Below are 100,816 nucleotides of genomic sequence, written 5' to 3'. Positions count from 1 at the left end.
CCGGTCCTGGGCGCGCGGCTGGGTGGGGGGGCGGGGGCCCTCCCGGTCGGCACACGCCCGCGGGGGGGGGGGGGGGGGGCCGGGGCCCCCCCCCCCGGGGGGGGGGCCCCCCCCCCCCCGGGCCCGGTGCTCCCGGTCCGTCACACGGACCGGGAGCACCGGGCGGTTCAGGCGTCGACCGACTCCGTCAGACGCCCGTCCTGGACCGTCACCGTGTGGTCCGTACGGGCCAGGTGCGCGCGGTCGTGGGTGACGAGGACCGTCGCCGTCTGCCGCTCGACCGTCAGCGTGGCCAGGAGGTCCATGACCGCCGCCCCCCGCTCGTGGTCCAGGGCGCTCGTCGGCTCGTCGACGAGGAGCACCGACGGCTCGTTCATCAGCGCCCGCGCGATGTTCACCCGCTGCCGCTGACCGCCCGACAGCTGGTGCGGCCGCTTGTGCGCCTGGTCCGCCAGGCCCACCGCGTCGAGCAGCTCCATGGCCCGGCCCTGGAACGCCTTCGGCGCGCGCCCGGACAGATGGGCCATCACCTGGAGCTGCTCCACCGCGCTCAGCGAGGGCAGCAGGTTCGGCTGCTGGAAGACGATCCCGATGCGCTCGCGGCGCAGCTCCGCCTTGGCGGCCGGCGTGAGCGACGCCGTGTCCGTACCGGCGACGACGACCCGGCCCGAGTCCGGGGTCACCAGGGTGGCGGCGACCGCGAGCAGGCTGGACTTGCCGGAGCCGGACGGGCCGACGACGGCCGTGAGCGTACCGGCGGGGACGGTGAGGGAGACGGCGTCGAGGGCGGTGAGCCGGCCGTCGCCGTCGGGGTAGGTGAGGGTGACGGTGTCGAGGACGAGGCTCATCGGGCGCTCCCGAGGGCGGTGAGGGGGTCGACGGCGGTGATCCGCCGGATGGACAGGGCGGCGCCGAGGACACCGAGGACGATGATCACGCCGGCCGGGCCGAGGACCGTGAGCGGCTCCAGGACGAAGGGCACGTTCCCCCCGCTGACCAGGGCGCCGATGCCGACCGCGAGCGCGGTGCCGAGCAGGGTGCCGGCGGCGAGCATGAGGACCGCCTGCCCGAGGGCGTCCTTGAGGAGGTACGGCGTGGAGGCGCCGAGCGCCTTGAGGACGGCGACGTCACCGCTGCGCTGGATGGTCCAGACGGTGAAGAAGGCTCCTATGACGAGCGCGGAGATGGCGAAGAGGAAACCGCGCATCAGCTGGAGAGAGCCGTTCTCGGACTGGTAGGACCCTATGGCGGTCAGCGCGCCGTCGAGGGTGCGGGCCTCGGTGCCGGCGGCCTTGTCGCCGGCGGCCCAGTCGACGCCGTCGCCGCTCAGCGCGATGACGGTGGCCTCCTCCTCCGAGGTGGTGCCGTTGTGGCCGACCTTCTGCCAGTCGTCGAGCGAGGTCCACACCACGGGGGTGTGGCTGTACGAGGCGTCACCGGAGACGGCCGTGACCGTGACCTCCAGCTGGCCGAGGCGGACGGTGTCGCCGGCGCTCACGGCCAGCTCCTCCGCGGCCGACTCGGACAGGACGACCTTCCCCGCGCCGACCTTCTCGGGAGCGAGACCCGCGTCCGGCTCCGAACCGAAGGCGGAGACCGCGGCGGTGTGCTCCCCGGCGACGGCGTTGAGGGTACGGATGCCGAGCGGGTCGGCCTCCGTCACACCGGGCTGCTTCGCCCATCCGCCCCACTGCTTCTCCGTCACCGTCGAATTGGTGAAGGAGGCCGACTGCCCCGACGGCGGAGCCGCGAAGGCCAGCCGGTCGGCGGACAGGCCGGTGATCGCGGAGATGTTCTCTCGCGCGAGTCCGGCGGTCAGCCCGGACAGCAATCCCACGAGCAGGGTGATCAGCACGATCACGGTGCCCATGAGGGTGAAACGCCCCTTGGCGAATCTCAGGTCTCTCCATGCCACGAACATGCTGACCAGAGTGGTCCGTGAGGTGCCCCGCGGGCATCGCGCCACGGATTGCTCCGGTATCAAACTTTCGGTTGAGTCCGGATTGTCTCCCGCTGTCTACGCTGGAGGAATCATGGATCCACGCTCGCTCACCCCCGCCCTCCGCGCCCTGCGTCTCTGTCTGCACCTCCTGATGGCGGGCCTGCTCGTCCTGGCGGCGGTCCAGGCGCACTCGACCACCGGGACGGTGCTGGCGGTGGTCACGGGCCTGGTCTACGCGGCCGGCTCGTACCTGCCGGCCGTGCGGAACACGCAGCGGGGCGCCGCCGTCTGGCTGGCGGTGCTCGGAGCGTCCTGGCTCGTGCTGCTCTGGTCCACCCCGGAGGCGCTCTGGCTGGCCTTCCCCCTGTACTTCCTCCAGCTGCACCTGCTGCCCGTGCGCTGGTCGCTGCCGGTGGTGGCGCTGACGGCGGGCGCGGCGATCCTCTCGTACGTGGGACACGGCGCCCCGCTCAACCCGGGGGTCTTCATCGGGCCGCTGCTCGGCGCGGCGGTCGCGGTGGCGACCGTCCTCGGCTACCAGGCCCTGTACCGGGAGAGCGAGCGGCGGCGGCGGCTCATCGAGGAGCTGATCGCGACGCGGGCGGAGCTGGCGGCGGCGGAGCGGCACGCGGGGACGCTCGCCGAGCGGGAGCGGCTCGCACGGGAGATCCACGACACGCTCGCGCAGGGCCTGTCCTCGATCCAGCTGCTGCTACGGGCGGCCGAGCGGGTGCTCCCGCCGGACTCCCCCGCCGCCGGGCACATCGGCCGGGCGCGCGAGGCGGCGCAGGACAACCTGGCGGAGGCGCGCCGCTTCGTCCGGGCGCTCTCGCCGCCGGACCTGGAGCACGGCTCCCTCGCGGCGGCCCTGGAGCGCCTGTGCGAGCCCGTCACCGGAGTCACCCCGGGGGCGGGGCCGCGGGTCCGCTTCTCGGTGAGCGGCACGCCGGTCGAGCTGCCGACCCCGTACGAGGTGGCACTGCTGCGGATCGCGCAGTCGGCGCTGGCGAACACGGTGCGGCACGCCTCGGCCTCGCGGGCCGAGATCACCCTCTCCTTCATGGACGCGTCGGTGACCCTGGACGTGGTCGACGACGGCCAGGGCTTCGACCCCGTCTTTGTACGCCCTTCCTCCGACGGCGGCTTCGGGCTTCCGGCGATGCGCTCGCGCGCGGAGTCGCTGGGCGGCACGTTCACCGTCGAGGCGGCGCCCGGCCAGGGCACCGCCGTCGCCGTCTCCCTCCCCCTCCCCGCTGGAGCCTCCGCATGACCATCCGACTCCTCCTCGCCGACGACCACCCGGTGGTACGGGCGGGCCTGCGCGCGGTCCTCGACACCGAGCCCGACTTCGCCGTGGTCGCGGAGGCGGCCACGGCCGAGCGCGCGGTGGAACTGGCCGCCGCCGGGGACGTCGACGTGGTCCTGATGGACCTGCAGTTCGGCCCGGGAATGCACGGCTCGGAGGCGACGGCGGCGATCACGGCGACACCGGGCGGACCGAAGGTGCTGGTCCTGACCACGTACGACACGGACGCCGACATCCTCGCCGCGGTGGAGGCCGGAGCCTCCGGCTACCTCCTGAAGGACGCCCCGCCGGAGGAACTGGCCGCCGCGGTCCGGACCGCGGCCGCCGGCCAGTCCGCGCTCGCCCCCGCGGTCGCCCACCGCCTCATGGACCGGATGCGGACCCCCGCGGAGGCCCTGACCAAGCGCGAGCTGGAGGTCCTCCAGCTGGTCGGCGAGGGCCTGTCCAACCAGCAGATCAGCAAGGCCCTGTTCCTCAGCCAGGCCACGGTCAAGTCCCACCTCGTGCACATCTTCGCGAAGCTCGGCGTCGACTCGCGCACGGCGGCGGTGGCCGCGGCGACGGCCCGCCGGCTGATCAGGCGCTAGCGGGCGGTCAGGCGCCGGGCGGCGGCGGGGGACCGAAGAGCTCCACGGCCCTCCGCACACCCGCGAGCCCCTCGGCGAGCGCGCTGACGGAGCCGACGCACCCGGCGATGACCAGCAGCGAACGGCGCAGCCGCCGCACCTCGGGGTCGCCACTGAGCGCCATGGCGTCCAGCGCGGCGAGCTCGTTCTCCGCGATCCCCCGGTCGGCGAACTCGACCCGGTGCGCGGCCAGTTCACGCCGCAGTCGGGACACGGCGGACCGCAGCCCCTCCACCCTGGGGTCCACACCCTCGCCGGTCACTCGCCTCTGCCCCACGCCTCGCAACATGGTTCTCCCCCCGCACAGCACTGTGCGCAGAACTCCGTACGACGAACACTCCGAGCCGACCCCCCGGACGGCGGTCGGGCGCCGTGAGTCGCGGGTCAGTTAACTCCTTCGCCACCCCACCGCGCCACCCTTGGTGTACGGAATTCAGGCGACCGTGTGATTCCGCCTCATGAGGTATGCAGTCCCCATGACAACGACACACGATCGCCCCCCCGTCGTCGCCGGACTCCTGCTCGCCGCCGGGGGCGGCAGGCGGCTCGGGGGGCGGCCCAAGGCGCTGCTCCCGCACCGGGGGCGACCGCTGGTCGAGTACGCGGTGGGAGTGCTGCGCGGGGCCGGGTGCGAGGTGGTGCACGTGGTGCTCGGGGCGTCGGCCGACGCCGTACGGGAGCGGGCGGAGCTGCCCGGGTGCGTGCTGGTCGACAACCCGGAGTGGCCGGAGGGCATGGGCTCCTCCCTCCGGGCCGGGCTCGCCTCCCTGGCCGCCGATCCACGCGACGTGGACGCGGCACTGGTCCTCCTGGTCGACCAGCCGGGGATCGGGACGGAGGCCGTGGCGCGGGTCCGGGCGGCGTACGACGCGCGGGACGCGCTCGCGGCGGCCTCGTACGAGGGGAAGCGGGGCCATCCGGTGCTGTTCGGCGCGGACCGCTGGGCGGGGATCGCCGAGGGGGCGGTGGGCGACCGGGGGGCGCGGGACTATCTGGCGGCGCACCGGGATGCGATCACGCTGGTGGACTGTTCGGATGTGGCCGAGCCCTATGACATCGACACGGAGGCGGATCTGTCCCACCTGGATTGAACGGGCTGGCACCGAGCGCCATGTTCTGTCGATCCGGAGAATCTCGACATCAACAAACCATTGAACTTCCACCATGAGGAAACTAGTATCCACTGTTCAGAAGCCCCTGCTAGTTCAGAGGGCGCTCGCGGCCGTATCTCGGCGCCTGCGGCACTCCGTGCCGCCCCGTGACGCCCGGCGGCCGCCTCGCTCCGCCCGTGAAGTCCGCTGAAGGAAGTGACAGTTCATGTCCGCACCAGCGCCGTCGCCCCTGGCCGTCGTCGATGCCGAGCCCCTCCCGCGTCAGGAGGAGGTGCTCACCGAGGCCGCCCTGGCCTTCGTCGCCGAACTGCACCGGCGGTTCACCCCGCGCCGGGACGCGCTCCTCGCCCGACGGGCGGAGCGCCGCGCCGAGATCGCCCGTACGTCCACCCTGGACTTCCTGCCGGAGACCGCCGCGATCCGCGCCGACGACTCCTGGAAGGTCGCGCCGGCCCCGGCGGCCCTGAACGACCGCCGCGTCGAGATCACCGGCCCGACCGACCGCAAGATGACGATCAACGCGCTCAACTCCGGCGCGAAGGTCTGGCTGGCCGACTTCGAGGACGCCTCCGCGCCGACCTGGGAGAACGTGGTCCTGGGCCAGGTCAACCTGATCGACGCGTACACCCGGAACATCGACTTCACCGACCCGAAGTCGGGCAAGTCGTACGCGCTGAAGCCGGCCGACCAGCTCGCCACGGTCGTCATGCGGCCGCGCGGCTGGCACCTGGAGGAGCGTCACCTCACCTTCGACGGACGCCCGGTGCCCGGCGCGCTCGTCGACTTCGGCCTCTACTTCTTCCACAACGCCCAGCGTCTGATCGACCTCGGCAAGGGCCCGTACTTCTACCTCCCGAAGACGGAGTCGCACCTGGAGGCCCGCCTCTGGAACGACATCTTCGTCTTCGCGCAGGACTACGTCGGCATCCCGCAGGGCACCGTCCGCGCCACGGTCCTCATCGAGACCATCACGGCCGCGTACGAGATGGAGGAGATCCTCTACGAGCTCCGCGACCACGCCGCCGGCCTGAACGCGGGCCGCTGGGACTACCTCTTCTCCATCGTCAAGAACTTCCGTGACGGCGGAGCCGAGTTCGTCCTGCCGGACCGCAACGCGGTCACGATGACGGCCCCGTTCATGCGCGCGTACACCGAACTCCTCGTCCGCACCTGCCACAAGCGCGGCGCGCACGCGATCGGCGGCATGGCGGCGTTCATCCCGTCCCGCAAGGACGCCGAGGTCAACAAGGTCGCCTTCGAGAAGGTCAAGGCCGACAAGGACCGCGAGGCCGGCGACGGCTTCGACGGCTCCTGGGTCGCCCACCCCGACCTGGTCCCGATCGCGATGGCCTCCTTCGACGCCGTCCTCGGAGACAGGCCGAACCAGAAGGACCGCCTCCGCGAGGACGTCCACGTCGAGGGCCCGGAGCTCATCGACATCGCCTCGCTGGACGCCCACCCGACGTACGACGGCCTGCGCAACGCGGTCCAGGTCGGCGTCCGTTACATCGAGGCGTGGCTGCGCGGCCTCGGCGCCGTCGCCATCTTCAACCTGATGGAGGACGCGGCCACCGCCGAGATCTCCCGCTCCCAGATCTGGCAGTGGATCAACGCGGGCGTCGTCTTCGAGAACGGCAAGACCGCCACCCCCGAGCTCGCCCGCGAGGTCGCCGCCGAGGAGCTCGCCGCGATCCGCGCCGAGATCGGCGAGGAGGCCTTCGCGGCCGGCACGTGGCAGCAGGCCCACGACCTGCTCCTGCACGTCTCCCTGGACGCGGACTACGCGGACTTCCTGACCCTCCCCGCGTACGAGCAGCTGGTCGGCTGACCCGACCCGTACGGCTGATTCGGCTGCCCGCACAGCCGCCGACAGCAACCTGAGCAGGGCCCCGCCCCCGGTGTCGCACAGCGCCGGCGGCGGGGCCCTGCCGTCGTTCCTGTGATCGCACAGGCGACGTGACGGAACCGAGATATGCAGCTACCTAGCGGTAATAAGCCACGCCGTGCGAGATTCCGCCATGCCACCGGCCGGCGGCTGTCCCCCACGTCACTGCGTACCGCATACCGCAGGAGCACAGCCATGCCTTCGACCCCCCACCGTGCGCTGCGCGCACTCCTGGCACTGTGTACCGCCGCCGGGCTCGCCTCCGTCGCCGCCCCGACAGCCGCCGCCGCGCCCGGCGCCGGCCCCACCGCCGTCGTCACCATGGGCGACAGCTACATCTCCGGCGAGGCCGGCCGCTGGCAGGGCAACAGCCTGACCAATTCCGGCAGCCGCAACGGCACCGACCGGGCCTGGACGGGCAGTGCGTACGACCCGTCCCGGGTGTACGGCGCCACCGCCGGCGGCTGTGACCGCTCGGACACCTCCGAGGTGAAGAGCGCCGGTCCGATCGCGAGTTCCCTCATCAACCTCGCCTGCTCCGGGGCGACCACGAAGAACGTCTTCCGCGCCTCCCAGGGCGGCGAGGCCTACAAGGGCGAGGCACCCCAGGCCGACCAGCTGGCGGCGGTGGCCGCCGCCAACGACGTCAAGCTGATCGCGCTGTCCATCGGCGGCAACGACCTCGGCTTCGCCGACATCATCTCGACCTGCGCGACCGACTACATCGTCTGGTACTCGTACTGCCACGACGACCAGCAGGCCGAGGTCGACGCGAAGATCGACGGCGTGATGGCCGATGTCGGCCGGTCCATCGACGAGATCAGGGCGGTCATGACCGCCGCCGGATACGCCGCCTCCGACTACCGGATCGTCCTCCAGTCGTACCCCTCCCCCATCCCGCGCGCCGCCGAGAACCGGTACGCGGAGAGCGGCTGGTCCCGTACGAACACCGGTGGCTGCCCCTTCTGGAACGCCGACTCCGACTGGGCCCGCGACTCCCTGGTCCCGCAGGTCGCCGACCGTCTCAAGGAGGTCGCCACGGCCAAGGGCGTGCAGTTCCTGGACCTGCGGAACGCCCTCCAGGGCCGTGAGGTCTGCGCGAAGGCGAGCAAGCAGGTGACGGCGACCGTGCCGCCGTCGGCGACGACGAGCGAGTGGGCGCGCTGGATCGACAGCCAGAGCACGCAGGGCCTCGTCCAGGAGTCGATGCACCCCAACGCCTACGGCCAGCAGGGCCTCGGCCGTTGCCTGGCCCTGGTCTACGCCCGCCCGACGGGGAACCAGAGCTGCCGGAACACGGCGGGGGCGGGGCCGTCGGGGATGTACCTCACGGCGGGGTAGCGGTCACGGTCACGGGAGTGCGATGCCGAGCGGGCGGAGGACCCGCTCGGTCTCGTGCCGGTCCGCGGCGGCCATCGCGCGGACCAGGGCGGCGGAACCGCCGGGCCAGGCGGCCGCCGCCGTGTCGAAGGCGGCGCGGCGGGACTCCAGGGGCCCCTTCTTGGCGGGCAGCGCGTCCAGGACGTGCAGGGCCCGGGCCGAGGTCCGCACCTGGATCGGGTCCGCCTCCTCGCCCCGCTCCCGCAGGGCGTCGAGGGCGTACGCGCCGATGACCGGGTCGCGGAGGGCACCGCGCAGGGCCTCGGGCGGTGCGCCGGCCGTGTCCAGGACGGCGAAGAGACCGCGGGTGGCGGCCGCCTCCTCGGTGCCGGCGTGGACGGTGCCGAGGGCCGCGAGCAGCTGGGACCAGGCGTCGGCGGTGTCCACGCGCGCGCGGAGCCAGGCGGCCAGTACGCGCGCGGCGACGGACGCGGACCAGCCCCCTGCGGCGGCGACCACGTCCGGCGCGGTCCAGGCGAGGGCCTCGGCGGCGTCGGGGGCGGCGACCCCGCGCACTCCGAGCAGGTAGCGGACGACGCCCGCGCCGCGCGGGGTGAGCCCGAAGGCGTCTCCGGCGCGGAAGACCAGGCCGGTGGCGGCGAGGTGGTCGAGGACCGCGGCGAGGTCGCGGGCCGGTCCTTCGAGCCGGGCCCGGTCGTCCTCGGTCGGCTCGGCCGTGCCGAGGAGGCGCGTGAGCTCCGCCAGGGGCGGGACGGTGTACGTGTCGGATGCCGCGTCCGGTACGGGTACGGGCAGGTCCTCCAGGTCCGGGTCGACGGCCCAGTCCTCGTACTCGGCGGCCTTGCGGGCGACGGACTCGGCGGAGCAGCCGCGCTGGTAGACCGCGTACAGCAGGTGCGGCGCCTCGCCCCCGTAGGGCTCGAACTCCTCCTCCGCGAGCTCCTCGACGGCGGCGATGAGGATGTCGGCGTCCTCCTCGACGGGCCCGCTCTCGATCGCGGGCGGCGGGGGCGCGGGGGCCGCGGGGTCCCCGTAGTAGTCGAGGTGCTCGTCGAGGAGGGCGTCGGCGAGGACGAGGTGCGGGAAGGCGTCGGGTCCCGGCGCGAACCGCGCGTACGGGCCGGCGAGCTGTTCGGCGAGCCCCGCGGCGGTCCAGCGGTCCTGGAGGGCGGCGGCGAGCTGCCCGATCCCGGTCGCGACGTCGTGGTCGGTGAGCAGCGGCCCCGAGGCGGGGGGCGTCTCGGCGTCCCGTACGTACGCGCGCGTGAGCGCCTCGGCGAGCAGGACGTCCGCGAGGGCCGTCCGTCCCATGAGGTGGGCGCGGTGCACGCCGTCGGGGAGCGGCGCGCCGTCGAGGGCGGCGAGCCTGCGCCGTACGTCCTCGGGGTCGGCGAGGTCGGCGCCGACGGTCCGCAGGAGCGAGGCGTACCAGCGGTGCCACGTGAGGTTGCCGGGGTCGTTCATGGCGCGTTCGAAGTCCGGCGCGGACTCGGCGACGGCCACCGCGATCCGCTCGTGCCGCCCTCCGTCGAAACGGGTGGCGAGGACTCCGAGGACGGCCGGATAGGCGGCGAGCTCCCCGGGCGGCGCGTACACGAAGGTCGGCAGGTCCTCCACGAGGAGCTGTCGCACGAGCCCCGGCGTCGGCTCGGGCAGCCCTGTCGCCCGGTCCGCGCCCCGCAGCGCGAGCAGCCCCAGGACCGCTTCGGCGGCCCGCGCGAACGCGGGGTCATGATGCTCGGGCGCTCCGTCGAGGAAGCTGTCGAGCCCGGTGTTGGTGAGAACGGTCCCGGCCACGCTTCCCAGGGTAATTCCGGGGGGCCGGTTCCGGCGGGCAAGGGCCATGGGTCAGGAGTGTCGCCGCAGGCCGCGGACCACCTGGGCCATGTGCTGGACGTGGCCGGCCCGCAGCCAGACGGCGGGGGTGCCCGCTCCGGCGGTTCCCGATCCGTCCGCGCAGGAGGCGAGCCAGCGTTCCCCCTCGCTGAACCCCGCTCCCCGGAAGTCCTCCGCTTCGACGATCTCCCGGACGAGCGCGCGGACCGCTTCCGCGTGGTCGGGCCCCTGGGCGGGCACCCGGCCCAGGAGGAAGGTGCGGTCGGTGGTGTAGCGCACGACGCCCCAGGGAGAGCCGCCGCCCGCGGTGCTCGGCCGGTCGACGCCTCCGGTGTGGTCGGCCCCGTAGTCGCCGTAGGTGACGCGTGCGCGCGGCCGTTCGGGTCCGTCGACGAGCATGTGCCAGAGGTCCCAGTCGAACCGCTGGGCCTCCGCGAGCGGAGCCCCGTAGCCCTCGGGGAACGTCCGGGGGAACGAGCCGGCGAGCACGGCGGTCGTCCGCCAGTGGTGGAGGGGGCCGAGCAGGCCGAGGGCGCGCAGCGCCCACTTCTCCGCCGGCCAGTGCTCGTCGACGACCCCTCCCACGTCCAGCAGGAGGTCCACCGGGCAGCGCGCGAACCCGATCCGTTCGACGAGGACACCGACCTCGTCCCGCAACCGCTCGTCGGGGAGCGTGCGCAGGAACACCCGGACTCCGAGACCGTTTCCGCTCGCGCGGGCGGCCTCGGCGGTCGCCACCTGCTGCCGGACGTCCCGCTCGACACCGGTGACCGGCCGGAGCGGGGTCCCCGCCAGGCCGTGCCGGAACTCCGTGACGAGGTGCCACGGCTCGTCCTCCGCGTGGAAGGCGTCCACCCAGGCGGGCAGACCGCGCTGCACGACCGTCAGGCGGCGCAGCGCGGTCCGCAGGTGGCAGGCGAGTGCGGACGGGTCCGGGTCGAGCGGACGGAACGGGCGCGTGCCCAGGGCGCGGGCGCCGCCGACCCGGGGCGGGACGCTCCAGAGCGGCGCCACGCGCGTGCGTACGTCCGGTGCCAGCCGGTCGTAGGCGGCGAGCGCGCCGAGCCGTGCCGGCAGGGCGGGTACGTAGAGCGGTTCGGACATCGGCTCGGTCATCGGCTCGGACATCGGCGCCCCCCAGCGGCCCGTCGCATCCCCTGGTCGCAGGGTGAGGGGCGGCGGGTCTCGGCGAAAGGGGGCGATTCCGGCCAGGGGGCGTGGAGTTCAGCGCACCACCACCGTTCGCGGCGCGGAGAAGTCGCCCCAGGTGCCGTCCGGGAGCTGGGCGCGGAGGGTGAGGGTGTAGCGGGTGCCCGGGGGGTCCTGGACCTGGAAGGTGTAGGTGGCGCGGCCGGGGGGTGGGGTGGCGCCCCAGACGATGGTGGTGGCGAAGCGGCCGTCGAGGTGGAGTTCGTGGTGGGTGACGGGGGCGCCCGTCTTCGGCGGGGTCCAGGTGAGGGTGATCTCGCCCTCGGCGGCCGTGGCGGTGAGGTCGCTGGGGGCGGTGTTGGGCGGGGCCCCCGGGGACGGGGCGGTGGTGAGGTCGGCCGGGGCGCTGTCCGGGGAGGAGTTCTCGGCGGCGTCTCGGGCTCGGACGGTGAACGCGTAGGCGGTGCCGGGGCGCAGGCCGGTGAGGCGGGCGGTGGTGGCGGTGCCGGGGACGGTGTGGATGCGGGTGTCGGCCTGGTAGACGTCGTACGCGGTGACGCGGGTGTCGTCGCGGGCCGGGGACCAGTGGAGGGTGGCGGCGCGGTTGCCGTCGGCGGTGACGCGGAGGGCGGTCGGGGTGGTGGGGGGTGTGCGGTCCTCGGCGGTGGCGGGGAGGGTGGTCGCGGTGACGGTGGTGCTGGGGGGCGAGACGTTGCCCGCGGCGTCGCGGGCGCGGACGGTGAAGCGGTGGCGGGTCGCGGGGGCGAGACCGATGACGTCGGTCATCAGGGTGGTGGCGGGGAGGTCCTTGACCTTGCGGCCCTCGCGGTAGACGGCGTATCCGGTGACGGCGCGGTCGTCGGTGGCCGCGCTCCACATGACGTGGACGGTGCTCGCGCTGCCGGCGGCGGCGGTGACTCCGGTGGGGGCGGTGGGTGCCCGGGTGTCCTTCGGAGCGGGGGCCGCGGTGCCGGCGCAGGCGGCGAGGGTGAGCGTGAGTGCGGTCAACAGGCTTGCGGCGAGCGGGCGTTGCACGGGCCGGCCTCCGTCCGTCGAAAAGGTCCAGACCTATATCGCACAGGGGGCCGGGATCGGGCAAGGGGGCGTTGTCAGTGGGGTGCGCTTCACTGGAATCGTCACGCTCCGTAGTCGACTTTGGGGGAATCATGACGGACCGTACGACCTATGTGACGCTCGCCGGGGTGCGCCGGCGCGGCTGGACCGACGCGATGGTGCGGGACCTGCTCGGCACGCCCGATGTGCAGGGGCGCGATCCGCGCCGCTGGTCCCTCGCGCCGGTGCGGCTCTATCTCCTCGCCCGGGTGGAGACCGTGGAGCGGACGCCCGGGTTCGCCGGGGCGGCCGCGCGCTGCCGGGCCCGGGCCTCGGCCTCCGGGGTGCACGCCGAGCGGCGGCGGGCCGCCGTCCTGACCGCGATCCGCGCGGAGCCGATCGAGGTGCCCCTGCTGCCCGGGCCCGAGCTGGAGCGGCGGGCGGTGCGGCACCGGCACCTGCTGGGGGCCCGGAGCCCCGGGCCGCGGCGGGAGGGAGCCCCGTCCGAGGCGGCGGCGCCCGCCGGGGCGCTGGTGCGGTGGCAGGTGAGCTATCTGCGGCACGCCCTCTCGCGGTACGAGTGGCTGCTCGACGGGCTGTACGGGGAGACCGGCCGGGGCGAGGCCGAGCGGCTGCTGAGGCGGCGGCTGTACGAGGCGATCGCCGCCGCCTATCCCGCGCTGGCCCAGGAGTGCCGGCGGCGGATCGCGGTGGAGCGGTGAGTGCCGCCGCCCGCTGTCAGGCCGTCAGCAAGCGGGTGATCGTGCGGCATGCCGCCGGGATCGGGGCGACGACCCGGACCTCACAGCGGGCCCGGAGCTCCTCGGCCGCCTCTCCGAGCGGGCCTCCGCCGATGACGACGGCCCGGGCCCCGTCCCGTTCGGCGCAGGCCCGGACGGCGCGACCGAGTCGGTCCAGGAGGAGCGCCGGGTCGGCGGAGAGGCGTTCGGGGGCGCCCCCGGTGAGCCGGAGTCCGGTGTACCGGTCCACGAGGCCCAGGGCCGTGACGCGCTCGGCGATGGCGTCGGCGAGGAGCGGGGTGGTGGTGGCGATGCCGAAAGGGGTTCCACCGGCGGCCGCTTCCAGCAGCGCGGCTTCGCCGATGCCGACGACGGGGATCCCGGTCGCACCCGCCGGCGCGGCCGCCCCGGCCGCCCCGGCCATCCCGGGCGCCCCCGGCATCCCGGCCGCTCCCGTCGCCTCCCGTAGCGCGGCCAGGCCCGGGTCGCCGAAGGCGGCGACGAGGAGGGCCGCGCAGTCGCCCTGGGTCAGGACGTGGAGGCCGGTGGCGAGGACTTCGGGGGCGGCGGCCCGCAGGGCGGCGGGGTCGGTGAGCATGCGGGGGCCGCGGGGGGCGGTCACGCCGCGGACGGGGAGGGAGGGGCCCAGGGCGCGGCGGGCGAGGGCGGTCATCATCGCGGTCGTGGCGGTGGAGGTGTTGGGGTTGATCAGGACCACGGTCCCCGGCCTCCGGTGGCCGGAACGCGCCGTGGCCCCGGGCCCCGCGGCGTGTGCGGGGACCGGGGCGGGCGGGGGGACGAGGAGCGGGTTCAGTGGGCGTGCGCCGCCTTCGCCGAGGCGGTGCCGGAGATCTCCCCGCCGGGCTCCATGGGCGCGGTGACCTCGTCGGCGTCGCGGCCCCGACCCAGGTGGTTGAAGACCACGTTGAGCAGGACGGCGGCCACGCAGCCGGTGGAGATGCCGGAGTCCAGGATGATCTGCGCCGTCGCCGGGAAGGCGTGGTAGAACTCCGGCTTGGTGATCGGGATGATGCCGACGGCCAGCGAGACGGCCACGATCAGCACGTTGTTGTCCTTCTCCAGGCCGGCCTTGACCAGGGTCTGGATGCCGCTGGCGGCGACCGAGCCGAAGAGGACGACGCCCGCGCCGCCGAGGACCGGCCGGGGCACGACCGAGATGAGCGAGGCGGCGACCGGCGAGAGGCCGAAGAGGACCAGGAAGCCGCCGCCGCAGGCGACGACGAAGCGGCTGCGGATCCTGGTCATGGCGACCAGGCCGATGTTCTGCGCGAAGGCGCTGCACATGAAGCCGTTGAACAGCGGGCTGAGCGCGGAGCCGAGGGTGTCGGCCCGGAGTCCGGCCGCGATGGTCTTCGCGTCGGCGGGCCGCTCGACGATCTCGCCGAGCGCCAGCATGTCGGCGGTCGACTCGGTCATGGAGACCAGCATGACCACGCACATGGAGACGATCGCGGCGAGGGCGAACTGCGGGGCGCCGAAGTGGAAGGGGGACGGGAAGCCGACGATGTCGGCCTCCCGCACCGGGGAGAAGTCGGTGACCCCGAAGGGTATGGCGATGAGCGTGCCGAGGACGAGGCCGACCAGGACCGCGACCTGCTTGAGGAAGCCCCGGGTGAAGCGGCGGAGCAGCAGGACCACGACGAGCGTGATGCCGGCGAGCGAGAGGTAGGTGGTCGAACCGTAGTCCTCGGCCTTGGGGTTGGGCCCCTGGGCCCAGCCGAACGCGACCGGGAGGAGGGAGACGCCTATGAGGGTGATCACGGAGCCGGTGACGACCGGCGGGAAGAACCGCACGAGCCGGGAGAAGAAGGGGGCGGCGGCGAAGCCGAGGAGTCCGGCGACGATGATCGCGCCGAAGATCACGGGCAGCGCGTCGGCCTTGTCCTTGGTGGTGTCGACGATCGCCAGCATCGGCGCGACACCGGCGAAGGTGACGCCGTTGACGAACGGCAGCTTGGCGCCGATCTTCCAGACCCCGAGCGTCTGGAGGAAGGTGGCGAGGCCGGCGGTGAAGAGGCTCGCGCCGGTGAGGAAGGTGAGCTCGGTGCCGGAGAGGCCGACGGCCGCTCCGACGATCAGGGGCGGGGCGACGACGCCCGCGTACATGGCGGCGACGTGCTGGAGGCCGCTGGTGAGCATCTTGAGTGGGGGCAGCGTCTCGTCGACCGGATGCTTCTCGCGGTCTTCGGGGGCGGAGCCTGCGTCTGGTGCATTGCGAACCTGGGGCTTGGCGGCCACGGCGGTTCCTCCGGTCGGTTACACGTCGGCGGCGACGCGGGGTTCAGGGAGGTGGTGCGATGCGGTGCGAGGTGCAGGAGGTGCGGCTCGTTGCGGGGTGGAGCGGTGCCGCGGAAGGGGTGCGGCGCGTTCCGGGGTGGAGCGGTGCCGCGGAGGGGTGCGGCGCGGGGACGGGTGCCCGGTGTGGGGGTGCGGGCACGCTTCACCGTCCCGGGTGGTGCCGTACGCCGAAGACGTACGGCACCACCCGGTCGGGCTGCCGCGGACCCCGCTCGGGTCCGCGGCGACCGACCGAGGGCCGTCCCCCTCGGTCGGACTCCATGGGGAGGGTCAGCCCTGGGCCGTGATGCGGGCCAGGCGCTGCGCCTCCGCGCGCGCGTCGCGCGCGATCTGCTCCTCGTCGGCGAACAGGAGTCGGTTGTTCTCGACGATCTGCTTGCCGTTGACGAAGGAGGCGGTGACCGGGGCCGCCGCGCCGAAGACGATGGCGGTGACCGGGTCGGCGATCGAGGAGTGGCCGAGGCCGTCGATCTTCCAGAGGACGAAGTCGGCGAGCTTGCCGGCTTCGAGGGAGCCGATGTTGTCGGCGCGGCCGAGGACCTGGGCGCCGCCGTAGGTGCCGAGGCGCAGGGCCTGGCGGGCGTTGAGCGCGGCCTCGCGGTGGGCGCCGAGGCGGTTGATGAGGAGCGCGTTGCGCAGCTCGGTGTGGAGCTCGCCGGACTCGTTGGAGGCGGTGCCGTCGACGCCGAGGCCGACGGGGACGCCCGCCTTGAGCATGTCCGGTACGCGGGCGATGCCGGCGGCGAGGCGCGCGTTGGAGGACGGGCAGTGCGCGACACCGGTCTTGGTGCGGGCGAAGGCCTCGATGTCGGAGTCGTTCATGTGGACGCAGTGCGCCATCCACACGTCCTCGCCGAGGAAGCCGGTGGACTCGAAGTAGTCCGTCGGGCCCATGCCGAAGAGCTCGTGGCAGAACTTCTCCTCCTCCACGGTCTCCGAGCCGTGGGTGTGCATGCGCACGCCGAGGCGGCGGCCGAGCGCGGCGCCCTCGCGGAGCAGCTCGGTGGAGATGGAGAAGGGCGAACAGGGGGCGACGGCGACCTGGGTCATCGCGTCGAAGGAGGCGTCGTGGTACTTGCGCACCGTCTCCTCGGTCGCGGCGAGCGCGCCCTCGGTGGTCTCGACGGCGAAGTCCGGCGGCAGGCCGCCGTCCTTCTCGCTGCGGTCCATGGAGCCGCGGGCCAGGGTGAAGCGGACGCCCATGTCGGCGGCCGCGCCGATGATGGCGCCGGACAGGTCGCCGGAGCCCTGCGGGTAGACGTAGTGGTGGTCCATGGCCGTGGTGACACCGCCGCGGGCCATCATCGCCAGGGAGCCCTGGGCGGCGACGCGGACCATCGACTCGTCGATCCGCGACCACGTCGGGTAGAGCGCGACCAGCCAGTTGAAGAGGTTGTGGTCGGTGGCCAGACCTCGGGTGATCCACTGGTAGAAGTGGTGGTGGGTGTTGATCAGACCGGGCGTCACCAGATGGCCGGTGGCGTCGATCCGGCGGACCACGTTCTCCAGGCCCTCGGGCGCCTTGCCGGCGCCGAGGGACTCGATCCTGTTGTCGGCGACGACGAGGTACCCGGAGGCGTACTCGGTGTCGTTCGCGTCGACGGTCGCGATCGCCGCGTTCTCGATGACGATGCGCTGGGCTGCCGAAGGTGCTGCCATGGCGGTGCTTCCTTCATTCCTCGGGGATGGTTCGGGCACGGCAGGACCCTAGGAGGATTTGAGTGCCGGAACCGCGTGACGGCTCCGGGTGCCGAGATGGTGGAAGAAGAGGTTCAGCAGGACGGCGACGAGCGCGCCCGCGCTGATGCCGGAGCCGAGCACCGTCTGGGCCCAGGCGGGGAAGCCGGCGTAGAAGGTGGGCGCGGCGAGCGGGATGATGCCCGCTCCGAGCGCGACGGCCACCAGGATGATGTTGGAGCTGTCGTCGAGTCCGGCCTCGGAGAGGGTACGGATGCCGCTGACCGCGATCGAGCCGAAGAGGACGATGCCGGCGCCGCCGAGGACGGGCATCGGGACCATGGAGACGACCGCGCCGAGGACGGGGAAGGCACCGAGGACGAGCAGGGCGCCGCCGGCGGTGGCGACCACGTACCGGGAGCGGACCCGGGTCAGCGAGACGACGCCGACGTTCTGCGCGAAGGCGGAGGTCGGGAAGCCGCCGAAGACGGGGCCGAGCAGGGTGGCGATGCCGTCGGTGCGCAGGCCGCGGGTGATGGTCCTCCCGTCGCTGCGGCGCTCGCAGATCTCGCCGAGGGCGAGCATGCCGGCGCTGGACTCGGTCATGAGGACCAGCATCACGATGCACAGGGAGAGGATCGCGGCGGGCTGGAACTCGGGGGCGCCGAAGGCGAAGGGGGTGGGCAGGGCCGCGACGGGTGCCTCGCGCAGGGCGCCGAAGTCGGCCATCCCGAAGGGGATCGCGGCGAGGGTGCCGATGAGCAGGCCGAGGAGCAGGGCGATCTGCTTGACGAAGCCCTTGCCGAAGCGCTGGAAGAGCAGGATGACGACGAGGGTGAAGGCGGCGAGCGCCAGGTACTTCATGGAGCCGAAGTCGGCGGCGGTCTTGTCGCCGCCCTGGGCCCAGCCGACGGGCACGGGCATCAGGGTGACACCGATGAGGGTGATCACGACGCCGGTGACGAGCGGCGGGAAGAAGCGCAGGAGCTTGCCGAAGAAGGGTCCGACGGCGAGGCAGAAGACTCCGGCGACCATCACCGCACCGTAGATGGCGGGGAGTTGGTGTCCGGGGGCGCTGGTCTCGGCGATGGCGAGCATCGGGGCGATGCCGGCGGACGAGGCGGCGTTGACGAACGGGAGCCGGTTGCCGGCGAAGCGTCCGAGGCCGAGGGTCTGCAGGATGGTCGCACAGCCGGCGATCAGCAGGCTGGCCGCGATGAGCCGGGTCATTCCGGCGGCGTCGAGGCCGACGGCCTGGCCGATGATGAGCGGAGGGGTGACGACGCCCGCGTACATGGCGGCGATGTGCTGGAGTGCCGCGGGGACGAGCCGCGAGGCGGGGAGTTTCTCGTCCACCGGGTGGCACTCGGCCGCGGCCGAGGCGGTGGTGGACGGCGGGGTGGAACACGGGCCTTCGGCGGATGCCGGCCCCTTTGCAGGCTGAGCCATTGTTGTTCCCTCCGGTCCGGTGCACCGGCCCCGCCCGACTGCGGGCGGGCGGGGCCGGTGACGCGGATGCCGCTTAGAGGTTGGTCATGTCGACCGGGATGAGCGCCGTGGCTCCGTCGCGGAGGACGGTGGCCTCGATGAGGCCGTACATGCGGTCGGCGGCGTAGTAGACCTCGTTGTCGTTCTTCAGGCCGAAGGGCTCGAGGTCGACCAGGAAGTGGTGCTTGTTCGGGAGCGAGAAGCGGACTTCGTCGATCTCCGAGCGGTGGCTGATGATGCGCGTGGCCATCTGGTACAGCGTCTGCTGGAGGGAGTACGAGTACGTCTCCGAGAAGGCCTCGAGCATGTGCTTCTTGGTCTGCTCGTAGGACCGCTCCCAGTTGGGCATGCGCTGCTCGTCGTCGGTCCAGTTGAACCGCCAGCGGCCGGACACCTGGGTGGCCAGGATGCGGTCGTACGCCTCCTGGAGGGTGGTGTACTGGTCCTTGATGTAGCCCCAGAACTCCGAGTTGGTGGAGTTCATGACGACGAGGTCCTTGAGGCCGGAGATGACCTCCCACTTCTCGCCGTCGTAGGTGATCTGGGTGACGCGGGTCTCCTGGCCCTTGCGGGCGAAGGAGTGGTTGACCTCGTCGGCGCCGATGAACTTGGAGTTGGCGTCGGAGGAGGCGATGCGCTCCCAGGCGTACTCCTCGATCCGGATCCGGGCCCGGTGGATCGGCTCCTGGCTCGTCACGAAGTGACGGGCGAGGTGGATGCCGAACTGCTCGGCGGACTCGATGCCGTACTCCTTGGCGAACGCGAAGACGGTGTTCTTCGTCGTGTCGGTGGGGAGGCAGTGGGCGTTGGAGCCGGTGAGGTGGACGTCGTCGAGGTCGCCGGAGAGGGCGACGGAGACGTTCAGGTCCTTGATGTGGTGGGTGGCGCCGTCCCGCGTGATCTTGACGACGCGGTTCTCTGCTTTGCCGTACTGGTTCTGGCCGAGAATCGTGGGCATGTCTGCTAGCTCCCTCGGTAAACGGAGTAGCCGAACGGGTTGAGCAGCAGCGGTACGTGGTAGTGCTCGCCCGGCTTGACGGCGAACGTGATCGCCACCTCCGGGAAGAACGCACCGCTGTCCCTTACGCGGGGGGCGTCCTGCTGCGCCTCGGCTTGCTTCTTGGCGAAGTACGTCTCGGTCTCGAAGTCGAGACGTACGTGGGTGGTTTCTTCCGGCAGCGCCGGCAGGTCCTTGCAGCGCCCGTCCGCGTCGGTGGCGGAGCCGCCGAGCGTGACCCACTCCGCGTCGGAGCCGCTGCGGGCCGCGAGCGTGATGGCCACGCCCTCGGCCGGGCGGCCGATGCTGGTGTCCAGGATGTGGGTGGACACCGAGGCGGTGGTGTCGGTGCTCATGCTCAGCTCTCTTCCTCGGGAGTCTCTACGAGACGGGTCAGCCGGATGCGGTTGATCTTGCCCAGTTCGGTGCGGACGATCTCCCGCTCCGTCTCGGGCGAGTTGGCGATCCGCTCCCGGACCGCGTCGCGCATCTGCTCGCCGGTCCTGCCGGTGGCGCAGATGAGGAAGACGTGACCGAACTTGTCCTGGTAGGCCAGGTTGAGTTCGAGCATCTCGGCCTTGAGCTCCGCGGAGGCGCCGGCCATCCCGCTCTGTTCGCGGGAGGAGGTCGGGTCCCCTTCCTTCGGACGACCGATCGGCGGGTGCCCCGCCATCGCCTCGGCCAGGTCCTCGGCGGTCAGCTCGGCCATGGCGGCGTCACTGGCGAGGAAGAGGGCTTCGGCGGTGGAGTACGGGCGCTGGGCGAGGACCTTGCTCCCCCACGCCGAACTGGAACACACCTCGTGGAGCGCGGCGACGGCCTCGCTGTCCGAGGAGGTGTTGAACCGGGTGAGGCCCGGTGTCGTACCTGAAGTCACGGGAAGCCTCCGTGGCTGTTTTTCGCTGTGCGTCGGACGGGCTGCGGATAGCTAACGCCCTCCGCAACACAACGTCAACACTTTGTTGAAAACTCGGCCATACAAAAGCCGTCGTCCCGACATCTGGACGACGGCTTGGGGGCCAAACATGATCAACTACTCGCCCTTGGCGGCCTTTTCCCTGTTCAGGGCGGTCTCCCTGTTCAGGTAGTTGTACACCGTGAAGCGGCTGACGCCGAGGGCGCCGGCCACCGTCTCCACTCCGTGACGCACGGAGAAGGCGCCTCGCGCCTCCAGGATCCGGACGACCTCCTGCTTCGCCTTGCGGTCCAGCTCGGCCAGCGGCACCCCGTGCCGCCGCTCCATCGCCGCGAGGATGTGGTCCAGGGAGTCCGAGAGCTGCGGCAGGCGCACGGCGAGCACGTCCTCGCCCTCCCAGGACAGGACGACGTCGTCGCCCTCCGCCTGCGCGGGGACCAGCAGCTCGGCGCCCATGGCGTCCACCAGGGGCTTCACGGCCGCGACCAAGGGGTGCTCGCTCACTTCTCGCCCTCCCCGATCACGTTGACCTGGAGCGAGACGCGCGTGGCACCGGCCGCGAGCGACTTGCGCAGCAGGGTGTCGACGGCGGTGAGCACCGCGTCGGCGCCACCCTCCGCCGTATTGCCGAAGGGGCCGACGTCGACCGCGTCCAGCTCGGCCGACTGGATGACCTCACGCGCCACGACCGCGTGCGCCGGCGCCTCGTCGAGGTCGAACGGCTCGGTCGTGAACTCCACTCTCAAACGCTCCATGGCCCCACGCTACGGCCCGATCCCGCCCCGTGGGAGCCCCGGACCTGCGGGGACCTCTTGACAAGTCGACCGCCCCCCTTGCAACATTCCGTCAGACAGAAACTTACTTCCGCAATACGGAAGGAGCGCCGCCCCTCATGGGATACACGGACCAGCGCTTCGATGTGAACCTGTCGATCCTCTTCACGGAACTCCCGCTCCTGGAGCGCCCCGCGGCCGCCGCCGCGGCGGGCTTCACCGCGGTCGAGCTGTGGTGGCCCTGGATCGACACCGCCACCCCCGAGCAGAGCGAGCTCGACGCCCTCAAGAAGGCTCTTGAGGACGCCGGCACCCAGCTGGTGGGCCTGAACTTCTACGCCGGGCAGCTCCCCGGCCCGGACCGCGGAGCCCTCTCCGTGCCCGGGGAGGAGTCGGACCGCTTCCGCGCCAACATCGAGGTGGCCGCCGACTTCGCCGCCTCGGTCGGCTGCAAGGCGCTCAACGCGCTCTACGGCAACCGCGTCGAGGGCGTGGACCCGCAGGTCCAGGACGCCCTCGCCCTGGAGAACCTGGTGCTGGCCGCCCGCGCGGCCGACCGCATCGGCGCGATCCTCCTCGTCGAGACCCTCAACAAGCCGGAGTCGCCGCTCTACCCGCTGGTGAGCGCCCCCTCCGCGATCGAGATCGTGGACAAGGTGAACGCGGCCACCGGCCTCGGCAACGCCAAGTTCCTCCTCGACATCTACCACCTGGCCATGAACGGCGAGGACGTCAGCCAGGTCATCGCGCAGTACGCCGACAAGACCGGCCACGTCCAGATCGCGGACAAGCCGGGCCGCGGCGCCCCGGGCACCGGCGAGCTGCCGCTGGAGCAGCTCCTCGACGAGCTGAAGAAGGCCGGTTACGACGGCTGGGTCGGCCTGGAGTACAAGGCCGCCGACGCCGCCGCCTCCTTCGCATGGCTCCCGGCCGAGGCCCGCGCCGCCCGCTGACGCAGGCTCCCTCCCCGTACCACCTTGTTTTGAGAGGCACCCTCACCATGAGCAGCAACCTCCCCAAGATCGCTTGGATCGGCCTCGGCATCATGGGCTCCCCCATGTCCGAGAACCTCCTCAAGGCCGGCTACTCGGTCACCGGCTTCACCCTGGAGCAGGACAAGCTGGACCGCCTGGCCAAGGCCGGCGGCTCCGCGGCCGGCTCGATCGCCGAGGCCGTCAAGGACGCCGACGTCATCATCACGATGGTGCCCGCCTCCCCGCAGGTCGAGGCCATCTCCTACGGCCCCGAGGGCATCCTGGAGAACGCCAGGCAGGGCGCGCTGATCGTGGACATGTCCTCGATCACCCCGCAGACCTCGGTCGACCTGGCGAAGAACGCCAAGGAGAAGGGCATCCGCGTCATCGACGCCCCCGTCTCCGGCGGCGAGGCCGGCGCCATCGAGGCCGTGCTCTCGATCATGGTCGGCGGCGAGCAGGCCGACTTCGACGAGGCCCTCCCGATCCTGGAGGCCCTCGGCAAGACGATCGTGCTCTGCGGCCCGCACGGCTCCGGCCAGACGGTGAAGGCCGCCAACCAGCTGATCGTCGCGGTGAACATCCAGGCCTGCGCCGAGGCCGTCGTCTTCCTGGAGAAGTCGGGCGTGGACCTGGCCGCCGCCCTCGACGTCCTCAACGGCGGCCTGGCCGGCTCGACCGTGCTGACCCGCAAGAAGGACAACTTCCTGAACCGGGACTTCAAGCCCGGCTTCCGGATCGACCTTCACCACAAGGACATGGGCATCGTCACCGACGCCGCCCGCAACGTCGGCGCCGCCCTCCCGGTCGGCGCGGTCGTCGCCCAGCTCGTCGCCTCGCTGCGCGCGCAGGGTGACGGCGGCCTGGACCACTCGGCCCTGCTGCGCGCCGTCGAGCGCCTCTCCGGCCAGCAGGTCTGAGCCCGCGCCCCTTCACCGGGGCCCCTGATTTCCGGTCGGCGGCGGCGCTGACAACCTGTCCTGTCGCGCCCAGGCGTCGCCGCCGACCGGAACACCACACTTCATTTTCAACAAACTGTTGACGTGCTGTTCGAGCCGAATTTACGCTCCTCGGACCGTCAGCAGAGCTCCCGTACGGAAGGTCACGATGTCGAAGCGCGTGCTTACGACCGAGTCCGGCGCCCCCGTCGCCGACAACCAGAACTCCGCCACCGCCGGCGTCGGTGGCCCTCTCCTCCTCCAGGACCAGCACCTGCTGGAGAAGCTCGCGCGCTTCAACCGTGAGCGGATCCCGGAGCGCGTGGTGCACGCCCGCGGCTCCGGCGCGTACGGCTACTTCGAGGTGACCGACGACGTCACCGCGTACACCAAGGCGGACTTCCTCGGTGAGGTCGGCAAGAGGACCGAGACCTTCATCCGCTTCTCCACCGTGGCCGACTCGCTCGGCGGCGCGGACGCGGTCCGCGACCCCCGCGGCTTCGCCCTGAAGTTCTACACCGAGGAGGGCAACTACGACCTCGTCGGCAACAACACCCCGGTGTTCTTCATCAAGGACCCGATCAAGTTCCCCGACTTCATCCACTCGCAGAAGCGCGACCCCTTCACGGGCAAGCAGGAGCCGGACAACGTCTGGGACTTCTGGGCGCACGCCCCCGAGGCCACCCACCAGATCACCTGGCTCATGGGCGACCGCGGCATCCCGGCCTCGTACCGCCACATGAACGGCTACGGCTCCCACACCTACCAGTGGACCAACGAGGCGGGCGAGGCCTTCTTCGTCAAGTACCACTTCAAGACGAACCAGGGCATCCGCTCCCTCTCCGCCGACCAGGCCGCCGAGCTCGTCGGCAAGGACGCCAACTCGCACCAGACCGACCTGCTCCAGGCCATCGAGCGCGGTGTGAACCCGAGCTGGACCCTGTACGTCCAGGTCATGCCGGCCGCCGAGGCCGCCGACTACCGCTTCAACCCGTTCGACCTCACCAAGGTGTGGCCGCACAGCGACTACCCGCTGCAGCGCGTGGGCCGCCTGGTCCTCGACCGCAACCCGGACAACGTCTTCGCCGAGGTCGAGCAGGCCGCGTTCTCCCCGAACAACTTCGTGCCGGGCATCGGCCCCTCGCCGGACAAGATGCTCCAGGGCCGCCTCTTCGCCTACGCGGACGCCCACCGCTACCGCCTCGGCGTCAACCACACCCAGCTCCCGGTGAACGCCCCCAAGGCGACCACGGCCCAGAACTACGGCCGCGACGGCGCCATGGCGACCCGCAACGGCTCGCGCCACGACAAGAACTACGAGCCCAACTCGTACCAGGGTCCGGCCCAGACCGACGCCGCGCTCTCCGCGCCGCTCGCCGTCCACGGCTGGACCGGCACCCACGCGGCGCCCGCGCACACCAAGGACGACGACTTCTTCCAGGCCGGCGAGCTCTACCGCCTGATGTCCGAGGACGAGAAGAAGCGCCTGATCGCCAACATCGCCGGCGGCCTGTCCCAGGTGTCCCGCGAGGACGTCATCGAGAAGAACCTCGCGCACTTCGACGCCGCCGACGCCGACTACGGCAAGCGCGTGCGCGAGGCCGTCGAGGCCCTGCGCGAGAACTGACCGCGCAACGACACCCAGACTGCGTACGGCACCTGACGGGAGGTCAGCGCCGTACGTGGTCCGGATCGCCGGCCCGGATGAGGGGTGGTCGGCGAACCGGACAAGCGTGAGGACCGCGGCGGCTCCGAGCCAGTGCGGTGGTAAGGACGCCTGGCCCCCTTCTTGACCTGAAGGAAGGGGAACCGCCACGGCGCCCGTCGGCACCGCCGCGGTCCCAACGCCCCCCTTCCGATGGGCCCCGAGACTCTCTGTACGCACCAGAGCTCCGCCCGGCGGCGCGAACGACCCCTTCTCGACGCCGCCCTCGCACTGCTTCGCAGGCTTCGGACGGCTGCGTCGGACTCCGTCCGCCGACTCCGGAGGCGGGCACATCCCAAGACTCCGCCCGGCGGCGCGAACGTCCTGTCGCGCCAGCCTCGTGCCGTCGGGCGGTCACAAACGGGAGAGCGCGGAACCAGGTTTACGGTCCCTGGTTCCGCGCTCTTCTTCGTTTCCGCCCGGCTTGCCCCTGCCCCAGGGGCAGGGAGCACAGTGGCCGCATGCGGAACGACTTGATCACCATCGGGGAGCTCGCGGCCAGGACCGGGCTCAGCCCCAAGGCGCTGCGGCTCTACGGGGACCGGGGGCTGCTGTCGCCCGCCCGGGTCGATCCGGGGACCGGGTTCCGCCGCTACGGCCTCGCCCAGGTCGAGCGGGCCCGCCGCATCGCGCTGCTGCGCGCCACCGGCATGCCGCTGGCGCGGATCGCGGCCGTTCTCGACGCGGACGGTGCGGAGCCGGTGCGGCTGCTCGACGCGTACTGGCGGGAACAGGAGTCCGCGCACACGGCCCGCCGGGAGGCGGTGCGTTACACCCGGGACGTCCTGAACGGCGAGAGCCCTGCCCTGTACGAGATCGCCGAGCGCGAGGTGCCCGAGCAGAAGGTGCTGTTCACCCGGCGCCACGTGACCGCCGCCGGCCTGCCGGGTTTCCTCGCCGAGGCGGGCGAGTCGCTCTTCTCCCGCCTGCGCCAGGCGGAAGCATGCCTGTCCGGGCCGCTGTTCGCCGTCTACCACGGCCTGGTGAGCGAGGACTCCGACGGCCTGGTCGAGGTCTGCGCCCCCACCCGGAACCCCGTCGAGCCGACGGAACGGACCGGGGTGCGCGTCGAGCCCGCCCACCGCGAGGCGTACACCGCCCTGACCAAGCGGCAGGAGGGCCACCCGGCGATGGCCGCGGCCCACGACGCCGTCGGCGCGTGGCTCGCCGGGCACGGCTACGCCCGCAGCGGCTCCCATCGGGAGGTGTACTACCCGAACTGGGCCACCGCCGAGCCGGGCGAGCACGTGGCGGACGTCGCCGTACCGTTTCACCCGCGCACCGCCACCTGAACGTCTTCCGTCGCGTCCGCCCGGGCCAGCAGGAACGTCACGCCGAGCGAGGCCAGGGCGAGCAGCACCATCCCGGTGCGCGGTGACGTGTACTGGGCGAGGGTGCCGGCCAGGGCCGCGCTCAGCCCCTGGAGCGCGAGCATTCCCGAGGAGTGCAGCCCGAGGGCATGGCCGCTGAGCTCCTCCGGGACCAGGGTCATCAGCTTCTCCTGGTGCAGCAGGCTCGCCCCGTAGCCGACCGCCGACACGGTCACGAGGACGAGGGCGAGGGGAAGCGGCGGGTCGAGGGCGAAGAGCAGGAACGGGGCGGCCAGGAGCGCCTGGAGGGGGAAGCGGATCCGTTCGCGCAGCCGGGCCGGTACGAAGCGGCCGACGGCGGTGTCCCCGGCCAGCATGCCGAGGGCGCCGCAGGCGAAGAGGAGCCCGGCGCGGTCGGGGGCGTACGGCACGAAGAGCGACTCGCAGCCGACGATCAGGCCGTTCGGCACCCAGAGCGCGAGGTAGGTGCGGCGGCGGGCGGGGACGGACAGGAGGCGTCCGTTGGTGCGCCAGGTCTCGGCGACCGAGGGCCGTCCGGCCGCGCGGGGCGGGCGCGCCCCGAGACCGAGGCGGGCGGTCAGCGCGGCGACGAGGTAGAGGCCCGCGCCGACGAGGACCGTGCCGCGGGGCGAGAGCAGGGCGACGAGGAGGCCGCCGGTGGCGAAGCCGCCGATCTGGAAGGCGCCGGCGGCCATGTTCATCACGGAGCGGCCGAGGAGGTACTCCTCGCGCGGGAGGATCTCGTTGAGGAGCCCGTACCGCACCCCGCCGCCCAGCGAGGCCGCGAGCCCCTCGGCGAGCAGGATCACGAAGACCGCCCAGGTCGGCAGGCCGGGGATCGCCAGGACGGCGGTGCCCAGGGCGAAGAAGAGGGCGATGCCGGAGAGCGCGGCGCGCGGCGGCAGCCGGTCGGCGGCGGAGAGCAGCGTGGTCGCGCCGAGGAGCTGGGCGAGCGAGGGGCCGAAGAGGGCCAGGGCGGAGAGGAACGGGGAACCGGTCGCGCGGAAGACGAGCGTGGCGAGACCGAGTCCGGCGACGGTGTTGGCGGCGATGTGGGCGGCGCCGGTGAGGAAGAGCGGGGTGAACTCCGGGGTGCGGAAGAGCGCGCGGTAGCGGGGCATGCGGGGAGTCTCCGGGGCGCCCGGGACCACCGGTACTGTTTCGCGGGGAGGCGAAACATGGGCTGGTGGCGGATCGGTACGGACACCCTGGCGGGCAGCTCGTTCGTGCTCTCGCCGCTCGCCGAGACGATCGCCTCGCTCAAGACGCTGCACGGGGGGAAGGCGACGCACCCGGGCGAGCGGGCCTGGCTCGGCCGGCACCTGCCCGCGTACCGGGAGCGGCTCGCGGCCGAGCCGCTGGACGCGCTGCTCGTGCGGGCGGCGATCGGGCCCACCTGGAACGCGGACTTCCTCACCCCGACCCCGCTGGGCGACCGCGAGCGGAGTTTCGAGGAGGAGGTCGAGGCCGTCCGGGCGGCCGGACCGGCCGACGCCGTCGACCAGTTGGCGGTGGCGATCGGCGGGCCCGTGCCGGAGCCGCTGCGCTCGGCGCGCGATCTGCCGGAGCGGCTGGCGGACGTGCTCGGCTGGGTGTGGCGGGAGACCGTGCGGCCGGAGTGGGCGCGGCGGCGGCGGATCCTGGAGGCCGACGTGGTGGCGCGGACGGCGCTGCTGAGCCGGGGCGGCTGGGCGGCGGCGCTGGACGAGCTGTGCCCGGGGAAGATGCGCTGGCTCGGCGACGGGCGTCTCCAGGTCAACACCCGTGCGTATCCGCCGCGTTCGCTGGACAGGGCGCGACTGCTGCTGGTGCCGGTGACCCCGGCGACCGGCTGGGTGTCGTGGGAGGGGACGGAGCGGTACGCGATCGTCTACGCCTGCGCGGGAGTTCTGGCGGACACGGCCGGCCCCACGGCGCCGGAGGCCTTGGGGGCCCTGCTCGGGGCGGCCCGCGCCGGGGTGCTCGTACGGCTCGAATCCCCGCTGTCCACCAGCCAGTTGGTGGCGCTCACCGGGCAGGGACTCGGCTCGGTCGGCCGGCATCTGAAGGTGCTGCTCGACGCCGGGCTCGTACGGCGGGGCCGGGCGGGCCGCTCGGTGCTGTACGAGTGGACGGAGGCGGGCGCGGTGCTGGTGGCGGCACAGGGAGGCCCCCGCCCCGGTGCTCCTCGGGGCGGGGGCCGTCTCACGGCTCCGTGATCAGACCTGGAGGGCCTTGATCGCGGTCGGCGCGTGGCCCGGCTCGGTGGCCAGGTCCTCGAACTCGGTGACGTCGCTCATGTCGACCGTCTTGCTCATGGCGATGTTGGTGATGCGCTCCAGGATGGCCTCGACGACGACCGGGACCTGGTGCTCGACGGCCAGCTTCTTGGCCTGCTCCAGCGCCTCGCCGAGCTTGTCCGGGTCCTCGACGCGGATCGCCTTGACGCCCAGGCCCTCGGCGACCTTGACGTGGTCGACGCCGTAGACGCCGATCTCCGGGGTGTTGATGTTCTCGAACTCCAGGTTGACCTCGAAGTTGATGCCGAGGCCGCCCTGCGCCTGGCGGATCAGGCCGAGGTAGGCATTGTTCACGAGGACGTGGACGTAGGGGACCTTGTGCTGGGCGGCGACCGCCAGCTCCTCGATCATGAACTGGAAGTCGTAGTCGCCGGAGAGCGCGACGACCGGGACGTCCGGCTGCGCGGTGGCGGCGCCGATGGCGGCCGGGATCGTCCAGCCGAGCGGGCCGGCCTGGCCGCAGTTGATCCAGTGGCGCGGCTTGTAGACGTGCAGGAACTGCGCGGCCGCGATCTGGGAGAGGCCGATGGTGGTGACGTAGCGGGTCTCCGGGCCGAAGGCCTTGTTCATCTCCTCGTAGACGCGCTGCGGCTTCATCGGGATGTCGTCGAAGTGCGTGCGGCGCTGGAGGGTGGCCTTGCGCTCCTGCGCGGAGGCGGCCCAGGCGGAGAAGTCCGGGAGCGTGCCGGCGGCCTTCCACTCCCCGGCGATCTCGATGAAGAGCTCCAGGGCGGCCTTGGCGTCGGAGGCGATGCCGTAGTCCGGTGCGAAGATCTTGCCGATCTGGGTCGGCTCGATGTCGACGTGGACGAACTTCCGGCCCTTGGTGTAGGCCTCCATGTTGTAACCGGTGTGGCGGTTGGCCCAGCGGTTGCCGATGCCGAGGACGAAGTCCGACTCCAGGAAGGTCGCGTTGCCGTAGCGGTGCGCGGTCTGGACGCCGACCATGCCGGCGGCGAGCTCGTGGTCGTCCGGGATGGTGCCCCAGCCCATGAGGGTGGAGATGACCGGGATGCCGGTCAGCTCGGCGAACTCGACGAGGAGGTCGGAGGCGTCGGCGTTGATGATGCCGCCGCCGGAGACGATCAGCGGGCGCTCGGACTCCAGGAGGAAGCTCAGTGCCTTCTCGGCCTGCGCGCGGGTCGCGGACGGCTTGTAGACCGGCAGCGGCTCGTAGGTCTCCGGGTCGAACTCGATCTCGGCCAGCTGGACGTCCAGCGGGAGGTCGATGAGGACCGGGCCGGGACGGCCGGAGCGCATCAGGTGGAAGGCCTGCTGGAAGACGCCGGGGACCTGCGCGGCCTCCAGGACGGTCGTCGCGGCCTTGGTGACCGGCTTGGCGATCGAGGCGATGTCGACGGCCTGGAAGTCCTCCTTGTGGAGCTTCGAGGTCGGGGCCTGGCCGGTGATGCAGAGGATCGGGATGGAGTCCGCGATGGCCGAGTACAGGCCGGTGATCATGTCGGTGCCGGCGGGGCCGGACGTACCGATGCAGACGCCGATGTTGCCGGCCTGGGCACGGGTGTAGCCCTCGGCCATGTGGGACGCGCCCTCGACGTGGCGGGCGAGCGTGTGGTTGACGCCGCCGACGTTCTTGAGCTCGCGGTAGAAGGGGTTGATCGCCGCGCCGGGGACGCCGAACGCCTGGGTGACGCCTTCGCGCTTGAGGATCTCAACGGCCGCTGCGGCGGCGGTCATACGAGGCATGGGAGTGCTCCTGCTTCGGCCGGGCGGATCCAGGTGGGCGCCTCGTCTCGGGAGGCCCCTTCACCTGTTTCCGTAATGCGGAAATGCTGTTCTGCTATACGGAAGCAATGTAGGTCGGGCTTCGGAGAACCGTCAAGAGAAGTCCGCCCGCCGGGATCACGGAACTGGCCGAACCCCCTCCCCCGGGCCGTCGGATGGGGGGACCATGGACGGAACGACAGGGGGGTTGGGCTGTGGCTGAGTCGGTACCGGTGAGCTGCCCGGAATGCCTGCGCACGCAGGCGTACGCACCGCCCGCCTTCCCCTGCGTCTGCGGACACCCGGTCGCACCGACGGTCGAGGCGGGCGCGCCCGCGGAGCCGATCAGGCGCCGGACCTGGGCCGACACGTGGGTCACCGTCCGCTGCGGAGCCTGCGGCCGCGACACCGACTGGCCCCACCCGGAACTGGGCTGCCCGTGCGGGACGGTGCTGCGGGTACCGGTACGGGCGGTGGGGGCGGAGCCGGAAAGGGAGTCGGGAGGGGGACCGGTAAGGGAGCCGGGAAGGGAACGGGCAAGGGACTCGGGAAGGGACTCGGCAAGGGCAGGCGGAGCCGGTACGGGGTCGGGCCCGGGTCCTGCGGCGGCGGCCGGTCCGGGATCCGGGGCAGTGACCGGTCCGGGGCCCGCGGCGGCGGCTGGTCCGGGATCCGGAGCGGCAGCCGGTCCGGGATCCGGAGCGGCGGCCGGTCCAGGGTCCGCGGCGGCGGCCGGTCCGGAGTCCCCGGCGGCGGCCGGATCCGGTGCGGCCCGGTCCTCCCTCCCGGCGCGGGAGCCGGAGGCGCCCCCTTCGCCGCGACCGGCGGGCCCGCACTCGTCCCCGCGAGCACCCGGGGAGGGAGGGGACGGGGACGCGCCCGTCGAGGCCGGCTCCCCCTGGTTCGGGCCGAGCCCGAAGGCCCGGGGAGGGGCCGGTGCGGCGGGGCGCGGGGCCGAGGAGCCCGGTGCGGCGGGACCCCGTAGCTTCGCCGAGCGGTACCCCGCGCACGTACCGCCGCCGTCCACGGTCCCGCGCCCGGCGCCGCTGCGCGGGGCCTTCCGGCCCGTGACGATCCGGACCTCGCGGGACGCGGTCGCGGCGGCGGCCGGGTACCTGCGGTGGCTCGGCTTCAGGGACGTCGTGCAGCCCGAGGAGCGCCCTTCGTCGGGCGTGGACCTGCGGGCGCCCGGTCTGGTCGCCCAGGTCGACCCGAGCACCCGACCCACCGGGCTGCGGGCCGTCGAGTGCCTCTGGCTGAACGGGCTGAACACCGTCGGCGTGAGCGTGTTCTTCTCACTGGCCGGCTACACCCCGGAGGCCCGTTCGCGCGCCGCCGAGGTCGGCCTCCCGCTCTTCGTCCTCGACCTGACGGGCACCCCGCAGCCGGTCAACGGCGCGGCGGACGACCTGGCGGCGGGCGGCGCCTGAGCCGGGAGGCCGGCCGGAGCGCCCACACAACTCCTCGGCATCCGAAATCGGCCATTCACGCGTGACGATCACGCTCCCCCGGGCACAACACCCTCGGGGGGTGGGCGTCATGCCGACGGGGACGTGGTGGTTCATCGGGGCGGCCTGGGGAGAGCTGCTGCTCGCCGCCCTGCTGCTGACGGGCGGCGGAACCCGCAGCGAGGAGACCGGGGCGGCCGCCGTGCCCCCGCCGCAGGCCCTCGCGCTGCTGCGGGGCGGGCGGCGGGCGGCCGTCACCGTGGCCCTGGTGGCGCTGCACCAGCGCGGGGCGGTCGCGGCGGGCCGCAAACATACGATTCGGGCCAATGGCGGACCGGGCCGCACGCGTGACCCCGTACAGCTCGGTGTGCACGGGGCGCTGCACCGGGCGCTCGCGTTACGGACCCTGGCCCTGCGTCCCGAGGCACGGCGTCCGGTGGACGCGCTGCGCGGCGAGCTGCGCGGGGCCGGGCTGCTCCGCCCGCTCGCGCGGCTGCGGGCGGCCCGGGTGCTCCTCGGCTGCGTACCGCCGACCGTGGTGGCGGGGCCGCTCGCGACCGGGGCTTCCGGGGCGGACCTCGCCGGGGCGCTCGCGGCCGGACTGCCGCCGGTCCTCCTCGCGGTGGCGCTGCTGCGGCTGCCGGACACGACGAGGGCGGCGCGGCGGCTCCTCTCCGCCCTGCGGGAGCGGTATCCGCTGCCGGCCCACCGGCGCGAGGTGACGGACGGGTGGCTCGTCCAGTTGTACGTGGCGCTGTACGGCGATCCCGCCCTGGCCCTGTTCCTGCCCCGTTTCTCGCGCGAGGGCGGGCTGCTCGACCGCCCCCGCGAGGACGACGCCCCCCGGCGGAGCGACTGCGACGACGGCCGGAACCGGCCGCCGCCGGAGGCCGGTCCGGGTCCGGACGGCGCCCCGTGCTGAGGCCGCGCCATACTGTCCTATGCGCATCAGAGCGGCCGCTCCGGCCGAACTCCCGCTGCTCCAGGACATCGAACGGGCGGCGGGCGAGCCGTTCCGTTCTCTCGGCATGGCGGCGATCGCCGACGACGACCCGCTGCCCCTGGACGTCCTGGAGGCCTATCGCAGTGCGGGCCGGGCGTGGGTGGCGGTGGACGCCGCCGACCGCCCGGTCGCGTACCTGCTCTCGGACACCGTCGACGGCGCCGCCCACATCGAGCAGGTGTCGGTGCACCCGGACTCCGCCCGCCGGGGCGTCGGCCGGGCGCTGATCGAGCACCTGGAGGCGGCCGCCAGAGCGCAGGGCCTGACGGCCCTGACGCTGACGACCTTCACCGAGGTGCCGTGGAACGCCCCGTACTACACGCGGCTCGGCTTCCGCCCGCTCACCGACTCCGACCCGGCGCTCACGGAGGGGCTGCGCGAGATCAGCCGCGCCGAGGCGGACCACGGCCTGTCGCTCTGGCCGCGCGTCTGCATGCGCCGGGAGGTCGTCTGAGGGTTCAGGAGCCGTAGGTCTGCCGCAGCTCCACCTTCCGCACCTTGCCGCTCACCGTCATCGGGAACTCGGTGAGGATCTCCACCCTGCGCGGGATCTTGTAGTGGGCCAGCCGGTCCCGGCAGAAGGCCGTGATCTCGTCCAGGGTGGGCGGGGCCGCGGGGTCGCGCGGGATCACGCAGGCCACGATCTCCTCGCCGTACCGCTCGTCGGGCACGCCGACGACCTGCACGTCCGCGATCTTGGGGTGTCCGTAGAGGAACTCCTCGATCTCGCGCGGGTACACGTTCTCCCCGCCCCGGATGATCATGTCCTTGATGCGGCCGACGATCTGCACGTAGCCGTCGTCCCGCATGACCGCGAGGTCCCCGGTGTGCATCCAGCGGCCGGGGTCGATCGCCTCGGCGGTCTTCCCCGGCTCGTCCCAGTAGCCGAGCATCACGCTGTAGCCGCGCGTGCACAGCTCCCCCGCCGTGCCGCGCTCCACGGTCAGCCCGGTCGCCGGGTCGACGACCTTCACCTCGACGTGCGGCATGACCCGGCCGACCGTGCCGGTGCGGCGGTCCAGGTCGTCGTCGCGGCGGGTCTGGGTGGAGACGGGCGAGGTCTCGGTCATGCCGTAACAGATCGACACCTCCGCCATGTTCATCTCGGCGACGACCCGCTTCATCACCTCGACCGGGCACGGCGAGCCCGCCATGATCCCGGTGCGGAGCGTGGAGAGGTCGTACGAGGCGAAGTCGGGCAGGTTGAGCTCGGCGATGAACATCGTCGGCACCCCGTAGAGGGAGGTGCAGCGCTCTTCCTGGACCGCCCTGAGGGTGGCGGCGGGGTCGAAGGAGGCGGCCGGGATGACCATGCAGGCGCCGTGCGAGGTGGCCGCGAGGTTTCCCATGACCATGCCGAAGCAGTGATAGAACGGGACGGGGATGCAGACCCTGTCCTGCTCGCTGTAGGCGATCATCTCCCCGACGAAATAACCGTTGTTGAGGATGTTGTGGTGGGAGAGCGTGGCGCCCTTCGGGAAGCCCGTCGTCCCCGAGGTGTACTGGATGTTGACGGGCTCGTCGCAGGACAGCGGCTCCGGGCGCAGCTCCCCGGGCGTCCGGGCCAGCAGGGCGTCCCAGGTCGGGTCGCCGAAGTAGACGGCCTCGCGCAACTCCGGGCATTCGGAGCGGACTTGCTCGACCATGGCCCGGTAGTCGCTCGTCTTGTGGGTGAGGGTGGCGAAGAGCAGGGAGACGCCGGCCTGCTTGAGGACGTACGCCAACTCGTGGGCGCGGTAGGCCGGATTGATGTTCACCATGATCGCGCCGATGCGGGCGGTGGCGTACTGGACGAGCACCCACTCGGCGCAGTTCACCGCCCAGATGCCGACCCGGTCGCCCTTGCGGACCCCGCTGCCGAGCAGGGACCCGGCCAGCCGGTCGACGTCCGCGCCGAACTGCGCGTACGTCCAGCGGCGCCCTCCGGGGACGTCGACGAGGGCCTCCCGGTCGGGCCAGGCGGCGACGGCCCGGTCGAGGTTGTCGGCGATGGTGTCGCCGAGGAGCGGAGTCTCCGACACCCCGTGCGCGTACGACAGGTTCATGCGAGGTCCCCTTCCACGTACTCCTTGCCGCCGCCCTCCGCCGTCAGCCGGCGCAGTTCGACGCGCCGGATCTTGCCGGAGACCGTCTTGGGCAGGTCGGCGAACTCGATGCGGCGGACGCGCTTGTACGGGGCGAGGACCGCGCGCGAGTGGGCGAAGAGGGCCTTCGCGGTCTCCTCGCCCGGCTCCCACCCGGCCGCGAGGACGATGTACGCCTTGGGGACGGCGAGGCGCAGCGGGTCGGGGGCGGGGACGACGGCGGCCTCGGCGACGGCCTCGTGCTCCAGGAGGGCGCTCTCCAGCTCGAAGGGCGAGATCTTGTAGTCGCTCGCCTTGAAGACGTCGTCGGCGCGCCCGATGTAGGTGATGTAGCCGTCCTCGTCGCGGGAGCCGATGTCGCCGGTGCGGTAGTAGCCGCCGGCCATCGCCTCCGCCGTGCGCTCCGGGTCGCCGTGGTAGCCGGTCATCAGGCCCACCGGGCTGGCGGAGAGGTCGAGGCAGATCTCGCCCTCCTCGACGTCCGGCGTGCCGCTCACGGGGTCGACCAGGGTGACCCGGAAGCCGGGGCTCGGGCGGCCCATGGAGCCTTCCTTGAGCCGCTGGCCGGGGCTGTTGGAGACCTGGACGGCGGTCTCGGTCTGGCCGAAGCCGTCCCGGATGGTGACGCCCCAGGCGCGCCGCACGGACTCGATGACCTCGGGGTTGAGCGGTTCGCCGGCGGCGACGACCTCGCGCGGCGGGGTCTTCAGCTGGCCGAGGTCGGCCTGGATCAGCATCCGCCACACGGTCGGCGGGGCGCAGAAGCTGGTGACGCCGTTCCGCTGCATCTCGTCCATGAGGCGGGCCGGGTCGAAGCGGGTGTAGTTGTGGATGAAGACGGTCGCCTCGGCGTTCCACGGGGCGAAGAGGTTGGACCAGGCGTGCTTGGCCCAGCCCGGCGAGGAGATGTTGAGGTGGACGTCGCCGGGCTTGAGGCCGATCCAGTACATCGTCGAGAGGTGGCCGACGGGGTACGAGGTGTGGGTGTGCTCGACGAGCTTGGGACGGGCGGTCGTGCCGGAGGTGAAGTACAGCATCAGGGTGTCGTCGGCGAGGGTGACGCCGTCGGGCTCGAAGACGTCCGACTCCTGGGCGGCGAGCTCGTACCCCAGCCAGTTCACCCCGTCGCCGCCGACCGAGATCCGGGTGTAGTCCCCGGGGACGTCGTCGAACTTGGCGGTGTCCTCGGCGCGCACGATGACGTGCCGGGCGCGGCCCCGGTCGACGCGGTCGCGCAGGTCGGCGGGGCCGAGGAGCGGGGTGGCGGGGATGAGGACGGCGCGCAGCTTCATGGCGGCGAGCACGGTCTCCCACAGTTCGACCTGGTTGCCGAGCATCAGGATGACGCGGTCGCCGGCGCGGACGCCCTGGGCGCGGAGCCAGTTCGCGACCCTGTTCGAGCGGGCGGACATCTCGGCGAAGCTGACCCGCGTCTCGGAGCCGTCCTCCTCGACGATGTGCAGCGCGGTCCGGTCGTTGTCCCGCGCGATGACGTCGAACCATTCGAGCGCCCAGTTGAAACGGTCGGGCCGGGGCCAGGCGAAGCCCTCGTAGGCCGTCTCGTAGTCCTCGCGATGCTGCAGCAGGAAGTCCCGGGCGGCCCGGAACCTCTCCGTCGCACCGGTCGCGCTCGTGGCCGTCATGTGTCCTCCTCATTGCGGGACTGTCCCGGACATCGTGTAATCGGTGACCCAGGTCTCACTACCCCCGTTCGGGGGTGAAGGAGTGGTTCCGTGCCCGAGATGGTGGAAGCGGTGGAGTTGCGTACGGCGCTGCTGCGGCTGAGGCGCGCCAGCGGGCTGCCCGTCGTCTTCGGCGGACTGCTCCAGGAGGGGGCCGCGGGCCGCGCGGTGCGGATCGCCGAGCTGAGCGGGGCCGTGACGCCCGCGCTGCGCGGCCTGGCGATCTCGGCGGGCTCGGGCCTGGGCGGGAAGTGCCTGGCGCTGGCGCGGCCGTGCGCGGCGACGGACTACCTGGCGTCGCGGCACATCACCCACGAGTACGACGTGCCGGTCTCGGCGGAGGGCCTGCGCGCGGTGATCGCCGTCCCCGTCGTCGTACGGCGCAAGGTGCGCGGGGTGCTGTACGGGGCGCTGCGCGAGTCCCTCCCGATCGGCGAGCGGGTCTTCGACGCGGCGATGGCGGCGGCCCGTGACGTCGAGCAGGCCCTCGCGGTGCAGGACGAGGTGCGCCGGCTGCTCGCTCCCCCGCCGCCCGGCCCGTCCTGGGAGGAGGTGCGCCAGGCGTACGGGGAGCTGCGCGAGCTGGCCCCCAAGGTCGTCGACCCCGTCCTCCGGGACCGCCTCCTCGCCGTCTGCGGCCGCCTCGAATCGGCCTCCGGCACCGCCCCCGACGCCCCCGGCGTCTCCCTCACCCCGCGCGAGGCGGACGTCCTCGCCGCCGTCGCCTCCGGCGCGACGAACGCGACGGCGGCCGGCCGCCTCGGCCTCCGCCCGGAGACGGTGAAGGGCTACCTCCGCTCCGCGATGCGCAAACTGGGCGCCCACACCCGCCTGGAGGCGGTGGTGGCGGCCCGGAGGGCGGGGGTGCTGCCGTAGGGCGGGGGCTCAGGAGTCCGCGTACACGATGTCGTACGGGGTGCCCGAAGGCGTCATGAGCCGGAGGGTCCGCTCCGCCTCGGCCGTGAGCGCCGCCCGCCCCGCGCGGGTCACGTGCGCGAAGGGCGCGAGGGTGAGCGTGGTGCGGTCCTTGCCTTCGTCGAGGTACCAGAGGCCGGCGAGGAAGCCGTCGAGGAGGAACGTGCGGTGGGCCTGGTTGCCGGTCCACGTGCGGGAGCGGTACGCGGCGGGGACCACGCGGGTGCGGTCGGCGTGCGAGAGGAGCAGGTTGTCGAACTCGGGGAGGAGGCGGGGCGGGGCGGGGGTGTCCTCGTCGGGGCGGGGAGCGTCGGGGAGGTCGAAGAGCTCGGTGCCCTGTTCGTCCCGGAAGACGAGGAGCTCCGGCCGCAGCCGCTCGAAGGCCGGGCGGAGGCGGGTGAGGCCGCACCAGAGCTGCATGTCCTTGACGGAGGCGGGCCCGAAGGCGCCCAGGTAGCGCCGTACGGTCTCGTCGAGGTCGGCGGCCTCGTCCACGACCCCGTCGAACCACGTACGGACGGTGGTGAGCGCGACCTGTCCGCTGCGCCCCCACAGGCCGCGCGGGGTGACCTGCACCATCAGGAGCAGGCAGCGGGCGGCGATGGTGAGCGCCTGCGGGTCGGCGTCGGGCCACTCCTGGAGGAGGTGTTCCCGCAGCTCCTTGGGGGTGCGGGGCCGCTCCTCGACGTATGCGGTGGCCAGGTCGGCGAGCCGGTCGAGGTCGACGCCGTCGAGCCCCTTGCGGAACATCTTCAGCTCCCGGTCGATGGCCCCGGCCTGGACGAGCCTGCGCAGACCGACGGCGTCGCGGGCGGTGTGGGTGTGGACGGTGGACCGGAGCGAGACGATCCGGGCGACGGCCCGGGACTCCATCGGCGCGGACAGCCGCTCGGGCCGGAATCCGTCGAGGCGGGCGGCGAGCGCGTAGTACGGAGGCTTGGTGTTCTGGGCCTGGAGGCCGACGAGGTGGGCGACGGCCTCCTCGACCCCGAGCGGGGCGGGGCGCAGAAGCAGCTGCCGGTCGAGGGTGGCGCGGTTCAGGGCGCGGGGGCCGAGCACGGGGTGGGTCGTCTTGAGGGCCATGACCGGCACGCTACCGAGACTTGCGGACATCTACGGTCCTCGATCGGACCCGACGGCTTCCGAGATCCGAACGGCGGCGATTCACCCCATATATCCTGCTCTAGGCCCACAGTCTGAGAAACCCGAGGAACCCGAGGAACCCGAGGAACCCGAGGAGGAGGTGCACGACGCATGTCCGACCGCCGTCCCCGCGCGGCCTGGCGCCGCCGGGCCGACGCGCCGCCCGCGTCCTCGTCCGCGCGACCGCCCTCGGCGGAGGAGCCGGGCGTGGTCCAGCCGAGCGTGGTGCAGTCGGCGCTCTACCGCGACGGCCGCCGGGTCTCCTCCCCCACCACCCTCGCGGACACGTTCCGGCAGCTGCGCGAGCACCCCGACGGCATGGCCTGGATCGGCCTCCATCGGCCGACCGAGGAGGAACTCCACTCCCTGGCCGCCGAGTTCGACCTGCACGAGCTGGCCGTCGAGGACGCGATGGAGGCCCACCAGCGCCCCAAGCTGGAACGGTACGGCGACACCCTCTTCGTCGTCCTGCGGGCCGCCCGCTACCTGGACGCCCAGGAGGAGGTCGACTTCGGCGAGCTGCACGTCTTCGTGGGCCCGGACTTCCTCATCACCGTCCGGCACGGCGCCGCCCCCGACCTCTCCGCCGTCCGCCGCCGCATGGAGGAGAACCCGGACCTCCTGGCCCTGGGCCCCGAAGCCGTCCTGTACGCGATCCTCGACGCGGTGGTCGACGGCTACGCCCCGGTGGTCGCCGGCGTCCAGAACGACATCGACGAGATCGAGACGGAGGTCTTCGGCGGCGACCCCGCGGTCTCCCGCCGCATCTACGAACTCTCCCGCGAAATGGTCGAGTTCCAGCGCGCCACCCGCCCCCTGGTGGGCATGCTCCACGCCCTCATGGCCGGCTTCGCCAAGTACGGCACGGACGAGGAACTCCAGCGCTACCTCCGCGACGTCGCCGACCACGTCACCCACACCAGCGAACGCGTCGACGGCTTCCGCCAGGCCCTGACCGAGATCCTCACGGTCAACGCGACCCTGGTCACCCAACAGCAGAACGCCGAGATGCGCGCCCTGGCGGAAGCCGGTTTCGAGCAGAACGAGGAGATCAAGAAGATCTCCGCCTGGGCCGCCATCCTCTTCGCGCCCACGCTCGTCGGGACCATCTACGGCATGAACTTCGCCACCATGCCCGAGTTGAGCTGGCACTTCGGATACCCCTTCGCGATCGGCTTGATGGGGGTCGTCTGCGTCAGCCTGTACGTGATCTTCAAGCGGCGGGACTGGCTTTGAGGGGGCCCGTGGGGTTCATCGGCCGAGGGCGTCCCTCAGTTGGGCGCGGCCCGTGATGCCGAGCTTGGGGAAGATCTTGTGGAGGTGGAAGCCGATGGTGCGGGGGGAGAGGTAGAGCCGGGCGCCGATGTCACGGTTGGTCAGGCCCTCTGCGGCGAGTTGGGCGATCTGGAGTTCCTGCGGTGTCAGGCCGGCCACGGCTTCCGGGGCGGTGGAGTCGGCCACGGCGACGCCGGCCGCGCGGAGTTCGGCGGTGGCGCGCTCGGTCCAGGGGCGGGCGTCGAGTCGTTCGAAGACTTCGAGGGCGGCGGTGAGCAGGGGGCGTGCCTCGGCGGCTCGGCGGCGGCGGCGCAGCCATTCGGCGAAGTCGAGTTGGGCCAGGGCGTGTTCGAAGGGCCATTGGGCGCCGGCGGGGTCGGCGAGTGCGGCGAGGAAGTGGGGTTCGGCGTCGTCGGGTGGGCTCAGCAGGGCCGTGGCGCGGTGCACGATCGCGTCGAGTCGGACGGAGCGGGGGGCTTCCAGGATGTCCTCGGCCGCTCGGAGCACGGCGCGGGCGTCGTCCGTCCGGCCGGCGCGGACGGCGGCCGCGGCGAGGTCGGCGAGGTAGTGGAGGGAGGCGTGGTGGTGCACGGGGGCGGGCGGGGAGTCCTGGGTGAAGACGCGGCGGAGGTGCTCGTACGCCGCCTTGTGGTCTCCTTCCGCGAGCGCCGCCATGCCGAGGGCCTGGCAGTGACGGACGTACAGGCTGCGGGACTTGCCCAGTTCGATGCCGCGGACGGCCTCGGCCGCCCGCTCCCGCGCGCCGGTGTGGTCGCCCCGGACGGCACGCAGCGTGGCCTGGAGGATCGGGGCCCCCACGGCGACGTTCTCCGCCCCCGCCTCCGCGGCCAGGCCGAAGGCCGCCTCGGCCGCGGACCCGGCGGCCGTCCAGGCTCCGCTGTCGAAGAGGGCGAGGGCGAGCGCCTGGGTGACCGTGCAGTTGGTGCCGGCCGTGGCGGCCGGGCGGAAGTGGTCCATGGCCCGGCCGAGGAGACGTATGGACAGGTCGGTCTCGTCCAGGAGCCACGCGGTGGCGCCGAGCACGATGAGTTCGCCGAGCGTGGTGGGATCCGCGAGCGGGCCTTCCCACGAGGAGCCCGTCACGTCGTGCAGGCGCTGCAGCGCCACCTCCCGGTCCGTGAAGGGGTCGGCGACCGCCTCCACCCACAGCCGGTCGACCCGGTCCGGCTGCGGGGGGATCAGATCACCGATGCGCCGGAGTTCGGAGCGGTAGAAGGGGTCGCCGGAGTTGTAGGCCGGGGTCGCCGCCGTTCCCAGCGCGTCCAGCGCCAGAGCCGGTGCCGCGGTGGCCATGGATTCGGCCACGGGCAGCAGGAATCCGAGCGCGTCCTCATGGCGGAGCGTCACGGACAGCGACCAGCCGCCGCTCAGGGAGGCCTCGGCGAGCAGCTTGGGGTCCTGTGTCAGGGGGCCGACCCGGGCCGCGATCTCGCCCACCCACTGGGGGTACCCGGCGTACATGGCGGAGACGGCGGCGGCGAGCAGGCGTCCGGCGCGGTGCTCCGCGTCCGGGGTGAGTTCGGCGGCCCGTTCGAGCGCGGTGGCCGCGGCCGCGTATCCGCCGCGGCGCCGGGAGCGCTCGGCGCTCTGCGCCAGGGCGTCGGCGACCTCCTCGTCCGGGCCGAACGCGGCCGCCGCGAGGTGCCAGGCCCGGCGGTCGGGCTCGTGCGCGAACGCGGCGGCGAGGGCCAGATGGGCCTCGCGGCGGTCGGCGAAGGAGGCGGCCCGGTGGATCGCGAAGCGGATCAGCGGATGGCGCAGCCGGACGTCGCCGTTCTCGACGCGTACGAGCCCCGCCTCCTCGGCGGGCCGCCAGACCTCGGGATCGTCCAGGGCCGGGACGGCGTGCAGGACGTCGGAGAGCCGGTCCGTGCCGGCGGCGGCCGCCAGGAGCAGCGCGTGGCGGGTCTCCGGCGGAAGGCCGGGCAGGTCGGCCGCGAACAGGCGCTCCAGCCGGGTGGTGAGGGGGAGGGCCTCGATCGCGCCCGGCCTCTGCAGGCCCGGTCCCTTGGCGAAGGCCCGCGCGAGTTCGATGAGGGCGAGCGGGTTCCCGGCGGCCTGTTCGATGATCTCGGCCCGGGCCTTGCCGCGCGGCGGATTCGGCTGCTCGTCCAGCAGGAGGCCCGCCTCCGCCCGGTCGAGGGGTCCGGTCGTCAGATGCGGGAACTCGCGGTCGAAGCGCGCCGGCACCGACTCCTCCCGTGCCGCGAGCAGCAGGGCCATCCGTTCGCCTTCGAGCCGCCTCGCGACGAACGCCAGCACGTCCAGGGAGCCGACGTCCAGCCATTGGGCGTCGTCGACGACGATGAGCAGGGGCCGTTCCGTCGCCGCCTCCGAGAGGAGGGTGAGGACGCCGGACCGGATCACGAGCGGTTCGGGGATCTGGCCGCCGTCGCCGTCGTCCATGCCGAACGCGTGCCGCAGGGCGTCGCGCTGACGCGTCGGCAGCCGGTCGAGGTCGCGGAGGACGGGGTGCAGCAGTTGGTGGACTCCCGCGAAGTCGAGGCCCTGTTCGCCCTCGCAGCCGCGCACCCGGAGCACCCGCCTGCCCCGCTTCGCGGCCAGGTCGGCGGCGTGGTCGAGGAGGGTGCTCTTGCCGGCGCCCGGCTCACCGGTCAGCACGAGCACCTTCGCGCCGGGGCCGTCCGCGGCCTCGACCAGTCTGCCGATCCACTCCACCTCGCGCGCCCTGCCCCGGATACCTCGCGTTCGTGCCTCGACGGCGCCGACGTCCATGCTCTCCCTTGTCCGCCTCACGACCGCCCCGGACCGCCCAGTGGAGCGGGGCCGGCCGTGAAATACCTGTTCACAGCGTTGCCACCATCCTGCCAGGCCTTCTTCCGGCATGACTGGTCACATGACAGAAGCGGCCTGCGCTCCCTCCTGACAGGATCCTCGCAGGGGCAGGAACCAGCCGCCCCGCGCGGGGAGTCGGAGTGCGATGACGGAGTTCGAAACGGGACGCGCGGCCGTGCCGATCGGCCGTGACGAGGAGATCGGCCTGATCCGGCGCTGCCTCGACGTACGTTCCGGGCCGCAGGCTCTGCTCCTGCTCGGGGAGACCGGCACCGGCAGGTCCCGGCTGCTGCGGTTCGCCGAGGAGACGGCCTCGGCGCACGGAGCCACGGTCCTTTCGACGCGGGGCTGGGGCGGGGAGACTCCGGCGCCCCTCAGCTCGCTGCACCGGCTGCTCCTGCCGGTCCTCGACGCTCCGGACCTGCTTCCGGAGGACCGGTGGTCCGTGCTCCGTACCGCCTTCGCGCCGGGCGCGGGATCCGGGCCCCAGGAGCGGCGCGCGCTGTGCGCCGTCACGCTGGCCGTGCTCACCCGTCTCGCCCGGACGGACCCGCTGCTGGTGGCGGTGGACGACGCCCAGGACTGCGACGACGCCTCCCTGGACGTCCTGTTCTCCGTACGGCGGCAGCTCACGCACCAGGCGGTGACCATGCTGTTCACCGCACGCGGCGAGGCTCCCCCGTCCGGGTTCCCGGCCTGCCTTCCCGTCCTGCGGCTCGGCCCGCTGTCCCCCGGGGCGGCGGCCCGGCTCCTGGACGCGCAGCCCGACGCGCCCCGGGGGCGGCTCCGTCTCGACCTGCTCCGGCGGGCGGAGGGCAATCCGCTGGCGGTCGTCGAGCTGAACCGGGCGTCGCGCGTCGGCGCCGGGCCGGCCCCGCAGGCTTTCGCCGCGCGTCTGGACGCCCTCCCGGAGGACACCCGGCGCGCGCTGCTCTACGCGTCGGCCGCGCTGCGGGAGGAGGAACTTCCCGTCGTGATGGCCGCCTTGGGCACCGACGACCTCACCGTGTGGACCCCGGCGGAGGAAGCCGGCCTGATCCGCATCGCCGACGGCCGCCTCGCGTTCGGTCACCCGCTGACGCGTGCGGCGGCCTTCCACCGGCAGCCCGCGAAGCTGCGGCAGCGGGCCCACCGGGACCTGGCGGCGGCAGCGGGCCAGAGCCCTGCGCACCGGGCCTGGCATCTGGCCGCGGCCGCGATCGGCCCCGACGAGGCGGTGGCCTCCGCCCTGGAGCGGACGACCGCCGTCCACGCCCTGAGCGTGGGAGACCGCTTCGCCTCGGCGAAGGCGCTGGAGCAGGCGGCGCGGCTCAGCGGGACCGACGAGGGCCGGGCCCGCCGCCTCGCCGCGGCCATGGCGGCGGTGAGCGATCTCGGGGATCCGGAGTGGGTCCGCGAGCTGTACGACGAGTTCTGCCGGGTCAACCGTGACCCGGACCTGCGGTGCGCCGCCGTCTGCGCCATGGCCGGAGCGCTGGCGCTGCTCTCGTTCCAGCGGGAGGCCTTCGGGCTCCTCCTCGACCTGTGGCGGCACTCTCCCCCGCGTACCGCCACCGCCTCCCTCTCGCTCACCGCGCTCGCGGCGGCGATCGCCCACCAGTCCGGTCTGCCCGAGCACCGGGGGGAGCTGCAGCGTCTGCTCGACCACGCCGGCCGGGTGGTCCGGGAGGAGCCCGGGACGCGGGACGACCGGGCCGGGCGCTCCGGTGCCGCGACGCCCGCCGGGCCCGTGGAGCCCATGGGCCGGGACGGCTGCGGCGGGCTCACCGGCCCCGGGGTGCCGGACGCCATGAAGGCCTATGTGTCGATGGGCATCGGGGGCCACGACGGCGGCACCGCCCGCCGGGCGCCCGTCGCGCTGCCCGGACCGCTCGACGGCCGGGCTTCACTGGCCCGGCTGCTGGCCGACGCCTCGGTGGCGTACTACAGCGACGAGTCGGAGCTGTGCGCGGAGATGCACCGGCAGGCGAGCACCGTGCACGGCGCCTCCTGGGCGTGGGGCCCGCGCGTGTGGGCGCTGCCGAGCCATGTGGACACCCTCATCGCGATGGGCCGGTGGCCGGAGGCCCAGGTCCAGATCGAGGAAGGGCGCTCCCGCGCGGGAGTCCACCGGCTGACCCGCGTCGACATGGACCTCGAAGCGCTGGAGGTGACGCTGCGCGCACTGCGCGGCGACAGCCTGCCGGAGGTCCCCTTCACCGGTCCGTCCTGGCGCTCCGTCAACCTCGGCGAGAACCGCGCCACTCGGGCCAGGATGCTGCGCGCCAGCGGGCTCCACGCGCTGGCCCTGGGGGACGCGGAGCGTGCGTTCCGCCACTTCAGGGACCTGTTCGACGAGGACGGAGCGCCGCTCTCCCCCTTCCTGTCCCCGCGCTCGATCAGCGAACTGGCGGCCGCCGCGCGGCGCGTCGGCCGGAAGGAGGAGGCCGCGCGCGTCCTCGGCGCGGTGCGGGCGGGTCTGGGCGAGCGGCCGACGACCCGCATGACGCTCCTGATGCACCACGCGGCCGCCCTCGTCGACGAGGACGCGGACCCCGAGCACCACTTCCGGCTGGCTCTGGTCAACCCCGCGGCCGACACCTGGCCGTGGGAACGGGCCCAGGCCCGTCTGCACTACGCGATCTGGCTGCGCAGGCGCCGAAGGCCCCTGGAGGCCCGCGCCCAGTTGACCGCGGTCCTCGAAGCGGCGGTCCGGCTCGACGCCCGGGCGCTCGCGGACGCGGCCCGCGGCGAGCTGCGCGCGGCGGGTGTCGCCGACGCCTCCGCGTCCGCCTCCGCCCAGCGACTGGCCGAGCTGACGGCCCAGCAGCAGCAGATCGCGCGGCTCGCCGCGGGTGGCCTGTCGAACCGTGAGATCGGTGAGCGGCTGTTCCTCTCACCGCGTACGGTGGGCTCGCACCTCTACAACGTCTATCCCAAACTCGGCATCAGCAGCCGCCATCAGCTCCGGGACCTCCTGCACGACAGCTGACGTACGACCGACACCACCGGAGAGACCCGAACGAGAGGCGGAACGCATGCGGCCGGACCCCGAGGGGGAGGCACGCGCCGGACGACCGTCGCCCGTGATCCTGGATCCTCTGGTGCAGCGCCTTCTCGACGCCTCGGCGGCACCGCCCTTCCTCCACGAGCTGGAGCCGGAGACCGCCCGCCAGGCCCTGCGGGAGGCCCAGGGCGACCGGATCGACGACTTCGACGTGGACGCCACCTTCCACGCGGCGCCCGTGGGCCCCACCGGCCTGGTGGGCTTCTGGATCTTCCGGCCCACCGGTGTGACGGACCCGCCCCCCACCGTGCTCTACGTCCACGGCGGCCGCTGGATGCTGGGCGACGCCCAGACGCACGCGTGGCTGGTCAGCGAGCTGGTGCGCCACGCGGGCGTCGCGGCCCTCGTCCCCGAGTACAGCCGCACGCCCGAGAGCCGCTATCCGGTCGCCCTGGAGGAGTGCTACGCCCTGCTGACCTGGGCGTCCGGGCAGGGCGAACCGCTCGGACTCGACACCGGCCGGCTCGCGGTCGCCGGCGACTGCGCGGGCGCCACCCTGGCCACGGCGCTCACGCTCCTCGCCCGGGCGCGCGGGGGTCCGGAGATCCGCGCCCAGCTGCTGTACTACCCGCTGACCGACGCCCGTTGCGACAGCCCGTCGCAGCGGCGGTTCGCCACGGGATATCTGCTCACCCGGGAGGCCGTGCGGTCCTACTGGCGGCAGTACGCGGCCGATCCCCGGCAGCGCGACGAGCCGACCGCGTCCCCGCTGCGGGCGAGTACGGCCGCGCTGGCGGGGCTGCCGCCGGCCCTCGTCGTCACGGCGGAGGCCGATGCGACCCGGGACGAGGCGGAGGAGTACGCCGACCGGCTGCGCCAGGCCGGTGTCGCCGCGACCACGGCACGGTTCCAGGGCACGGTCCACGACTTCGCCTCCCTGACCGCGCTGCGCGACAGCCCGCCGACGCGGGCGGCGGTCCGGCTCGGCGGCATGTTCCTGCGCGACCGGCTGCGGTGAGGGCGGCCGCGGGACGCCGTCCCGGGCACTGACGCCTCCGGCGGGAGCGGGCCGGGTCGCCGGAAGAGTCCGGAAGAGTCCGGGCGGGTCCGGGCGGGTCGGGTGCCGGGCAGAGCACCAGTCGGGTGACTGATGGCAACGGGGGCGAGCCGTCCGAGACTGGAAGCGGGAGACGGCCGCATCGTCGGCGGCGTCCCCGAGTCCCGTCCGCGGGAACCGGCTTCGCACCGGTCGCGGGCGCACGTTCCGCTGTTTCCGGCGCTCCTCGGGGAGCGCCGCCCGACCATGCCTAGGGGTCGCGATGTCCGTCGTCCTGTCCACACTGCCGCTCTCGCCGTCCGAGCGGGCGGACTACTGGCACAGTGCGGTCTCCGACACCTTCATCCCGCTGGACGTCATGCTGCACGAGAGAGAGCCCTCGGTGGGGACGATCGCCACCGACCGGCTCGGTCCCCTCCAGATCTCGGTGGTCGAGGCCGGCCCGCAGACGGTGTCGCGGCACTCCTCCCTGATCTCCCGGGGCGGCGGGGAGTACCTGACCGTCACCCTCCAGCACCGGGGAACGGGACGGCTCACCCAGGACGGGGTCGAGGCCCTCGCCCGGCCCGGCACCTTCACCTGCTCCGACGCCGGCCGGCCGTACCGGAGGGAGCAGCCGGACGACTTCCGGTTCACGGCGATCCGGGTGCCGAAGGAGGTGCTGGGCGTCTCGGACACCGACCTGCGGGCGGTCACCGGGGCCGTGTTCGACAGCCGCGGCGGCACGTCCGGAGTGGTCGCCGGATATCTGGAGCGCCTGGCGGACCGGGCCGCCGGGTTCGATCCGTACACGGGCCGGCAGCTCGCGATGACCGCCGCGGACCTGCTGACGGTGCTGGTCCGCGAACGGCAGGGGCGGCTGAACCCCCATGCGTCGGAGGTGGCCCACGGCATGCTGGTGCGCGTCAAGGAGTACATCCTGCGGCACCTGGCCGACCCCGCGCTCTCTCCGGAGAGGATCGCGGGCGCGCACCACATGTCCGTCCGGTACCTGCACAGGCTCTTCCAGTCGGAAGGGACCACGGTGGGCCGCTGGATCCACCGCGAGCGCCTGGAGAGGTGCCGGCGGGAGCTGTCCCGGCCGGCGCGGACGGCGCCCGCCGTGTCGGCGGTGGCCCAGCGCTGGGGGTTCGTGAACCCGTCCCACTTCAGCCGCGCCTTCCGCACCGCGTACGGGATGTCCCCCCGGGAATGGCAGTCGAGCACGCGCCCCGCGTGAACCGGGGGCGCGTGCTCTTCAGGGGCGGGCGCTCACCCCTGGGAACCGGCGGGGTGGGGCGTCACTTCGCCAGGAAGGCGAGGAGGGCGGCGTTGACCTCCTCGGCGTGGGTCCACAGCAGGCCGTGCGGGGCGCCCTCGATCTCGACGTAGTCGGCGGAGGGGAGCGCCTTGTGGAAGGGACGCGCGGTGCCCTCGGCGGGCAGGATGCGGTCGGCCGTGCCGTGCAGGATCAGGGCGGGCACGTCGACGGACGGGATGTCGGCGCGGAAGTCGGTGTACCAGGTCGACGGCGCGGCGGAAGCGGCGAAGGAGCCGCCGCCGGCCGCGGTGTTCCAGCTGTTGCGGACGGCCTCCTCGCTGATCCGGGTGCCCAGGTTCTCGTCGAGGTTGTAGAAGTCGTTGAAGAAGGCCGTGTAGTAGGCGTAGCGGTCGGCCTTGACGGCGGCCACGACCCCGTCGAAGAACTCCTGCGGGGCCACGCCGTCCGGGTTGTCCTCGGACTTGAGCAGGCAGGGCTCCAGCGAGGCCAGGAAGGCGACCTTGGCGACGCGGGCGGAGCCGTACGTGGACACGTAGCGGGCGACCTCGCCGGTGCCCATGGAGAAGCCGACGAGGACGGCGTCGTTCAGGTCGAGGGTCTCCATCACGGTGTTCAGGTCGGCCGCGAAGGTGTCGTAGTCGTAGCCGGTCGTCGGCTGGGAGGACTGCCCGAATCCGCGGCGGTCGTACGTGATCACGCGGTGCCCGGCGTCGAGCAGCGCGGCGGTCTGGCGCTCCCAGGAGTGGCCGTCGAGCGGGAAGCCGTGGATGAGGACGACGGGCTGCCCGGTGCCGTGGTCCTCGTAGTAGAGGTCGATGGCGGTGGTGTTCTCCTGGCCCACGGTGATGTACGGCATGGGTTGTCTCCTTGTTGCGGATCGATGTCGATGTGGATCAATGGGGAATGGGAAAGGGCTGGTCCGCGCCTCTGTGCGGTGCGGAACGCCGTCACGCTACGGACGGGGGAGCGCCGCCGGTTGCCGCTCCACGCACGGCGTCTTGCCTCTGAGCGCAGCGCTCCGCCTTCGCGCGGGGAGGGAGTCGTGGGTGGGGGGATTCGCGTGCGTCACAGACCGAACCGTGCCCGGCGCGTCTCGGGCACCAGGTCGGCGTACTCGGGGTGCTTGTGGATCCAGCCCCGGATGAAGGGGCAGTACGGCAGGACGCGGAGCCCGCGTGCGCGGGCGTCGTCGAGGGCGCCCCGGGCGAGCAGCCCGCCCAGGCCCCGCCCGGCGAACCGGGGATCGGTCTCGGTGTGGATGAAGGCGATCTCGCCCTCCGAGAGGTGGTACTCGGCGAAGCCCGCGGTCTCGGTGCCGTCGTCACCGGCGAGGATCTCGTACCGGGACTTCTCGGGGCGGTCCACCACCTGCGGTTCCATGGGTGCTCCAGTGCGTTTCGGTGTACGGGGGTGAGGAAGCGGATCAGAGCGTGCGGCGCACGCCCGCCTGGCGTTCGAGGTTGCGCAGCTGGACGGCCAGGTCGCCTTCCACGGCCAGGTGGGCGGGGCCGCTGCGGCCGATGGGCAGGACCTGCTCGCTGCGCATGTCCTCCAGCATCAGCGCGAACGCCGTGTACATCGCGACGAGCGCCACCACGAGGCCGAGCGCACCGGACGTGCGCGTCAGCCATTCGGCGCCCGTGATGCCCGCGAGGCCCGTGGCCGCCCAGCGGGGCAGGGAGACCGCGAGGACGAGCCACAGCGCCCGCTTGGGCCCGGTCACCGCGGTCATCAGCGCCCCGAAGCAGAGGAGCGCCAGGTTGAACACGCCGAGGACCCGAAGGCCGTCGGCGGCGCCGGTGAGCATGATGAGCGAGTAGGGCAGCCAGCTGCCGGCGAACACCGCCATCAGCGTCGCGGCGATCACGTCACGGGCACCGAAGGCGAGGAAGCTCACCAGGAGTTGGAGGACGAAGGCCGGAAGCACGCAGAAGGCGACGGCGGCACGGGCCTCCTCCCCGAAGATCCCGAGCTGGAGGCAGCCCGTCATCACGGAGGCGATGGCTATCGTGAAGAAGCCCAACGGCATCGGCGAGGCGATGGGGCGCAGGTTGATCCGGGTCATCGACCGGAGGTCGGGCTCGAAGCGGCGCCCCGGCCCGACGCCGTCGCCGGGGGCGGGGGCGGGGCCGGAGGCGGGGTCAGGGCCGGGGCCGGAGTCAGGGCCGGGCCCAGAGCCGGAGCCGTCGCCGGGGCCGGAGGCCGAGCCGGGGCCGGAGGCCGAGCCGGGGCCGGAGGCCGAGCCGGGGCCGGAGGCCGAGGTGGAGGCGGAGCCGGGGGCAGGGGCGGAGTCGGAGGCGGAGTCGTCGCCGGGGGCAGGGGTGGAGTCGGAGGCGGAGTCGTCGCCGGGGGCAGGGGTGGAGTCGGGGCCCGGCCCAGGGGCAGGGGCGGAGTCGGTACTCATCGTGGCGGTCTCTCGTTCAGTGCTCGAAGCAGGGGTCGAGGAACGGCGGAGGCGTCTCGGGGAGGGAGCCGCGGGCGACGCGCCACCGGCGGTGGTGCTCGGACTCGGCGACGGCCTCGGCCATGAGCGCCGCCTGCCGGGCACCCCCCTGACCCGACTGGTAGCCGCCGAAGTGGGCCACCGGGCTCCACTCCGGATCGACCGGCGGGACGGCCTCGTCCAGTCCCTCGTACTCCGCGCTCGCGTAGACGATCCGGCCGCCGACGACGGTGAGCACGGACTCGATGTCGGGGATGACGTCCTCGGGCACGGTGAGGTAGTCGTCGGACAGGATCGCGAGGTCGCCGTAACAGCCTTCCCGCAGGCTTCCCTTGACGTCCTGCTCGCCGGTGATCCGCGCTCCGCCCCGGGTGTAGAGGTCGAGGGCGGTCTCCCGGTCGATCAGGTTCCCGGCCGGGTAGAGCGCGGTGCCGCCGACGGTGCGCCCGGTCACCAGCCAGTGGAGCGCGACCCACGGGTTGTACGAGGAGACGCGGGTGGCATCGGTTCCGGCGGCGACGGTCAGGCCCCGGTCGAGCATGGCCCGGACCGGCGGGGTGTGGGCGGCGGCCTCGGCTCCGTAACGGTCGCGGAAGGCCGTGCCCTGGAAGGACATCCGGTTCTGGACGGACAGGGCGCCGCCGAGGGCGGCGATCCGGTCCAGGCTGTCGGCCGAGACGGTCTCCGCGTGGTCGAAGAGCCAGCGGTTGCCGCCGGGGAAGAGTCCTTCCGCCGCGAGCTTCTCGAAGACGGCCAGGTCGCGACGGATCGTCTCGTCGTACGTCGCGTGGAGCCGGAAGCCCCAGCCGTTCTCCATCAGGAGCCGGACGGCCTGCTCGAACTCGGGCTCGTATCCTCCGAGTTCGGGACGGGGCTCGGAGAAGTTCTCGAAGTCGGCGGCGGCCCAGGTCAGGTTCTCGCCGGCGCCGTTCAGCCGGAGCCACTCGTCCCCGTCCCCGGGCTTGACCATCTCGGTCCAGCGCTTGAGGTCGGCGAGCTCCTGCCCGGCCGTCTGCGGGAAGAGGTGGTAGGCGATCCGGAGGGTCAACTCCCCCGACCTGGCGAGGTCGACGACGGTGGCGTAGTTGTCGGGGAAGTTCTGGAACCCGCCGGCGGCGTCGACCGCGGACGTCAGGCCGAAGCGGTTCAGCTCGCGCAGGAAGTGCCGGGTCGACGTCCGCTTGTCGGCCTCGTCGAGGGCGGGCGCCTTGGCCAGGGTCGAGTAGAGGATGAGCGCGCCCGGCGCCGCGAGGAGGACGCCGTTGGGTTCGCCGTCCCGGCCGCGTACGATCTGGCCGCCGCGGGGATCGGGGGTGTCGCGGGTGAATCCGGCGGCCTTGACCGCGGCCCGGTTCATCAGCGCCGACTGGTACAGGTGCAGGACGAACACCGGGGTGTCGGGGGCGGCGGCGTTCAGCTCGGCGACGGTCGGCATCCTGCGCTCGGCGAACTGTTCGGCGGTCCAGCCGCCGACGACCCGGATCCACTGCCCCTTGGGGGTGCGGCCGGCCTGCTCGCGCAGCATGGCCAGGGCGTGGCGGAGGCTGCGCACCCCGTCCCAGCGCAGCTCCAGGACGTAGTTGAGACCGCCCCGGATGACGTGCAGGTGCGAGTCGTTCAGGCCGGGGATCACCCGCCTGCCGAGGGCGTCGACCACCTTCGTCCCCGGCCCGACGAGGGGGGCGAGGTCGTGGTCGTCGCCGAGGGCCGCGACCCGGCCGTCGCGGAGGGCGACGGCGCGGGCCTCGGGACGGGCGGGGTCACCGGTGAACACCTTGGCGTTGCGGACGAGGAGGTCGGCGTGCGCGTGTTCCCGCCGCGGGGCGGGCACGAGGCCGGCCACCGGCATGCTCGTCGACGGGCCGGTCATGCGAGGGCCTTGCGCAGGGTGTCGGTGGCGACGCCGATGGCGAGTTCGGCGGCCTGCGTCTCGCGCAGCGCGTTCAGCATCACGAAGTCGTGGATGACGCCCTGGACGCGCAGGGCGGTGACGGGGACACCGGCGGCGCGGAGCTTCGCCGCGTACGCCTCGCCCTCGTCGCGCAGGACGTCGGCCTCGGCGGTGATGACCAGGGCGGGCGGCAGGCCGGTGAGCTGCTCGGTGGTGGCGCGGAGCGGGGAGGCGGTGATCTGGGCGCGCTCGGCCTCCTCGGTCGTGTACTGGTCCCAGAACCACTTCATGGCGTCGCGGCGCAGGAAGTAGCCCTCGGCGAAGGCGTGGTACGAGTCGGTGTCGAAGCTCGCGTCGGTGACCGGGTAGAAGAGGACCTGGTGGGCGAGGCGGACGTCGCCGCGCTGCTTGGCCATGAGGGTGAGGGCGGCGGTCATGTTCCCGCCGACGGAGTCGCCGGCGACGGCGATCCGGGTGCCGTCGAGGTCCTTGTGGTGGCCCTCGCGGGCGACCCACTGGGCGACGCCGTAGTTCTGCTCGATGGCGACGGGGTAGCGGGCCTCGGGCGAGAGGTCGTACTCGGGGAAGACGACGGCCGCCCCCGTGCCGACGGCGAGTTCGCGCACCAGCCGGTCGTGGGTGTGGGCGTTGCCGAAGACCCAGCCGGCGCCGTGGATGTAGAGGACGACGGGCAGGAGCCCGGTGGCGCCGCGCGGGCGGACGATCCGGACGCGGACGTCGCCGGTCGGGCCGCCGTGGACGGTGATCCACTCCTCGTCGACGGCGGGCAGCGGGACGCCCTCACCGTTCTGGACGTCGTCGACGGCCTTGCGGCCTTCGGCCACGGGGATCTCGTACAGGAACGGCGGCTGGGCGGTGGCCTCGGCGAAGGCCTGGGCGGCGGGTTCGAGGCTCCGCGTGTTCGGATTCGACATGGGGGTTCTCCTTCGTAGGACGTACAGGGGCTCAGCGGGGGCGGGGGCGGTCACCTCAGAGGCCGTACGCCTCGAGGAGGCGCAGCCAGATCTCGCTGACCGTCGGGAAGGCGGGGACGGCGTGCCACAGGCGCGCGAGCGGGACTTCGCCCACGACGGCGACGGTGGCGGTGTGGATCAGTTCGGTCGCCATCGGGCCGGTGAGGGTGCAGCCGACGACGACTCCTCGGGTCTCGTCGACGACGAGCTTGGCGTGGCCGCGGTAGTCGTCCGAGTGGAGTGCGGCTCCGGCCACGTCGTCGATGCGGTATTCGACCGCGCGCACGGCGATGCCCGCCTCGCGGGCGGAGCGTTCGGTGAGGCCGACGCTCGCGATCTCGGGGTGGGTGAAGACGGCCTGCGGGACGGCGACGCGGTCGGCCCGCGCGCTCCAGGCCTGCCAGCCGCGGGGGCCGGCGGGGCGGCCCGCGGCCCGCTCGGTGATCGCCGCGGCACAGGCGCGGGCCTGGTACTTGGCCATGTGGGTCAGCGGCGCACGGTGGTTGACGTCGCCGACGGCGTAGAGCCAGTCCCCGTCGAGGGCGGTGACGCGGCAGGTGTCGTCGACGGGGAGCCAGTCCCCGGCCGGCAGCCCGACGGTCTCCAGGCCGAGGTCGGCGGTGCGCGGGCGCCGGCCGACGGCGACGAGCACCTCGTCGCAGGCGAGGGTGGCGCCGTCGTCGGTCTCCACGGTCACGGTGCGGGTGGTCGCGTCCCGGGCGACCCGGGTGGCCGAGGCCCCGAAGCGGATCGTGACGCCCAGGCCGGTCAGACCGCGGGTGACCTCTTCTCCGGCACACGGCTCCCAGCCGGTGAGGAGGGCCTGGTCGCGGACGAGCAGGGTGACGGAGGAGCCGAGCGAGCGCCACGCGGTGGCCAGCTCGCAGGCGACCACTCCCCCGCCGATGACGACGAGCCGCTCGGGCACCGTGTCGGCGGTGGTGGCCTGCCGGTTGGTCCAGACGCCGATGCGGTCGAGCCCTTCGACCGGCGGCAGGGCGGGTTCCGTGCCGGGGCCGAGGACGACCGCGAGCCGGGCCCGCAGGGCGCGGACCGTGCCGTCGGCCCCGGTCACGTCCACCCGGCGCTCTCCGGCCAGCCGCCCGTGCCCTCGTACGAGGGGGATGCCGGCGCCTTTCAGCCATGCGACCTGGCCGGTGTCGTCGCCGCGCCCGGTGAAACGGTCCCGGCGGGCCAGGACGTGCGCCGGGTCGAGCGCCGCCGTGACCGCCTGCCGGGCCCCGTCGACCGACCGGGCGGCCTCCCGGGCGGCGCCGGGCCGCAGCAGCGCCTTGCTCGGCACGCACGCGCGGTAGGAGCACTCGCCGCCGACCGCCTCGGCCTCGACGACGACGGCGGTCAGCCCCGACCGGACGAGCCGGTCGGCGACGACCTCGCCGCCCGGCCCGCCGCCGAGCACGACGACGTCGTACGCGTCCTCCATCAGCCGTGCACCAGAGGGGTGTCCACGAGGTGCTCGGCCAGGAACCACACCTGCGCCTCGCCGGTACGGATGACCTCGGAGACGAGCAGGTCGGCGCTGCCCTCGTCGCCCTCGGCCGAGATCCGGGCGGCGGCGTCCCGGGCGTCGATCAGGATCCGCTCGTGCGCGTCGAGGAGCCGCGACAGCATGACGGGCACCGGCTCGACGCCGTCCGGCGGCCTGGGGATCGCCGTCAGCTCCGCGACGTGGCGCGGGTCTCCGACGGCGACGCCGCCGAGGCTCTGGACCCGCTCGGCCAGGGCGTCGACGATGGCCAGCTGGGCCTCCGCGTGCTTGTCGAGCATCAGGTGGAGCGAGTAGAAGGTCGCCCCGCGCATGAGCCAGTGGTGCTTCTTGTAGAGGGAGTACAGGATCTGCGTGTCGGCGAGTACGCGGTTCAGCCGCTGGCAGGCGTACATGCGGGTGTCGTGGCCGAGGCCGATCGGCAGCTGCTTGAGCGTGCCGAACGCCTGGGTCTCGGCGCCCTTCTGGTGCAGCAGCGGCTGGCCGCCGCCGTGCGGGGTCGTGAGGGTGTCCATCGGGTGCTCCTGTACGGGAAGAGGGGGGTGGGGAGGGCCCGGCCGCCCCTGTCGGGGGTGTGCGGGCGGCCGGACCGGTCTGCGGGGCTCGCGCTCGGCGCTCGGCCGGGACGGTGGGCCGGTCCGCCGGGCTCACGCTCGGCGCTCGGCGCTCAGCGCTCGGCCGGGGCGGTGGACCGGTGCAGTACGAACCGGGTGAGCAGCCCGCTGCCGAGACCGGCGACGAGGGCGAGGGCCGCCCACCACAGGGGGTACGGCGTGAGGCCGAGGACCGCGTCGAGGGACCAGGCGCCGGGGCCGGTGGCGGCGAGGGCGGCGGCGGTGCCGATGAGGACGAGCGGGTACTCGTACCCGTCGTTCTGCACCCAGAGGCCGTGGCGCCACTTCACGGTGAGCGCGACCGTCATGACCCCGATGGCCCCGGTCGCGGCGAGCGGGGTCAGGAGGCCGGCGGCGAGCAGCAGGCCCGAGCCGATCTGGCCGCCGCCCGCCGCCAGGGCGGTGAGGGCTCCGCCCCGGAAGCCGTCGGCGCGGAACTCCTCGGTGCCGCCTTCGAGTCCCCTGCCGCCCAGGTGCGAACTGACCTTCTGCACTCCGTGCCCGGCGACGAGCAGGCCCACCAGCAGACGCAGGATCAGAATGCCGGTGTCCACGGAGGTCAGCCGGCCGCGTGCGCGCCGATGACGCTCTGCGCGTACACGACACCCAGGCCGTACGTGCCCGCGTGGGCCTTGACGATCTCCATGACGGCGCCGTACGTCTCCTGGCGCGCCCAGTCCCGCTGCAGCTCCAGGAGGACCTGCACCCAGGTCACCGGGACGGCGCCGGCGGCCACCATCCGCTGGAGCGCGTGCTCGTGGGCGGCCGGGGTGACGCCGCCGGAGGCGTCGGCGACGACGTACACCTCGTATCCCTGTCCGAGGGCGGAGAGCGCGGGCAGCACCAGGCAGACCTCGGTCCACAGGCCCGACAGGATGATCTTCTTCCGTCCGGTCGCCCGGACCGCCGCCACGAGCGCCTCGTCCTCCCAGGCGTTCATGGTCGTGCGGTCGATGATCTCGTGCTTCGGGAAGACCTCGGCGAGCTGCGGCAGCAGCGGCCCGGAGAAGGACTCGGCGGCGACCGTGGTCAGGACGGCCGGCACGTCGAACGCCTTCGCGGCCTTGGCGAGACCCACGGTGTTGTTGATGATCGCGGCGCGGTCGCCGCTGCCGGTGCCGAAGAACATCTGCGGCTGGTGGTCCACGAAGAGCATGACCGAGTTGTCGGGCGTGAGGAGGTCCACGCTGGGGGCGGCCTGCACCTTGTCGATGTCGAACATGAGGGGTCCTCTCGAAGCGGTCGGTACGGTGCCGTCCGCGCTTCGCGGTGCGGCACATCCGAAAACTACGAGCGACCCGGCCGGGCGACTTTTCCCTCCGTGCCCGGGAGCTGGCACGACAGTGCATCGCCCGGTCCCTTCCCGGGGCTCCCGGCCCGGGTCTCGGAAGCGAGACCCGGGCCGGGGGGGTTCAGCGGGTGGGTTCCTGCATCGTGACGCAGTGGGCGCCACCGCCGCCGTTGCCGTAGAGGTTGTCGAGGTTGAGCTGGACGACGGGGCGGCCGAAGGCGGCGGAGATGGCCGACTTGGCCGCCGCGTCCTTGGCGGTGTCGCCGAACTGGGTGGTGATGACGGCCTGGTTGGTCAACGCCCAGTTCATGTAGGAGCTGAGGAACTCGGCCTGCTTGCCCGCCTGGATGCGGGGCAGGGTGTCGGGGCCCTCGATGGTGAGGACCTGGAGGCGGCGGCCCCTGGCGTCGGTCGCGTTGACCAGGGTGTCGCGGATGGCCTGGGCGTTGGCGGTCCAGACGTCGGGGCGTACGGCGCCGGCCAGTTGCACCATGACCACGCCGGGCCGGATGTAGCGGGCGGTTCCGTCGATGTGGCCGTCGGTGACGTCCTGGCCTTTGACGCCGGGGAGCCAGATCATCTTGGAGGCGCCGAAGCGGGACAGCAGTTCGGCCTCGATCTGGGCGCGCGTCTTGCCGGGGTTGCGGTTGCTGTTCAGCCAGCAGCTCTCGGTGGCCATCAGGGTGCCGTCGCCGTCGTACTCGATGCCGCCGCCCTCGCCGACCACGGACGCCTTCGCGAAGGAGACGCCCGCGTAGGCGGCGACCTTCGGGGCGACCGTGCGGTCCTTGTCGTAGGCGGAGGCGGGGAGGCCGTAGAAGGTCGTGGCGTTCTCGCCCCAGGCGTTGAAGTTGAGGCCGAAGGCGTCGAGGCCGCCCGCGTCGTCGACGCGGAACAGCGGGCCGGTGTCCCGCATCCAGCAGTCCGAGACGGGGATGGAGCTGATGACCGTGACGGTGGAGCCGCAGGCGGTCCTGGCCTGCGAGGCGGCCGAGGAGCCGTCCGCGCACATGATGACCGGCTCGTACTTCGCGATCTCCTTGGCGAGCTTGGCGATGTCCGCCTGGATCTTGGACAGCAGGTTGCCCCAGATCGTGTAGCTGGACGGCCAGGCCATCCAGGTCCGCTTGTGCGACTCGTCCTCGCCGGGGACCCGCCAGGACGCGGCCATCGCCGGCTGGATGCCGCCGAGGACGGGTCCGACCGCGAGGGCGGCCGCGGCCGCTCCGGTGCGGGCGAGGAGGCTTCTGCGGCTGATGCCGGGGCGTTCGCCGTCGTGCTCTGTCTTCACGTGGTGCTCCTTCTCTCAAAGGTTCTGTACGTGCAGGCGCATGGTGTTCAGCGGGTTGCTCAGTGGAGTGGGTCCAGCAGCCCCTCCTCCCTGACCAGCCGGCGTTCGGTGGCCAGATCGAGACTTCGGGCGAAGGCCCAGTAGAGGCCTCCCGCCACCGGCAGGCCGACGAGGACCGAGCAGTCGACGCCGCCGAGGCGCTCCGCGGCCGGCCCGACGAAGAGACCGGTGATGACCATGAACGGGGCCATGCAGGCCAGACCGATCACGTAGGCGAGGTTTCCGCGCCAGCCCCATCGGCCGTAGATGCCGCGCGGGTTGAAGATCTCCCTCACGACGTACTGGCCGCGGCGGACGAAGAAGAAGTCGACCAGGTTGATGGCCGTCCACGGGATGAACAGGTACGTCAGGACCACCACCACGTTGGCGAAGAACCAGTTGAACTGGTCGATGCCGACGAGCGTGGAGACCGTCCCGACGGCGGCCAGCATGATCCCGATCGTGGCGATCCGGATCGTCCGGGTCGGCTCGACCGGCCGGAACGAGTCGACGATCGAGATCATCGTGAGGCTGCCGCCGTACTGGTTGATCGCCATGATGGAGAGCAGCCCGACCAGCAGGACGACGACCGCGACCGTGCCGAACCCGCCGAAGAGCCGGTCGGCCGACAGCTTCAGGGCGGTGACCGGGTCCGTGCCCTCGGGGGCGCCGGCCGAGACCACGGCGCCGAGGACGAACACCCAGATCCCGGAGACCGCGCTGGGCAGGTAGGTCCACCAGAAGGTGCTGCGCACGGAGACGTCGGGTCTGAGGTAGCGCGAGTAGTCCGAGACGTACGGCGCCCAGCCCAGCTGGAAGCCGGCGACGAAGACGAACACGAGCATGAACGGCGCGAGTTCGAACGGGCCCGCGTCCCAGACGCCGTCCGGCAGCCCGCCCCCGAACAGGGCGGACGCGGTGACGGCCGCGGTGATGACGACGAAGGGCCAGGTGAGCCACTTGTTGAGCTTGTGGATCCAGTCGTACCCGAAGAGCGCGATCACGGTCGCCACCGCGGCGGCGAGGAGATAGCCGAGCGTGTTGGGGATCCCGGTGAGCAGGTTCATCGCCTGCCCGGACAGCAGCGCGTCGGACGTGTTGAAGGCCACGTAGTTCACCAGGGCGAAGACCCACACCGTGAGCGCGGCGCCCAGATAGCCGAACTGCGGCCGGGACTGCACCAGTTGCGGCAGTCCGAGCTGGGGGCCCTGGGCCGAGTGGAACGCCATGAAGAACGTGCCGAAGAGCGAGCCGAGGACGGTGGCGACCACCGTCCACACCAGCGAGGCGCCCATGGACAGCGTCACGACGCCGGTCGCCAGACCGGTGAGGTTGAGGCTGCCGACGAACCAGATGGCCCCCACGCTCGACGGCTTGCCGTGCCGTTCCGAGAGGGGCACCCAGTCGATCGAGTGCTGCTCGATGCCCGTGCGCGCTTGCCGTCCGGTATCCGCGTGCGGTGCGGAATCACGCGTCGATGAGTCAACTGGCCCCATGTGGGCTCCCGTTCAGAATCAGGGGGGAGTCGAGGAAGCCGTGCGGCGCCAGGTGACCCCCGGCGCCGTGCGGTGCGCTCACCCTAGGGACTGACTTAAATTTCAGTCAATGGCCGGGACGCGCGGTCTGACGAAAATTTCAGCCGCGCGTCTCACGCGCCTCACGCGTCCCGGCGCCTCGGGTCCGTCAGAGTGCCCGGCGGGCCGCCGCGATCGCCTCGGGATCCCAGCCCGGGCGGGGGACGGATTCCAGCAGGAGCCGCGTGTACGGGTGCCGGGGCGCGGCGAGGACCTCGGCGGTGGGGCCGGCTTCGACGACCTGGCCCCGGCGCATGACGATGACGTCGTCGGTGACGCAGCGCACCACGCCGAGGTCATGGGTGATGAAGAGGTAGCCGATCCGGGTCTCCTCCCGGATGTCGGCGAGGAGGTTGAGGATCTGGGCCTGGACGGAGACGTCGAGGGCGGCGACCGCCTCGTCCAGGACGAGGACGGCCGGCTCCACGGCGAGGGCGCGGGCGATGGCGACGCGCTGGCGCTGGCCGCCGGAGAGCTGCCGGGGCCGGGCGTCGGCGGCGCGGGTGCCCAGGCCGACCTGGTCGAGGAGCTCGCGGACGCGCCGGTCGTGGTCGGTGCCGGGGAAGTGCAGGCGCAGGGTCTCGCGCAGGACCTGCTCGACGCTGGCCCTCGGATCGAGGGAGAGGTACGGGTCCTGGAAGACCATCTGGACCTCGCGCGCCCGCGCCAGGCGCTGGGCCCGGCCGCGCCGGCGCGCGCCGCGGGCCCGTCCGCGTACCCGGATCTCTCCGTCGTCGGCCTGTTCGAGGCCGACGACGATCCGGGCCGTGGTGGTCTTGCCGGAGCCGGACTCCCCCACGATGCCCAGGGACCCGCCCTCGGGGAGGGCGAAGGACACGTCGTCGACGGCGCGGACGTCTCCGAAGGTGCGTCGGAGGCCGACGGCCTCCAGGACGTTGTCAGGCATCGGCGGGGCTCTCCGTGAGTCGGTCGCTGTGGTGGCACGCGGCCTGGTGCGCCGGCAGGTCCGGCGCGGCGGCCGGCTCGGGCCTCTGCCGCTCGCAGACCTCCGTGGCGAGGGGGCAGCGGGCGGCGAACGGGCAGCCGGGCAGTTCGCGGCGCAGGTCGGGGGGCTGGCCGTCGATGGCGGCGAGCCTTCCCCCGGGGGCTTCCAGGCGGGGCGTGGAGGCGAGCAGGGCGGCCGTGTACGGGTGCCGGGGGCGCCCGAAGAGGGCTTCGGCGGGGCCGCTCTCGGCGATCCGGCCGGCGTACATGACGTAGACGCGGTCGCTGATGGCGGCGGCGAGGTCGAGGTCGTGGGTGACGAAGAGCAGTCCGGTGCGGAAGCGTGCGCGCAGCTCGGCCAGGAGGGCGATGACCTCGGCCTGCGTGGTGACGTCGAGCGCCGTGGTGGGCTCGTCCGCGAGGAGGAGCTCGGGGTCTCCCATGAGCGCGGCGGCGATCACGACGCGCTGCAGCATGCCGCCGGAGACCTGGCCGGGGTACTTGTCCAGGGCGGAGCCGTCCAGGCCGACCGCTTCGAGGAGTTCGACGGCGCGGGCGGTGGCGTCCGCCCGGGACGTCCTGCCGGTCAGGGTGACGCTCTCGGTGAGGAAGTCGCCGATGCGGCGCAGGGGGTTGAGGGCCGCGCGGGGGTCCTGGAAGATCATCGCGACGGTGTCGGTGCGCAGCGCCCGCAGCTGCTCGCCCCGCATGGCGAGCACGTCCTGTCCGAGGACGCGGACCCGGCCCTCGACGCCGGCCCCGGGGGGCAGCAGGCCGAGCGCGCTGCGCGAGGTGAGGGTCTTGCCTGATCCGGACTCGCCGACGAGGGCGACGGTCTCGCCGGCGGCGACGTGGAGGTCGACGCCGTCGAGGACGGGGCGGGCGGTACCGGGCAGCGTGACGCGCAGCCCTTGGACGTCGAGCGTGTACGGGGATGTCATCGGTCTCTCCTGGCGACGCGGTCGGCCCAGCGCTCGCCCACGACGTTGAAGGCGACGACGGTGAGCACGATGAACACGCTGGGCAGGACCGCGGAGAGCGGGTAGCCCTGCTGGATGGCGGTCTGGCCGTCGAAGACCATGCGGCCCCAGTCGGGGGTGAGGGCGGGGACGCCGAGGCCGAGGAAGGACAGGCCGGCGAGGTCCATCAGCGCGTAGCCGAAGTTGATGGTGGACTGGGCGAGGACGACGGGGGCGATGTTGGGCAGGATGTGGCGCAGGCAGATCTGGAGGGCCGAGTGTCCCTGGACCTGGTAGGCGCTGACGTAGGGGCGTCCGCGTTCGGCCAGGACGAGGGAGCGGGTGAGCCTGCTGACGTACGGCAGGTAGGCGATGGAGAGGGCGATGACGGGGGCGAGCAGGCCCTCGCCGTAGATCGAGATGATCAGGATCGCCAGGAGCATGCCGGGGAACGCGAAGACGAGTTCGGTGCTGCGCGACAGGGCGGAGTCGAGCCAGCCGCCCCGCCAGCCCGCGGCCGTGCCGACCGCGATCCCGGCGAGGGTGGAGAAGGCCACGACCCCGAGGGGTCCCAGGAGCGAGGTGCGGGCGCCGAGGATCAGCCGGGAGAAGGTGTCGCGCCCGGCGGCGTCGGCCCCGAGCAGGTGCTCTGCGGAGGGTCCGGCCAGCGCGTTGCCGAGGTCGACGGCGTTGGGGTCGTACGGCACGAGCCACGGCGCGAGGAGCGCGGCGGCCGTGACGAGGGCGACGAGGCCGAGGCAGGTCAGGTACAGCGGGGACCGGGCGGTGCGGATCTTCGCGAGGCCGGGCCGGCGGGTCAGGACGGCGGTCATACGGAGGAACTCCTCGTCCCGAGGGTGATCCGCGGGTCGACCAGCGGCAGCAGGAGGTCGACGATGAGGTTCACGATCATGAACAGGGCGACGATGATCAGGGAGATGGCCTGGACCGTCGGGAAGTCCTTGGTCGAGGTGGACAGTTCGAGCAGCTGGCCGATGCCGCCGATGCTGAAGGCGGTCTCCACGAGGATCGTGCAGACCAGCAGCGTCGAGACGATGAGGCCGCCGGTGGTGAGGACGGTGCCCAGGGAGTTCCGGAACACATGGCGGCGGATGACCTGGCGCTCGGGGACGCCCCGGCTGCGCGCCACGGTGACGTGCTCGCTGTCGAGGGCGTCCAGCATGGCCGAGCGGGTGACCCGGGCGAGCATGCCGATCAGGTACAGGGCGAGGGCGACCGCCGGCAGGGTGAGGTGCCAGATCTGGTCGAGGAGGCCGTCGCCGGACCCGCTGCTGGGGAACCATCCCAGGTTCACGGCGAACAGGCCCTGGAGGAGCACGGCGGCGACGAAGGAGGGGGTGCCGACGGCGAGCGTGGTCCCGACGAGGACGGCCGAGTCGGTGGCGCCGCCGCGTACGGCGGCGACCCGGCCCAGGACCAGGCCGGTCACCGCGACCACGACGAGCGCCATCACGACGAGCAGCAGTGTGGTGGGGAGGCGGTCGGCCAGGAGCCTGGAGACGTCGGTGCGGTAGGTGATGGACCGCCCGAAGTCGCCGTGCGCGATGTCGCCGAGCCAGCGGAGGTAGCGGACGAAGAAGGGGTCGTCCAGGTGGTACTGGGCGTTGATCGCGGCGAGTGCCTCGGGCGAGGCGGAGCGTCCGGAGAGCAGGAAGCTCGCCGGGTCGCCCGGCGCCAGGTACATGGCGCCGAAGACCACGAACGACGCGCCGAGCAGGGTGGCGGCCATCTCCGCCACCCGGCGTGCGGCGAATCTCAGGAAGTTCACCGGGAGGCCCCCGCGTCCGCCGCGCCGATGTCGGCGGCCCACGGGTGGTACATGTACGAGATGGTGGTGGGGGCGCCGGTGATCCTCTTGTTGAGGAAGACGGCGGTGGGCCACTCGGCGACCGGGATCCACGGCAGCTGCTCGGCGACCCGCTTCTGCATCTCCGCCTCGATCTTCATCCGCTGCTCCGGCTCGTACACGGACGTGGCCTGGTCGACGAGCCCGTCGTAGCCCTTGTCGGTGTAGTCGGCGAAGTTCATGTAGGCGCCGGTCTTGAAGTTCTGCAGCAGGTCCAGCGGGTCGGTGATCGAGTCGTAGTAGGTGAGCGGGAACATGTCGATGCCCTCGCGCGCCTTCGGGTCGGTGAACAGCGCGGTGAAGGCGTTGGGCGCGATGGTCTTGAGGTTGATCTTCAGGCCGATCCGGCTGCCGGCGGCCTGGATCGCGGTGGCGAGGAGGGAGACGTCCTGGCCGATGGGGCTGGTGGCCACGGTCAGCGTCTTCCCGGTGGCGCCGGCCTCCTCGATCAGCGCCTTGGCCTTCTCGATGTCCTGGGCGGCGGGCGGCAGTGCGCCGAAGGCTTCCTTCCGGGTCTGCTCGGAGGCTCCGGCCCAGGCGGCGCGGGTGGTGAGCGAGGTGGTGGCGGTGCCCGCGCCGCCGAGTCCGGCCTTGACGAACCCGGACCGGTCGAGGGCGAGGGAGAGCGCCCTGCGCACGCGGAGGTCGCCGAGCGGGCCGTGCATGTTGGTGATGTCGACGTTGACCGTGCTCAGGCCCTCGCCGAAGTAGAGGGTGCCGACGCCGCTGTCGCGCAGTCGGCCGTAGCTCTCGGTGGGTATCAGGTAGCCGCCGTCGATCTCGCCGCTGAGCATGGCGTTGGTGCGGGCCGAGGGGTCGGTCAGGATCTTGAAGACGGCCTTCTTCGCCTTGGCCTTCTTCCCCCAGTAGCCGTCGAAGCGCTCCAGCTCGATCGACTGGCCCTTGCTCCACGTGCCGAGCTTGAACGGGCCGGTGCAGGCGAGGTCGCCGCTGGTGCCGTAGTCCTTGCCGGCGGCCCGGACGCCGGCCTTGGAGGCGACGACGCCGGCGGCGGTCGCCATGTACTGGGGGAACTGCGAGTCCGGCTTCTTGAGCTTGACGGTGACCTGGAGCGGGCCGGTCTTCCTGATGGAGGTGACGTTCTGGAAGGTCTGCGCCCAGGCGGCGGCGTTGTTCGGGTCCCGCTGCCGGCCGAGGCTGTAGACCACGTCGTCGGCGGTCATCACCTTGCCGTCGTGGAAGCGCACGCCGGGGCGCAGGTCGTAGACCCAGGTCTCGGGGTCGGGGTTGGACGCCTTCCGGGCGAGGCCGGGCTCCATGGTGAGTCCCGGCGTCCAGCGCATCAGGCTCTCGCACACGTTGGACAGGATCGTGTTCTGCGGGTAGTCGAACGCGACCGTGTAGTCGAGGGTGGGCGGCTCCGCGTAGACGGCCCAGGTGAAGGAGTCGATCTCGCCGCGGGCCGGGGGCGTGGAGGCGGAGAGCTTCACCCCGTCGCCGGCGCCGCCCGTACCGCTCTTGGGCGGACCGGCGCAGGCCGCGAGCAGGGCGAACGAGGACAGGACCGCGGTCGCGGCGGCGGTCCGTCCGCGGCGGCGGAAGGGCCGTCTGAGGCCCTGGGCAGGGGAGGTCGTCATCGTCGCGCTGTCTTTCCGTGAGGGGGCGGAGGGGGTGACGGGCCGCGGGGCCGGCCCGTCGGGAGCGGCGGGGCCGCGCTCTACGCGTCTACGCGGCGGAGGGGCGTGCGGCGGGGATCTGCTGCGTGATGCAGTGCACACCGCCCCCGCCGAACGCGATCGCGACCGCCCGCACCGGGACGACCTTGCGGCCCGGGTACGCCGAGGCGATCACGGCGAGCGCCGCCTCGTCCTGGGGCAGCCCGGCCACCGGGACGACGACGCCGCCGTTGGCGACGTAGTAGTTCAGGTACGACACCTCGACCGGTCCGCCCCCCATCTCGGCGAACGCGGTCTGGGGGACGTCGATGATCTCCAGCCGACGGCCGCGGGCGTCCCGGGTCGCCTCCAGAACGGCGCGGTTGGCCCGCATCCGGGCGTAGTCCGGGTGCTCGGGGTCGTCCGGGAGGGAGACGACCACGGCACCCGGGGCGGCGAAGGCGCAGACACCGTCGACGTGGCCGTCGGTCTCGGTGTCCAGCAGGCCGCCGTACGGCAGCCATACAACCTTGTCGACCCCGAGCTGGGATTTCAGCTCGGCCTCGATCTCGTCCCGGTTCATGCCGGGGTTCCTGTTGGGGTGCAGGAGACACTGCTCGGTCGTGATCAGGGTGCCTTCGCCGTCGACCGTGATCGCCCCGCCCTCCAGGATCATGCCGGAGGGGATGCGTTCGACGCCCAGGTGCTCCAGGAGGAGTCCGCTGACCCGGTCGTCGGAGTCGTACGGGCTGTGCTTGCGGCCCCAGGCGTTGAAGCGGAAGTCCACTCCGGCGCGGTTGCCGTCGCCGTCGAGCACGAAGAGGGGCGCGGAGTCGCGGAACCACGAGTCGTCCTGCGCCAGCTCCACCACGGTGATCCCCCGGCCGCACCGCGTGCGGGCGTCCTCTCCGTGACCGGGCGGGGCGACCATGGTCACCGGCTCGAACTCGGCGATCGCGCGGGCGACGTTCGCGTACTCCTCCTTGACGTCGTCCAGCACACTGCCCCACAGGTCCTCACGGACGGGCCAGGCCATGAGGCATCCCTCGTGTTCGGACCACTCGGCGGGCATACGGAATGCAGTCATCACGGGTCTCTCTTCGTTTCGCCAGAAGTACCCGTCGGCGGCGGCCGGCTCGGCCGGGCGGAAGCGCGGGGGACGGGTACGCGGTGTGAACAGCATCCTTCACTCGACTGAAAATTCAGTCAAGGGAAGTGACATGGTTTTGGAGGTTCGGCCGGTCGACCGGGGTCAGAGGAAGTACAGGCGGCTCAGCGAGACCTGCTGCGCGGGTTCGGAGCGCATCGGATCGCCGTCGAGGGTCACGAGCCCGCTGCGCGGATCGACGTCCACCTGTCCCAGGCGGGCGTTGTGCAGCAGGTCCGCCGGACCGATACCGCGGGTGTTCCGTACGGCCACCCTGCGGCGGCGTGTCGACATCGCGTCCGGGCCGAGCTCGACGGCGGCGCGGCTGACGAAGGCGACGGACAGCTCGGCCGGGGCGGCGCCGTGGGCGCCGAACAGCGGGCCCAGGACGAGCGGTTCACAGGTGTCGGTGGCCGCGTTCGGGTCGCCGGTGACCCCGTAGGCGGGGAAGCCGTTCTTGATGACCATCTGCGGCTTCGCGCCGAAGAAGGGCGGGCGCCACAGCACGATGTCCGCCATCTTGCCGACCTCGATGGAGCCGACCTCGTGCGCGAGGCCGTGGGCGATGGCGGGGTTGAGGGTGAGCTTGGCGATGTAGCGCAGCACCCGGGCGTTGTCGTCGTGCGCGCCGTCGCCCTCCAGCGGGCCCAGCTCGGCCTTCATCTTCCCGGCCATCGCGAACGTACGCCGGACGGTCTCCCCCGCGCGGCCCATGCCCTGCGCGTCGGAGGAGGTGATCCCGATCGCGCCGAGGTCGTGCAGGACGTCCTCCGCGCCCATCGTCCCGGCCCGGATCCGGTCGCGCGCCATGGCGGCGTCGCCCGGGAGGTCGGTCTTGAGCGCGTGGACGGAGACGATCATCCCGTAGTGCTCGGCGATGGCGTCCCGGCCGAAGGGCAGGGTGGGGTTGGTGGAGGAGCCGATGACGTTCGGCACGCCCGCCATCTTCAGGACGTTGGGGACGTGTCCGCCGCCGCAGCCCTCGATGTGGAAGGCGTGGATCGTCCGGCCGTCGAGGACGCGCAGGGTGTCCTCGACGGACAGGCACTCGTTCAGACCGTCGCTGTGGAGGGCGACCTGGACGTCGTGCTCCTCGGCGACCCTCAGGGCGGTGTCGAGGGCGCGGGTGTGGGCGCCCATGTCCTCGTGGACCTTGAAGCCGCAGGCACCGCCCTCGGCGAGCGCCTCGACCAGGGGCGCCTCGTCGGAGGCGGAACCGCGGGCGAGGAAGCCGATGTTGACCGGCCAGGCGTCGAAGGCGTGGAACCCGAGCCCGAGGGCCCAGGGCGAGTTGACGCCGACGCCCCAGCTCGGCCCGATCTCCTGGCCGATGATCGTGGTGACGCCGGAGGCCAGGGACGCCTCCATGATCCGCGGGGAGAGCAGGTGGACGTGGGTGTCGATCGCGCCCGCGGTGGCGATGAGGCCCTCGCCCGGGATCATCGTCGTGCCGGTGCCGACGACGACGTCGACGCCGTCGAGGGTGTCGGGGTTGCCGGCCCGCCCGATCGCGTGGATCCGGCCCTCGCGGATGCCGATCGACACCTTGCGGATGCCCTGCACGGCGTCGATGACCAGCACGTTGCTGATGACGACGTCACAGGTGTCCCGGACGGCCGCGGCCTTGAGGTGGAGGCCGTCGCGGGCGGTCTTGCCGAAGCCGGCCAGGAACTCGTCGCCGTACGCCTGCGCGTCCGACTCCACCCGGACGACGAGCCCGGAGTCGCCGAGCCGGACCCGGTCACCGGCACGGGGGCCGTGCACGGTGGCGTACTCCTGCGGGTCGATGTGCCGGCTGTCGCCGGGCGCGCAGTGGTCGGCGTGTCTGGTGGGCCTGCTCATCGCTCCGCCCCTTCCGCTCCGAGGTAGCCGCAGGCGGCGGCGCGCTTCAGGGCCTCGCCCTTCGCGCCGGGCGCGTCCAGCGGCCCGTCGACCAAGCCCGCGAATCCGATGGCGATCCGGTCCCCGCCCATCGGTACGAGTCCCACCTCCACGACGGCTCCGGGGTCGAACCGCGTGGACGATCCGGCCGGGGCGGCGAGCCGCATGCCGTAGGCGGCGGCCCGGTCGAAGTCGAGGCGCGGGTTCGCCTCGAAGAAGTGGAAGTGCGAGGTCACGCTGACCGGGACCGCGGCCGTGTTGCGCACCGGCAGGGTGAGCACCGGTTCCGGCTCCGGCAGGGTGTCCGTGTGGGGCAGTACGGCCCCGGGGGCGCCGTCGTCGTGCTCCACGTCGCCGAAGGGGGCGCTGATGACGGCCAGTCGGGTGCCGTCGTCGAACACCGCCTCGACCTGGATCTCGGTCACGACGTCGGTCACGCCGGGGAGCACGTCGTCCGGGCCGAGCACGCTGCGGCCCCGGTCGAGGGCCTCGGCCAGGTGGAGGCCGTCTCGCGCGGCCTCGCACACCGTGTCGGCGATCAGCGCGGTCGCCTCCGGCACGTTGAGCCGCAGCCCGCGCCCCAGGCGCGTCCGCGCGAGTTCGGCGGCCGTGAAGAGCAGCAGCCGGTCCCGTTCGGTGGGAGTCAGGGGCATGTCGCCCCCTGGGTGAAGGGCCTGGTCACACGCAAGGTGTCCCTGTCCTTTCCATGAAGGGTGGGAGGGGTGCAATGAAGGATGGGGAGGGGTGCAGGGCACCCACTCTCACACTGACTGAAATATCAGTCAAGGTTGTAGGTGTGGTCGTACGGCTCATCAGCGAGCGAGCCGGTGATGAGCCGTACGACCTGTCAGGTCATGCGAGGGGAAGCGCCGGGAGGAACCGCGTCACGGACGGCCGAGCCGCTCGATCTCCGTGTCGATGGCCTCGTTCATCAGGGTCCGGGCGTGGGAGATCTGGAGCGTGCCGCTGAGCCAGCGCATGCTGAGGCCCTCCAGGAGGGCGGTGAGCCGCTCGGCGGACGCCGTGAGGGCGACGGCCGGCGCCATCGGCCTGACCTGGCCGAGGAGCGCCGCCACCTCCTGCACCCAGACGAGGGTGGACCGCGCGAGGTCCTCGCGCAGGAGGTCGTCGAAGACGGCACTGGCCCGCAACTCGCCCCAGGCGGTGCTGTTCTCCCTGACCTCGGTCGTGTCCTGGAGTTCGAGGAGGAGCGTCTGCTCCAGTTCCTCGCGCGGGCCGAGCGGTTCGGCGTCCGGATCGCGGTCGGTCGTGTAGCGCTCGGCGCGGTCGCTGATGAACTCCAGCGTCTTGCTCAGGATCCCGGCGCGGTCCTTGAAGTGGTAGTAGATCAGCGCCGTGGACACCCCCGCCTCGGCGGCGAGCTCCTCCACGCGCAGGCCGCGGACCCCGCGCCGGGCGATCACCCGGGCGGCGGCTTCGAGGATCTGAGTGCTGCGAGACGCCATGGCCCGAACCTTACCGGGCCCGCCCGGTCGGCGGAATCACGGCCCTGACGAGGGGCCGGCCGGTCCTCCGCGGCCCTACGCGGGAGGCGCGACCGGCTGCGACTGGGTGGCGCAGTGGATGCCGCCACCGCCGGTCGCGATGTTGTCGATGTCGAGCTGCACGACGGTCCGGCCGGGGTAGGCGGCCGCGAGGATGTTGTACGCCACGGCGTCGGCGGAGCTGTCGCCGAACTGGGGGGCGATGACGGCGCCGTTGGCGGTGTAGTAGTTGGTGTAGCTGGACAGGAAGGCGGCGCCCCTGTTCTTGCCGCGGATGAAGCGGCGGTCCGGGCCGGGGAGCTCGGTGACGGTCAGGCGGCGGCCCTGCGCGTCGGTCGCGCCGAGCAGGATCCGCTTGGTCTCGTTGTAGACGGCGACCCACTTGGGGTCGGTGCCGGGGCCGGGCTGGTCGAGGATGACCTGTCCCGGTGCGACGAAGCGGGCCAGGCAGTCGATGTGGCAGTCGGTGATGTCCTGGCCGGCGAGTCCGGGCACCCAGATGACCTTGTCGATGCCGAGCGCCGACTTCAGCGCCTGCTCGACCTGGTCCTGGGTCATGCCCGGGTTGCGGTTGGCGTTGACGAGCGAGCTGACCGTGGCGAGCAGGGTGCCCTGGCCGTCGGTCTCCAGCGAGCCGCCCTCCCCGACGAACCCGGCCTGCACGCGCGGGACGCCGTACCGGCCGAGGAGGGTCGCGGCCGCCGCGGCGTCGTTGGCGTAGGGCTGGTAGTAGCTCGTGCCGGTCTTGCCCCAGCCGTTGAAGTTGGTGTCCACGCCCGCGACGGCGCCGGGGGCGACCACGAAGGTGGGGCCGAAGTCCCGGATCCACAGGTCGTCGTTGGCTATCTCGACGACCTCGATGCCGTAATAGGCGCCGGCTCCGCACAGGTACCGCGCGTCGGCCGCCTGCTCGGGGCGGGCGAGCACCACGACGGGCTCGTAGCGGGAGATCGCGTCGGCCACGCGCGCGATGTCGTTGCGCACGCCGCTGAGGTACGGGTACCAGACCGAGGACAGCGCCGGCCAGGCCATGAAGGTGCGCACGTGGGGGTCGTGCTCCACGGGCATCCGCAGCGTGGCGCCCGAGGGAGCGGTGGCGGCGCGGGCGACCGAGGGAAGCGCCGACCCGAGGGCCGCGAGCGGGAGGGCTGCGGCACCGAGCTGGAGCAGCCGGCGTCGGGACGTCGTGGACGTGTCCATGGGACTCCTATCCGAAGGAGGGGGTGGGTGTTCCCCGCATCGTTCCCTAGACTGAAAATTCAGTCAATGATCACTTCGGGACCATCCCTTCGCCGATCGCTCCTGCCGATCGCCGCTACGGATCGCTCCTACCGATCGCTGCGATAGCGCTCGAAGGCCGCCGTGACCGGCCCGCCACCGTCCTGGGCCTCCAGCAGCCGTACGACGACGAGGCCCCGCCCGTCGGAGCTGCGGACACAGAAGGGCCGCTCGTCGGCCAGGTCCGCGAAGGCGATCCGGGTGACCGGCTCCGTGTCGATGCCCCGCACGCAGTCGGCGGGGGTGAGCTCCTCCCCCGGGGAGACGAAGGCGTCGCTGTCCTCGGGCAGGACGAACTCCGACCGGTCGCGCGCCAGGTACCAGGCGGCGGTGTCCGCGGGAACGACCTTCCCGGACTTCAGGTCGAATTCGTAGGTGTCGTCGGGCAGGGTCAGCTCCACCTCCTTGCCGCCGGACACATAGGAGTCCGCCGGGGGGTACGACGGGCCGTAGCCGGCGTCGTCGGTCCCGGCCCGGGCATCGAGGAGACGGACGGCTCCCCCGGCCGCCCCGAGGACCGCGAGCACGGCGAGGGCCGCCACGATCAGGCGCCGCCGGCCCTTCCGCGCCCGGCGCCGGGAGGGCTCGGCCGGAGCGTCGACGGCGCCGGACCCCGGAGACGGAAACGCCGGGGCTGAGGCCGGGACCGCGAAGGGAGCCGGGAAGGGGGCTGGGGCTGGGGCTGGGGTCGAGGCCGGGAACGGGGCCGGGGTCGAGGCCGGTGCCGGTGCCGGTGCCGGTGCCGGGAAGGGGACTGAGGCCGGGGTCGGGGCCGGGGCCGGGACCGCGAGGGTGGGCTGTGCGTGGACGGGTGCCGGGCGCAGCGCCCTTCCCGCCACCTCGCTGCTGATCGACTGGGGCAGCCAGCCCTCCGCGAACTCCGGGCGGCCCCCCACCAGGGGATGGGCGTGGACGGCGGCGATCAGGTCCACCGTCGTGGGGCGGTCCTCCGGCCGCTTGGCCAGGCACCAGGCCAGCAGCTCGCGCAGGTCGTGCGGTACGCGGGCGAGGTCGGGCCGCTCATGGACCACCCTGTACAGGGCGGCCGAGTCCGGCCCCGCCCCGAAGGGGTTCTCACCGCTCGCCACGTACGCGATGAGCGCGCCGAGCGCGAAGACGTCGGTGGCCGGGGACACCGGCCGGCCCAGTGCCTGCTCGGGGGCCATGAACGCCGCCGTACCGATGCTCAGGCCCGCCCCGGTCAGCGCGACGGCATCGGCCGCACGCGCGATGCCGAAGTCGATGACGCGGGGCCCGTCCTCCGCGATCAGCACGTTGGCGGGCTTGAGGTCGCGGTGGACGACGCCCGCGCCGTGGATCGCCTGGAGGGCCTCGGCGACGCCCGCCATGAGCAGCAGCACCGTCCGCACCGGGAGCGGGCCGTGGCGCTGGACCACCTGGTGCAGGGACGGACCGGGGATGTAGGCGGTGGCGAGCCACGGGGTCGGGGCGTCCACGCCCGACGCGACCACCTGCGCGGTGAACAGGCCGTGGATGCGCTCGGCGCTGGCCACTTCCTGGGCGAAGCGCAGGCGGAACTCGGGATCTCCCGCGAACTCCTCCCGCACCGCCTTCAGGGCGATCGGACGGCCGCCGGGGGTGTGCGCCAGGTACACCACGCCCATGCCGCCCGAGCCCAGCCGGGCCTGGAGGCGGTAGCCGCCGATTTCCCGGGGGTCGTCGGCCGTCAGAGCCGCGTGGGCGTGAGCGGGCTGTGCGGCTGGAAGCTGAGCGGACATGCGGTGGGCTCTTTCGACGAGGTGGAACGAAGGGCGCGTGTCGAACGAGCGACCGATCCGACTGACGCATAGTGGCTCTAACTAAAGATTCAGTCAATATGCGACACTGCTGGTTCAGACCACTCACGAGGGGGATCACGTGGCGACGGACCGCCGAAGGGCCATCACGGACCGCCGAAGGGCCATCCTGGAAGGCGCCGCCCGGGTCATAGCCCGACGGGGAGTGCGCGGGCTGCGCATGGAGGAACTGGCCACCGAGGCCGGGGTGTCCACCGCGCTGATCTACTACCACTTCAAGGACCGGGCCGGCGTCCTGCGCCACACCCTGGAGTTCATCAGCGACCGGGCCGACCGGTACACGTCCGACGAGGACGGCCCCGACGGGCCGCACGACGCCCTGGCGGAGCTGGAGCAGTCCCTGCTGCTGGAGTTCCAGGACCTCCCCGAGGTCCGCGAGAACAGCACGGCCTGGGGCGAGCTGCGCGCCAGCGCGATCTTCGAGCCCGAGCTGCGCGGGGATCTGGCCAGAGCCACGCTGACCTGGATCCACGACGTCGCGGACCTCCTGGGCCGCATCCGGCCGTCGGCTCCCGCACCGGCCCTCACGGCGGCCGCGGAGAGGCTCACCGGCCTCCTCGAAGGCCTCAGCAGCCGCTGGCTCAGCGGCGCGCTGCCGCTGGACCACGCCCGCGAGCTGGTGAAGGAGGCGGTCTCCGCCGAGGTCGAACGACTCGGCCACTGACGAGAGCCGCCGACGAGGACCACCGGCAAGGACCGCCGACGAGGACCACCGGCGAAGGTCACCGATGAAGGTCACCGACGAGGGACCGCCGACGAGGACCGCCGATGGAGGTCACCGACGAGGGACCCACGGCGGCCGCCGGCAACGACCGCCGAAACGGCCCCTGACGACGGCCGCCGACGACGGGCGTCGACAGCGGCCGCCCGGCGCGGACCTGCGGGCGGAAGCATCTTCGCCAGTTTGACTGAATTTTCAGTCAGTGTCAGAGTGGCGACACGAAGGTCCTCCCCGGCCCGGCGAGCCGGTGATTCAGAGGATCGTGCGTGCACCCTGTTCACGGGAGCAGAGCCACGGTCCATGCCCCTCACGATCGGAGACCCCGATGTCAGCCCTCCACCCCTCCCGCCGCTCGGCTCTGCGCGTGCTCGCCGGAATCGGTGCGCTCACCCTCGGCGCCTCGGCCTGCGGCCCCGGCGAATCCGGCCCGTCCGGAGCCGGGGGCACCACCGGTCCGGCCTCTGGAACCGACGAGGAGATCCGTATGCCCGCCGAGTGGGAGAGCCACGCCCGCACCTTCATGTCGTGGCCCGCGCTGGAGTCCGTGTGGGAGGACGACCTCCCCTATGTGCGCCAGGACATCGCCCGGGTCGCACGGGCCATCTCGGAGTACGAGTACGTCGTGATGATGGCCCGCCCGGAACAGATGGCCGCCGCCCAGAAGGCCTGCGGCAAGGGTGTCGAGGTCATCCCCCTCCCCGTCGACGACCTGTGGGCCCGCGACATCGTCCCCGTGTTCGTCGAGGAGGCCGGGAAGGTCCACGGCGTCGACTTCAACTTCAACGGCTGGGGCAACAAGCAGACCCACGCCAACGACGCCCAGGTCGGCCGGAAGCTGCTGTCGAAGTACGGGGTCCCCCGCGTCCAGGCGCCCCTCGTCGCCGAGGGCGGCTCCTTCGAGACGGACGGCGAGGGCACGCTCCTGATCACCGAGAGCTCGATCGTCAACGACAACCGCAACCCCGGGAAGTCCCGCGCCCAGATCGAGGCCGAGCTCAAGGAGCTCCTCGGCATGGAGAAGGTGATCTGGCTGAAGGGCGTACGCGGCGAGGACATCACCGACGCCCACGTCGACAGCCTCGTCCGGTTCACCGCGCCCGGCGTGATCCTGCTCGACCGGGCCTTCCCGGGCATGCCGGCCGACTCCTGGTCGCGCTCCTCGGACCAGGCCAAGGCCGTGCTCAGCGAGGCGACCGACGCCCAGGGCCGCAGCTTCGAGGTCATCGACCTCCCGCAGCCCGACCCCGACCGGATCACCGGCTACAGCGACGACTTCCTGTCCACCTACGCCAACTTCTACATCGGCAACGACGCCGTCTACATGCCGAAGTTCGGCGACAGGAAGGCCGACGACCGCGCCCGGGGCATCCTCCAGGAGCACTTCCCCAAGCGGGACATCGTGCAGCTGAACATCGACACCATCGCCACCGGCGGCGGCGGGATCCACTGCTCCACCCACGACCAGCCCGGCAAGCCGGTCGACTAGCCGCGATGCGCGTCAGCGGGCCGGGAGCCGGCCGGAGCGAAAGGAGCGGTGGGTCATGGGTGACCTCCTGCTGATCCGTCACGGTGAGACGGAGTGGAGCGCCACCGGGCGGCACACCGGCCGTACCGATCTGCCGCTCACTCCGGACGGCGAGGCGGAGGCGCGGACGCTCGCGCCGTCCTTCGCGGGCCGGTCGTTCGCCTTCGTGCTCAGCAGCCCGCTGCGGCGGGCCCGGCACACGGCCGAGCTGGCCGGGCTGCGGGACGGCGGGACGGACGAGGACCTGTGCGAGTGGGACTACGGCGGGTACGAGGGGCTGACCACGGCCCGGATCCACGAGTCCCGGCCGGACTGGTCGCTGTGGCGCGACGGCGTGCCTCCGCACCCCGACGGGCGGCCGGGCGAGTCCGCCGAGGACGTGGGGCGGCGGGCCGACCGGGTCCTGGCGCGCGTCGCGCCGCTCCTCGCGGGCTCCGGTCAGGACGGTGTGCTGGTGGCGCACGCGCATCTGCTGCGGGTCCTCACCGCCCGGTACCTGGGCCTGCCGGCGTCCGACGGACGGCTGTTCCTGCTGACGACGGCGACGGTCGGCCGGCTGTCGACGGAGCACGGGCTGCCGGTGGTCGCGGGCTGGAACCAGCGCCCCCTCCCCCGCGCGTGACGCCGGGGCCGGGTCCGCTACGGCGACGCCTCCGCCGTCCCGTCCGTGTGGCCGAACGCGAGGTCGAAGATCCGCCGCCACCGGACGGGCGGCACCGACGCGGGGACGCCCGGGCGGTCGCGCGGCACCAGGACCCGCAGCACGCCCGGGCGCAGCGTGCACACGACCGGGGTGGGCATCCGCAGCGCCTCGCCGTCGACCGCCACCGGGATCTCCTCCGTATCGGCCGTCACCTCGACGCGGTGTGCGGTCAGGACGGTGAGGCCCGTGGACTGGGAACCCCGTACGGCCAGGTCGGCGGCCTGCGCCGCGTCCTCCACCCGGATCCCTAGCACTCCCAGCTCGCCGTCGTCGAGGCTGGGCCGGCGGCCGCCGCCGCTGAACTCGTCGGGCGAGACGTACGGGTTGTTGCTGACGAGCAGGGCCTGCTGGGACGAGAGCGGTGTGCCGTCGATCCGCGCGTCGAGCCGTCGCACGCCGTCGCCGAGCAGCAGGTCCGGCATGAGGGCCAGGATCGTGCCCGCCTTGTCGTCGCGGTACTCGGGGCGTTGCACGACGTCGGCGTAGACACCGAAGGACACGGTGTTGACGAAGGGCCGGCCGTCGACGTCGCCGAGGTCGATCCGGAGTTCCTCGCCGTCGGTCAGCGCGTCGAGACACCGCGCCGGGTCGGAGCGGTCGAGACCGAGGTCCATGGCGAGGTGGTTGCGGGTGCCGGCCGAGATCACCAGGAACGGCAGGTCGTGCTCGGCGGCGACCGCCGCGACCAGCGCCTGGGTGCCGTCGCCGCCCGCGACGCCGAGCAGGTCCGCGCCCTCGGCCACGGCCCCGCGGGCCAGCTCGGCGACGTCGGCCGGGGCGGACGGGTCGAGCAGGATCACCCGCGCGCCGAGCCCCTCCGCCCGGTCGACGAGACCGAAGCGGCCGACCTTCCCGCCCCCGGACTTCGGGTTCATGATCAGGACCGGGCGCTTCGGCGGGGGCGCCTGGACCGCCCGCGTCGGCCGGTCCGGACGCGATCTGCGCAGCGCGGCCCGTGCGCAGGCCAGCGTCGCGGCCCAGCACAGGGCGAGGGCCAGCGCCATCGGCCACAGACCGTCGTGGACGAAGAGGACGACGACGCCGACGGGGGCGGCGACCGCGAGGAGCGCCCCGAGGAAGCGCACCGCGCCCCGGTGCGCGACGAACCACCAGATGCCGACGGCGCAGAGGACGAGGCCGAGGAACCCGGCCCCGACCACCAGCAGGCCGCCGTCGCCCAGCGCGAGCAGGAGGACGACCAGCGAACCGACCGCCGCGAGCAGGGCCAGACGCGCGAGCAGCCGCGCGGCCCGTCCTCCGTCAGGGCCCGTCCTGCCCGTTCCGCCCATGGTGTCCGGTCCCCCTTCATGGTGTGCGGCTCGCGATGCTCGACCGCGAGCACGGTCCGAGACACCAGCCTGCACGCACCCGGCCGGTCGGGCATCCCGGCCGGGCCGTGCGGATGAAGGAGGCTCGCCGACGAAGGGGACTCCCCGATGAAGGGGACTCGATCGCGGGAGGCCGGCGGCCGGTCGTCGCCTCCGCTCCGTCAGGCGCGGCAGCGCAGCAGCTCGAAGGGCGGGTTGTCGAGGCAGTCCGCCCAGAAGTCCGCGCCGAACTCGCGGACGCCTGCCTCGGACACCTCCAGGGGGACCCAGGTCAGCTCGCCGAATCCGGCCGCCCGCAGCGAGTCCTCGTAGACCTCGCGTCGCGGGCAGGTGCCGACGAACGAGATCGGCGGGTCGAGCAGCGCCGTGATCCGGACGCGCGGTCCCGTCTCGATCTCCTCGCCGGTCGCCTCGCAGAGGAAGCCGTACTTGGCCGGGGACGGCCCGTCGAAGCGGTAGTCGGGCTTCTGCGCGAGCACGAGGAACTCGCCGCCGGGGTTCAGGCTCCGGTGCACGTTGCGGCACATCCGCTCCATGGCGGCGATGTCCGGGGCGTAGTTGAGCAGCTGGACCCCGAGGGCGATGTCGAAGCGCCGGTCGAGGGCGCGCAGCTCGGACACGTCGCCCACCTCGTAGCGCACGCCCAGCGGCTCGCGGTCCTCGAACCTCTGCGCCGCCGCGACCATCTCGCCCGAGATGTCGATGCCGAGCACCTCGGCGGCGCCGCGCCGCATGAGCTCCCTGCTGTAGAAACCGGTGCCGGAGGCGAGGTCGAGGACCGACCTGCCCTTCACGTCGCCGACGAGGGCCAGGAAGCTGGGCACCTCCCCGTACCGGGTCAACGGCAGGGACTTGAACCCCTCGAACGCCTCGCCGATCTCGTCGTACTGCTGCACGCTCATCGCGCTGTCCTCCCCGGTGCTCGGTCATGTGCCTGGTGGTCCGTCGTGCCCCGGCAGTCTTGCCGGACCGGCGCGGAACCCCGTACTGGCGGAAGCCACGAAGACCGGGGCGGCGCCCTGGCCTCCTCTACGGGAGGCGGAGGTTCCCGGAATCTCCTCCGCGGATTCCTGTTATCCGGCCGCGTCCCCGTGATCTCCCCTGTGTCGACGGTCGACGGCAGCGGAAACGGACAGGGTGATTCAGGGCATGGGCGCACAGCACGGTACGGAACTGGCCAGGGCGGCACAGAGCGGGGACCCGCGGGCACAGGACCGGCTCCTCGCGCTCCACCTGCCCCTCGTCTACAACATCGTGGGCCGGGCGATGAACGGGCACCACGACGTCGACGACGTCGTGCAGGAGACGATGCTGCGGGCGCTCGCCGGGCTCGGCGACCTGCGCTCCCCGGACAGCTTCAGGTCCTGGCTGGTCGCCATCGCCGTGAACGGCGTCCGCGGCCACTGGCACCGGCGGCAGCGGGCCGGCCTCCCCGCGGGCGGCCTCGACGACGCCCGCGAGGTCGCGCAGCCGGGCGCCGACTTCGCCGAGCTCGCCGTGGTCCGGCTGAACCTGTCCGGGCAGCGGCGCGAGACCGCCGAGGCGGGCCGCTGGATGGAGCCGGACGACCGGGAGCTGCTCTCCCTGTGGTGGCTGGAATGCGCCGGTGAGCTGAGCCGCCACGAGGTGGCCTCCGCCCTCCGGCTGTCGCCGCAGCACACCGCGGTGCGGGTCCAGCGGATGAAGGACCGGCTGGAGGCCGCGCGGGTCGTCGTACGGGCCCTGTCGCAGAACCCGCCGTGCCCCGCCCTGCGGTACGAGACCGAGACCTGGGACGGCCGTCCGTCCGCCCTCTGGCGCAAGCGCATAGCCCGGCACGCGCGCGCGTGCGCCCACTGCGCCGGCCTGTGGAGCGGGCTCGTACCGGCGGAGGGGCTGCTCGCCGGGCTGCTCCTGGTGCCCCCGGCCGCGCTGCTCCTCGCGAGCCTCCGGGAACGGGCCGGCTTCGCTGCCGCCGCGGCGACAGCGACAGAGACAGCGCCCATGAGCGCCCGGGCCGCCGTCGCGCGGCACCGCGCCGGGGCCGGGTCCGCCGCCGGTCCCGGTGCCCGGAGCTCCCGCGCCGCCCGTCGGCGGCGTCGGCAGCGGCGGCAGGGCCGCAGGCGCGCCGTCGTCGCGGCGGGCATGGCCGTGGTGGCCGTCACCGGCGGCGCCTTCCTGCTGACCACCGGCCCCGACGAGGGCACGGAGGCCCGGGGCGCGACCCTCGCCGCGACCGCCGGCGCCGGCCGGCCCGCCTCGCAGGAGCCCACCGCATCCCCGACGACCGCCTCCCCTTCGGCCACCCGTTCCCCGGCCGCCCCTTCGCCGACGGCATCCAGGACCGCCCGCAGGACCCCCGGACCCTCGCGCCCCGCGCCGGCCGCCTCCCGCACCTCGCCGCCGGCACCGCCCCGGCCGGCGCGTACGACCGCCCCCACGGCCGCGCCCGCCCCCACCCGCGCGCAGACGACGACCGGTCCCGGCTCCGGCTCCGTCGCGCAGCAGGTGATCGGCCTGGTCAACCAGGAGCGGGCCGAAGCGGGCTGCGGCCCGCTGACCGAGCACCCCCTGCTGGCCAAGGCCGCCCAGGGGCATTCCGACGACATGGCCGCGCGGGACTTCTTCGACCACACCAACCCCGACGGCGACGGCCCCGGCGAGCGGATCACGGCCGCCGGCTACGCGTGGGCGTCGTACGGCGAGAACATCGCGAAGGGCCAGACCACCGCGGCACAGGTGATGGATTCCTGGATGAACAGTCCCGGCCACCGGGCGAACATCCTGAACTGCGGTTTCAAGGAGATCGGCATCGGCCTCCACACCTCCGGCGGCCCCTACTGGACGCAGGCCTTCGGCAGCCGCTGAGGCCGGGGGCCGGTCCCGGCAAGGGCCTCCGGTGTGACAAGTACGACGTCCGACAGGGGGATCTTGACGCTTCCCTGACGCGTGACCACCGATCGGCGGCTCGACGTCTGCTTAGGCTTGCCCGGCCATCCGTACTGATGGCCGAAAATCGACACCCGCCGACACCCCAGGGACACCCGATGGCCACCACAAGCGACGCCCGCTCCGCCCGATTGCGCGCGTGGATGCTGGAAGGGCTGTCCGACATGGGCAAGGGCAAGCCCTCCCGGCCCAAGGAGACGGCGCCGGACGCCGGGCACCAGGGGCAGCGCTGGTGGCGGGTGATGTGCCTGACCGGTGTCGACTACTTCTCGACCCTCGGATACCAGCCCGGCATCGCGGCCCTGGCCGCCGGGCTGCTCTCCCCCATCGCGACGATCGTGCTCGTGATCGTCACCCTGGTGGGCGCGCTGCCCGTCTACCGGCGGGTGGCGGAGGAGAGCCCGCGCGGCGAGGGCTCGATCGCGATGCTGTCGCGGCTGCTGTCCTTCTGGAAGGGCAAGCTCTTCGTCCTCACCCTGCTCGGCTTCGCCGCGACCGACTTCCTGATCACGATCACCCTGTCGGCGGCCGACGCCTCCACCCACCTCGTGGAGAACCCGCACCTGGAATCGGCGCTGCACGACAAGCAGATGATCATCACGCTCGTGTTGATCGCCCTGCTCGGCGCGGTGTTCCTCAAGGGATTCCTGGAGGCGATCGGCGTCGCCGTCGTCCTGGTCGGCATCTACCTCTCGCTCAACGCGGTCGTCGTGGTCACCGGCCTGTGGCACGTGATCACCGAGGGCCATGTCGTCACCGACTGGACCGCCGCCCTGACCGCCGAGCACGGCAACGTCTTCGCCATGGTCGGCGTCGCCCTGCTCGTCTTCCCGAAGCTCGCGCTCGGCCTGTCCGGCTTCGAGACCGGCGTCGCGGTCATGCCCCACGTCCAGGGCGACCCGGGCGACACCGAGGAGAAGCCCGCCGGCCGCATCCGGGACACCAAGAAGCTGCTCACCACGGCCGCGCTGATCATGAGCGTCTTCCTGATCTGCACGAGCTTCATCACCACCGTCCTCATCCCGGCGAAGGAGTTCGAGTCCGGCGGCAACGCCAACGGCCGCGCGCTCGCCTACCTCGCGCACGAGTACCTGGGCAACACCTTCGGCACCGTCTACGACGTCGCCACCATCGCCATCCTCTGGTTCGCCGGCGCCTCCGCCATGGCCGGCCTGCTCAACCTGATGCCCCGCTACCTGCCCAAGTACGGCATGGCCCCGCACTGGGCCCGCGCCGTGCGCCCCATGGTCATCGTCTTCACCCTCGTCGCCTTCCTGGTCACCTGGATCTTCGACGCCGACGTCGACGCGCAGGGCGGCGCCTACGCGACGGGTGTCCTCGTCCTCATCTGCTCGGCCGCCATCGCGGTGACGATCGCCGCCCGCAAGGCCGGGCAGAAGCGCTGGACGATCGGCTTCGCCGCCATCTCCGCCGTCTTCCTCTACACGACCGTCGTCAACGTCATCGAGCGCCCCGACGGCGTGAAGATCGGTGCCTGCTTCATCGCCGGCATCATCCTCATCTCGCTGCTGTCCCGGCTCGGCCGCGCCTTCGAACTGCGCGTCACCCACATCGAGCTCGACGAGATGGCGGAACGCTTCATCCAGGACATCTCCCGCCGCACCCCCCGCTTCATCGCCAACGAACCGGACAAGCGGGACGCCGAGGAGTACCGGGCGAAGAAGGACCAGATCCGTGCCGACAACGACCTCCCCGGCACCGAGGACTTCGTCTTCATCGAGGTGACCGTCACCGACCCCTCCGAGTTCGAGGCCGGACTGACCGTACGCGGCGAGGTCCTCCACGACCGCTACCGCGTCCTGACCGTCGAGTCCTCGTCCATCCCCAACGCCCTCGCCGCCCTCCTCCTCCACGCCCGCGACCTCACCGGCGTCCGCCCGCACATCTACTTCGAGTGGACCGAGGGCAACCCCTTCGCCAACTTCCTCCGCTTCTTCCTCTTCGGGCAGGGCGAGATCGCCCCCGTCACCCGCGAGGTCCTCCGCGAGGCCGAGGCCGACCGCGACCGCCGCCCCCGCGTCCACGTCGGCTGACCGGCGGAGACGAGGAGGGGCCGAAGACGGCGCCGGGCGGTCGTCGACGACGACCGCCCGGCGCTCAGGGCAGCTGGACGATCTGGATCAGATTGCCGCAGGTGTCGTCCAGGACCGCCGTGGTGATCGGGCCCGACTCCGTCGGCTCCTGGGTGAAGCGGACGCCGAGGGCGCGCAGCCGCTCGTACTCGGCCCGGACGTCGTCCACGGCGAAGGAGGTGGCCGGGATGCCGTCCGCGACGAGGGCGCTCGCGTACGCCTTGGCGGCGGGGTGCGCGTCGGGTTCCAGGAGCAGTTCGGTGCCGTCGGGGGTCTCCGGCGAGACGACCGTCAGCCAGCGGTAGTCGCCGAGGGGGACCTCCGCCTTCTTCACGAAGCCCAGCTTCTCGGTGTAGAAGTCGAGGGCCTTGTCCTGGTCGTCGACGAAGACACTGGTCACGTGGATCCGCATGGCGTTCTCCTCGGGGGGGTACGGCCCTGAGCCACCGCGTCACGAGGGGCCCAAGGGGGTCGGGGTCGTCCGCGCCACGTAACCACCTGCCCGCCCGCCCGCGGCGGCCCGACACGCCCCGCGCACGACTCCCCCGGCGCTCTACACCCGCCTGAGGTCGACGTGGCCGCGCAGGGCGGCGAGGCCGAGGGCCAGGAAGAAGTCGCCCCAGACGAGCGCGTGGCGGACGGCCGTGCCCGAGGTCATGTCGTAGCAGCCGTCGCGGAGCATCCCGGCCGGGTGCGGTGTGCCCGGCGGGGTGAGGTGGGTCCGGACGAGGTGGCGGAGGACGTCCTCGGCGCGCGTGCGGTACGTCGCGGCTTCCGGTCCGGGCAGCAGCGCCAGCTTCAGCAGGGCGACCGCGCCGATCACGGCGGCCGAGGTGTCGAGCGGCCCGTCCGGGTACCGGGCGAGGGCGGGCGGAACCAAGGTGCCGGTGAGGAACTCACCTTGCTCCAGAAGCAGTTGTGCGGACTCGTGCAGTCTCTTCGGCCGCCATGCCGGCGTCCGGGCGCGGAGCAGCGCGTCGGCGACGGCCAGGAGCAGCCAGGCCTCGCCCCGGGTCCAGCCGGGCTCCGGTTCGGGGTGGGCCTGCCAGCCGGTCGCCTCGGTGAACTCCCAGGAGGGGCGGGGACGTCCGGTGTCCGAGCCGTCGAGGCAGAGGTCGAGGTGGCGGTGGAGGTGACCGGCCGCCACCGTCTCTCCCCCGGTCCCGGCGGAGGCGAGGAGCGGTACGAGGCCGGGGACCCCGTCCGCGCGGGCGCGGGACCGGGGGCCGCCGAGGGCCGCTCCCCAGGGGACGAGTCCGAGGGCCGGGTCGTACGCGGCGAGCGCGGACCGCGCCGCCCGCGCACGCAGAGGGCCTCCGTCGCCAAGTGCCGTTCCGTACCAGAGGATCAGGCCCCGGGTCGCGGTGTCCGCCTCCGTCCAGGGTGCGAGCCGGGCCGTGCACGCGGCCGCCGCCGCGCGGTCGGCGGGCGCTCCCGTGCGGCGGGCCCGCAGCCAGAGCAGCCCGGCCCAGAACCCGCCCGCCCAGGAGCCCCGGCCGGTCGTGGTCCAGTGCCCGTCGGCGGGGTCCGCGTACAGGGGGAACCGCTCCCCCACCTGCCGCGCCGTCTCGCCGACCCGCCGGAGCACCGTGTCCAACGCCTCGTCTGCCCAATGGAGTTCACGCACGGCCCCTCCGGCGACGGTCCCCGATCGCCCAGGCGAGGGCGACCGCCCCGGCCACGGCGAACTCGGCGGCCACCAGGACCCAGCCGGTCCCGTACCGGCCGCTCTCCGCGAGCCGCCCGAACAGCGGCGGCCCCAGGGCGAATCCGGCGAAGAACCCGGCGGCCACGCGCGCCGATTCCCGCCCGGCGCGGCCCGGGGCGGAACGCTGCATGACGAGGACCATCGAGACGGCGTTGCCGGAGACCGCGAAGACGCCCACCGCGACGGCGGCCGCCCAGACCAGCGCTTCCGCGTACGGGGCGGCGACCAGGAGCGCCGCCGCCCCCACCGCACCGGCCGCGAGCCCTCCCGGCAGCCACTCGGCACGGCCCGGCACGGCGGCCCGCGCCCATCCGATCCGGCCCGCGATGCCCGCCACGCCGAGCACGGCGATCAGCGCGCCCGCCACCGCCGGGCCCATGCCGAGGCGCTGGACGCCGAAGAGCACGAGGTACGTGTTCACGGACGCGATCCCCGCCCCCAGGAAGAGCGAGAACCCGGCCAGCCACACCACCGGCCCGCCCCCTCGCTCCCCCGCCCTCCCCCGCACCGCCCCGGGGTCCGCCACCGGGTCCGCCGGCAGCGTCCGCCACGCCCACGCCGCCGCGAGCAGCGCCGCCCCGGCCGCCGCCCAGACCGCGCCCCGCCAGCCGACGAGACCCGCGGCCGTCGCGAGCGGGAGTCCGGCGACGAAGGCCCCGAGCTGCACCCCGGACTGCTTCGTCCCGGTGACCGCGCCGCGCCGCGCGGCGGGCACGGCGGCCAGGATCGCCTTGTTGGTCGCCGGGTTGGCCAGCGCCTGCGGCACACCGCCGAGCGCGACGGCGGCCAGCAGCAGACCCACACCCGGCGCCGCGCCGATGAGTCCGAGCGCCGCCGCCGAGAGTGCCAGCAGTGCGACCAGGGAGCGGCGCGGGCCGACCCGGTCCACGATGCGGCCGCCCGCGGGCGAGAGCACGGCGGCCGTCCCGAACCCGACGGTCGTCGTCAGCCCCAACTCGGTCTCGGAGACGCCGAGCCGGTCGACGAGGCGGGGCCCGAGCACGCCGAGGAGGTAGAGCTGCATCATCGAGAAGGCCATGGCGACCGTGAGCAGCGCGGTCAGCCCCCGTCCGGCGCCGCCGCTCCGGCCGGCGCCGCCTTCCCGGCCCGCACCGCCGCCCCGCCCGACGCCGTCTTCCCGCCCCGTACCGCCACCCCGGCCGACGCCGCCACCCCGGCCGACGCCGCTTTTCCGGCCCGTACCGCCACCCCGGCCCGCGCCTCCGCCGCGCCCGGGCGACGCCCCCGCTCCGGCCGGAGCCGACGCTCCCTCGGTCCCCACACGCCTCCCCTTCCCGTGACGGCCACGGCCCGAACTCCCCGGCCGTCAGCCGGAGAAGTCGGCCCGCAGGGCACGGGAGTTCCCGGGGCGGTCTTGTGGGACGCGCCACATCTCGCGTAGGCATGTGCCGGACAGGTCGAGGGGGCGGCCGCGGTGGCGAGGCCCGCCCGCACGCCTGCGAAAGGGGTGCAAGGATGGGCGCGCCATGACACCAGGCCGATGTTCCCGAGCCGTGCGCGCCGCGTTGTTCGCGGCCGTCTGCGTGCTGCTCGCGGCCATCGGCCACATCCTCATGTCGGGCCGCGCCGTGCCCGCAGGGACGCTGGGGGCGGCCTTCGTCGGCACGGCGGTGGGCGCGTGGGCCCTGGGCGGGCGTGAACGCGGGCTCCTGGCCGTGACCTCCGCCGCCGTCGCCTTCCAGTCGGTGCTGCACCTGACCTTCTCGCGGTCTCAGGCGTCCGCCGCCGTGCCGGCGACGGGTCACGCCACCATGGACCACGCCGGCATGGCCGGCATGACGATGTCCGGCACCGGCAACGGCGGCCTGACGATGGATCACATGGCTATGGCGCACGCCGCCATGGGCCACGCGGCCATGGGACAGGGCTCCGCGTCCGCCGGCCACGACATGACGGACTCGACCTCCTCGGCCGGCATGCTCGCGGCCCACCTCCTCGCCGCGCTGCTCAGCGGACTCTGGCTCGCGCACGGCGAGCGGGCCGTGTTCCGGCTGCTGCGCACCGTGCCCGCACGGGTCTTCCGGCCGCTGCGGCTGCTCCTCGCGGTGTTTCCCGCCGCCGTGGACCGGCCGCGCGTCCGGCGCGCACGGTCCGGTGGCGGGCGGGTTCCCCGGCGTCTCCTCCTCGCACGCGCGCTGCTCACCAGAGGGCCTCCCCGGGTGATCGCTGTCTTCTGACAGCCGGATCCCCGAGGGCGAAGGGCCCGTTCCTCGCCCCGGGCATCGGCCTGCCCCGCGGCGGGCCGTACGACTCACCGGCGGCGCCCGGTCGGCGCGCCGGACCCCTCTTGCCCCGTAAGGACCTTCAGCGATGACCCGTGCCCGGAACACCCCTGCCCACCACACCCTTGTGAACGCGCGCACAAGCTCTGCGCGCACCCTGCCCTCGCCCGAGAGCGACGCGGCGACGACCCGTCTCGCGCTGGCCGCCCGGGACGGCTCGCCCTCCCAGACCGATCTGTTCGTGCGGGCGCTGCACCGGGACGTCTGGCGGTACGTGGCGTACCTCAGCGCCGACCGGCAGGCGGCGGACGACCTCACCCAGGAGGTCTTCCTGCGGGCGCTCACCGCGCTGCCCCGTTTCGAGGGGCGTTCCTCCGCCCGCACCTGGCTGCTCTCCATCGCCCGCCGCACGGTCGTGGACAGCCTGCGGCGCGCGGCGGCCCGGCCCCGGCTCTCGGACCAGGACGACTGGCAGACGGCCGCGGAACGGGCGCAGCCCTGCGGGCTCCCCGGCTTCGAGGACGGCATCGCCCTCGCGGAACTCCTCGCGGCCGTCCCGGCGGAGCGCCGCGAGGCCTTCGTCCTGACCCAGCTCCTCGGCCTCTCCTACGCGGAGGCCGCCGAGGCCACCGGCTGTCCGGTCGGCACGATACGGTCCCGGGTCGCCCGGGCCCGCGCGTCCCTCGTCGCGGCCCTGACCGCCGGCGAGGAGCGGGCTCCGGTCGAGGAGGACTCCGTGCCGGGGCAGCACCGGATGCACGCCTCGCCGGTCCTCGTCTGACCCGGAGAACGACGGAAGAGCCGGCGCCCCGGGGCACCGGCTCTTCCGTGGGTACGGGGATCAGGCGGCGAGCGCCTCCTCCTCCGTCTCGTCGGCGGCGGGGGCGGGCTCGGTGTCCCGCATGACCAGGGTGGCCAGGACGGCCGCCGCGAGGACTCCGACGGCGCTGATGGTGAAGGTGGTGGACATCGAGGAGGCGAAGGCCTCGCGGGCGGCGGCGACCAGTCCGACGTCGCCCCGGGCGGCGGCCAGTGCGCCGCCGATGGACTGCTTGGCCCGCTCGGGGGCGTCGGCGGGCATCTCGGCGGCGAAGGTGCTGGTGAGGAGCGAGCCGAGGATGGCGATGCCGAGGGCGGTGCCGGCCTGCTGGATGGTGTCGTTGAGGGCGGAGCCGACGCCGGCCTTCTCCTCGGGGATGGTGCTCATCAGCGCGCCGACGGCTGCCGGCATCGCGAGGCCGGCACCGAGGCCGAGGAGCCCGAGGGCGACGGCCGGGACGGTGAAGCCGGAGTGCGCGTCGACGGTGGTGAGCAGGGCGAAGGAGGCGGCCATGACGAGCATGCCGGCGAGGATCAGGAGCCGGTTGCCGATCCTGGCGGCGAGGCCGGCGCCTGCGCCGTTGCCGATGAGGGCGGCGACGGCGAGCGGCACGAAGGCGAGACCGGCCTTGACGGGCGAGTAGCCGAGGACGAACTGCAGGTACTGGGTGAGGACGAGGAGCAGTCCGCCGTTGCCGATCTGCACGAGGGTCAGCGAGAGCGAACCGCCGCTGAAGTTGCGGTGCTTGAAGAGGACGAGCGGCACCATCGGCTCGGGGGTGACGTTCTCCCAGATCACGAACCCGCCGAGGGCGACGACGGCGACCGCGAGGGTGATCGGCGAGCGGCCCTCGAAGGCGCCGTGCTGCGGGATCTCGATGATCCACCAGATCAGTGCGGTCATGCCGACGGCGGAGAGGATCGCGCCGAGCGGGTCGGGCTTCCGCCAGGGGCCCTTGGACTCGGGCATCAGGGTGAGGGCGGCGAGGACGGCGAGGGCGACGACCGGGACGTTGATGAAGAAGATCGAGTGCCAGGAGAAGTGGTCGATCAGGACGCCGCCGAGGACGGGGCTGCCGACGAGGCCGAGCATGGACACGGAGCCCCAGGCGGCCATGGCGCGGGGCCGCTCGTCCTCGTCGAAGACGGTGATGAGGAGGGAGAGCGTCGAGGGCATGATCAGCGCGCCGCCGACGCCCATGGTGACGCGGGCGGCGATGACCTCGCCGGGGCTGGTGCAGACGGTGGCGGCGAGTGAGGCCGCGCCGAACAGCAGCAGGCCGACGACCATGACCCTCCGGCGGCCGAAGCGGTCGCCGAGGCTTCCCGAGGTGAGCAGGAGTCCCGCGAAGACCAGGATGTAGGAGTCCAGGATCCACTGGACGTCCTGGGCGCTCGCGCCGATGTCCCCGGTCATGGACGGGACGGCGACGGTGAGCGCCATGCTGTCGACGACCAGCACCAGGGTGCTGAGGCAGAGCACGACCAGGATCCACCAGCGGCGTGGATTGCGGGTTTCCATCGGGAGTTCCCCCTCGGGTCTCGTTCGCGCCCCTGGGAGCGCCCTTCGATGCGAACACTGTACGCAGCTGCGCACACTGTTCGCAAGGCCGGAGAGCTGTACGCTGAATGCGCACGACGTACGCAGTGAATGAGCAGCGAAGGAGGACCATGGCCGCCAAGGCGAACCCCGTCCCGTCCGTATGGGCCCGCGAGCAGTCCGCCCCCGACCAGCCCGCGCTCAGCCGGGCCGCGATCGTGCGCGAGGCGGTCGCCATGCTCGACGCCGACGGCATCGAGGCGCTCAGCATGCGCAAGCTCGGCGCCCGCCTGAACGCCGGCGCGACCTCCCTCTACCGCCACGTCGCCACCAAGGACGAGCTGATGGAGCTCGCCGTGGACGAGGTCGCGGGCGAGATCACCGTCCCGCCCGCGGGCAGCCCCTGGCGGGCCGCCGCCACCGAGGCCGCCGGGTCCTTCCGCGCGACGGCCCTGCGCCATCCCTGGCTCTCGTCGACCCTGGGGCAGGCGGGCCTCGCCTATCTGGGCCCCAACCTGATGTCGTACTCGGAGCGGCTCGCCGCCCTGTTCACGGCCGCCGGGTTCCCCGAGCCGAGCCGCGCGATCGACACCCTCCTGTCGTACGTCATCGGCATGAGCACCACGGAGGCCGCCTGGCTCACCACGGTCGCCCGCTCCGGGGAGACCGAGGCCGGGTTCATCGCCCGGCTCATGCCCGCCGCGCAGCAGGCGGCGGCCGGCCACGACCACCTCGCCGCCGCCTACGACGAGGCCGCCGCCCACGCGGTGGTCGACCCGGTCGCCATCCGGGACGCCAAGTTCGCCTACGGCCTGGACGTGGTCCTGGACGGCCTGGAGATGCGGCTCCCGCGCTGACCGGGCGCCGGTCCCGGCGCCGGCGCGTCGACACGCGACACGCGGCGGTCGGCGGTCGGCGGTCGGCGGTCGGCGGTCAGTCGTGCCAGGGCTCCCCGGTCACCTCGTGGTCGGCGCGGCTGATCGCCTCGACGACCAGGCGCTTCAGATGGCCGTCCGGCATCGCGTACACGACCCGGCGGCCGTCCTTGCGGGAGGTGACGAGGCCGCCGAGGCGCAGCTTGGCGAGGTGCTGGCTGACGGCGGGGCGCGCCGCCCCGCACGCCTCGGTGAGGGCGGTGACATCGGCCTCGCCCCGGGTGAGCAGCCACACCAGATGGAGCCGGGTGGGGTCGGAGAGCAGGCCGAACACCTCGGCCGCCGCCGCGAGTTCGCGCGGCCCCGGGGTCCGCTCGTGCGGGCGGGAGGGGGCGGCTGCGGGGTCTACGGGCTCGGCCATGGGCCCACCGTACCCAGGAAGCGGATGTGGGGGCGCCCGTCGGGTCCCGGCCGGGTCACGGCGGCGCGGACCCCGTAGACCTCGGCGATCAGCTCCTCGGTGAGGACCTCCTCCGGCGGGCCGCCCGCCACCACCCGGCCCCGGGCCAGGACCACGAGCCGGTCGCAGTACATGGCCGCGAGGTTGAGGTCGTGCAGGGCGACGACGGCGGTGAGGCGGAGGTCCGCGACGAGGGCCAGGAGGTCCAGCTGGTGCTGGATGTCGAGGTGGTTGGTGGGCTCGTCGAGGAGGAGTTCGCGCGGCTCCTGGGCGAGGGCGCGGGCGATCTGGACGCGCTGGCGCTCGCCGCCGGAGAGGGTGCGCCAGGGCTGCCGGGCGCGGTCGGTGAGCCCGGTCCGTTCGAGGGCGGTGCGGACGGCGGTCTCGTCCGCCGCCGAGGGCGGCGTCCAGGCCCTGCGGTGCGGGATGCGGCCGAGGCGTACGACGTCGGCGACCGTCAGGTCGGTCTGGGTGTCGGCCTGCTGCTCGACCGTGGCGAGGCGCCGGGCGACCGTGCGGCGGCCGAGCCCGTCCAGCGGGTCGCCGTCGAGGGTGACGACTCCGGAGTCGGGGGCGAGGACGCCGGCGAGCAGGCGCAGGAGGGTGGACTTGCCCGAACCGTTGGGCCCGAGCAGCCCGGTGACGGTGCCGGGGGCCAGGGCGAGGCTGACCCCGTCGAGGACGAGGGTGCCGCCGGCCGTGCGCGAGACCCGCTCGGCGCGGAGTCCGGCGCTCGCGGCGAGGTCGGCGGAGGCGGTCATCGGGCGCTCCTGGTGCGGTACAGGACGAGGACGAAGGCCGGTACGCCGATCAGCGAGGTCACCACGCCCACCGGCACCTCCTGCGGTTCGAGGACCGTGCGGGCGAGCGTGTCGGCCCAGACGAGGAACACCGCCCCGGCCAGGGCGGTCACCGGCAGCAGACGGGCGTGCCCGGGGCCGGCGAGCGCGCGGGCGGCGTGCGGCAGGACGAGGCCGACGAAGCCGATCGCGCCGGCGGCGGAGACCAGGGCGGCCGTCAGGAGGGCGGTGACGCACAGCAGGACGAGCCGGGTCCGGACGACGGCGACGCCGAGCGAGGCGGCGGCCTCCTCGCCGAAGGCGAAGGCGTCCAGGGTCCGCGCGTGTCCGCCGCAGATCAGCAGGGCCGCCGCGAGGACGGCGAGGCACACCCACACCTCGTTCCAGCCGGCCCCGGAGAGCGAGCCGAGCAGCCAGAAGAGGACGCCCCGGGTGGTCTCGGCGTCGGCGGCGGTCATCACGACGAAGGAGGTGAGGGCGGAGAAGAGCTGCATCGCGGCGACGCCCGCGAGGACCACCCGGTCCGTGGAGCCGCCGAGGGTGTGACTGAGCAGCAGCACGAGCGCGAAGGAGACCACCGCCCCCAGGAACGCCCCGCCGGTGACGGAGAGGACGCCGCCGCCGACGCCGAGGACGACGACCGCGACCGCGCCGGTCGAGGCGCCGGAGGAGACGCCCAGGACGAAGGGGTCGGCGAGCGGATTGCGCAGGAGCGACTGCATCACCGCCCCGCAGACGGCGAGTCCGGCGCCGCAGACGGCGGCGAGGAGGGTACGGGGCAGCCGCAGGTCCCAGACGATCCCGTCGCGGATCGGCGAGAGCTCCGAGGCGCCGCCGCCGAGGTGGGCGGCGATCACGGACCCGGCCTCGCCGACGCCGATGTCCGCCGGGCCGATGGTGACGGCCACGGCCACGGACAGCCCGAGCAGCGCGAGTCCGGCCGCCGCCCACAGGAACACCGTGGCGGACGCGGCCCCTTGCCGGGTGGTGCTCACTTCGCGAGACCGTACGAGCGGAGCGCGGCCGCCACCTTCTCGATGCCCTCGACGGTGCGGAGGCCGGGGTTGAGCGCCTGGCCGCTGAGCAGGACGTACCGCTTGTGCTTCACCGCCGCCATGTTCCGGGTGACGGGGTCGGACTCCAGGAACTCGATCTTCTTGGCGGCGCTCTCGGCGGACTGCGCGCGGCGGGTCAGGTCGCCGAGCACGAGGACGTCGGGGTCGCGGTCCGCGACGGTCTCCCAGTTGATCTGGGGCCACTCCTCGCGGGTGTCGTCGAAGACGTTCTTCGCCCCGAGCGCGTTCGTGACGATCCCGGGCGCTCCGCAACAGCCCGCCATGTAGGGCGACTTGGAGTCCGAGTACCAGTAGAGGACGGTGGCGTCGGTGAAGTCGGCCGCCGCCGTGGCCTTCGCCACCCGCGCCTTGAGCCCGGCCACGAGCTTCTCGCCGCGCTCGGGGACCGCGAACACCCGGGCCAGGTCGCGGATCTCGCCGTAGACGGTCTCCATGGTGAGGGGGCGGGTGCGGACTCCGTCGCCGTCGCCGCTGTTGTCCTTGCCGACGCAGTCGGTGGGCGAGAGGTACGTGGGGACGCCGAGCTGCTCGAAGCGCTCGCGGGGCGCCACCCCGCCCTTGCCGAGGGTGTACCCGAACGAGGCGGCCGCGAAGTCGGGTTCGGTGTCGAGGACCTTCTCGAAGGAGGGGTAGCGGTCGGCCAGGCGCGGCACCTTCGCGTTCTCCTTCTCCAGCCCCTCGAGCACCGGGTCCGTCCAGGTCGCGGTGCCCACCATGCGGTCGGCGAGGCCGAGGGAGAGCATGATCTCCGCCGCCCCCTGGTCGAGGGCGACGGCCCGGCGCGGGGCGCGGTCGACGCGGACCGGCCGTCCGCAGTTGTCGTCGAGGGTGACGGGATGGCCGTGCTGAGGGGCGCTCTTCCCGGACGGTGCGGAGGACCCTCCGCCGCAGCCGGTCACCGTCGCGGTGAGGAGCAGGACGCCGGCCAGGGCGAGCACGGCGGAGCGGACGGGGTGTGCGAGCGGCACGGGAACTTCCTCTGCGGCCACGGCTCATACGCGGAGCCTGTCGTACGGTCCTCCCCGGACGGCAGCGTGCCGCCGGGGCCGCCAGCAGGTCTTCGGACTCGGGGTCGGCCGGACGGAGCGCCTTCCCGGGCCCGTCGTGCCGCCCAGTGGCCGATGCTCCGCCCGTCGCCCTCACCGCTGCGCGTCAGTTCCGGTCTTCCACCGGATTCCCTGACCCGTGCACGTACCCGTTCAGGTGCGTACAAAGGTGCGACTGGCCTCGGCACAGTACCACCGGGCGGCGACCGCGCTCCGGGGCCCGGCCGGTGTCAGGCGCGCAGCTCCCTGGCCTCGAAGCGGCCGTCGCCGAGGACCAGGACGAAGGAGACCTGCTGCCCCTCGGAGACCGTCCGCCTCTCGTTCTCGATGTCCTCGGCGCGGAAGTACACCTGCTCCTCGGAGCCCAGGGGGACGACGAAGCCGTACCCGCCGAGACGGTTGAAGGACCGCACGATCCCTTTGCTTCTGCCTTCCACGGCGACCTCCTCGTCGTCATCGGCGACGCGGTCGGGCGTGTCCGGCCCCGGGTGGCCGTGTCCGCGCCTCAGGGGAGGTGTACCCCGCACGGCCACCCTTCGCCACCGCCGCGGGCCGGGCGCACCACCCCCGATGATCTAGTACAATATTCAACAGAGGTCCGTTGCCGAAGATCCCCCGTTTCCGGCAGCGGGCCTCACCCCTTTCGTCAGCGCGCGTCCGGCCGGACCCAGACCGTGCCGCGGGCCTCGTACTCCAGCATGGCCTCCAGGCCGTTCGCCGCTTCGGGGCCGAGCTCCCGGCGGACCAGCCAGAGGGCGAGCTCCAGGCCCGAGGTGACGCCGCCGGCGGTCACCAGGTCGCCGTCGTCCACCACGCGCGCCCCCTTCAGGACACCGCCCTGCCGCTCCAGGTCCGGCCGGGCCTTGTGGTGGGTGGTGCAGGGGCGGCCCCGGGTGAGTCCGGCGGCGGAGAGCAGCATGACGCCGGTGCACAGGGCGCTGACGGTGAGCCCCGGCCGGGCCGCCGCCGCGAGGGCGCGGGGCAGGGTGCCCCGGTCGATCTCGGCCCAGACGCCGGGGCTGTCCCGGCGCGCGTAGCCGCCGCCCGGCACGACGAGGAGGTCGGCCTCGCGCGGGGCCCAGGGGTGGTCGACACGGACCTCCGTGCCGAAGGCGGCGGTGACGGTGCCGGGTCCGTCGACGGAGACGTACCGGACGTCCACCGGACGCTCGGAGAAGAACCCCGAGGCGGAGAGCACCTCGTAGGGGGCTGCGAAGTCGAGCTCCTCGACGCCGTCGAAGAGGACGAGGTGCACCCGGAGCGGGCGGCGCGCGGACGCGCCGGCGGCGGTGGCACCGGTTCCCGTGACGCCCGCGAGGGCGCCCGTGGCGCCGAGGGCGGTGGTGGCGCGGAGCAGGTTGCGGCGGTTCATGGTTCTCCCCCAGGGGGTGGAAGGGCCCGACGGTTCTGTCACGCCGAGGCAGTCGGCCGCCGCCGCTTCCCGGTTCCCCGCCCCCTCCGGGCTCCGCGCCCGGCCGGGTCAGACCCCGCCGGGGTACGCGATCCGCGCCGGCTCCCGCGCCGGCGTCGGCTCCTGCTCCTGCTCCCGCTCCCGCTCCCGCTCCCGCGAGGCTCCGCCTCAGGCCCCGCCCGGGTACGCGATCCGCGCCGTGATCCTGGCGATGCGCCGCGCCGACTCCTCCGGCGGGCCCACCGGCTGGACGATGTGGCTGACGGTGAGCCGCACGATCGTCTCGACGGCGAGGCCGCGGGACTCCTCGTCGACGTCGGGCCAGGCCTCGGTCGCGTACGCGTCGAGCATCGCCATCGCCGTGCCGAAGACCGGTTCCGCGCGGGTGGTGAGGTAGGCGAGGAGATCGTCCTCGCCGCCGCGCGCCGCGAGCAGGACGCCCTTGATGAGGGGGTTGTCCACGGCCTGCTGGAGCGTGTAGCCGACGCCCGCCGCGGCCGCCGCCTCCAACTGCCCGCGATGGGCGTCCAGTTCACGCTGGATGCCGAGCAGGAAGCCCTCGACCTCGCGCTGCACCAGGGCCTGCCCGATGGCCTCCTTCGAGCCGAACTCGTTGTAGAGCGTCTGACGGCTGATGCCGGCGGCCCGCGCGATGCCGGCCATGCGCAGCCCGCCCCAGCCGTCGGCGGCGACGAGCCGGTAGGCGGCGTCGAGCACCTGCTCGCGCAGGAGGGACCGAACACTCTCGCGGAAACGTGTCATCGTGCCCCCACTTTATCCACCGGTCCCCGCCCAGAGCATTGACGCCCCAGGGGGAATCCGTCTATCAACTGGACAGTAGGCATGTGAAGTGTCCATCTCCCCGAGGAGCCGGCCTTGGCCCTGCACAGCGACTCCCCCGAAACCCCCGCCCCCTGGCGCGATCCCAAGCGCTGGCTCTGGCTGTTCGGCCTGCTCATCCCGGCCTTCCCCTTCCTCTCCTGGGGGCTGGTGAACGCCACCGGGCTCCGGCTCTTCTGGTGGACCGGGATCCTCGTCCTGTACGTGCTCTTCCCGGTCGTCGACCACCTGATCGGCAAGGACTCCGCCAACCCGCCGGACAGCGCGATCGCCCACCTGGAAAAGGACCGCTACTACCGGTGGTGCACCTACGCCTACCTCCCCCTCCAGTACGCCGGGCTCGTCCTCGGCTGCTGGCTGATCACCCGGGGCGACCTCGCCCTCGTGGACCGGATCGGGCTGACGTTCACCCTCGGCGGCGTCGCCGGCATCGCCATCAACACCGCCCACGAACTGGGGCACAAGACCGAGACCCTGGAGCGCAGGCTCTCCCGGATCGCGCTCGCCCAGACCTGGTACGGCCACTTCTACGTCGAGCACAACCACGGCCACCACATCCGCGTCGCCACCCCCGAGGACCCGGCGAGCGCCCGGCTCGGCGAGAGCTTCTGGCGCTTCCTGCCCCGGACCGTCCTCGGCAGCCTCACCTCGGCCTGGCGCCTGGAGAAGCGCCGGCTCGAACGCCGGGGCCGGTCGGTGTGGAGCCCGCGCAACACGGTCCTCGGCTCCTGGGCCCTGTCGTTCGCGCTCTTCACGGCACTCGCGCTCGCCTTCGGACCGGGCGTCCTTCCGTACCTCGCGGTCCAGGCGGTCTTCGGCTTCTGCCTGCTCGAAGTCATCAACTACACCGAGCACTACGGCCTCAAGCGGGAGCTCACCGCGAGCGGCCGGTACGAGCGCTGCGCCCCGCGCCACAGCTGGAACAGCGACAACATCGCCTCGAACGTCTTCCTGTACCACCTCCAGCGGCACAGCGACCACCACGCCAACCCCACCCGGCGCTACCAGTCGCTGCGCCACTTCGACGAGGCCCCCGAGATGCCGACGGGATACGCGGGGATGATCGTGCTCGCGTACGTACCGCCGCTCTGGCGCCGCGTCATGGACCGCCGGGTCCTCGCCCACTACGGCGGGGACGTGACCCGCGCGAACCTCCAGCCCTCCCGCCGGGCCCGCCTCCTCGCCCGGTACGGCACGACGGCCGGGTGAGCACCGGCCGCCCCGGCGCGAAGTGCCGCCGGGGCGGCCGGAGTACGGGGGAAAACGGGGTACAGGCGGGGGCCCGGCTCGTACAATCAATACCAATCAGTCGGTTTGATACCGTCGAGTGGCACGGCGCGGCAGGGCGCGGACCGCTGCCGCCGAGACGCTCGGCGCCACGGGGGAGCCTGGGTGACCAAACAGGAGCGGGCCGCACGGACCCGCGACGCGCTCGTCAAGTCCGCGGCCAGGGAGTTCGAGCAGCACGGCTACGCCCTGGCCACCCTGTCCGCGATCAGCGCGGGAGCGGGCGTGAGCCCCGGCGCGCTCCACTTCCACTTCGAGAACAAGGCGGCGGTCGCCGCCGCCGTCCAGGACGAGGCCTCCACCGTCCTGCGCCGGACCGCCCGGATCGTGTACGGACAGCGGTCGAACGCCCTGCAGAACCTCGCCGACACCTCGCACGCGCTGGCCCGCCTGCTCCGCGACGACGTCGTCGTCCGCGCCGGCTTCCGCCTCAGCTGCGCCGAAGACGCCCGCACGGAGCTCAACCCGCGCCAGGAATGGCAGAGTTGCGTACAGCAGCGGCTCGCGGAAGCGGCCGACGAGGGCCTCCTCGCCGCCGGCGCCGGGCGCCACCAGGACCTCGCCCGCGCGATCGTGGCCGCCACGGTCGGCCTGGAGACCCTCGGCCGGGACAACGGCGAATGGCTGTCGCCCAGGACCGTCACGGCCCTGTGGCGCACGCTGTTCCCGATGCTGACGGACCCGGAGTCGCTCGCCGGACTCGAACCCGCGGGCAGTCAGAGCTTGTAGCCGCCCGAGACGTCCACGCACTGGCCCGTGATCCACCGCGCGTCGTCGGAGACGAGGAAGGCGACCACGTCCGCGATGTCGGCCGGCGTCCCGAGCCTGCCCAGGACCGAGTGGGCCGCGAGGGCGGCGCTCGCCTCCGGCGTCGTGCGGCGGTGCGCGTTCATGTCCGTCGCGACATAGCCGGGGGCCACGGAGTTCACGGTGATCCCCCGGGGCGCCAGCTCCTTCGCGAGGGCCGGGGTCATCGTGTCGACGGCCCCCTTGGTCATCACGTAGGTGACGGATTCGGGGAAGGCGCGCTTCGTCGCCGCCGAGGAGATGTTGACGATCCGGCCGCCGTCGCTCAGGCGGTCCAGGCCCCGCTGCACGAGGAAGAGCGGGGCCTTGACGTTGATCGCGAAGAGCCGGTCGAAGACCTCGCCGGTCAACTCGTGGAGCCGGCCCGAGCCGCTCGCCGCCGCGTTGTTGACGAGGATGTCGAAACCCGGACCGGCGCCCTGCTCCGCGAGGCCCGCGTCCAGGGCGGCGTAGAACGTGTCCACGGCGTCCGGCCTCCCCAGGTCCGCGTGGAACGGGAAGGCCCGGCCGCCCGCCTCCTCGATGGTCTCCACCGTCTCGCGGGCGGCCGCCCCGTTGCTGCCGTAGTGCACCGCCACCAGGGCGCCGTCCCTGGCCAGCCGCTCCGCGATGCCTCTCCCGATGCCACGGCTCGCCCCGGTGACGACCGCGGTCCTTCCCGCCAATGCGGACATGTCGGTGGTGTCTTCTTTCCGTTCGGAGGTTCTGCGCGGAGGTTCTGCGCGGAGACGTTCCGCGCCAGGAGGGACGGGCCGCCTCAGGAGGGGACGGGCAGGTCCCGGTACCACGGCAGGTGGTCCGCGATCGTCGCGGCGAAACCCGGCCCCGGGTCGCAGCCCCACTCCCGCCAGGGCCGGTCGTCCGCGAACCAGTGGTCGCCGGCGAGCATGGCGAGGTGGTGCTGCGCGAAGGGGAGGTCCGCGAGCAGCGCGCGGGCCTCGGCGATGTCCACCGCGGGGCCCCGGGCCCCGGGCCGCCCGGCGAGGAGCGCCTCACCGGCCGCGAGCAGTTCCGCCACCGGGACCGGCTCCGGGTGGTTGACGTAACAGGGGCCCGGCCGCGTCCCCGGGAAGAGCGCCGCGCCGAGCAGCGCCCCCGCCAGGCTGTCCACGTCGATCATGGAGTGCAGCGAGGAGCCGCCGTCGAGCGGGCCGGGCAGGGCGGCGAGCAGCCGGACGATGCCGGGCATCAGCTGCCGGTCGCCCGTGCCGTACACGAGGTGGGGCCGCAGGACCGTCCCGCCCGCGTCGAGGACGTACCGCTCCCCCGCCGCCCGGGTGCGGCTGGTCGCCGAGCCCGGGGCGAGCGGCAGGGTGCCGGGGGCCGCGGCCCGGAAGGGTCCGCGGCCGTGGACGGAGGCGGTGCTCAGGGAGACGATCCGGGTCACCCCGGCGCGTACGGCCGCGTCGACCAGGACCCGGGTCCCCTCGTCGTTGACCGCGCGGGCCAGGTCCTCGTCCGCGCCGATCGCCGAGGCGCAGTGGATCAGGACGTCGACGCCCTCGCAGGCGCGGCGCAGGGAGTCGGGGTCGCGGAGGTCGCCCGGGACGGTCTCCGTCCCCGGGCCGGCCGGCGGGTCGAGCGGGCGACGGGCGAGCAGCCGTACGTGCGCGGGCTCGGCCGCGGCCCGCGCCGTGTCCGCCGCACCCGCCGCGTCCGCCGCCTTCGCCGCCACCCGGCCGCCGATGAATCCGGTCGCGCCGGTGATGAGAATGCGTGGCCCCATGGTTCCGTTCCGGTTCGGTTCAGCCCGTCAGACGGGTGCCGAGGCCGGCTCCGGCCACCGCCAGGTCCCGGGACGGGGAAGTGAGCGTACAGAGGAAGACGGGTTCCCCGTCCTGCAGGCCGCTGATCCGGACGGTGGTGGCCCCGGGGGCGGAGCCGGGCACGATCTCGGCCTCTATCCAGCAGGGGCTGTCGAGTTCGGCGTACCGCGCGAAGGAGACGTCCAGGTCGGTCGGCAGGCACGTCCCGCCGCCGAGGGCCGCCGTCGCCGCCTGCCGGGCGGCCTCGACGAGCAGCATGCCGGGCACGTGGTCGTTCGGGCGCCGGAAGAGGGTCGGGTGGGCGGTGTTGACGCGCAGCCGCCACTGGCCGGGGCGGGTCCCCGGGGCCAGGACGACGTCCTCGCCGCGCTCGCGGCCCACCAGCTCCGGGGCCACGCACGGCATCAGCGGGACGGGACGGCCGAGCACGGCCATCCGCTCGCCCCGGATCCTGCGGTACGCGAGGGCCGAGGTGCAGCGGGTCCGGCTGCCGCCGGTGGCGAGGTGCCGGCCGTCACGGGTGAGCACCACGCTGGTGTTCATGCTGCGGAGGACCCCGCGGCGGATGTCGAGGTCGGCGCAGAGGACGTCGAGGGTGACCTCCGAGGAGAGGCCGTCCACGGCGAGCATCTCGGCGTCGGCCGTGTAGTGGAGGCCCCACATGACGAACTGATCCTCGACGGGTACCCCGAATTCGGCATGAGCGAGGAGCATGGTGGTCTGGCGTATCGTCTCGGCCACCAGTACGGGGTCGTGGCGGTCCCCGGCCACAGGAGAGAAGAAGGGATGTACGGCAGGCCAGCGTGCGGAGACGGAGAAACGGTCCTCGGTCAGCCGGGTCCACCCCGTGGGGAAGATGTCCGCGGGATCCGATCGGTGAACGAACTCCCCGGGGACGTGTGTCGTCGCTCCTGGAGCGTTCTGATCCATGGATCCCCCTCGCGTCCCCGCGCCCCAGGGCGGCATGTCCGCCCGGCCTAGAGTACGTACAGCGCGGTTTTCTTTTCAATGCTTCACGTCATACCACGAGCACAGACAGCGATACAGCGGGAGGCGCCTTGGCGCAGCAAGCGCGTGCAATCAAGACCCGTCAGGCGATCCTGCAATCGGCCGCGGCCGTCTTCGCCGAGCGGGGCTACGAGCGCACGACCATCGGAGAGATCCTGGTGCGCGCCGGGGTGACCAAGGGGGCTCTGTACTTCCACTTCGCCTCCAAGGAAGACCTCGCCCTCGGCGTGCTCGACGCCCAGATGCTCGACGTGCCCCTGGCACCGCAGGAGATAAGGCTCCAGGAGCTCGCGGACCAGGCCTTCCTGCTCGCCCACCGGCTGCAGCGCGACCCGCTCGTGCAGGCGAGCGTCGCCCTCGCCCTGGACAGCGGTGCCACCAGCATCGACCGGGTCGCCCCGTTCCAGGCGTGGATCGACCAGCTCTCGGAGATCCTGATGGTGTCGAAGGCGCGCGGCGAGCTGCTCCCCCACGTCGACGTGACGGACACGGCCTCGCTGTTCTCGGGTGCCTACTCCGGGGTGCAGGCGATGTCCCAGATCCTGTGCGACCGCACCGACCTGCTCCATCGCGTCTCGGTCCTCCTCCAGCACTTCATGCCGAGCATCTGCACGCCGGCACTGCTGACCGGGCTCCGGCTGACCGAGGAGTACGCGCGGGTGCTCGGCGCCGAGTACGAGGCGAACCGGCGCCGCAGGGACGAGCTGAGCGCCGTGGAGACGCAAGGCTGAGAAAACCGACCAGCCGGTTCTTCGAGCGCCCCGACGCAGAACAGCGTCGGGGCGCTCTGGCGTCATGGCACTGAGTGTGTTTTGCTGAGGGTACTCAGTGCCAAAAGCGTCTAGGGGAGCTCCACATCATGGGTAAGGACTTCGACCTGTATCGGCCCTCCGAGGAGCACGACATGCTCCGGGAGTCGGTGCGTGCCCTCGCGGAGGCGAAGATCGCCCCGTTCGCGGCGGCGGTGGACGAGGAGGGCCGGTTCCCGCAGGAGGCCCTGGACGCGCTGGTCGCCAACGACCTGCACGCGGTGCACGTCCCCGAGACCTACGGCGGCGCCGGCGCCGACGCGCTCGCCACGGTGATCGTGATCGAGGAGGTCGCGCGCGCGTGCGGCTCCTCCTCGCTGATCCCGGCCGTCAACAAGCTGGGCTCGCTGCCGGTCATCCTCTCCGGCTCGGAGGAGCTCAAGCGCAAGTACCTCGGCCCCCTGGCCAAGGGCGACGCGATGTTCTCCTACTGCCTGTCCGAGCCCGACGCGGGCTCCGACGCGGCCGGCATGAAGACCCGCGCGGTCCGCGACGGCGACTTCTGGGTCCTCAACGGCGTCAAGCGGTGGATCACCAACGCCGGCGTCTCCGAGTACTACACCGTGATGGCCGTCACCGACCCCGACAAGCGCTCCAAGGG

At 73.1% G+C, this 100,816-nt stretch carries 90 protein-coding genes and 1 riboswitch; of the genes, 31 read left to right on the top strand and 59 right to left on the bottom strand.

Annotated features, from left to right (window positions below):
* Positions 1-167: 167 nt before the first annotated feature.
* Both ACFYUS_RS36900 and ACFYUS_RS36895 read right to left on the bottom strand, forming a co-directional pair.
* Entirely contained in the window at positions 168-848 is a 681-nt protein-coding gene (locus tag ACFYUS_RS36900) for an ABC transporter ATP-binding protein (RefSeq protein ID WP_388862296.1), read from the bottom strand.
* Entirely contained in the window at positions 845-1,921 is a 1,077-nt protein-coding gene (locus tag ACFYUS_RS36895) for an ABC transporter permease (RefSeq protein WP_388862294.1), read from the bottom strand. Before ACFYUS_RS36895 ends, ACFYUS_RS36900 begins: the two co-directional genes overlap by 4 nt.
* 112 nt (positions 1,922-2,033) lie before the next feature.
* Here ACFYUS_RS36895 and ACFYUS_RS36890 point away from each other — a divergent pair, with 112 nt between their 5' ends.
* On the top strand, positions 2,034-3,212 hold the full coding sequence (locus ACFYUS_RS36890; RefSeq protein ID WP_388862292.1) for a sensor histidine kinase: 1,179 nt from the start codon (positions 2,034-2,036) through the stop codon (positions 3,210-3,212).
* Positions 3,209-3,835: a response regulator gene (locus tag ACFYUS_RS36885; RefSeq protein ID WP_388862290.1), complete on the top strand. Its 627-nt coding sequence runs from the start codon at positions 3,209-3,211 to the stop codon at positions 3,833-3,835. The genes ACFYUS_RS36890 and ACFYUS_RS36885 overlap by 4 nt, the downstream gene beginning before the upstream one ends.
* A gap of 7 nt (positions 3,836-3,842) precedes the next feature.
* On the opposite strand, the gene ACFYUS_RS36880 is transcribed toward ACFYUS_RS36885, so the two are convergent.
* Entirely contained in the window at positions 3,843-4,163 is a 321-nt protein-coding gene (locus ACFYUS_RS36880) for a DUF5955 family protein (RefSeq protein WP_388862288.1), read from the bottom strand.
* Between the two features lie 187 nt (positions 4,164-4,350).
* Between ACFYUS_RS36880 and ACFYUS_RS36875 the strand changes: the two genes are divergently transcribed.
* From ACFYUS_RS36875 to ACFYUS_RS36865, 3 genes are all read left to right on the top strand, one after another.
* Positions 4,351-4,965: an NTP transferase domain-containing protein gene (locus ACFYUS_RS36875; RefSeq protein WP_388862286.1), complete on the top strand. Its 615-nt coding sequence runs from the start codon at positions 4,351-4,353 to the stop codon at positions 4,963-4,965.
* Between the two features lie 226 nt (positions 4,966-5,191).
* Positions 5,192-6,814 carry a malate synthase A gene (aceB, locus tag ACFYUS_RS36870; RefSeq protein ID WP_388862284.1) on the top strand — a complete coding sequence of 541 codons (1,623 nt, stop codon included), beginning with the start codon at positions 5,192-5,194 and terminating at the stop codon, positions 6,812-6,814.
* A 252-nt stretch (positions 6,815-7,066) separates the two neighbouring features.
* A complete protein-coding gene (locus ACFYUS_RS36865; RefSeq protein ID WP_388862282.1) occupies positions 7,067-8,212 on the top strand; it encodes a GDSL-type esterase/lipase family protein in 1,146 nt (381 codons plus the stop codon).
* 9 nt (positions 8,213-8,221) lie between these two features.
* Here the strand turns inward: ACFYUS_RS36865 and ACFYUS_RS36860 are convergent, their stop codons facing one another.
* The 3 genes from ACFYUS_RS36860 to ACFYUS_RS36850 form a co-directional block, all read right to left on the bottom strand.
* Positions 8,222-10,009 carry a hypothetical protein gene (locus tag ACFYUS_RS36860; RefSeq protein ID WP_388862280.1) on the bottom strand — a complete coding sequence of 596 codons (1,788 nt, stop codon included), beginning with the start codon at positions 10,007-10,009 and terminating at the stop codon, positions 8,222-8,224.
* A 51-nt stretch (positions 10,010-10,060) separates the two neighbouring features.
* The gene (locus tag ACFYUS_RS36855) at positions 10,061-11,176 is read right to left on the bottom strand and encodes a hypothetical protein (protein WP_388862278.1); all 1,116 of its coding nucleotides are present in this window, start codon (positions 11,174-11,176) and stop codon (positions 10,061-10,063) included.
* Between the two features lie 96 nt (positions 11,177-11,272).
* Positions 11,273-12,232, bottom strand: coding sequence for a fibronectin type III domain-containing protein (locus tag ACFYUS_RS36850; protein WP_388862276.1), 960 nt, complete (start codon positions 12,230-12,232; stop codon positions 11,273-11,275).
* A 131-nt stretch (positions 12,233-12,363) separates the two neighbouring features.
* Here ACFYUS_RS36850 and ACFYUS_RS36845 point away from each other — a divergent pair, with 131 nt between their 5' ends.
* Positions 12,364-12,972, top strand: a complete 609-nt coding sequence (locus ACFYUS_RS36845; RefSeq protein ID WP_388862274.1) for a hypothetical protein — start codon at positions 12,364-12,366, stop codon at positions 12,970-12,972.
* A gap of 16 nt (positions 12,973-12,988) precedes the next feature.
* Here ACFYUS_RS36845 and ACFYUS_RS36840 read toward each other — a convergent pair whose 3' ends face one another.
* The 9 genes from ACFYUS_RS36840 to ACFYUS_RS36800 all read right to left on the bottom strand — a co-directional run bounded on the left by ACFYUS_RS36840 (position 12,989) and on the right by ACFYUS_RS36800 (position 21,142).
* Positions 12,989-13,708 carry an aspartate/glutamate racemase family protein gene (locus ACFYUS_RS36840; protein ID WP_388862272.1) on the bottom strand — a complete coding sequence of 240 codons (720 nt, stop codon included), beginning with the start codon at positions 13,706-13,708 and terminating at the stop codon, positions 12,989-12,991.
* A 92-nt stretch (positions 13,709-13,800) separates the two neighbouring features.
* Entirely contained in the window at positions 13,801-15,249 is a 1,449-nt protein-coding gene (locus tag ACFYUS_RS36835) for a nucleobase:cation symporter-2 family protein (RefSeq protein ID WP_388862270.1), read from the bottom strand.
* Positions 15,250-15,579: 330 nt separating this feature from the next.
* Complete coding sequence (locus ACFYUS_RS36830; protein WP_388862268.1) at positions 15,580-16,968, bottom strand: 8-oxoguanine deaminase; 1,389 nt, start codon at positions 16,966-16,968, stop codon at positions 15,580-15,582.
* A 48-nt stretch (positions 16,969-17,016) separates the two neighbouring features.
* Positions 17,017-18,435, bottom strand: coding sequence for a nucleobase:cation symporter-2 family protein (locus ACFYUS_RS36825; RefSeq protein WP_388862266.1), 1,419 nt, complete (start codon positions 18,433-18,435; stop codon positions 17,017-17,019).
* A 73-nt stretch (positions 18,436-18,508) separates the two neighbouring features.
* The gene (pucL, locus tag ACFYUS_RS36820) at positions 18,509-19,432 is read right to left on the bottom strand and encodes a factor-independent urate hydroxylase (protein ID WP_388862264.1); all 924 of its coding nucleotides are present in this window, start codon (positions 19,430-19,432) and stop codon (positions 18,509-18,511) included.
* Positions 19,433-19,437: 5 nt separating this feature from the next.
* On the bottom strand, positions 19,438-19,827 hold the full coding sequence (uraH, locus tag ACFYUS_RS36815) for a hydroxyisourate hydrolase (protein ID WP_116158141.1): 390 nt from the start codon (positions 19,825-19,827) through the stop codon (positions 19,438-19,440).
* Positions 19,828-19,829: 2 nt separating this feature from the next.
* Positions 19,830-20,348: a 2-oxo-4-hydroxy-4-carboxy-5-ureidoimidazoline decarboxylase gene (gene uraD / locus ACFYUS_RS36810; RefSeq protein WP_388862262.1), complete on the bottom strand. Its 519-nt coding sequence runs from the start codon at positions 20,346-20,348 to the stop codon at positions 19,830-19,832.
* Between the two features lie 156 nt (positions 20,349-20,504).
* A complete protein-coding gene (locus tag ACFYUS_RS36805; protein ID WP_388862300.1) occupies positions 20,505-20,843 on the bottom strand; it encodes a helix-turn-helix domain-containing protein in 339 nt (112 codons plus the stop codon).
* A gap of 44 nt (positions 20,844-20,887) precedes the next feature.
* Positions 20,888-21,142, bottom strand: coding sequence for a hypothetical protein (locus tag ACFYUS_RS36800; RefSeq protein WP_388862260.1), 255 nt, complete (start codon positions 21,140-21,142; stop codon positions 20,888-20,890).
* 137 nt (positions 21,143-21,279) lie between these two features.
* Here ACFYUS_RS36800 and ACFYUS_RS36795 point away from each other — a divergent pair, with 137 nt between their 5' ends.
* The 4 genes from ACFYUS_RS36795 (at position 21,280) to ACFYUS_RS36780 (ending at position 26,069) form a co-directional block, all read left to right on the top strand.
* Positions 21,280-22,113 (top strand): TIM barrel protein, encoded by an 834-nt coding sequence (locus ACFYUS_RS36795; protein WP_388862258.1) that lies wholly within the window; start codon positions 21,280-21,282, stop codon positions 22,111-22,113.
* 47 nt (positions 22,114-22,160) lie between these two features.
* Positions 22,161-23,054 carry a 2-hydroxy-3-oxopropionate reductase gene (locus ACFYUS_RS36790; RefSeq protein WP_388862256.1) on the top strand — a complete coding sequence of 298 codons (894 nt, stop codon included), beginning with the start codon at positions 22,161-22,163 and terminating at the stop codon, positions 23,052-23,054.
* A gap of 187 nt (positions 23,055-23,241) precedes the next feature.
* The gene (locus ACFYUS_RS36785; RefSeq protein ID WP_388862253.1) at positions 23,242-24,699 is read left to right on the top strand and encodes a catalase; all 1,458 of its coding nucleotides are present in this window, start codon (positions 23,242-23,244) and stop codon (positions 24,697-24,699) included.
* Positions 24,700-25,238: 539 nt separating this feature from the next.
* Positions 25,239-26,069: a MerR family transcriptional regulator gene (locus ACFYUS_RS36780; protein WP_388862251.1), complete on the top strand. Its 831-nt coding sequence runs from the start codon at positions 25,239-25,241 to the stop codon at positions 26,067-26,069.
* On the opposite strand, the gene ACFYUS_RS36775 is transcribed toward ACFYUS_RS36780, so the two are convergent.
* Positions 26,048-27,229, bottom strand: a complete 1,182-nt coding sequence (locus tag ACFYUS_RS36775) for an MFS transporter (protein ID WP_388862249.1) — start codon at positions 27,227-27,229, stop codon at positions 26,048-26,050. The genes ACFYUS_RS36780 and ACFYUS_RS36775 overlap by 22 nt on opposite strands.
* Positions 27,230-27,286: 57 nt before the next feature.
* Here ACFYUS_RS36775 and ACFYUS_RS36770 point away from each other — a divergent pair, with 57 nt between their 5' ends.
* Positions 27,287-28,306 (top strand): ArsR/SmtB family transcription factor, encoded by a 1,020-nt coding sequence (locus tag ACFYUS_RS36770; protein WP_388862247.1) that lies wholly within the window; start codon positions 27,287-27,289, stop codon positions 28,304-28,306.
* Here the strand turns inward: ACFYUS_RS36770 and gcl are convergent, their stop codons facing one another.
* Positions 28,307-30,094 carry a glyoxylate carboligase gene (gene gcl, locus ACFYUS_RS36765; protein WP_388862245.1) on the bottom strand — a complete coding sequence of 596 codons (1,788 nt, stop codon included), beginning with the start codon at positions 30,092-30,094 and terminating at the stop codon, positions 28,307-28,309. It abuts the gene before it with no gap.
* Between the two features lie 1,085 nt (positions 30,095-31,179).
* Here gcl and ACFYUS_RS36760 point away from each other — a divergent pair.
* The 3 genes from ACFYUS_RS36760 to ACFYUS_RS36750 all read left to right on the top strand — a co-directional run bounded on the left by ACFYUS_RS36760 (position 31,180) and on the right by ACFYUS_RS36750 (position 33,017).
* Positions 31,180-31,542 carry a hypothetical protein gene (locus ACFYUS_RS36760; RefSeq protein ID WP_388862243.1) on the top strand — a complete coding sequence of 121 codons (363 nt, stop codon included), beginning with the start codon at positions 31,180-31,182 and terminating at the stop codon, positions 31,540-31,542.
* Positions 31,543-31,651: 109 nt separating this feature from the next.
* The gene (locus ACFYUS_RS36755; protein ID WP_388862241.1) at positions 31,652-32,482 is read left to right on the top strand and encodes a TIGR04222 domain-containing membrane protein; all 831 of its coding nucleotides are present in this window, start codon (positions 31,652-31,654) and stop codon (positions 32,480-32,482) included.
* Positions 32,483-32,501: 19 nt separating this feature from the next.
* On the top strand, positions 32,502-33,017 hold the full coding sequence (locus ACFYUS_RS36750; protein WP_388862239.1) for a GNAT family N-acetyltransferase: 516 nt from the start codon (positions 32,502-32,504) through the stop codon (positions 33,015-33,017).
* Between the two features lie 4 nt (positions 33,018-33,021).
* On the opposite strand, the gene ACFYUS_RS36745 is transcribed toward ACFYUS_RS36750, so the two are convergent.
* Positions 33,022-34,608, bottom strand: a complete 1,587-nt coding sequence (locus tag ACFYUS_RS36745) for an AMP-binding protein (protein ID WP_388862237.1) — start codon at positions 34,606-34,608, stop codon at positions 33,022-33,024.
* Positions 34,605-36,290, bottom strand: a complete 1,686-nt coding sequence (locus tag ACFYUS_RS36740; protein WP_388862235.1) for an AMP-binding protein — start codon at positions 36,288-36,290, stop codon at positions 34,605-34,607. Before ACFYUS_RS36740 ends, ACFYUS_RS36745 begins: the two co-directional genes overlap by 4 nt.
* A gap of 90 nt (positions 36,291-36,380) precedes the next feature.
* On the opposite strand from ACFYUS_RS36740, the gene ACFYUS_RS36735 reads away from it, so the two are divergent.
* Positions 36,381-37,205 (top strand): LuxR C-terminal-related transcriptional regulator, encoded by an 825-nt coding sequence (locus tag ACFYUS_RS36735; RefSeq protein ID WP_388862233.1) that lies wholly within the window; start codon positions 36,381-36,383, stop codon positions 37,203-37,205.
* A gap of 9 nt (positions 37,206-37,214) precedes the next feature.
* Here ACFYUS_RS36735 and ACFYUS_RS36730 read toward each other — a convergent pair whose 3' ends face one another.
* Entirely contained in the window at positions 37,215-38,327 is a 1,113-nt protein-coding gene (locus ACFYUS_RS36730) for a winged helix DNA-binding domain-containing protein (RefSeq protein ID WP_388862231.1), read from the bottom strand.
* A 171-nt stretch (positions 38,328-38,498) separates the two neighbouring features.
* Here ACFYUS_RS36730 and ACFYUS_RS36725 point away from each other — a divergent pair, with 171 nt between their 5' ends.
* Positions 38,499-39,623, top strand: a complete 1,125-nt coding sequence (locus ACFYUS_RS36725) for a magnesium and cobalt transport protein CorA (RefSeq protein ID WP_388862229.1) — start codon at positions 38,499-38,501, stop codon at positions 39,621-39,623.
* A 15-nt stretch (positions 39,624-39,638) separates the two neighbouring features.
* Here ACFYUS_RS36725 and ACFYUS_RS36720 read toward each other — a convergent pair whose 3' ends face one another.
* Positions 39,639-42,419: an AAA family ATPase gene (locus ACFYUS_RS36720; RefSeq protein WP_388862227.1), complete on the bottom strand. Its 2,781-nt coding sequence runs from the start codon at positions 42,417-42,419 to the stop codon at positions 39,639-39,641.
* A gap of 205 nt (positions 42,420-42,624) precedes the next feature.
* Here ACFYUS_RS36720 and ACFYUS_RS36715 point away from each other — a divergent pair, with 205 nt between their 5' ends.
* The 3 genes from ACFYUS_RS36715 (at position 42,625) to ACFYUS_RS36705 (ending at position 47,741) form a co-directional block, all read left to right on the top strand.
* Entirely contained in the window at positions 42,625-45,450 is a 2,826-nt protein-coding gene (locus ACFYUS_RS36715; RefSeq protein WP_388862225.1) for an AAA family ATPase, read from the top strand.
* Between the two features lie 112 nt (positions 45,451-45,562).
* A complete protein-coding gene (locus ACFYUS_RS36710) occupies positions 45,563-46,483 on the top strand; it encodes an alpha/beta hydrolase (RefSeq protein WP_388862223.1) in 921 nt (306 codons plus the stop codon).
* A gap of 301 nt (positions 46,484-46,784) precedes the next feature.
* A complete protein-coding gene (locus ACFYUS_RS36705; protein WP_388862221.1) occupies positions 46,785-47,741 on the top strand; it encodes a helix-turn-helix domain-containing protein in 957 nt (318 codons plus the stop codon).
* 61 nt (positions 47,742-47,802) lie between these two features.
* Here ACFYUS_RS36705 and ACFYUS_RS36700 read toward each other — a convergent pair whose 3' ends face one another.
* From ACFYUS_RS36700 to ACFYUS_RS36595, 22 genes are all read right to left on the bottom strand, one after another.
* Entirely contained in the window at positions 47,803-48,639 is an 837-nt protein-coding gene (locus tag ACFYUS_RS36700; RefSeq protein ID WP_388862219.1) for an alpha/beta fold hydrolase, read from the bottom strand.
* A gap of 209 nt (positions 48,640-48,848) precedes the next feature.
* Entirely contained in the window at positions 48,849-49,163 is a 315-nt protein-coding gene (locus tag ACFYUS_RS36695; protein ID WP_388862217.1) for a GNAT family N-acetyltransferase, read from the bottom strand.
* Positions 49,164-49,206: 43 nt separating this feature from the next.
* Positions 49,207-50,187: a GPR1/FUN34/YaaH family transporter gene (locus ACFYUS_RS36690; protein ID WP_388862215.1), complete on the bottom strand. Its 981-nt coding sequence runs from the start codon at positions 50,185-50,187 to the stop codon at positions 49,207-49,209.
* Between the two features lie 16 nt (positions 50,188-50,203).
* Positions 50,204-52,096 carry an amidohydrolase gene (locus tag ACFYUS_RS36685; RefSeq protein WP_388862213.1) on the bottom strand — a complete coding sequence of 631 codons (1,893 nt, stop codon included), beginning with the start codon at positions 52,094-52,096 and terminating at the stop codon, positions 50,204-50,206.
* On the bottom strand, positions 52,093-53,052 hold the full coding sequence (locus tag ACFYUS_RS36680; RefSeq protein WP_388862211.1) for an alpha/beta hydrolase: 960 nt from the start codon (positions 53,050-53,052) through the stop codon (positions 52,093-52,095). Before ACFYUS_RS36680 ends, ACFYUS_RS36685 begins: the two co-directional genes overlap by 4 nt.
* 55 nt (positions 53,053-53,107) lie before the next feature.
* On the bottom strand, positions 53,108-54,535 hold the full coding sequence (locus tag ACFYUS_RS36675; protein WP_388862209.1) for a dihydrolipoyl dehydrogenase family protein: 1,428 nt from the start codon (positions 54,533-54,535) through the stop codon (positions 53,108-53,110).
* A complete protein-coding gene (locus ACFYUS_RS36670; protein WP_388862207.1) occupies positions 54,535-55,113 on the bottom strand; it encodes a Dps family protein in 579 nt (192 codons plus the stop codon). The genes ACFYUS_RS36675 and ACFYUS_RS36670 overlap by 1 nt, the downstream gene beginning before the upstream one ends.
* Before the next feature lie 152 nt (positions 55,114-55,265).
* Positions 55,266-55,766 (bottom strand): DoxX family membrane protein, encoded by a 501-nt coding sequence (locus ACFYUS_RS36665; protein WP_388862205.1) that lies wholly within the window; start codon positions 55,764-55,766, stop codon positions 55,266-55,268.
* 5 nt (positions 55,767-55,771) lie between these two features.
* Entirely contained in the window at positions 55,772-56,434 is a 663-nt protein-coding gene (locus tag ACFYUS_RS36660) for a hydrolase (RefSeq protein ID WP_388862203.1), read from the bottom strand.
* Positions 56,435-56,624: 190 nt separating this feature from the next.
* Positions 56,625-57,794: an agmatine/peptidylarginine deiminase gene (locus tag ACFYUS_RS36655; RefSeq protein WP_388862201.1), complete on the bottom strand. Its 1,170-nt coding sequence runs from the start codon at positions 57,792-57,794 to the stop codon at positions 56,625-56,627.
* 59 nt (positions 57,795-57,853) lie between these two features.
* A complete protein-coding gene (locus tag ACFYUS_RS36650) occupies positions 57,854-59,233 on the bottom strand; it encodes a purine-cytosine permease family protein (RefSeq protein ID WP_388862199.1) in 1,380 nt (459 codons plus the stop codon).
* 283 nt (positions 59,234-59,516) lie between these two features.
* Positions 59,517-60,314, bottom strand: coding sequence for an ABC transporter ATP-binding protein (locus ACFYUS_RS36645; protein ID WP_388862197.1), 798 nt, complete (start codon positions 60,312-60,314; stop codon positions 59,517-59,519).
* Positions 60,307-61,293 (bottom strand): ABC transporter ATP-binding protein, encoded by a 987-nt coding sequence (locus ACFYUS_RS36640; protein ID WP_388862195.1) that lies wholly within the window; start codon positions 61,291-61,293, stop codon positions 60,307-60,309. Before ACFYUS_RS36640 ends, ACFYUS_RS36645 begins: the two co-directional genes overlap by 8 nt.
* Positions 61,290-62,144: an ABC transporter permease gene (locus ACFYUS_RS36635; RefSeq protein ID WP_388862193.1), complete on the bottom strand. Its 855-nt coding sequence runs from the start codon at positions 62,142-62,144 to the stop codon at positions 61,290-61,292. Before ACFYUS_RS36635 ends, ACFYUS_RS36640 begins: the two co-directional genes overlap by 4 nt.
* Positions 62,141-63,100 (bottom strand): ABC transporter permease, encoded by a 960-nt coding sequence (locus ACFYUS_RS36630; protein WP_388862191.1) that lies wholly within the window; start codon positions 63,098-63,100, stop codon positions 62,141-62,143. The genes ACFYUS_RS36635 and ACFYUS_RS36630 overlap by 4 nt, the downstream gene beginning before the upstream one ends.
* Positions 63,097-64,776 (bottom strand): ABC transporter substrate-binding protein, encoded by a 1,680-nt coding sequence (locus tag ACFYUS_RS36625; RefSeq protein WP_388862190.1) that lies wholly within the window; start codon positions 64,774-64,776, stop codon positions 63,097-63,099. The genes ACFYUS_RS36630 and ACFYUS_RS36625 overlap by 4 nt, the downstream gene beginning before the upstream one ends.
* A gap of 88 nt (positions 64,777-64,864) precedes the next feature.
* Positions 64,865-65,881 carry an agmatine/peptidylarginine deiminase gene (locus ACFYUS_RS36620; RefSeq protein WP_388862188.1) on the bottom strand — a complete coding sequence of 339 codons (1,017 nt, stop codon included), beginning with the start codon at positions 65,879-65,881 and terminating at the stop codon, positions 64,865-64,867.
* A gap of 165 nt (positions 65,882-66,046) precedes the next feature.
* On the bottom strand, positions 66,047-67,783 hold the full coding sequence (locus ACFYUS_RS36615) for an urease subunit alpha (protein WP_388862186.1): 1,737 nt from the start codon (positions 67,781-67,783) through the stop codon (positions 66,047-66,049).
* Positions 67,780-68,475, bottom strand: coding sequence for an urease subunit gamma (gene ureA / locus ACFYUS_RS36610; RefSeq protein ID WP_388862184.1), 696 nt, complete (start codon positions 68,473-68,475; stop codon positions 67,780-67,782). The genes ACFYUS_RS36615 and ureA overlap by 4 nt, the downstream gene beginning before the upstream one ends.
* Before the next feature lie 231 nt (positions 68,476-68,706).
* The gene (locus tag ACFYUS_RS36605) at positions 68,707-69,288 is read right to left on the bottom strand and encodes a TetR/AcrR family transcriptional regulator (RefSeq protein WP_388862182.1); all 582 of its coding nucleotides are present in this window, start codon (positions 69,286-69,288) and stop codon (positions 68,707-68,709) included.
* Positions 69,289-69,363: 75 nt separating this feature from the next.
* On the bottom strand, positions 69,364-70,527 hold the full coding sequence (locus tag ACFYUS_RS36600; protein WP_388862180.1) for an agmatine deiminase family protein: 1,164 nt from the start codon (positions 70,525-70,527) through the stop codon (positions 69,364-69,366).
* A gap of 128 nt (positions 70,528-70,655) precedes the next feature.
* Positions 70,656-72,344 carry a serine/threonine-protein kinase gene (locus ACFYUS_RS36595; protein WP_388862178.1) on the bottom strand — a complete coding sequence of 563 codons (1,689 nt, stop codon included), beginning with the start codon at positions 72,342-72,344 and terminating at the stop codon, positions 70,656-70,658.
* Positions 72,345-72,507: 163 nt separating this feature from the next.
* On the opposite strand from ACFYUS_RS36595, the gene ACFYUS_RS36590 reads away from it, so the two are divergent.
* The 3 genes from ACFYUS_RS36590 to ACFYUS_RS36580 all read left to right on the top strand — a co-directional run bounded on the left by ACFYUS_RS36590 (position 72,508) and on the right by ACFYUS_RS36580 (position 75,290).
* Positions 72,508-73,086: a TetR/AcrR family transcriptional regulator gene (locus ACFYUS_RS36590; RefSeq protein WP_388862298.1), complete on the top strand. Its 579-nt coding sequence runs from the start codon at positions 72,508-72,510 to the stop codon at positions 73,084-73,086.
* A gap of 382 nt (positions 73,087-73,468) precedes the next feature.
* Positions 73,469-74,629, top strand: a complete 1,161-nt coding sequence (locus ACFYUS_RS36585; protein ID WP_388862176.1) for an agmatine/peptidylarginine deiminase — start codon at positions 73,469-73,471, stop codon at positions 74,627-74,629.
* A gap of 55 nt (positions 74,630-74,684) precedes the next feature.
* On the top strand, positions 74,685-75,290 hold the full coding sequence (locus tag ACFYUS_RS36580; protein WP_388862174.1) for a histidine phosphatase family protein: 606 nt from the start codon (positions 74,685-74,687) through the stop codon (positions 75,288-75,290).
* A gap of 17 nt (positions 75,291-75,307) precedes the next feature.
* Here ACFYUS_RS36580 and ACFYUS_RS36575 read toward each other — a convergent pair whose 3' ends face one another.
* Together ACFYUS_RS36575 and ACFYUS_RS36570 are read right to left on the bottom strand one after the other, a co-directional pair.
* A complete protein-coding gene (locus ACFYUS_RS36575) occupies positions 75,308-76,660 on the bottom strand; it encodes a diacylglycerol/lipid kinase family protein (protein ID WP_388862172.1) in 1,353 nt (450 codons plus the stop codon).
* Between the two features lie 200 nt (positions 76,661-76,860).
* Positions 76,861-77,601, bottom strand: a complete 741-nt coding sequence (locus tag ACFYUS_RS36570) for a class I SAM-dependent methyltransferase (RefSeq protein ID WP_388862170.1) — start codon at positions 77,599-77,601, stop codon at positions 76,861-76,863.
* Between the two features lie 247 nt (positions 77,602-77,848).
* Between ACFYUS_RS36570 and ACFYUS_RS36565 the strand changes: the two genes are divergently transcribed.
* Both ACFYUS_RS36565 and ACFYUS_RS36560 read left to right on the top strand, forming a co-directional pair.
* Positions 77,849-79,546, top strand: a complete 1,698-nt coding sequence (locus ACFYUS_RS36565; protein ID WP_388862168.1) for a sigma-70 family RNA polymerase sigma factor — start codon at positions 77,849-77,851, stop codon at positions 79,544-79,546.
* A 179-nt stretch (positions 79,547-79,725) separates the two neighbouring features.
* Positions 79,726-81,681 carry an amino acid transporter gene (locus ACFYUS_RS36560; RefSeq protein WP_388862166.1) on the top strand — a complete coding sequence of 652 codons (1,956 nt, stop codon included), beginning with the start codon at positions 79,726-79,728 and terminating at the stop codon, positions 81,679-81,681.
* 64 nt (positions 81,682-81,745) lie between these two features.
* On the opposite strand, the gene ACFYUS_RS36555 is transcribed toward ACFYUS_RS36560, so the two are convergent.
* The 3 genes from ACFYUS_RS36555 to ACFYUS_RS36545 form a co-directional block, all read right to left on the bottom strand.
* Complete coding sequence (locus ACFYUS_RS36555; RefSeq protein WP_388862164.1) at positions 81,746-82,132, bottom strand: VOC family protein; 387 nt, start codon at positions 82,130-82,132, stop codon at positions 81,746-81,748.
* Between the two features lie 141 nt (positions 82,133-82,273).
* Entirely contained in the window at positions 82,274-83,347 is a 1,074-nt protein-coding gene (locus ACFYUS_RS36550) for a sugar ABC transporter permease (RefSeq protein ID WP_388862162.1), read from the bottom strand.
* A complete protein-coding gene (locus tag ACFYUS_RS36545) occupies positions 83,340-84,710 on the bottom strand; it encodes a nitrate/nitrite transporter (RefSeq protein ID WP_388862160.1) in 1,371 nt (456 codons plus the stop codon). Before ACFYUS_RS36545 ends, ACFYUS_RS36550 begins: the two co-directional genes overlap by 8 nt.
* A gap of 232 nt (positions 84,711-84,942) precedes the next feature.
* Here ACFYUS_RS36545 and ACFYUS_RS36540 point away from each other — a divergent pair, with 232 nt between their 5' ends.
* Both ACFYUS_RS36540 and ACFYUS_RS36535 read left to right on the top strand, forming a co-directional pair.
* Positions 84,943-85,626, top strand: coding sequence for a hypothetical protein (locus tag ACFYUS_RS36540; RefSeq protein WP_388862158.1), 684 nt, complete (start codon positions 84,943-84,945; stop codon positions 85,624-85,626).
* A gap of 133 nt (positions 85,627-85,759) precedes the next feature.
* Positions 85,760-86,452 (top strand): sigma-70 family RNA polymerase sigma factor, encoded by a 693-nt coding sequence (locus ACFYUS_RS36535; protein WP_388862156.1) that lies wholly within the window; start codon positions 85,760-85,762, stop codon positions 86,450-86,452.
* Positions 86,453-86,512: 60 nt separating this feature from the next.
* On the opposite strand, the gene ACFYUS_RS36530 is transcribed toward ACFYUS_RS36535, so the two are convergent.
* Positions 86,513-88,012 carry an MFS transporter gene (locus ACFYUS_RS36530; RefSeq protein ID WP_388862154.1) on the bottom strand — a complete coding sequence of 500 codons (1,500 nt, stop codon included), beginning with the start codon at positions 88,010-88,012 and terminating at the stop codon, positions 86,513-86,515.
* A gap of 149 nt (positions 88,013-88,161) precedes the next feature.
* Between ACFYUS_RS36530 and ACFYUS_RS36525 the strand changes: the two genes are divergently transcribed.
* A complete protein-coding gene (locus ACFYUS_RS36525) occupies positions 88,162-88,887 on the top strand; it encodes a TetR/AcrR family transcriptional regulator C-terminal domain-containing protein (RefSeq protein ID WP_388862152.1) in 726 nt (241 codons plus the stop codon).
* A gap of 76 nt (positions 88,888-88,963) precedes the next feature.
* Here ACFYUS_RS36525 and ACFYUS_RS36520 read toward each other — a convergent pair whose 3' ends face one another.
* The 7 genes from ACFYUS_RS36520 to ACFYUS_RS36490 all read right to left on the bottom strand — a co-directional run bounded on the left by ACFYUS_RS36520 (position 88,964) and on the right by ACFYUS_RS36490 (position 94,460).
* Positions 88,964-89,326 carry an ArsR/SmtB family transcription factor gene (locus tag ACFYUS_RS36520; RefSeq protein ID WP_388862150.1) on the bottom strand — a complete coding sequence of 121 codons (363 nt, stop codon included), beginning with the start codon at positions 89,324-89,326 and terminating at the stop codon, positions 88,964-88,966.
* On the bottom strand, positions 89,311-90,126 hold the full coding sequence (locus ACFYUS_RS36515) for an ABC transporter ATP-binding protein (protein ID WP_388862148.1): 816 nt from the start codon (positions 90,124-90,126) through the stop codon (positions 89,311-89,313). The genes ACFYUS_RS36520 and ACFYUS_RS36515 overlap by 16 nt, the downstream gene beginning before the upstream one ends.
* Positions 90,123-91,160: a FecCD family ABC transporter permease gene (locus tag ACFYUS_RS36510; RefSeq protein WP_388862146.1), complete on the bottom strand. Its 1,038-nt coding sequence runs from the start codon at positions 91,158-91,160 to the stop codon at positions 90,123-90,125. The genes ACFYUS_RS36515 and ACFYUS_RS36510 overlap by 4 nt, the downstream gene beginning before the upstream one ends.
* Entirely contained in the window at positions 91,157-92,209 is a 1,053-nt protein-coding gene (locus tag ACFYUS_RS36505) for an ABC transporter substrate-binding protein (protein WP_388862144.1), read from the bottom strand. Before ACFYUS_RS36505 ends, ACFYUS_RS36510 begins: the two co-directional genes overlap by 4 nt.
* Positions 92,210-92,295: 86 nt before the next feature.
* A riboswitch (cobalamin riboswitch) is annotated at positions 92,296-92,421 on the bottom strand.
* Between the two features lie 96 nt (positions 92,422-92,517).
* A complete protein-coding gene (locus ACFYUS_RS36500; RefSeq protein WP_388862142.1) occupies positions 92,518-92,724 on the bottom strand; it encodes a cold-shock protein in 207 nt (68 codons plus the stop codon).
* 209 nt (positions 92,725-92,933) lie between these two features.
* Positions 92,934-93,659, bottom strand: a complete 726-nt coding sequence (locus ACFYUS_RS36495; RefSeq protein ID WP_388862140.1) for a DJ-1/PfpI family protein — start codon at positions 93,657-93,659, stop codon at positions 92,934-92,936.
* A gap of 207 nt (positions 93,660-93,866) precedes the next feature.
* Positions 93,867-94,460 carry a TetR family transcriptional regulator gene (locus ACFYUS_RS36490; protein WP_388862138.1) on the bottom strand — a complete coding sequence of 198 codons (594 nt, stop codon included), beginning with the start codon at positions 94,458-94,460 and terminating at the stop codon, positions 93,867-93,869.
* 114 nt (positions 94,461-94,574) lie between these two features.
* Here ACFYUS_RS36490 and ACFYUS_RS36485 point away from each other — a divergent pair, with 114 nt between their 5' ends.
* Positions 94,575-95,747, top strand: a complete 1,173-nt coding sequence (locus ACFYUS_RS36485) for an alkane 1-monooxygenase (RefSeq protein WP_388862136.1) — start codon at positions 94,575-94,577, stop codon at positions 95,745-95,747.
* Between the two features lie 183 nt (positions 95,748-95,930).
* Entirely contained in the window at positions 95,931-96,554 is a 624-nt protein-coding gene (locus ACFYUS_RS36480; protein WP_388862134.1) for a ScbR family autoregulator-binding transcription factor, read from the top strand.
* Here ACFYUS_RS36480 and ACFYUS_RS36475 read toward each other — a convergent pair.
* From ACFYUS_RS36475 to ACFYUS_RS36465, 3 genes are all read right to left on the bottom strand, one after another.
* Positions 96,542-97,306, bottom strand: coding sequence for a glucose 1-dehydrogenase (locus tag ACFYUS_RS36475; protein ID WP_388862132.1), 765 nt, complete (start codon positions 97,304-97,306; stop codon positions 96,542-96,544). The two genes, ACFYUS_RS36480 and ACFYUS_RS36475, sit on opposite strands and share 13 nt — an antisense overlap.
* A gap of 83 nt (positions 97,307-97,389) precedes the next feature.
* Positions 97,390-98,358 carry an NAD-dependent epimerase/dehydratase family protein gene (locus ACFYUS_RS36470; RefSeq protein ID WP_388862130.1) on the bottom strand — a complete coding sequence of 323 codons (969 nt, stop codon included), beginning with the start codon at positions 98,356-98,358 and terminating at the stop codon, positions 97,390-97,392.
* Positions 98,359-98,377: 19 nt separating this feature from the next.
* Positions 98,378-99,328: a ScbA/BarX family gamma-butyrolactone biosynthesis protein gene (locus ACFYUS_RS36465; protein WP_388862128.1), complete on the bottom strand. Its 951-nt coding sequence runs from the start codon at positions 99,326-99,328 to the stop codon at positions 98,378-98,380.
* A gap of 128 nt (positions 99,329-99,456) precedes the next feature.
* On the opposite strand from ACFYUS_RS36465, the gene ACFYUS_RS36460 reads away from it, so the two are divergent.
* The gene (locus ACFYUS_RS36460) at positions 99,457-100,137 is read left to right on the top strand and encodes a ScbR family autoregulator-binding transcription factor (RefSeq protein WP_388862126.1); all 681 of its coding nucleotides are present in this window, start codon (positions 99,457-99,459) and stop codon (positions 100,135-100,137) included.
* Between the two features lie 128 nt (positions 100,138-100,265).
* The coding region (locus ACFYUS_RS36455) for an acyl-CoA dehydrogenase family protein (protein ID WP_388862124.1) at positions 100,266-100,816 on the top strand (551 nt) is incomplete at its 3' end.

Source organism: Streptomyces sp. NPDC004284 (assembly GCF_042874035.1).
Classification (GTDB): domain Bacteria; phylum Actinomycetota; class Actinomycetes; order Streptomycetales; family Streptomycetaceae; genus Streptomyces.
The sequence above is the reverse complement of the archived record's forward strand: the minus strand, read 5'-3'. Positions and strand labels throughout refer to the sequence as shown.

Bases quoted from the DNA above. Each gene is read 5' to 3' on its own strand.
- ACFYUS_RS36900 (WP_388862296.1), bottom strand. From the start codon at position 848: ATGAGCCTCGTCCTCGACACCGTCACCCTCACCTACCCCGACGGCGAC.
- ACFYUS_RS36895 (WP_388862294.1), bottom strand. From the start codon at position 1,921: ATGTTCGTGGCATGGAGAGACCTGAGATTCGCCAAGGGGCGTTTCACC.
- ACFYUS_RS36890 (WP_388862292.1), top strand. From the start codon at position 2,034: ATGGATCCACGCTCGCTCACCCCCGCCCTCCGCGCCCTGCGTCTCTGT.
- ACFYUS_RS36885 (WP_388862290.1), top strand. From the start codon at position 3,209: ATGACCATCCGACTCCTCCTCGCCGACGACCACCCGGTGGTACGGGCG.
- ACFYUS_RS36880 (WP_388862288.1), bottom strand. From the start codon at position 4,163: ATGTTGCGAGGCGTGGGGCAGAGGCGAGTGACCGGCGAGGGTGTGGAC.
- ACFYUS_RS36875 (WP_388862286.1), top strand. From the start codon at position 4,351: ATGACAACGACACACGATCGCCCCCCCGTCGTCGCCGGACTCCTGCTC.
- aceB (WP_388862284.1), top strand. From the start codon at position 5,192: ATGTCCGCACCAGCGCCGTCGCCCCTGGCCGTCGTCGATGCCGAGCCC.
- ACFYUS_RS36865 (WP_388862282.1), top strand. From the start codon at position 7,067: ATGCCTTCGACCCCCCACCGTGCGCTGCGCGCACTCCTGGCACTGTGT.
- ACFYUS_RS36855 (WP_388862278.1), bottom strand. From the start codon at position 11,176: ATGTCCGAGCCGATGACCGAGCCGATGTCCGAACCGCTCTACGTACCC.
- ACFYUS_RS36845 (WP_388862274.1), top strand. From the start codon at position 12,364: ATGACGGACCGTACGACCTATGTGACGCTCGCCGGGGTGCGCCGGCGC.
- ACFYUS_RS36830 (WP_388862268.1), bottom strand. From the start codon at position 16,968: ATGGCAGCACCTTCGGCAGCCCAGCGCATCGTCATCGAGAACGCGGCG.
- ACFYUS_RS36825 (WP_388862266.1), bottom strand. From the start codon at position 18,435: ATGGCTCAGCCTGCAAAGGGGCCGGCATCCGCCGAAGGCCCGTGTTCC.
- pucL (WP_388862264.1), bottom strand. From the start codon at position 19,432: ATGCCCACGATTCTCGGCCAGAACCAGTACGGCAAAGCAGAGAACCGC.
- uraH (WP_116158141.1), bottom strand. From the start codon at position 19,827: ATGAGCACCGACACCACCGCCTCGGTGTCCACCCACATCCTGGACACC.
- ACFYUS_RS36805 (WP_388862300.1), bottom strand. From the start codon at position 20,843: ATGGGCGCCGAGCTGCTGGTCCCCGCGCAGGCGGAGGGCGACGACGTC.
- ACFYUS_RS36800 (WP_388862260.1), bottom strand. From the start codon at position 21,142: ATGGAGCGTTTGAGAGTGGAGTTCACGACCGAGCCGTTCGACCTCGAC.
- ACFYUS_RS36795 (WP_388862258.1), top strand. From the start codon at position 21,280: ATGGGATACACGGACCAGCGCTTCGATGTGAACCTGTCGATCCTCTTC.
- ACFYUS_RS36790 (WP_388862256.1), top strand. From the start codon at position 22,161: ATGAGCAGCAACCTCCCCAAGATCGCTTGGATCGGCCTCGGCATCATG.
- ACFYUS_RS36785 (WP_388862253.1), top strand. From the start codon at position 23,242: ATGTCGAAGCGCGTGCTTACGACCGAGTCCGGCGCCCCCGTCGCCGAC.
- ACFYUS_RS36780 (WP_388862251.1), top strand. From the start codon at position 25,239: ATGCGGAACGACTTGATCACCATCGGGGAGCTCGCGGCCAGGACCGGG.
- ACFYUS_RS36775 (WP_388862249.1), bottom strand. From the start codon at position 27,229: ATGCCCCGCTACCGCGCGCTCTTCCGCACCCCGGAGTTCACCCCGCTC.
- ACFYUS_RS36770 (WP_388862247.1), top strand. From the start codon at position 27,287: ATGGGCTGGTGGCGGATCGGTACGGACACCCTGGCGGGCAGCTCGTTC.
- gcl (WP_388862245.1), bottom strand. From the start codon at position 30,094: ATGCCTCGTATGACCGCCGCCGCAGCGGCCGTTGAGATCCTCAAGCGC.
- ACFYUS_RS36755 (WP_388862241.1), top strand. From the start codon at position 31,652: ATGCCGACGGGGACGTGGTGGTTCATCGGGGCGGCCTGGGGAGAGCTG.
- ACFYUS_RS36750 (WP_388862239.1), top strand. From the start codon at position 32,502: ATGCGCATCAGAGCGGCCGCTCCGGCCGAACTCCCGCTGCTCCAGGAC.
- ACFYUS_RS36745 (WP_388862237.1), bottom strand. From the start codon at position 34,608: ATGAACCTGTCGTACGCGCACGGGGTGTCGGAGACTCCGCTCCTCGGC.
- ACFYUS_RS36740 (WP_388862235.1), bottom strand. From the start codon at position 36,290: ATGACGGCCACGAGCGCGACCGGTGCGACGGAGAGGTTCCGGGCCGCC.
- ACFYUS_RS36730 (WP_388862231.1), bottom strand. From the start codon at position 38,327: ATGGCCCTCAAGACGACCCACCCCGTGCTCGGCCCCCGCGCCCTGAAC.
- ACFYUS_RS36725 (WP_388862229.1), top strand. From the start codon at position 38,499: ATGTCCGACCGCCGTCCCCGCGCGGCCTGGCGCCGCCGGGCCGACGCG.
- ACFYUS_RS36720 (WP_388862227.1), bottom strand. From the start codon at position 42,419: ATGGACGTCGGCGCCGTCGAGGCACGAACGCGAGGTATCCGGGGCAGG.
- ACFYUS_RS36715 (WP_388862225.1), top strand. From the start codon at position 42,625: ATGACGGAGTTCGAAACGGGACGCGCGGCCGTGCCGATCGGCCGTGAC.
- ACFYUS_RS36705 (WP_388862221.1), top strand. From the start codon at position 46,785: ATGTCCGTCGTCCTGTCCACACTGCCGCTCTCGCCGTCCGAGCGGGCG.
- ACFYUS_RS36700 (WP_388862219.1), bottom strand. From the start codon at position 48,639: ATGCCGTACATCACCGTGGGCCAGGAGAACACCACCGCCATCGACCTC.
- ACFYUS_RS36695 (WP_388862217.1), bottom strand. From the start codon at position 49,163: ATGGAACCGCAGGTGGTGGACCGCCCCGAGAAGTCCCGGTACGAGATC.
- ACFYUS_RS36690 (WP_388862215.1), bottom strand. From the start codon at position 50,187: ATGAGTACCGACTCCGCCCCTGCCCCTGGGCCGGGCCCCGACTCCACC.
- ACFYUS_RS36685 (WP_388862213.1), bottom strand. From the start codon at position 52,096: ATGACCGGCCCGTCGACGAGCATGCCGGTGGCCGGCCTCGTGCCCGCC.
- ACFYUS_RS36680 (WP_388862211.1), bottom strand. From the start codon at position 53,052: ATGTCGAATCCGAACACGCGGAGCCTCGAACCCGCCGCCCAGGCCTTC.
- ACFYUS_RS36675 (WP_388862209.1), bottom strand. From the start codon at position 54,535: ATGGAGGACGCGTACGACGTCGTCGTGCTCGGCGGCGGGCCGGGCGGC.
- ACFYUS_RS36670 (WP_388862207.1), bottom strand. From the start codon at position 55,113: ATGGACACCCTCACGACCCCGCACGGCGGCGGCCAGCCGCTGCTGCAC.
- ACFYUS_RS36660 (WP_388862203.1), bottom strand. From the start codon at position 56,434: ATGTTCGACATCGACAAGGTGCAGGCCGCCCCCAGCGTGGACCTCCTC.
- ACFYUS_RS36645 (WP_388862197.1), bottom strand. From the start codon at position 60,314: ATGCCTGACAACGTCCTGGAGGCCGTCGGCCTCCGACGCACCTTCGGA.
- ACFYUS_RS36640 (WP_388862195.1), bottom strand. From the start codon at position 61,293: ATGACATCCCCGTACACGCTCGACGTCCAAGGGCTGCGCGTCACGCTG.
- ACFYUS_RS36635 (WP_388862193.1), bottom strand. From the start codon at position 62,144: ATGACCGCCGTCCTGACCCGCCGGCCCGGCCTCGCGAAGATCCGCACC.
- ACFYUS_RS36625 (WP_388862190.1), bottom strand. From the start codon at position 64,776: ATGACGACCTCCCCTGCCCAGGGCCTCAGACGGCCCTTCCGCCGCCGC.
- ACFYUS_RS36620 (WP_388862188.1), bottom strand. From the start codon at position 65,881: ATGACTGCATTCCGTATGCCCGCCGAGTGGTCCGAACACGAGGGATGC.
- ACFYUS_RS36615 (WP_388862186.1), bottom strand. From the start codon at position 67,783: ATGAGCAGGCCCACCAGACACGCCGACCACTGCGCGCCCGGCGACAGC.
- ureA (WP_388862184.1), bottom strand. From the start codon at position 68,475: ATGCCCCTGACTCCCACCGAACGGGACCGGCTGCTGCTCTTCACGGCC.
- ACFYUS_RS36605 (WP_388862182.1), bottom strand. From the start codon at position 69,288: ATGGCGTCTCGCAGCACTCAGATCCTCGAAGCCGCCGCCCGGGTGATC.
- ACFYUS_RS36600 (WP_388862180.1), bottom strand. From the start codon at position 70,527: ATGGACACGTCCACGACGTCCCGACGCCGGCTGCTCCAGCTCGGTGCC.
- ACFYUS_RS36595 (WP_388862178.1), bottom strand. From the start codon at position 72,344: ATGTCCGCTCAGCTTCCAGCCGCACAGCCCGCTCACGCCCACGCGGCT.
- ACFYUS_RS36585 (WP_388862176.1), top strand. From the start codon at position 73,469: ATGTCAGCCCTCCACCCCTCCCGCCGCTCGGCTCTGCGCGTGCTCGCC.
- ACFYUS_RS36580 (WP_388862174.1), top strand. From the start codon at position 74,685: ATGGGTGACCTCCTGCTGATCCGTCACGGTGAGACGGAGTGGAGCGCC.
- ACFYUS_RS36575 (WP_388862172.1), bottom strand. From the start codon at position 76,660: ATGGGCGGAACGGGCAGGACGGGCCCTGACGGAGGACGGGCCGCGCGG.
- ACFYUS_RS36570 (WP_388862170.1), bottom strand. From the start codon at position 77,601: ATGAGCGTGCAGCAGTACGACGAGATCGGCGAGGCGTTCGAGGGGTTC.
- ACFYUS_RS36565 (WP_388862168.1), top strand. From the start codon at position 77,849: ATGGGCGCACAGCACGGTACGGAACTGGCCAGGGCGGCACAGAGCGGG.
- ACFYUS_RS36560 (WP_388862166.1), top strand. From the start codon at position 79,726: ATGGCCACCACAAGCGACGCCCGCTCCGCCCGATTGCGCGCGTGGATG.
- ACFYUS_RS36555 (WP_388862164.1), bottom strand. From the start codon at position 82,132: ATGCGGATCCACGTGACCAGTGTCTTCGTCGACGACCAGGACAAGGCC.
- ACFYUS_RS36535 (WP_388862156.1), top strand. From the start codon at position 85,760: ATGACCCGTGCCCGGAACACCCCTGCCCACCACACCCTTGTGAACGCG.
- ACFYUS_RS36530 (WP_388862154.1), bottom strand. From the start codon at position 88,012: ATGGAAACCCGCAATCCACGCCGCTGGTGGATCCTGGTCGTGCTCTGC.
- ACFYUS_RS36525 (WP_388862152.1), top strand. From the start codon at position 88,162: ATGGCCGCCAAGGCGAACCCCGTCCCGTCCGTATGGGCCCGCGAGCAG.
- ACFYUS_RS36520 (WP_388862150.1), bottom strand. From the start codon at position 89,326: ATGGCCGAGCCCGTAGACCCCGCAGCCGCCCCCTCCCGCCCGCACGAG.
- ACFYUS_RS36515 (WP_388862148.1), bottom strand. From the start codon at position 90,126: ATGACCGCCTCCGCCGACCTCGCCGCGAGCGCCGGACTCCGCGCCGAG.
- ACFYUS_RS36495 (WP_388862140.1), bottom strand. From the start codon at position 93,659: ATGAACCGCCGCAACCTGCTCCGCGCCACCACCGCCCTCGGCGCCACG.
- ACFYUS_RS36490 (WP_388862138.1), bottom strand. From the start codon at position 94,460: ATGACACGTTTCCGCGAGAGTGTTCGGTCCCTCCTGCGCGAGCAGGTG.
- ACFYUS_RS36475 (WP_388862132.1), bottom strand. From the start codon at position 97,306: ATGTCCGCATTGGCGGGAAGGACCGCGGTCGTCACCGGGGCGAGCCGT.
- ACFYUS_RS36470 (WP_388862130.1), bottom strand. From the start codon at position 98,358: ATGGGGCCACGCATTCTCATCACCGGCGCGACCGGATTCATCGGCGGC.
- ACFYUS_RS36465 (WP_388862128.1), bottom strand. From the start codon at position 99,328: ATGGATCAGAACGCTCCAGGAGCGACGACACACGTCCCCGGGGAGTTC.